Source organism: Brevibacillus parabrevis (assembly GCF_003710905.1).
Classification (GTDB): domain Bacteria; phylum Bacillota; class Bacilli; order Brevibacillales; family Brevibacillaceae; genus Brevibacillus; species Brevibacillus parabrevis.
Genome location: NZ_RHHV01000008.1, coordinates 1 through 115,343 on the forward strand (window position 1 = coordinate 1; position 115,343 = coordinate 115,343).

Genomic DNA, 115,343 nt, shown 5'->3' on the forward strand with positions numbered 1-115,343 from the left:
GGCGAAACGAACCTTGGATAACAGATCGCAGAGGTGGAAGGGAAATTTGCTGCTTTTGGGGATACGTTGGCTGGTTTGTGGGGCGCGGCGGTAGACGCGGGCGACCTGGTTGTGACGGGGGTTTTGGGAGGCGATGACGCCCAGCCCAAAGCTTGCATGAGTTTGTGAGCGGCTCCGAAGTCGGTTCGCTGACCGAGAGGAACAATCTGGCCAAAGGAGCGGTGGAAGTCGCCACCAACACAGCCGAATATGTAGAGAACGTGGCTTCAGGCAAAAAATCATGGCAGGACGTAGCCCAAGATGCAGGCGAAGCAGCCGTCTCGATCGGGACAGGATTATACAACGATTACATCGACCCTTTTGTAAAAGACGAGAAGTACAAACAGGATAATTTGCACGGCGGTCTGTGGACCCGCTCGGTCGATGAAAGTTACGCAAAAGGGCAAAACGAATTTAAGAAAGACATGGTCGTAGCGGAAGCCGTGCTGACGGTGTATAGCGATGGAATGGGCACAGCAGCATTAAAAGGCGGTAAATTGGTTGCGAAGCTGGACGTGGATGCGCCGCATGGTTCCAAAAAGCCGCACGCTAATAGTGATTCGGACGGCGGAAAGGGAAGAAGCGGACCCCTGCACGGCTCCGGCAAAAATGACCTGCTGGAAGGCACGCCCCTCAAGGACGGGAAGCTCAAGACGAAGGCCAAGCTATTCGCTAGAGCTCCAACTTGACAAAAATCGTGAGCGTTAATGACAAAAGCGAAAAAACAACCGATAAAAAACCGCCAACCCGCCAAGGAACTGGCGGTTTTTTGCGCCCGACTCTCATAAACTCCTAAAATCTGGAGACAAATTTGCCGTTAACAAGGAGAGAGAAGCAACTTTTTCCAAGTGGAAAAAACAAAGGCAAAAATCAGCAAACAGAGGAAGTGACTCCATGGAGTTCGAATTTCACGTCACACTTGACGATGTCGCTTTAGAAGACAAAGCAGCGTTTATCGGCATCTGCCAAGCGCAGCAAGTAAAACCGCTGATGATCGTCCTCGACAAAGGGAATTACATCCACCAGCCGATGATGACGGGGGTGATCCAGCGCCCGGACTTTCAGGCAGCCAAGAGCGAGATGGACAGGATTGCCGCTGTGTTTCAGGAGGGCGGATTTACGGTTGTCCGTAAAAAAGTAGAGATTTCGCCAAAAGAAACGGCCTATTTTCACGCGCCGATTACAGAGCGATTCAAGCCGTATTTTGAATGGCATGGAAAAGTGGAGATCGAGGATGTCGACGGACTGAAACAACTGTGCAAGCCGTCCGGTGGACATCTCTCTCGAAACTCGCTCAATCCGAACGGAAAAGTCAGGTTTGTGACGGTTCGGGAGTACGAGAGCGAAGCGCAGTTTTACGAGCGGGTCAAGCAGATTCATATTGCTTTGCAGGAAAAGCAAATCGCGCTTGTAAAAGAACAATTCGAGTTGTGCATTTACGACAGCAGAGAGGAACTGGACAGCGGCTGGATTTCGTAGGGCGCAGGAAAGGAAGGGGATAGCACTATGAACGGGAATGAAAAGCTGCATCTAAACCTGAGCAGCCTGGATGAGGATACCAGGGAACTTGTCGTGTTGGAAGCGTTGCTAAAAAGAATGGCTTTGGTGAACATGCCGTTTGTCTTGAAGGGCAGCTTGCTGACACGGCAGTATTTGGCGAATCCGGACATGCGGGACGTGGATGACATCGATTTTTTGTACGCGGGGAAAATTCGCGATGCAGAGCATGCGCACGAGACGTTTACAAGCGCATTAATCCGGGCGACAGAGATGGATTTGCAAGATGGCATCGTGTTCAGGAGTTTCCGCGAGAACGCCTTTTGGCGAAGGATCGACTATGCGATGGCGGACGATTTTCCGACTGTGAATACCGATATCGCCTACTATTTTGCGGGAGAAAAGCGCGAAGCCAATCGGTATCACGAGCTGTATCTGGACATTTCCTTTCACCTCGACATGCAGCTTGCGCCTGTCTCACTGGAGTACCGGCCTGTGCTGGGCGACAGCTTCTGCGTACCGTACACGGTGCCGCTGTCGATCCAGGTGGCGTGGAAGCTGCATCAGACGATCGTGCGCCCGCGATTTAAAGACCTCTACGATTTGAACTACTTGCTGGCTCATCCAGCGTACGATGAACAGGCGTTGGCGGAGACGTTGCAGGCTTTAGTGGACGAATGCAGGCTTGAGCCATCGATTGCGAAGCACGATATGCAAAAAGTATTGGTGCATGATCTAGCAGATCTGTATCCTTTGCTGATCAATGATTACGAGCTGAGAAAGTATGCAGGAGGCAACAACCAGAAGCTGTTCTACATGGAGTTTGCCCAAGAGCTGCGCAAAACGATGAATCTGGCGGGCATCAACAAAGCTGCTTTTGCAAATTTGCCAAGCCCGAGCACGCCCACATAATATGTCAAAAGAACCTTGAGCGGCGTTGTCCGCCAAGGTTCTTTTTGTCGCTGCTTTCTCGCTCCGTTGTTTATACGAGCTTCGCTTTTTTTACGTGCTTTCTCAGCATCAGATGGCCAAAGTAAGCGCCGAGCAGTCCGCCGACCAAAGAGATCGAGCACATGAGCAAGATCATTTTAGGCGTATCGAAATAGTAAAGCATGTTTTCAATAGCCGCCGCCGAGTACGTTTTTTTCAAAATCGCCATGTACGAGTCGCGGAAGAAAATAAGCGGAACGACTCCGCACAGGGAATAGCCGACATAAAAAATTCCGTAAGCGATGGCATTGCGAGCGGAATGGACGGAAACATCTTTTTTCCAGAGGATCAGTTCCCCGATCAGCCCGATGACAGCGAGTGTCAGCATGTAGTTGGCATAGCCGAAACCGACGAAGTACAGACCCGTAATGATCGCGGTGAGAAACAGCGCTCCCGGTTTTCTGATTTTGTTGGACATAACCATGTAAAACGGGCCGTTGAGCAAGCCGGTAAGGCCGCCGACCAAAAGTGGTGAAATAACCGAGACGGCGGGACAAAAAGTCATGATGATGAGCATGATGACGTTGAAAATAGCCAAGGTAATAAAGTCGCGCATGGTCCATCTATTCGGGACAGCCAGCGTTTGAGCTTGCATGTAGCATCCTTCCTCTTCTTCAAAATGGTGTCCGTCGGCGAGTTGGCCAGACGGATGAGACAAGCGAGTTCATTCTCCTCCTTTTCCCAAAATCCCCATCCAACAAAGCATGGTCACAAGGTATGTCGATGTCACGGAAGTATGAAAAAGTACAAGACACTGATAATGATAATTGTTATCAGAGTAAAAAGAAAGCTAAAATTTCTATTTTTTGGGACGTTTTTTCTCAAATATCGCCAATAATCTCCTTTTTTTGCCTTTTTTCTCGTCCGCAGTTAAAATTTCTAGTTCGTTTGGCATGGAAAGGGATGGGTGTACCTTCCCGATTGTAAAAAAATGACTGTGAACGACCTAAGGCGAGAATGAGAGAGGAAGCAAGCCCTGATCTGGCGAAAAAGCAGCCAAATGGACATTGTATAAATTTGTAAAAGGTGATAATCGTTATCATGCTTGTTACGTAAGCAATGGACGAATGGCGCACGACATAGCTGACCGTCTGTAAAACCGAATGGAGGAACGACTATGGACATGGTGAAACCGGCTGAGAGATGGCTGCTTGCCGAGCCTGATCAACACGACCAAATCCGCCTTTTTTGCTTCCCTTTTGCCGGGGGAGGAGCATCGATTTACAGGGGATGGGCGCAAGAGCTGCCCGCAGGAGTAGGGGTGTACCCGATTCAGCTTCCTGGCCGAGAAAACAGGCTGATGGAATCCGCCATCCGCGAGATGGATACGCTGGTTGCGGCGATTAGCCAGGCGATTCAGCCTTACCTGGATCGGCCGTTTCTTTTTTTCGGGCATAGCTTGGGCACAAAAATTGCGTTCGAGCTGGCGCGCTCCGTCCGCAGAAACTGGCAGCTTGCGCCAAGCCGTTTGATTGTGTCAGGGGCTCGTGCTCCGCATATTCCGGAGCCGAATCCGCTGTACCATTTGCCGCAGGAACTGTTCGTCGAGGAGCTGCGGCGGTTTGCCGGGACACCGGAGGCGATTTTGCGCAGCAAAGAGCTGATGGAGCTGTTCATGCCGCTGCTGCGCGCAGATTTCACGCTGGACGACACGTATTTGTTCAAAGAGGAGCCGCCGCTCGAATGTCCGATCTCTGCTTTTTGCGGCACACATGACCGAGAGGCGAGCGAGGCGGAAATGGCGGCCTGGGCGCAACATACGGCTGGCGACTTTACGATGAGCATCATCGAAGGCGAGCATTTTTTCCTGACGACGAACAGAGAGGAACTGTTGCGGCAGCTCTCCCCGATTTTGGCGGGGCATCTGAAAATGGCAGGGAACGAAGCAGCAAGTGAGCGGAGATGAGGTCAACCGCCGATAACGCTCGCCCGAAAGTGATCGTGGCGGAGTGGCAAATGGATCGTCATGCCGATCGGACAGCTCTGCAACTTGCAGAAGCGGAGCTGCACATTTGGCTGGCGCACGTCCCTGCCTTTCGCGGGAAGGAACATGCGCTGCGCGAGGCGCTGACCCAAGAAGAAGTCGAGCGGATGGAGCGGTTTTATTTTGCGGCGGATCGGGAGCGATTCGCCGTCGCCCATGCCCTCGTGCGTTCCTTGTGCGGGCGCTATGAAGACATGCCTGTCGAGCGCGTCCAGATTGCGGCGGATCATCGCGGGAAGCCCGAACTGCGCACAGAGCGCAGAGCAGGGAAGCTCGCGTTTAACCTGTCCCATTCCGGGGAGCTGGTTGCGGCTGTCTTTGCGAGAGGGCGCAGCGTGGGAATTGACGTGGAATGGATTCGGGACATACCCGAATGGCCGCAGTTGGCGCAGCAATTCCATCCCGTCGAGCAGAAGCTGCTGCATGCGGCTGCCGCCGGGAAGCAGCAGCAAATGTTTTTCGACTGCTGGGCGCGCAAGGAAGCGTTTGTCAAGGCGACGGGGGAGGGCTTGTCACGCCCTCTCGATTCTTTTTGGATTGCAGAGGATGGCGAGCAGGGGATTTTTCGCGTAAATGGAGAGGGAGCAGCTCGGAATACATGGACGATTTTGGATTTCAGCGCGGCAGCAGGATATTCCGCGGCGATTGCTTTTGATCAGGGAGAACAGCAGATACATCCGGTGTTTTTGCGTGTCTAGCCGCTGAGAAAAACCGTGTGGAAACGAGAAACTTCTATTATACATATCAACTTGCTTGGTTTTTGAAAGTCCTTATTTTTATGTAAGTAAATGTAAAATCATCCCCGAGAAATGAAGGAAACGGGAGAAAGCGGAAGAAAATGCGCCGTTTCCTTCCAAAATGTAGAAAAAATAGACTACATAAGGAATTGACAATGAGAATCAGTATCAATATTTTGGTTGGTAGACAAACCAGCATGACCGACAGCGAATTTGGCAATGACCTGCATCATTCGGCTTGGGGTACGGACATACACCCGCGGCTATCTTGGAGGAGGAACGAATGAGAGCAAGCACCGATTGGTTTGAGCAAGCAGCAGAAACGTATGTACAACGCGGGTTTTGGGAGCCGTTGACTCTGGGGGAGCAACTGCGCCGCTGGGCGGAAAAGTATCAGGACAAAGTGGCGTTGGTCGAGGATGAAGCGAGACTGACTTATCAGGAGCTGGATGTGAAGGCAGATGCGCTTGCCTCTGGCCTGTACCGCATGGGCATCCGCAAAGGCGACAAAGTCGCGGTCCAGCTTCCGAACCGGACTGCTTTTGTCCTGACATGCTTTGCCCTGTTTCGCATCGGGGCAGTGCCGATTCTCGTATTGCCTGCCCACAGGGAGGCGGAACTGGACGGGATTTTTTCGCTCGCTAAGCCCGTTGCCTATATTATTCCCACCACGTTTCTGGGCTTTGACTATACAAAGCTGGCGGAACATTTGGTCAAAAAACACGCGTGCGTGCAGTTCGTTTTGACCGATGGAGAAAGCGGCATCGGCACGAATCTGGCGACGATCAGCGGACCGCCGATGTTGTTCGACGGCCCGGCTTATACAGATACGGCATTGCTGCTGTTGTCGGGCGGTACGACAGGCACGCCAAAACTGATTCCGCGCACACACACCGACTACGCCTACAATGCGCGAGCAATGGCTGCTCGCTGCGAGCTGACGGACGAGAGCGTCTATCTTGCTGTTCTGCCGATCGCGCACAATTTTCCGCTGTGTTGCCCTGGCATTCTCGGCGCGTTTTCGGTCGGCGGCAAGGTTGTGTTGTGTCAAACGACCAGCTGCGATGAAGCTTTTCCGCTGATTGAAAAAGAAAAAGTGACGATTACGGCATTGGTGCCTGCGCTTGTCAACGTCTGGCTGGAAGTTCTGGAATGGGATACGGAGAGCGATTTGTCCAGCCTGAAAGTGTTGCAGGTGGGCGGCTCGATGCTCGATGACAAGGTGGCTGGCCGCATCATGCGGGAGTGGACGTGCAAGCTCCAGCAAGTGTTCGGAATGGCGGAAGGCTTGATTTGCGGCACGTCGCTGGGCGATTCCGACGAAGTCATCATGACGACCCAGGGGCGTCCGATTTCCGAAGCAGACGAGGTACGGATCGTCGATGAGAACGGAGACGATGTGGCACCAGGTGAATACGGAGAGCTGATCGTCCGCGGGCCGTACACGATTCGCGGGTACTACCTGGCACCGGAACAAAATCGCGAAAGCTTCACGGAAGACGGCTTTTACCGCTCGGGAGACAAAGCGCGGTTCACGCCGGAAGGCAATATCCAGGTAGGCGGACGGATCAAGGAAATGATCAACCGCGCGGGCGAAAAAATCATGCCAGCCGAAGTCGAGTCGTACTTGCGTCTCCACCCGGACATCAGGGATGCCGCTCTGATTACACTGCCTGATTCCACGCTGGGGGAGAGAAGTTGCGCATTCGTCATCACGGACAATCTGGAGTTGACGCTGGCGGATATTCACGCCTTTTTCCAGAAGAAGGGCGTTGCGCGCTACAAAATGCCTGACCAGTTGGAATTTGCGCACAGCTGGCCGCTGACCAGTGTGGGGAAGGTCAATAAAAACAAGCTCAAGGAGATGGCTATGGCGAAACAAGTGGAGGCAACTGCGCCGATCAACACTTATCGGGAAGAAACGTTTGCTTTTGCAGGAGATGTTCATTTGGCGGCGGCAGAAATCGTCGAGCGTGGACTTTTTGAAGATTATGTACTCTACGAAAACGGGGATGAGCTGTCGATCGGAATGGGCATCCACGCTCTGGCTACCGTAGATGCGCAGCAGACGAAAATGGTTTGCGGCGGCGAGACGGCAACCTACGAAAACGCAGAGCTCGGCGAGACGATCGAACGAGCCTTCGCCGCTGTGCCGCTGGCCGACTGGCGCGCATACGGCACCGTGAACTTCGGCATGGCCCGTTACTACAACGGACTGCCGCTTGCTACCGAAGACCCGAATCTGCTCAAGCTGTTCATTCCGCAAGCAGAGGTGCGATTCCACAAGGGCGAGGTGCTTTTGCGGACGCTTGCAAAAGAGCACAGCGAGCAACTGGGGCAGCTTTTGCGTGAAGTGTTCGCGGAGTTGGCTGGCAAAGCACCGCAGAGCAGTCTGGCAGAGCGCGCAGGAAAAGAAAAGCTGGCTGTTCCGCAGGCAGATACGCACGGGGCGGAGACGTACATGCAGGGAGTTGCGGAAGCGGTTCGGGAAATTTCCGAGCGCAAATACCACAAGGTCATTTTGTCCAGAAAAATTCCGGTGTCCGAAGAGCTGGACATGGTTGCGAGCTACGTCGCCGGGCGCAGAGTCAACACTCCGGCACGTTCGTTCCTGGTTCGTCTGGAAGGGATGAATGCGGCGGGCTTCAGTCCGGAAACGGTTGTCGAGGTGGACAGAGAAGGCTGGGTCAGCACTTATCCGCTGGCGGGCACGCGTTCCAAAGGGGGCAGCGAAGCGGAGAGCGACAAGCTGAAAGCAGAGCTACTCAACGATCCGAAAGAAATTGCCGAGCACGCCGTTTCGGTCAAGCTGGCTTTTGAAGAGATGAGAAGCGTCTGCGATGCTTCGACGATCTTGTTGACTGATTTCATGACCGTGGCGAGCAGAGGAACGGTGCAGCATATCGCTTCCAGACTGAAAGGAAAACTCATGGAAGGCCGCAATTCTTGGCATGCGTTCCGGGCGCTGTTCCCGGCTGTGACGGCGTCAGGGATTCCGAAACGGGAGTCGATCGAAGCGATCGGCAGACTGGAGAGCGTACCGCGCAATTTGTACAGCGGATGCGTCATGACGTATGACCAGAGCGGAGCGATGGACGCGGCGCTCGTGCTGCGGACGATCTACCAAAAAGACGGCCAAGCGTGGCTACATGCCGGGGCTGGCGTAGTCGAAATGTCGCTGCCTGAGCGCGAACTGGAAGAGACGCGCGAGAAGCTGAGCAGTTTTTCCCGTCAGCTCGTCATGGCGAGCCGCGAGCTGGAGGCCGTGAAGCAACAATAGGGGCACTTTTGACAGAAAGGAGGAAACCGTGATGAAGCAAGTGCTTGATGACAGCAATTCCGCGGGAGTGGCGGCTTCTCTTGGCTATGACGCGGTGCGCCGCCAGATTCAATCGATGCTGCCCGGGGCGGTCGAGTTTGCTGACGAACAAAACCTGATTGAGCTTGGACTGAACTCCTTGCAGATGATGAGGATGGTCAACAAATGGCGCAAGGAAGGGGCGAAGGTGACGTTTGCCGAACTGATCGCCTCCCCGCGCCTGGGAGATTGGTGGGCGCTTTTGCAAAAAAGCAGCCAGAGAGCGACGGAGCCAGCGAATGCCAAAGCGAGTCAGGCAAAGCCGCAGACCGCAGAAGCAGGGAAGGCGCCGTTTGCCTTGACAGACGTGCAGTATGCGTACTGGATTGGTCGCCAGGATGATCAGCCGCTTGGCGGAGTGGGCTGCCACGCCTATCTGGAGATCGACGGAACTGGCGTAGAGCATGGGCGACTTTTGGCAGCGTGGCAAAAAGTGCTGCGCGGCCATCCGATGCTGCGCGCCAGGTTTCTGGCAGATGGGCGGCAAGAGGTGCTGGATGCGCCTTACGAAAAGGCAATCCCTGTCCACGATTTGCGTGCCCTTGCAGAGCACGAGCAAGAACAGGAGCTTATGCGCATTCGCGAGCGGATTTCCCACCGCAAGCTGGCGGTCGAGCTTGGCGAAGTGGCCGGATTGGAGCTGAGCCTGCTCACGGGTGACCGGACTCGTCTGCACTTTGACCTCGATCTGCTCGTCGCTGACGTCCAAAGCTTGCACATCATCCTGCGCGATTTGGCAGCTGCCTACGGGCGCGAGCTTGATCCTGCGGCGCCTGCCGAGTGGAGCTTTGCCCGCTATTTGCAGCAAGAGTCAGAGCGAAGAGCGGCTGATGTGGAACAGGCTGCCCGTTACTGGCACGACAGGCTGCTGACGTTGCCGGGAGCGCCTGGCCTGCCGCTTGCCGTGAAGCCGGAAATGGTCAAGTCGCCTGTTTTCGTGCGAAGAACGCATCGACTGGATGAAGCGGACTGGATGCGCCTGCAAAAGCGGGCGCAATCGCACAAAGTCACGCCTGCGATGGTTTTGCTGACAGCCTATGCGGAAGTGCTCGATCGCTGGAGCACGCACTCGGAATTTTTGATCAACATTCCGCTGTTTGATCGCCAAGCCAGTGAGCCGGGGATTGAGGAAGTCGTCGCTGACTTCACCAATTTGCTGCTGCTTGCGGTCGACATGAAGCAGCCGGAGTCGTTTTTGCAGCGGGTGCATGCCATCCAGTCGCGCTTCCACGAGGATGTGGCCCACGCAGCTTATTCAGGCGTGCAGTTGCAGCGTGAGCTTGCCCGCGTTCGCCAGGGAGAGCGCGATTTCGCTCCGGTAGTGTTCGCGTGCAATTTGGGGACGCCGCTGATCAACGAGGAATGCCGCGATACGTTGGGCGAGCTTTCCTACATGATCTCGCAGACGCCGCAAGTATGGCTCGATTTCCAGTCGTACGAAATGAACGGGGGATTGCTGCTGGCGTGGGACGCGGTCGAAGAGTTGTTCCCTGCTGGCATGATCGACCAGATGTTTGCCGCTTTTGGCAAGCTGATGGATTGGCTGGTTGCCCCGGAAAACGACTGGCAGGCAGCGCCGCAATGTTTGCCTGATCTCGCCAAGCAGAGACAGGAGCCAGCGGACGAGCACGCTGCGCCGTTTGCGCCGCAATGTTTGCACGAAGCCTTTTTCCGCAATGCCGGGCAAAACCCGCAAAGCACGGCGCTTATTGACGGGAACGGCGCAACGCCCCTGACGTATGGCGAACTGGCAAAAAGAGCCTTGCAGGTCGCGGCTTTTCTGAGCGGGCAGGGCATTGCGAACGGCGAGCCAGTGGCGGTCAGCTTGCCGCGCGGGTTTGAGCAAATCGTGGCCGTGCTCGGCATTATGGCGGCTGGCGCATGCTACGTTCCGGTGGGGATCGGGCAGCCAGCGAGCAGACGCGAGCGGATTTTTGCCAAAGCAGGCATTCGCTTCGCCCTGACGGATGCCGAACACGCTGTCAAGCTGGAGTGGCCGACCGGGTCGCAAGTCTTGACGGTGGTGGATGCGCAAAAAGCCGAAGCGCTGGCTGAGCCTGTAACGGCAGCGGTCGACAGTCTGGCGTACATCATCTTCACGTCCGGTTCCACAGGCGAGCCAAAGGGAGTGGAGATCAGTCACGCCGGGGCGTGGAATACGATTTGCGAGATTAACAAGCGCTATCAGGTCACGTCTTCTGACCGTGTACTGGCCGTGTCTTCGCTCGATTTCGATTTGTCTGTTTACGACGTGTTCGGACTTTTGGCGGCAGGCGGTTCCATCGTCTTGATCGACGAGGAATCCAGACGGGATGCGAGCAAGTGGGCGCAGCTTGTCCAAGAGCACCAGATTACGCTCTGGAACTCGGTGCCTGTGCTACTCGATATGCTGCTGATTGCAGCGAAAAGTGCGGGACATGGGCCGTTGCCGATTCGACTGGCGATGCTGTCAGGCGATTGGATCGGACTCGATTTGCCAGGGCGGCTGAAAGAAGCAGCGCCAGCGAGCGAGCTGGTGGCGATGGGCGGTGCGACAGAAGCGTCGATCTGGTCGAATGCGCACGACGTCAAGCTGCCGCTCCCTGCTCAGTGGACTTCGATTCCGTATGGACGTCCATTGGCGCGCCAGTCTTATCGCGTGGTGGACACAAAAGGCCGGGATTGCCCGGACTGGGTGGCTGGCGAGTTGTGGATTGGCGGAGCGGGCGTGGCACTCGGCTATCGCGGCGATGCCGAGCTGACAGCAGAGCGCTTCGTAAATGGGCAGGGCGGCCGCTGGTACCGCACAGGCGACTTGGGACGGTACTGGCCGGACGGAACGATTGAGTTTCTCGGACGCAAAGACTTCCAGGTGAAAATCAGGGGTCACCGGATCGAGCTGGGCGAAATCGAGACAGCGTTGAAGCAGCATCCGGGCGTGCGGGATGCGGTCGTTTCCGCTGTAGGCGATCCGCGTGGCAATCGTCATCTGGTAGGCTATCTCGTTGCCGATCGGGCAGCCGATGCCGGGCTGTTTGAGCGGATGGAAGCGGAGCCAGCCTTCCAGGAAGCGGTGTGGACGAGTCTGCTCGACTCGGCAAAAGATCAGGCCGAGCAGTGGCAAGGCGATCCGGACATCCAGACCCCGGAAGCTTTCGCAGCTTTTTGGGCGTATCTGGAACAACTGGCTGTCCGGTATATGTGCAAAGCATTGAAGCAAGCAGGCGCAAAGCTTGCTCCTGGCAGCAGCTTTACCCTCGATGAACTGATGCAGCAATGCGGCATTTTGGAACGGTATCGCGCCCTTGTCCAGCAATGGCTGAACTCGCTTGCGGAAGAGGGACTTGTCCAAAAAGGCGAAGCGGATACATACGTCATGGTCGGCGAGATTCGCGCCGAATGGTTCGAGCCGCCTGTGGCGAGTGAAGCGCCGGCTGGATGGGAGACGTACGCACAAGCACTGCTTGCGTATTTGCAAAAGCTGGACGGCGCCCATGCCGGGCTGTTGACCGGAGCGGTGGACCCGCTGACCCATTTCTTCACCACGGAGCCAGGTCTTGCTCCGCGAGAGCTGTTGCAGACGCTTCCTTTTGCCCAAGAAAGAGATCGCCTGGCGCAGCTGATGCTGAAACAGTTGGCCGCGCCGTTTGCCGAAAGCGGAAAGCCGCTGCGCATCTTGGAGATCGGGGCGAGAAGCGCGGATTTGACCGAGGCTTTCCTGGCGGTCCTGCCTGAAGAGGTAGCGGCGTATACGTGCACAGACCAGTCGACCTTCTTCATGCAGGAGGCGAAGAGCAGATTCGGCAAGCTGCCTCATGTGCAATGCCAGTTGCTTGACATGGAAAAAGACCCGCTTGTTCAAGGGTACGAGGCCCATCAATACGATGTCATCATCGCTGCCGATTCGTTGCATCGGGCGCGGGATATCGGAGTGGCGCTCAGCCACGCGCAGTCGCTTTTGGCACCGGGCGGCGTGCTGCTCATACTGGAGCTGACGCGCGACAGCCGTTTGCAGCAGGTCAGTACGGCATTTTTGGAGGACGGCTTCACCGGGTTGCAAGACGAGCGTCGCCATGACCAGAAGCCGCTTTTGGCACAAGCTGCGTGGCAGCGCGTGTTGAAGCAGTCGTTTGCACAAGTAGCGGCGTTTCCGAACGAGCGCGACGCGGCGAATGTGTTTGGACAGCACGTAATAGTGGCGCAAGCCCCCGAGCATGGACAGCGCTTCAATCCGCTGCGGCTGGCTGACTTCCTGAAGCACAAACTGCCTGATTACATGGTGCCGACCGCGTTCCTCCTGCTGGATGCGTTGCCGCTGTCGGCAAACGGAAAAGTGGATCGCCAGGCATTGCCTGCGCCGGACAGTCTGACGCGGACGAAAGCGGAGAAAGCGTTCGCCGCACCGCAAACGCCGCTGGAAACAGAGATGGCCGCGATTTGGTGCCAGCTTTTTGGCGTCGAGCGAGTGGGCATGACCGACAACTACTTCGAGCTGGGCGGGGATTCGCTTCTGGCGACGCGGCTTGCTGCGTTGGTGCGCAGCCGCATCGGCGTGGAACTTTCGCTGGGCAAAATTTTTGACAAGCCGACGATTGCCGAACTGGCGGCGCACGTTCAGGCGGTGTTCGAAGAAAACGGGCAACAGGCGCAGACAACCGCTGTCTGGCCGCAAATTGTGCCTGCCCCTGAGCAGAGAGAGCAGCCGTTTGCGCTGACGGACATCCAGCAGGCGTACTGGCTGGGCCGCAGCGGCGTTTACGCTCTGGGGAATGTGTCGACGCACTGCTATTTCGAGATCGACGGGCAAAATCTCGATCTGGAGCGGATCAACGCAGCTTGGCAGCGCTTGATCGACCACCATGAAATGATGCGGGCAGTCGTTTTGCCAAACGGCTTGCAGCAGCAAATTTTGCCGCAGGTGCCGCGCTACCAGATTGCGATCACGGACTTGCGCCAGCAGCCAACGGAGATCGTGGAGAAAGAACTGCTGGCGATTCGCGAGGAAATGTCGCACCAGGTGCTTGCGCCTGACGTCTGGCCGCTGTTTGACGTGCGGGCATCCCGCTTGCATGACGGTCGGGTTCGCTTGCATATCAGCTTCGACAACCTGATTTTCGATGGCTGGAGCATGTTCCACCTCCTGAGCGAATGGACGCGGCTGTACCATGAGCCGGACGCGCCGCTCGCGAAGCTCGATCTGTCCTTCCGCGATTACGTTCTCGCACTGGAGGAGTTGAAGTCGTCAGCGCTGTACCAACGCGACTTGGACTACTGGACAGCGCGCTTGGATGACTTGCCGCAAGCTCCGCAGTTGCCGCTCGCGCAAAATCCCGACACGATGACCGCACAGCGGTTTGAGCGGTTGGAAGCGAAGCTGGATCGCCACAAATGGCGGAAGTTGAAGGAGCGCGCAGCCGAGTTTGGGCTGACCCCATCGGGCATTTTGCTGACGGCGTATGCCGAGACGCTCGGAGCGTGGAGCAGAAGTTCGCGTTTTACGATCAACTTGACGCAGTTCAACCGTCTTCCGCTGCATCCGCAGGTGCATGCGCTCGTCGGAGACTTCACCACCTTGACGCTCTTGGCTGTGGAGCTGTCCAAAGGGGCGACTCTGCTGGAACGGGGCCGCAATTTGCAGCAGCAGCTATGGCGCGACCTGGATCATCCGCTCGTGGGCGGGGTGACCGTGCAGCGGGAGCTGGCGAGACGAAGCGGCGAGCATCACGGCGTTTCTATGCCAGTCGTCTTTACGAGCGCGCTTGGCGTAGATGAGTGGAGCGGCAGCGGGACGGACGGAAAATGGCTGGGCAAGCTCGTCTACAACATTACCCAGACCCCGCAAATTTGGCTGGATCATCAAGTCGTCGAGCAGGACGGCGAGCTTTTGCTCATTTGGGATGCCGTGGAAGGGCTGTTCCCCGCAGGCATGCTGTCTGACATGTTTGCCGCTTATTGCCAGCTTTTGCACCGCTTGACGGAAGAACAGGCCGCATGGCAGGAGACAGCGCCAAGCCTGATCGCCATTCCGCGGCTGGAAGCAAGACGGGCGGCCAATGCCACCGACGCGCCGCTCACTGACGAGACGCTTGGCGGACTGTTTGCCAAGCAAGTCGCGGCCAAAGCGAACCAGCCAGCCGTCATTTCGGCGGAACGGACGCTGACGTATGCGGAGCTGTCCCAACTGGCGAGCGTGATCGGCAAATGGTTGAAGCAGCATGGAACAGAGCCTGGCACGCTGGTCGGGATCGTGATGGAAAAAGGCTGGGAGCAGGTGGCCGCCACCTTGGGCATTATGGCAGCGGGTGCTGCGTACTTGCCGATTGATCCCGCTCATCCGGAAGAGCGACGCGCCCAGCTGTTGCGTGACGGGCAAGTCCGCTTCGTGCTGACGCAATCATGGCTTGCGGAGCGATTGGGCTGGCCTGCCGATGTCCAGTGCCTGGCTGTGGATCGGGTCGAAGGCAGCGCCTCCAGCTTGCTGTCATTCCCTGAACGACCGGAAGATTTGGCGTACGTCATTTACACATCCGGCTCGACGGGAGCGCCAAAAGGAGTCATGATCGACCATCGCGGCGCGGTCAACACGATCCTCGACATAAACGAACGGTTTGCCGTAAGCACAACCGATAAAGTGTTGGCTCTGTCCAACCTGAACTTCGACTTGTCTGTGTACGACGTGTTCGGCTTGCTTGCCGCAGGCGGCACGATTGTAATGCCGGATGCCGCCAAAGCAAAAGACCCTGCGCATTGGATCGAATGGCTGGAAAAAGAGCAGGTGACCGTCTGGAACACGGTTCCGGCGCTGATGCAGATGCTGATCGAGTACGCTTCCGGCCAAAAGGCAAGCGTAGCGCCAAGCCTGCGTCTCGTCTTGTTGAGCGGAGACTGGATTCCGCTCGATTTGCCGGACAAAATCAAAGCCTACTTCCCGCATGCGCAAGTGATCGGGCTTGGCGGAGCGACGGAAGCGTCGATCTGGTCGAACTTTTACCCGATCGAGCAGGTCGAACCGGAATGGAAGAGCATTCCGTACGGACGCCCCATGCTCAACCAGCGCTTCCACGTGCTGAACGAATGGATGGGCGACTGCCCGGTTTGGGTGCCGGGGCAGCTGTACATTGCCGGGATTGGCCTTGCCAAAGGCTACTGGCGGGATGAAGAAAAAACGAATGACAAGTTCATCCGCCACCCGCGGACAGGCGAGCGCCTCTATCGCACAGGCGATTTGGGACGGTACTTGCCAGATGGCAATCTGGAGTTTCTCGGCCGGGAGGACTTCCAGGTCAAAATCAGAGGGCACCGGATCGAGCTGGGCGAGATCGAAGCAGTTCTCAAGCGCCAGAACGGCGTGAAGGAAGCGATCGTAGCCGTACCGGATGAATCAGGGGAAGAAAAGCGTCTCGTCGGCTACGTCGTCCTCGATGGCCAACAGGAAACCGAGCTGCTGGTGACAGCCAAAGCCGATCCGGCTGCGTGCTCGCTTCCCTTGCAGGAAATCAGCGAGTCGGGGAAAAAGCAGGCCGCCCGTATCCCGTCTGCCTTGGATGCGGAGATTGTGCAGACGTTCCTCGGCGAAGCGGAAGCGGTGAGCACCATGTACATGTGCCGAACATTGGAGCATATGGGTGTGTTCACCCGCGAGCAGGAGAGCTACTCGACGGCTGAGCTGATGCGACACTTGCAAATTCACCCGCGTTTCGAAAGCTTGCTGCAACATTGGCTGGAGGCGCTGCGCACAGAAGGGCTGCTGGAAAAAACAGAGGACGGCGTCTATCGTTGCGTCCGCTCCTTGAGTGACGCGATGCTCGACATTTCGTTCCGCACCGAGGCTGCCCAGGCGCTGGAAGCCGTTTATCGCCGGGATTATCCGCTCTTTATCGGACTGTTGACCGGAGAGCTTGACCCGCTAGAGCTGTTCCTGGCCGAAGAGGCGTTTCTCACTCCTGCCGCCCTGAGCCAATTTGATTTGACGCGCGACTACTACCACGGCCTGGCTGCACAGGTGCTCGGAACTATCGCAGACAGCCACCCCGCAGAGCGCGAGCTGCGCATCATGGAGATCGGCACGCGGGCTGGCAGCATGACTCAAGCGCTCGTATCGGTGTTGCCAGCCGAGCGAAGCAAGTATTTGTACGCAGACGAGTCGACCTTCTTTACAGACAGGGCGAAGCAAGCTTTTGGCGAGGCGGAACCGCTTCAATACGGTCAGTTTGACATGAATCAGGCACCGCTTGCCCAAGGCTATGAGCTGCATTCCTTTGACGTGATCGTGGCGGATAACACGCTGCACCGTTCCCGTAACCTCGACGCGACACTGGACTATCTCAAAGCGCTCTTGGCGCCAGGAGGCATCCTGCTGCTCGTCGAGGCCACCCGCAACAGCCGTTTGCTGCTCACCACTGTCGGATTTTTCGAAGATGGCTTCTCCCATCTGGAGGACGAGCGAAAAGCAAGCAAGCTCCCGCTGCTCGCCGTCGGGCAATGGCAGAAGCTGCTGGACAAACACGGCTTTACGAGCGTCGAAGCGTTCCCGCAGGCCGGACAGACGGCGGAGACATTCGAGCGACATCTGCTCGTGGCGCAGGCCCCGCTTGCCGTGAAGCTGTTCCAGCCGGAGAAACTGGCGGATGCCGTGCGGCAAAACTTGCCGGACTACATGGTTCCGGCAGAGTTCGTACAGCTTGACCAGCTGCCGCTTTCCGCCAATGGAAAAGTGGACCGCAAAGCGCTGGCGCAGCTCGGCAAGAAGAAGACGAGTTCGCCAGGCAAAGCGCCTGCTGCCCTGGAAAGCGACACGCAGAAAATGATCGCCAGCATCTGGGGAGAAGTGCTTGGTTGCTCCGATATCGGCATCCACGACAACTTTTTCATGCGCGGCGGCGACTCCTTGCGCGCCATCCAGTGCCTGAACTTGTTGAAGGAACGGCATCAGGTGGAATTGTCCTTGCAGCATTTGTTTGAAGCACCGACGCTCGGACAGCTTGCCGCGTTCATCGAGGCGAATGCAACCGATGCCGAGCAGCCGGATATGAACTACGACGAGGGAACCATTTAGGAAAAGAAAGCCTGCCAAGCATCAAATTGAGCGAAGGATAGCTCACCAGCAAAAAAGGCAACACGGGCTGCGCACATGGGCGCAAAAGGGCGCAGCCCGGCTTTTTTGCCGGAATCGATGCAGCGAGCAGGCGAGAGAGGGAGAGAACACGTGGAGAAAAAAACAATCGGCATTCTCGGCGCGACCGGAGTGGTTGGCGGCGCAGCTTTGGCGACAATTCTCACAGCTGCCGGGCATCGGGTCTTGCTAGGAGGACGGAATCCCGAGAAGCTTCGGGGACTGCTGGCGGGATGCGAGGACAGAGGCGATTTTTGGGAAGTGGACGTGTTCGACGCTTCCAGACTGGCTGATTTTTGCAGCCGCTGCGATATCGTGATCAACTGCGCTGGCCCTGCCAAGCAAGTGCTCGATAAAGTGGCTGTGGCGTGCCTGGAAAAAGGGGTTCACTACGTCGATGTATCCGGCGACGAGCATTTGTATCGGCTGCTGTTGACGAGAAAAGCGGAGATCGAGGCAAAAGGACTGCGCTTCGTCATCTCAGCGGGAGTGTACCCTGGCTTGTCAGAGATATTCCCTTCATACATAGCAGAGGAAGAGCTGGACAGCACCGAGCAGCTGGAACTGTTTTTTGCGGGTCAAGGCGATTTTTCCCTGAACGCTGCCTATGACATCGTGTGCAGCATCGAGGAAGACACGGGCTACGGGATGAGCTATTGCCGTGACGGAGAGGTGCGCAAAATCGACGGGCCTTTTCATAAAAGCTGCATGCTTCCCCAGCCAGCGGGCAAACGGGACACGTATCCCGTCCTGACCGAAGAATTTTGCCGGATGGCCCATGCCCACGACATCAAGGCGGCTTACTTTTACAACAGCTATCAACATAGCGGCATCTTGAATCAGTTTGTCATGATCAAGGCTCTTCAGCAGTACAAAACCGAGGAGCAAAAGCAGCACTCTGCCAAGCTTTTGTTGCAGCAGTTCGCAGCCAAAAAGCCGAACGTAGACGATTACACGATGTTCCATCTGCATGCAGACGGACTTCGCGACGGCGCTCCCGTCCGGCTGACAGCGACGCTGTTGTACCGGGGTGACTGGAACCGTTTGTCGGGCATCGTGGCGGCGACGGTTGCCCAGCTCGTGACGGAAGAAGCAGACAAAAAAGCGGGCTGCTACTACGTATCCGAAGGCGTATCACAGGCAGCTTTGACTCAGGCGCTTTGCCGCCAGGGCGTGGAGCTTGCGCTTGAACGAAGCGAAAGAACAGCGGGAGGTGCCCGATGACTCAAAAAGCAAATCGCAAGCTGCGTGTCGTCGTATGCGGCACTCGTTTTGGACAGTTTTACCTGGAAGCAGTGCGGGCGCTGCCTGAGCAGTATGAACTGGTCGGCTTGCTGGCAAAAGGCAGCGAGCGTTCGCGACAGTGCGCCGAGCGTCTGGGTGTTCCCTTGTTTACAGAAGTGGGGCAGCTTCCGGCCAATCTCGATCTCGCGTGCGTCGTTCTCCGCTCGACCGTGATGGGCGGACAGGGCACGAATCTGGCGCTGGAGCTTTTGGAGCGCGGCATTCACGTCCTGTCCGAGCAGCCGATTCATCAAAAAGATTTGGCGGCGTGCCTGAAGCAAGCGCGGCAATCCGGCGTTTATTTCATGACGGGTGACTTGTATGTGCATCTTCCTGCGGTCCGGCGATTTATCGCTTGCGCCAAAGAACTGTTCGCCAAACAGCCTGCCTTGTACATCGAGGCTGCTTGCGCCACGCAAGTTTCGTACCCGCTGATGCACATTTTGCAAGAGGCGCTGCCGACGATCCGCCCGTGGAAGATCAACCATGTGATCAAAGACGAAGGGCCTTTTCAGGTGCTGATCGGACAGCTCGGCAAAATTCCGGTGACGCTTTTGGCCCACAATGAAGTCGACCCTGATGATCCCGACAATCATTTGCATTTGTTGCACAAAATTACGATCGGTACAGCAGGAGGGAGCTTGTCGCTCACGGATACACACGGTCCGGTCGTCTGGCAGCCGCGCCTGCATGTGCCTGATTTGCCGGATATTCACGGAACGTTGGTGGCCTCTCCGCCTGCCCATATGCTCGAAAGCAGCACAGAAGTGCTCGGGACGTGCGAGACGGCAAGCTATCGCGATATTTTGACCAAGCAATGGCCGCAAGCGATCGGGCGTGATCTGCTGGCGATGCGGGAGATGATTTTGGGCAACGTGGATCGGGCGGCGATCGACATGCGGGCGCAGCAGGAGCTGCTTTGCTCTCGCGGCTGGCAAGACTGGACGCAGGCATTGGGCTATCCGGTGCTGCGCGCAAACGGGAAGCATCAGCCGATTTCGCTGGACGTGCTGCGGCAGGCGGCTTTGCAGATTTCCGATGACCTGCCTGAACCGGAAGAGTCGACAGTTCAGGGGGGAGAGGCAAACCGCGATGTGTTTACGTGCTCGACGGTGGCGGAAAGCGAACTGGCAGGCGTGGATGCGGGAGTGGTGAAGGAGGGCGTAGAGCGCCTGGAGCAAGCTGCCCTAGCGTCCATGCTGTTGGCATTGCAATCGCAAGGGGCGTTAGCTGAGCCCGATAGGCGATACAGCAGCTCCGACATTTTTTCGCTCGCTCAAGTGGCACCGCGTCACGAACCTGTCATCTGGCGCTGGCTGCACGTTTTGCAAGACAAAAACTACATAGATGCCCGTGAAGATGCTTTTCAGTGCGGACAGCGGATGAGCCGGGAAGAGGTGGAACGCCGCTGGATGATGGCGAAGGAAGCGTGGAGTGGCAAGCTTGGTTCGCCACTTGTCATCGACTACCTGAAAAGCAACGCCGATCAGCTTCCCGCGCTGATGAATGACACTCAGCAAGCAGCTTTGCTGCTTTTCCCGGAAGGCCGGATGGATGTCGCCAACGCGCTCTACCGCGATACGCTCGTCGCCAAGTATTTGAACAAATCGGTTGCAGAGGCGGCGAGCCGCATCGCTTCCGGCAAACGTTCGCTGCGCATCTTGGAAGTAGGCGCAGGGACAGGAGCCACGACGGACGGCGTCGTCGCGCGCTTGCGACCGCTAGTTGCCAAAGGTTTGCGTGTCGACTACATGTACACGGACGTGTCCCACTTTTTCCTTGCGGCTGCTCGCCAGCGGTTCAAGGATTGCCCGTGGATGAGCTTTGCGGTGGTCGATATAGACAAAAATTTGTTTGAACAAGGTGTGGAGCCAGGGAGTGTAGATATCGTCGTGGCGGCTGGCATGCTGAACAATGCCCGCGACACGGATCAAATCATTCGCAGTTTGATGGAGAGTCTGGTGCCTGGCGGGTGGATGCTCATTACCGAGCCGACCAGAGAATTTACGGAAATGCTGATCTCCCAGGCGTTCATGATGACGCCTCCTGTCGATGATCGGAAACAGACGCAATCGACCTTCATGACTGTTCAGCAGTGGCGCGATGTGTTTCATGGCGCTGGTGTGGGCGAGCTTGCGGTGCTGCCCGGCGAAGATCATCCGCTGGCTTTGCTCGGCCAGAAGCTGTTTGTCATCCAAAAAGGCCAAGAGGCAGAAAAAACGGAGCGGGAACTGGTTTTCACCGACAACTGCAACGATATGGCCAAGCTGACCAAATAGGAGTGTGTGCAAATGTCCCAAAACATCCAGATCAGTAGTATCGAGCTTTTGACGCGGCTTCGCGAGGAAGGTGTGTCTATCTGGGAAGAAGCGGGGAACCTGCGTTACAAGGCGCCAAAAGGCAGCCTGGCCCCCGAAGATTTGCAGATGCTTCGCGAACAAAAAGCAGAAATCGTGGCTCTTTTGCAAAAAGAGGCGCAGCCAGTCGAGGTTGTGCCTGATCCGGCCGCCCGCTTTACGCCTTTTCCCCTGACAGATGTGCAATCAGCTTACTTGCTGGGACGGTATGAGCTGTTCGGCTACGGCGGCGTGGCGTGCCACATTTATTTGGAGCTTGATTACGAACAGCTTGATCCGGTACGGGTCGAGGAAGTATGGAATCAACTGATTGCGCGTCACGATATGCTGCGTGCGACGATTGACTCCGACGGACAACAGCGGGTCATGGCAGAAGTGCCGCGCTTCAACGTGCCTTATACAGACACAAGCATGTTGGACAAAGCCAAAGCCGGGAGTGCACTGGAAGCGATCCGCGAAAACATGGGGCATCGCGTCTATGACACGGACAAGTGGCCGCTCTACGGCATCGCCGTGACCAAAACGGCAGATCGCGCCGTGCTGCATGTTTCCATGGAGTTTCTCATTGCTGACTGGGCGAGTATTTGGCTGTTGCTGTCTGAATTTGAGACGCTTTACAAGGAGCCGGGAAAAAGGCTGCCCGAGCTGCCGATCACGTTCCGCGATTACGTGCTCACGGAACGCACGTTGCGGGAGACAGTAGCTTATTCGCGGGACAAAGCGTACTGGCTGTCGCGCATCGATGATTTGCCGCAGACTCCGGATTTGCCGCTTGCCAAGGGAGAAGTTGAGGCGGGCAAGGCGCGTTTTCGCCGGGAGTTCATTCGCCTGGATGCGGCCAAATGGGACGTATTCAAGCAGCGGGCGCAAAAGCGGGGACTGACTCCGACTGCCGCTGTGATGACTGCCTATGCCGCCGTCATCGAGCGCTGGAGCCGAAATCGGGCGTTCAGCCTGAACTTGACACTGTTGAACCGCCAGCCGCTGCATGATCGCGTGCAAGATATCGTCGGGGATTTCACTTCGGTCAGTTTGCTGGCCGTAGACTGGGGAGCGGAGCGTTCCTTCCAGGGACGGGCAAAAGCGATTCAGAAGCAATTGTTCGAGGATTTGGATCATCGCCTCTATTCCGGCGTCGAGGTCATGCGCGAGGTGGCGCGCAGACGCGGGCGCGAAGCAGCGTTGATGCCGATTGTCTTCACCAGCGCGATCGGACTTGTCGGAATCGCAGAGGGAGAGCGGCTGTCCGGCAAAATCGGCGAATACGGCATCAGCCAGACGCCACAAGTGTTCATCGACTGCCAGGCGATGGACAGCGCCGAAGGGTTGCAAGTCAACTGGGACGTGCGGGAAGGCGTGTTTCCGGAAAAGATGGTAGACGACATGTTTGCGGCATTCGCCGATTTGCTGCAAGCGTTGGTTGAATCGGAACAGCGCTGGGAGGAAGGCGGCGAGCTTGCCCTGCCGCAATGGCAGCAAGCAGAGCGGCAAAAGATCAACGCCACACAGGCTCCGCTGCCTGACTACGCGCTGCACCAGCCGATCGTGGCGCAAGCGATGGCGACGCCGGACCGCCCGGCGGTGATTGACGCAAATGGTCAACTGACTTATGCAGAGCTGGTCAGACGTGCTGCGGCGATCGCCGGAAAGCTGAAAGAACTTGGTTGCCGCGAGCAGGACCGCGTGGCGATTGCGCTGGAAAAAGGCGTCGATCAGGTAGCCGCCGTGCTGGGCACGCTGTTTGCCGGAGGCGTGTACGTGCCGATTGATGCCAAGCAACCGCTGTTGCGAAGGCAGGCGATGACCGAACAAGCCGACATTCGTTTTGTGCTGACTGCTTCTGGATCAGACGCAGAGTGGCCGCAGGCGCTTCAACGCGTGGACGTCGACCAGGTGGCGGAGCAGCAGACGCCGCTCATTTTGCCTGACACGAATCCTGACTTGCCAGCTTACATCATTTACACGTCAGGCTCTACCGGGCAGCCAAAAGGCGTCGTCGTCAGCCACCGCGCTGCGGCGAACACGATTGTCGACATCAATCGCCGCTTTGCGGTCAACGAGAATGACAAGGTGCTCGGACTGGCTCAGCTCAATTTTGACTTGTCCGTCTACGACATATTTGGCCCGTTGTCGGTAGGGGGCGCGCTTGTCCTGCCGCAACCGGACAGGCAGACAGACCCGTCGCATTGGGTAGAGCTGATTCTTGCGCACGAAGTCACCGTGTGGGATTCTGTTCCCGCCATGATGCAAATGCTCGTCACCTATTTGGAAGGCACGCCGGAAGTATGCTTGTCCAAGCTGCGGCTGGCTATGCTCTCAGGCGATTGGATTCCCCTGTCGCTGCCGGATCAGATGACGAAGCGCCTGCCGTTCGCGCAGACAGTCAGCTTGGGGGGAGCCACGGAAGCGGCGATTTGGTCGATTTATCATGTGTACAAAGGACTGTTGCCCGACTGGCGCAGCATTCCGTACGGACAGCCGCTCGCTAACCAGGGCTTCCGGGTGCTCGATGCGCACATGCGCGATTGCCCGGTGTGGGTCACAGGCGAGCTGTACATTACCGGAGATGGCCTGGCCCAAGGCTACGCGGGTGACGAGCGACTTTCCCAGGAACGCTTCTTCCTGCACCCCGAAGATGGGCAGCGACTTTATCGCACCGGAGATTTGGGACGTTATCGGCCGGGCGGCGAGATTGAGTTCCTTGGCCGTGAAGATAACCAAGTGAAAATTCGCGGGCATCGCATCGAGCTGGGAGAAATCGAATCTGCTCTGCTCAAGCATCCTGCTGTCGCCGCCGCCGGAGTGGTCCTGGATGAAGCGAGCGACGAGCCGACGCTGCTTGCAATCGTGGAGCCAGCTCGCAAACCGGAACGCGACCGCAGCGCGGAAGCGGCCGAATTTGCCCAAATAGTCAGCGGCATCGGGGATACGGCAGGGGAGATCGCGGCGCACATCAGCGTGCAGGAAATCGAAGCGGCGATGACCAGCCTGGATCAGGCTGTGCTCTATTCCATGCTTCATGCGTTGCAAAAGCTCGGGTTTTTTGCAGCGAATCAGGTCGAGCCGTTGGCAGCGGTTTTGCATCCAGAGAAAATTTTGCCGAAATATCACTGGCTGGTACGCCGCTGGGTTGCAAGGCTGGAGCAGGCAGGGCTGCTGACCGCGCTTTCTGCTGAGCAGTATCGCAGCGAACAGACTGTCAGTGAGCAGCTCGTCGGCGAGTGCTGGGCGTCCGCGGAGGGCATTTGGACGAAAATGTTGGGAACGGACGGCTTTACCGCTTACGTTCGCAAAAACGCAGAAAAGCTGGCAGAGCTTTTGACTGGCGAAGAGGACCCGGTCGCGTTGCTGTTCCCCGAGGGGAAATGGGATCACGTCCATACGCTGTATATTGAGCATATCATGGCGAGTTATCTCAACCGTTGCATGTGCCTGCTTTTGCAGCAAATCGCCCAAAGACACGAAGGCAAGCCGCTGCGCATTTTGGAGGTCGGGGCCGGAACAGGAGCGACGACGGGGAACGTTTTGCAAGCGCTGGAAGGCTATCCGATCGAGTACGTCTTTACCGATGTCGCGCCGTTTTTCATTCCCGGAGCCAAGCAGCGCTTCGCCAAGTATCCGCACGTGAGCTTCGGCGTGTTCGATGTTGACCAAGACTACCGGGCACAAGGGTTGTCTCCGAACAGCTTCGACGTCGTGCTGGCGGCAGGGGTACTGGAAAATGCCCGTGACATACCAGCCAGCATGAGCAGGCTGCGGGAGCTGATTCGCCCGGACGGCTGGCTTGTTTTCACGGAGCCGACGATTGAGCATTTGTGGATTTTGGCTTCGCAAGCATTCATGATGATGGAGCCAGGAGACGAATTGCGCCTGGAGTCGTCCTATCTGGATCGCCATGACTGGCTTGCCCAGCTGCAAGAAGAGGAAGGCGAGCCGATTTTGCTGCTGCCGCAAGAAGACGACAAGCTGACTGCACTCGGGTTCCATTTGTTCGCCAAACGGATGAAGCAGGAGCGACTGGCGGTTCGTCCGCAAGAGCTGGAAGCATTTTTGAAAGGTCATGTGCCTGCGTACATGCTGCCGCAGCATTTGCAAGTAGTCGATGCGCTGCCGCTGACCGGAAATGGCAAGGTCGATCGGCGCACGTTGGCAAAATGGCGTCCTGCTGCAAGCGGAACACAAGAGATGGTCGCCGCGAGCGAGGAGAAGCTGGATGAGCTGGAAAGCATACTGGCTAAGCTGTGGGCGGAATCGCTCGGGCTGGCTTCCATCGGTCGCTCGCAAAGCTTTTACGAGCATGGTGCGGATTCGCTCATCATGGCGCAGGTGGCGGGAAGACTGCGCGACAAGCTGGCGGAGGACCCGGCGCAACCAGCCATCCCGTTTGACGCTCTGCTGCGGCAAATGCTGAACTATCCAACGGTAGCCGACTTGGCTGAGTTTATTCGCTCCCGTGAACAAGAGGAGCAGCCGCATACCGAGGAAGCATGGACGATCCACCAGCAAAACAGTGCAAGCAACGCTGTGCTGATTCCGTACGGAACGGCGCAGGAAGGGCCGCTGCGCGTCGTGTTCCACGCTGTGCTCGGGACGATGGACATTTTCCGTCCGCTGCTTGAGCACCTCAAAGCGCAAGGGATCGGCAGCATTGTAGGTGTGGCGATTGCTGACATGGAACGCTACTGCTCGCTTGACTCGGCAGAACTGATCGAGACAGTTGCAGACGATTACGCCGAATGCCTGATGGCAACAGGGCACAGCGAACTGCAACTGATCGGGTATTCCCTGGGCGGCCTGATCGCCGTCGAAGTGGCAAGGCGGTTGATGGAGCGGGGCGTGCAGGTCGCGGATCTTGTGTTGATCGACATTCCGCCGATCTTCACCGAAGTGGATGACGATTTGCTCGTCGAAACACTCTTTATCCCGAACCTGAATGTTTCGCTGGAGCAGGCAGGCTTTGGCAAGGTGGATGAGCAAGATTTGGCTCGTGGCGTCATGCAGCTCGTGGAGCAGCACGGAGAGTGCATTCCGCAAGGCGCTGCCGTGACGATTGGCGGAGATGCCGGGCTGGATCAGGTAGGAGAGCTATTTGGCAAAATGGCTGCGGTCAGCAAAGCGGAGCGCTTCCAGGCTTATGTCGAAGCGAAGGCCAGAACAACCGGAGAACAAATGCCGATCGAGATGGCGGAGGGCTTGTGCCAGGTGTTCCGCCAAAGCTTCAAAGCCGCCCGCTACACGCCGTTGCCGTACATGGGCGACATCCGCTTCCTTTTGGCGAGCGAACCGTTCTTGTTCCTGCCGCGCACAGATGACACGACGCTGTCCTTCTGGCAGGATGTATGCCTTGGCGAGCTGGACGTCATTACGATTGAGGGCAACCATTTCAGTTGCATGATGGAGCCGAATGTAAGCAGGCTGGCGCAATTGCTGGAAGCGCCGTTCACACAAAAATAAAGAACAAGGGAGGGATCGCTCCGTGAACCTGCCTCGGGCAGAGCGAAAGGGGGCATCCCTCTTCCTGCTTCTTTTGCACGAACGAAGCAACGACCTAGCGACCCAGCGACGGTTTACCCGTCCAAACGCGTCTTTTCGCGCGTCGCCATTTCAACGGGAAAATGCTGCGCTGCTGTTGGAATCGTGTTACCCTATTGACAATGAACGTGCATGTTTTGCCTGTGAGTGAACTATTTTCATACAAACATACATATCGATATACCGATGGAGAAAGGATGGTAACGATGAGCAACAAACCGTTTCCCGACAATCAGTCGTCTGCTTTCTGTCAACGCTCCCGGCAAATCGGCAACAGGACCTTCGTGGTGACTTGCCGGGAGTTTTTCGCGAAGCAGGCCGACTTTTTGCTCGAATTGCTGGCGGATGTGGAAAGCGAGAGCGGGCCGATTCAAAATGGCGCGAAGATTCAAGTGGGCTGGACTATTTTCATCGTGAACGAACGCGATGGGCAGATGGAAGTCGTGGCACCAGACTACGATACCAATCCGTTCACGGACACCAATCCGGACTTGTCCGTGTCGCTCTATGTGCAACTGGCGCAAAACCATTGCCTGCAAACGTTGCAGATCGCGGGTGAAGCCGCCTTGTTCCAGGACAAGATCGTCGTCGCCAAAGGCGCCTTGGAGCAAAAACGGATTTATTTGCAGCGTGGCGACCATGCAGGCGACGGCGATTCAGGCTGGTATCTCGGGCCAGTGGAAGGGGAAGTGGACAGCGATGATTTGCAATCGTACTACATTTTCCAACTGTTGAAACACCGCCCGTCTGTCTTGCAGGTGCTGGCGCTGCCGCCCGGTTATCTCGCTGTTTTCGATGGCGAGCAACTGGAAGCGGTGCTTGACGAGCATGACGAAAACGTCTGGCCGATCTTGCATTAAAGCACGTCGCTGCGAGGGTTTGACTTGTCCTTGTCCGGTCCAGGCAAAAGCTGTCCGCGCAGCGCGGCAAAGCAAAAAAACAGAGCAAAGCGCTTAGTTGCCCAAGCCAGCCAATGCTTTGTTCACCAACTGATCGACTTGTCTCGTCGTCTCCGGCAGACGGTACTTGGGAGCAAGCCGCGTGATCCATTCGCAGGCAGTCGGCAAGGAAATGCCATGCCCGACGGAGACGAATACAGGCTTTGTGTCCGCTTGCGTGCGCAAAACAGCGCCGACGATCTCGCCCTCGTCCAGCAAGGGAGAGCAGGCTCCTCTGTGTGAATCGGGCTGTGCGTACTCGCCAAGCAGACGCGTTTTGCCGCAGCCGATAGCAGGAATGTCGTACAAAAGTCCGACGTGGCTGGCAAGTCCGAATCTGCGCGGGTGAGCGATGCCTTGCCCATCGCAAACGATCAGTTGCGGCACGGTTTGCAGCTTTTCGAATGCTTTCATCAGCGGAGGAAGCTCCCGGAACGAGAACAGACCCGGAATATACGGAAAAGCTACCGAATCCGAAACGACGACAGATTCCACGACTTGCAAGCTTGCCGCATCCAGAACGACGATTCCGGCGACGAGCACATCTTCCGCTACATGGTAGGCGACATCGACTCCGGCGATATGCTGCACTTCTTTTACTTGATCTTCCGTTTTGACTTGCAGGGCCAGTTGCTTTTGCAGAGAAATGGCTTCCTGCTCCGTGAGAGTCCACGGATGGTGGATGACGGGTTGCATTTGGTGACCTCCTGACTGAAGTGATCTCGCAAAAAAGACTACCAGTAGTTTACAGCCCAACGATAAATCAAGCCAGCCCCGCACTCGGAGGGCTGGCTTTTTTGGATGTCATTTGCCGTTAATGAGCTTTGGCCTGGCTTGGCTGCTGTTTTTGCTTTTGTCCAAAACGGTTCGCACCCCACACGCCGATGAGAATGAAGACAATTCCTGCCGCCTGGTACCAGTAAAACGATTCGTGCAAGATCAGCACGCCGCCGATGATGGAGACACCCGTACTGAGATTCCAGTAGGAGGCTGCCTTGGAGGCTTCCAGCTTGGCCAGCATGTAATTCATCAAAAAGAAGGCGACCACAGACGAGAGAACGCCGAGGTACAAAACCGCCTGCAAGAGAGCCGGATTGGCGAGCGGTGCGACATACTGGTCGACCGTGCCATTCACGGCATGCTGCCCGAGCGCGATCGCATTAAAAATAAGCGCGCCTGTCCACATCATGACGTAGGTGATTTCCAGCGGACTGAATTGCGCTGAGGACTTGCGCGACAAAATGTTGTAGACGCCGGAAGTGACAATGGCCGCCAACAGGTACAAGATGCCTGTCAGGCTGGATTGCGCCTCGAATTTCATCAAATTGATAAACAGCACGCCGCCGACGGACAATACAATAAACAGCCATTGCAAAAGCGTCGTTTTTTCCTTGAGGAAGATCGTCGCCATGATGGTGACGGCAATCGGAATCAGCGCGATCATCGTACCCGCTTCGGAGGAAGAGGTGTAGCGGATGCCTTGCGCTTCAAAAATAAAGTACAGAAACGGATAAAAAAACGAGAGCCAAAGCAACGGGGCGATGCTCTTGTTCCGATACGATATTTTGATGACGCCAGCAAGCTTCAACAGGCCGAGCACAACCGCAGCGATGCCGAAGCGATAGGCGATCATCTGGATCGTATTGTTTTGCAGTTCATCCAAAGCCACTTTGGAAAACAGAAACGAAAAGCCGAAAATGAGTGACGAGACGATGCCAGCCAAGACGGGCTTGAAGCTGGAGTGTGCGGTATTCATGGAGTTTTCCCCTCTCCTGTCAAGAAAGTCCTGCACCAGAAAAAGGGTGAGGGCATGGCGATTACGATTAAGGACATTGCCAAGAGAGCAAACGTATCAACCGCAACGGTTTCACGGGTGATCAACAACAAATCGGAAGGCATCTCGCCGCAGACGCGGGAGTACATCCAGTCGATCATCAAGGAGCTGAATTATCAGCCAAATGCATTGGCTCGCGGGTTGATCACACGCAAGACAAGCACGATCGGGCTGATTCTTCCCGATATCACCAACCCGTTTTTTCCGGATTTGGTGCGCGGGATTGAGGATGCCGCAAACAAGGCAGGCTACAGCGTATTCCTAGGCAATTCTGATGACAATGCGAAAAAAGAAAAGAAATACGTCCAGTTGATGACAGAGAAAAAAGTGGACGGCATCATCTTCTCCAGCACGGCGAAGTATTCCAAGGATTTGTATGACGAGCTGATCGCGGCCGACATTCCAGTCGTCCTGATTGACCGGGGAGAATCCGGAGACGCTTACAGCGGTGTTTACATGAAAAATGAAGAAGGCGCTTACATGGCGACGAAGCATTTGCTGGAGCAAAACCACACGCGGATCGGCTGCATCAGCGGGCCGCCAAGCGTGCAGAACTCCCAGGATCGTGTCGAAGGCTACAAGCGAGCGTTGGCCGAAGCAGGGATTTCCGTTCAGGAATCATGGATCGTCTCTGGCGGCTATCGGATCGACGGCGGCTATGAGGTCGCGAGAAAAATGCTGGCTGACGGAGAGGTCACTGCGATTTTCGCCTGCAACGACTTGATGGCAATCGGCGTCTACGAAGCCGCGCAGGAGCTTGGCAAAAGCATTCCGCGCGATGTATCGGTCGTAGGGTTTGACGACATCCGGCTGATTTCCACCCTGATGCCCAAGCTCACAACGATTCGCCAGCCCGCCTACCAGATGGGCAAGGAAGCGGCGAAAATCTTGATTCAAAGCATCAAGAAAAAGGGGATCAAGCAAAAGGTCGTGTATTGGGAGCCGGAGCTGATGATCCGCCAGAGCACAACCAAACTGTAATCGTCACCAAGCCACCAAAAAAGGGAGAGGGAAGCGATGAAAAGACCGATTATCATGGACTGCGATCCCGGACACGATGACGCGCTGGCAATCTTGCTGGCGCTCGCATCGGACAAGCTGGATGTGAAGCTCATTACGACAAGTGCCGGCAATCAGACGCCGGACAAAACGTTGAACAACACGTTGAAGCTGCTCAGCTTTATCGGGGTAACCGATATCGAAGTGGCAGGAGGGGCTCCCAAGCCGTTGGTACGCGACCTGATTATTGCCGAAGATATTCACGGAGAGACAGGCATTGACGGCGCGGACTTGGGCGAGGCGAAGTTTGCCGCGAGCAACAGAAGCGCGTTGGATGCGATGCGTGATGTTTTATTGAATACAAAAGAAAGCGTTACCATTGTGGCGACCGGGCCGCTGACCAACGTGGCGATCCTGTTGAACGCCTACCCGGAAGTGAAAGAAAAGATCGAGTGCATCTCGCTGATGGGCGGGGCCTGCTTTGGCGGCAACATCACGCCAGCAGCCGAGTTCAACATTTACGTTGACCCGGAGGCAGCCGATATCGTCTTCCGCTCCGGAGTTCCGATCATCATGAGCGGCCTTGATGTGACGCTGAAAGCGCAGCTGTTCCAGGAAGATATCGACCGCATTCGCCACATCGGCAACAAGACAGGCCAAGTCATGGCAGGCTTGCTCGACTTTTTCAATCTTTCCAACACGCCGCATTTTCTGGCAGAGCCGGGACATGTGGAGGGCTTGCACATGCACGATCCTTGCGCAGTCGCGTACTTGCTTGACCCGACGCTGTTCCGCGGACTGGACTGCTACGTCGAGATTGAAACATCCGGCCGCTTGACCACAGGCTGCACCGTCGTGGACTACAACCGCGTGACGGGCAAACCGGCGAACGCCAAAGTGCTGTTCGAGATTGACAGAGCACGTTTTGCAGATATGCTACACGCTGCCATCAAGCAGTTTGTATAAAAATTTTTCAGCAAAAGGAGGATTCTGGTATGAAAACCGGCATCAAGAATGACTTCACTCTCATGGCAATCCTGCTGATTCCTGTTTGCGTCGCCATCAACATGGTCGGCTTCCAAATTGCTCAGCTGCTTCGTCTACCTATCTTCTTGGACAGCATCGGCACACTGGTCATCGCCATGGTAGCAGGTCCGTGGGTAGCGCTCGTGGCAGGCTTGATTACCAACCTGATCAACTCGATCTTCAACCCGGTTTATCTTCCCTTCTCCCTCGTTTCCATGGCAGTAGGCTTGGCAGCGGGCTTCCTTTCCATGAAAGGGATGTTCAAGAAGGTTTGGAAAGTAATTATCGCGGGCATTATCCTGGCATTCGTCTCTACTATTATTGCGGCTCCGATCACTGTCATTTTGTTTGGCGGCGTTACCGGTTCGACTGGCGGAGCGATTACCGCTGTCTTGCTGGCATCCGGCCAACAAATCTGGACGGCTGTGTTCTCCACACAGTTCATTCAGGAAATCGGCGACAAGCTGCTGTCGGCATTCATTTGCTTCCTGATCGTTCGCAACATGTCTGACCGCTATTTGTCCAAGCTTAACTACGGACAAATTTACATGAAAGACTAAACGTGATTCATCGCTGTCTGGTTCTTTGGGCATCTGTTCGAGGGGGCCAGGCAGCGATTCATTTTACCCCATGGAAGAGGAGGTAAGGATTATGTCGCAAGCTGCCAAGACCAACTACATCCTTAACTTGTATCCCACAACGAAGCTGTTGTTTACTTTGTTCATCGCGCTCTCCGTCTTCATCGTTCCAACCTACTGGTACGCTTATGCGATGCTGCCAGTGTGCCTGATCATCGCCATCGCGGCGGGGCAGGGCAAGGAATTTATCACACTCGTTCGCAACGGGCTGTTGATTCTGCTCGTGTTTATCTTCCTGATGCAAGCCTTTTTCTATCCGGGCGCGCAAATTTTGTGGCAAGCAGGCATTTTGAAAATCACCCAGGAAGGCATTTTGTACGGCTTGAATATGACTTCGCGGATTTTGGCGATCGGTTCGGCGTTCATCCTGTTTTTCCGCATTACTTCTGTCAAAGACTTCGTGTATTCGCTTGAAAAGCTGGGTCTGCCTCCAAAAGGGGCTTATGTCGTACTGGCGACACTGCAAATCATTCCGGAAATGAAAAAGCAGACGAGTGTCATTATGGATGCGCAAAAAACGAGAGGTGTGGAAACGGAAGGGACGATGATGGTGCGGGCAAAAGCGTTTCTCCCGACAATCAGTCCGCTGATCCTCTCTTCGCTGGCAAGCACGGAGGAAAGAGCGATTACATTGGAATCGCGCGCTTTTTCTGCGCCAGTCAAGAAAACACACCTGTACGAAATATATAAAACCAAGCATGACACGGTCGTGCGGATCGGAATGCTCGTTGCCTTGCTGATTCTGATTGCGGGGAGGATTTTGTTATGAACAGCGTAATCAAAATATCCAACATGAGCTACAAATACCCGACGGGCAAGGTCGACGTCCTGAAAAACATCAACATCGAGATCGAAAAAGGACTGCTGTACGCTGTGGTTGGCCCCAACGGCGGAGGGAAAACCACGTTTTGCAACGTCCTGCGCGGGTTCATTCCGCATTTTTATCGGGGGGACTTGCGCGGCGAGGTGCTCGTCAACGGGAAAAACATCGTCGAGAGCACATTGGGCGAGTTGTCGTTGTCTGTCGGCTTTGTCTTCCAAAATCCGTTCATTCAAATCAGTGGCGTCAAAGAAACCGTGTTCGAGGAAGTCGCCTACGGACTGGAAAACCTCGGGGTGCATCCTGACGAGATTCGAACGCGAGTAGAAGCGATTTTGAAGCTGGTCAAGATCGAGCATCTGCGTGACAAAAATCCGTTTGAACTGTCCGGCGGTCAGCGCCAGCGCGTCGCTTTGGCCTCGATCATCGTGATGGAGCCGGACATTTTGGTCATCGACGAACCGACCTCGCAGCTAGATCCGCAAGGTACGGAAGAAGTTTTCGAGATCATCCAGATCATGAAGGAAAAAGGCAAGACGATCATTCTGGTCGAGCACAAAATCGAACTGATTGCCGAATTTGCGGATCGCGTCATTTTGCTGCACGATGGCGAAATCGTCATGGAGGGCACAACGCAAGACGTCCTCTCCGATGAAAAGGCGCTCTCCTACGATGTCATGCTTCCGCAGTACGCCATGCTGGGACTGGAGCTGAAAAAACGCGGAGTGCCGCTGCGCAAAATCCCGATTACCGAAGAGCAGGCCGTCGAAGAAATGAACTGGTGGATGGCAGAAAGGGGAGTTCGCATATGAGCTTCATTTCCTTGAAAAATATCACTTTCGCTTATCCGAACGGACATACAGCGGTAGAAAACGTTTCCATGGAGATTGGCAAAGGCGAGACGGTCGCCATCGTCGGCCAAAATGGCGCGGGCAAAACGACGGCGGTAAAGCTGATGAATGGCTTGTTGAAGCCGACCAAAGGCGATGTTATTATTGATGATTGGAATACAAAAGAGCATACGACCGCGCAAATTTCGCGCAAGGTAGGCTACGTGTTCCAAAATCCGGATGACCAGATCTTCCATAGCGATGTTTACAGCGAAGTCGAGTTCGGGCCAAAAAAACTCGGCTTGTCTGTAGAGCAAACGAAGGAAAATGTCATGAAAGCGGCGAAACTGGCTGGGATCGAGCCGTACTTGCAGGAAAACCCGTACAATTTGCCGTATTCCATGCGCAAGTTCGTGACCATGGCGGCAGTAGTGGCGATGGATTGCGATGTGATCATTCTCGATGAGCCGACCGCAGGCCAAGACATGCAGGGGATGCAACGCATCTCTTCCCTGATCGCCGCCTTGAAAAGCGAAGGCAAAACCGTCATTACGATCACGCATGACATGGAGTTTGTCGTGCAAAATTTTGAGCGTGTCATCGTCATGGCCCACAAAAATGTAGTAGCGGATACGAACAAGCGGGACATTTTCTGGAATCACGCGATTTTGGAAGAAAGCATGCTGAAGCAGCCGCACATTAGCAGATTGAGCCATACGCTCGGCTTGCCAAAGCAAATTTTGACGATCGAAGAATTTGTAGAGACCATGCTGTAAAAAGCGGCTGGGGGAGGTAGCACGTTGTGAAAATCGCAGTAGTAGGAAGCATCAATATGGATCTCGTCTCCCACGTCCACCATCTGCCCAAGGCAGGAGAAACGATTGCAAGCCATGACTTTATGCTGATTCCAGGCGGAAAAGGGGCGAATCAGGCAGTTGCTGCCGCACGTCTGGGCGCGCACGTATCCATGATCGGAATGGTGGGCGAGGATGAAAATGGCACCATCATGCTTGCGGGCATGACAGAGGCGCAGGTTCATGTCGAAGGAATCAAGCGCGAGGGTACGACTGGCATGGCCTTCATCAATGTCAGCGATGACGGGGAAAACAACATTGTGCTGGTTCCCGGAGCCAATGCACAAGTGAGCATAGAGCACATCGATGAGAACCTGTCGATTATCGAGCAGAGCGACGTCGTGCTGTTGCAGCTGGAAATCCCGCTCCACGTCGTGGAATACGTCGTGAAAAAGGCAGCTGCGCTCGGCAAGCTGGTCATTTTGAATCCGGCTCCGGCAAGGGCACTCTCGCAGGAACTGTTACAGCATGTGCACACCTTGACGCCGAATGAAACAGAGCTGGCCATTTTGAGCGGTCTGCCCGTCACGACGCCGGAAGAAGCCGGGGAAGCGGCGAGAAAGCTTTTGGCAAGCGGTCCGAGACGGATCATTGTCACCCTGGGCGAAAAAGGCGCGCTTTTGGTCACGGAGGAGAAAACCGTGCATGTGCCTGCTTGTCGGGTCGAGCCAGTGGATACGACTGCGGCAGGCGATTCGTTTACCGCAGCTTTTGCCGTGGGCATGGCAAAAGGGATGTCGGATGTGGAAGCAGCCGGATTTGCCAGCAAAGTGGCTGCGATCGTCGTGACCAGACGCGGGGCGCAGCCATCGCTGCCCACGCTGGCAGAAGTAGAGGCGCACTCCTTTTAGCGAGCGTCTGTATCTTTCTATCATGTCATGGACGAAAACGAAAGAAAAAGCAAACGTGTTTTGGAGCGCAATGTTCCAAAGACGCGTTTGCTTTTTGTTTTTAGGAACGCTTCTGCAACAGCTCCAACACCCACTCGCACCAGGCGATATCTTCTTTCATGCGCCGTGATCCCCATGAAAGCAGCAAATAATCCCCAAATTCCGGATGGTTCGGATGGTCGGGCGGATACGAATGTTCGGCAGAATCACTCTCGTACTCCTTTAAGTAGTGCTCGTACATGTCCAAATGCTCGCGACATTGCTGGATGCGCTCGACAAACATCGTAGAGGCCGCTTTTTCGTCCGCCAATCCGAGGCAGTACGTTTTCAGCACCAGCTCGTCACGCAAAACAGGCTCTGCTGCCGGCTCGCTAAGCCAGACTTTTAGTGCAATCTGTCCTTTTTCTGTAATGGAATACACTTTTTTATCAGGACGATCCGTCTGGTGGATGCGAGTGAACTCCAGATAGCCCTCCTGTTCCAGCTTCGCCAGCAGCGGGTAAATTTGGCTGTGCTTGGCCTGCCAAAATGGTTGCAGCTGGAGCATCAAATCATAGCCGGAGCTTGGTGTGCGGGCAACCAGCCCGAGGAGTCCATACGCGAGTGTGTTCAAAGTGAAAAGCCCCCTGACTTTAGCGAATATCAACCTCATTATAGGAAGGGTTTTCTGGCGAAGCAAGAGAGAACCTGCGTCCTGTATAGCTTCTCCCAAGCGAAAGCAGAAAATCCAAAGTTACCCTCTTGAAAGTCAAAGAAGGTCAAACTATAATAAAGTCATCGAAGGTCAGAAATGGTCAAACAACCGTTGACCTGTCGAACACACAAATAAGAAAAAATCCAAAAGCATGATTTTGGGGGTATGAAACATGCAATGTGAAATCTGCAAACAACGACAAGCAACTGTGTCCGTCCATATACGCGTGCAAGACAAACAGCAAGCCTACAACCTGTGCCGGGAGTGCAATGCCAAGCTCGGCAGCAAAATGGGAGTAGGGATGGGCTTCAGCCCGTTCTCTTCCTTCTCCGGTCTGGACGACTTCCTGCAAGGCTTCGCACAAGCGCAGGCCCATGCAAAAGGCGGTCAACAGCCGAACATGAAGGGACAGGCGACAACTGCGGACAGAGGCGGCCTTCTGGACGAACTGGGGCGCAATCTGAACGATGCGGCCCGCGCAGGGCTGATTGATCCGGTCATCGGACGCGACCAGGAAATCGAGCGTGTGATCGAGATTTTGAACCGCCGCAACAAAAACAACCCGGTGCTCATCGGGGAGCCGGGTGTAGGGAAGACGGCAATTGCCGAAGGTCTGGCCTTGCGCATTACGGAAGGTCAAGTGCCTGCCAAGCTGAAAAACAAGCAAGTGTACGTGCTGGACGTGGCTTCTCTGGTCGCAGGCACGGGGATTCGCGGACAATTCGAGGAAAAGATGAAGCAAGTGATTGCCGAGCTGCAATCGCGCAAAAACGTCATCCTGTTCGTGGATGAAATTCATTTGCTGGTGGGAGCAGGCTCTGCGGAAGGCTCGATGGACGCCGGAAACATTCTCAAGCCTGCTCTGGCGCGCGGCGAACTGCAACTGGTTGGGGCCACTACCTTAAAAGAGTACCGCGTCATTGAAAAGGATGCCGCGCTGGAGCGCCGCTTGCAGCCTGTGATGGTCAAAGAGCCGACAGTGGAGGCCGCTATCGAGATTTTGCAAGGACTGCGTCCGAAATACGAAGCTTTCCACCAGGTCGCTTACTCCGATGACGTGCTCCGCGCCTGCGTCGAATACTCGCATCGTTACATCCAGGATCGCTTCCTGCCTGACAAGGCGATCGACCTGATGGATGAAGCCGGATCGCGGCTGAATCTCCGCTCTTCTGCGGCAGATACGAGCCAGCTGCATGAGCGTCTGGCGCAAATTAACCAGGAGAAAAAAGCAGCGACCGAGCAAGAAAATTACGAGCAAGCTGCCCGCCTGCGCGATGAGGAAGCGGAAATTCTCGGCAAGCTGGATCAGCTTGATGGGGCCGCTAATCGCACGAAAGTGGAAGTATCGGATATTCAGGAGATGATCGAGCAAAAAACAGGCATCCCTGTCCGCAAGCTGCAAAGCGACGAGCAGGAGCGGATGAGAAATTTGGCTGCTCACCTGGAAGCCAAAGTCATCGGGCAATCGGAAGCTGTCGCACAGGTCGCCAAGGCGATTCGCCGCAGCCGCGCCGGGTTGAAGCCGAAAAATCGGCCAATTGCCTCCTTCCTGTTCGTCGGACCGACTGGCGTAGGGAAGACAGAGCTGTCCAAAGCGCTCGCCGAGGAGCTGTTCGGCACGAGAGATTCGATGATTCGCCTCGACATGAGCGAATACATGGAGAAGCATTCCGTCTCCAAGCTGATCGGTTCGCCTCCAGGCTATGTGGGGCACGAGGAAGCGGGACAGTTGACCGAGCGAGTGCGCCGCAATCCGTACAGCATCATTTTGCTGGATGAGATCGAAAAGGCGCACCCGGACGTCATGCACATGTTCCTGCAAATTTTGGAGGATGGCCGCCTGACAGACAGCCAGGGCCGCACCGTGAGCTTCAAGGAAACGGTCATTATCGCAACGAGCAATGCCGGAGTGGCTGAGCGCAAAAAAGCGTTAGGCTTCGGCGCCGAGGAACAGCAGCCTGGCACTGTGCTTGATTCGCTGGGAGCGTACTTCAAACCGGAATTTTTGAACCGCTTCGACTCGATTATTTCTTTCGCTCATCTGGAAAAGCAAGACTTGGTGCAAATCGTGGAGCTGCTGCTCCAGGAAGTCGTGCTGAATCTCGGGGAGCAAGGAATCGAGCTTGAAGTGACAGACGCTGCCAAAGAAATGTTGGCTGAGCTGGGCTACAATCCCGCTTTCGGGGCACGCCCGCTGCGTCGCGTGATCGCCCAGCAGGTCGAAGATGGCATCGCCGATCTGTTGATGGAGGAAGCGGATGTGCGCAAGATCGTGGTGGAAGTTGAGGAAGAAGCGATTCGCGTGAAAAAAGCATAAGGGTTTGTCCCAAAAAGAGTCCCTGACGGCTAGACAGGGACTCTTTCTTTCCTAATATAGAGATAGAAGCGAGCGTTTGCGCAAAAAGAGATTGCTATTGGCTTGCAAGCTGAAGATTTCGCATCGGAACCCATCCGTATTCCCGGTTGGTGGACATACACCATCCCCAGCCATTCAGCTCTTGGAGCAACTCAACCGTATCTCCTTCATTTACATCTAGCTCTTTTGCGGAGTAATTTTCCGTAATGATGCCTTCCTTGTCCTTTGCTTGAATAATCTGTTCAGGCACCCAGCCTTCCATGCTATGGTCAAGCGTATAGCAGTACCTCCAGTTCCTCCAACCGTCGGGATCATCGTCGACTCGACCGAGTATGACGGTTTGACCTTGAGTCAATTCAATGGGGGTAGGGTAGTTTATTCGGTGCTGAATCATGACTTTATATGTTTGGCTCATATTGCAGCTCCTTTCTGAATAATGATTCAAGCCAGGCTACAAGCTGATCATTCCCCTGCTTGCTTGTTGGCAGTTTGCATCAGCTGTTTTTTGGCCCGCATTTTTCGCACCAAAAGTCCGATCAGCAAAATCGGGATCATCAGCAAGAACACGTACAGGGAGGCGTGACCGACCATATTTTCCGCCATCCGCCCGTAAAAGTAAAACAGGAAACCGACGAGGTAAAATTTCACGGCTCTGCCGATTGCGGCATAACCGATCAGCTTCCAGAGCGGATAATTCAGACAGCCGGACAAGATCGTGAATACTTTGAACGGAATCGGGGTGAAGGAGCCGACAAAAATGGCGACTTCGCCTCTTTTTTGAAACATCTCGGTTGCCGAGTCAATCCACTCTTTTTTGAGCAGTTTGTACAGGACAGAGTGGCCGAGCAGTTTACCGAGAAAGTAGCCGACGGGTGTACCAACCAGACACGCGATATATCCTGCGGTTGCAATCCATAAAGCAGCGGATGGATCAATCAGGCTTAATGAAACTTGCAGAAAGAATACAGGAATGGGGAAGATGACGGCGTCTGCGAAAGAATGGATGACGACTCCCCAAATGCCGTATTCCATCAAAAAATCTAAAACGTTCTGAACCATTTCATTCTCCTTTGTCCATCTCATGCGATCCGCCTGCTGCGACGGATAAAAATGGGTAGAGTCGTGTGGCGTAACGATGTTGTATACAAATTAAGACGGATATTCCCGAAATATGGTTACGGTTGCTGCTTTTGCAAAAACTTTTTTCTTTCATTATAACCGCATCGCATGCAATACTGCCATCAACTCGTCAATTCCTTTTTCCACCGATTCGGCCTTGGCGTTGGATACATTCAGCTTCAAAATATTTTCCCGGGGAAACAGGGGCAAATAATGCCTGTCTGCCGCTTCCAACAAGATCGAGCGTTTTTTAGCCAGCTGGATCAGACGGGATGCGTCAACTCGCGGGTCCAGCACAAGATGCGTGTGAATCCCCGGATAAGGCAGAGGGCGAAACGCAAACAGAGCGTCAGCGCGGGCTGCATGGGCGAGCAGCGCTTCTGTCAGAAGCTTCGATCGGAGCTGATACGATTGGCGGATTTTTTGCCTGTGCCGTTCAAACATGCCGCTTTTCAAATAAATTTCCAGCGCGGCTTGGGACAGCATGGAGCTATCGATGTCCCGCAGCCGTTTGAACTGCAAAAACGACTCGCACAGCGCATCGGGAATGACGGCGACACCGAGGCGCAGCCCGGGAAAAATGATTTTGGAATAGCTTTTCATGTAAATCGTCCGCTCGAAACGATCGTAGGAGAACAGCGGGTCTGCCTTGCTGTCATGCTCCAAATCTGCCATATGGTCGTCTTCCACGATGTAAACGTTGTAGCGGTGGGCCAGTTCGGCAATGCGCTGTTTTTCCTTGCGCGTATACGACGTTCCGAGCGGGCTGTGAAAGCGCGGCATCGTGTAAAAAAATTTGATCTTTTCTGTCCGGAAAATGCGCTCCAGCTCGTCCAGATCAATTCCTTGCGCCGTTCGCATGATCCCAGTCACCGGAATGTTGTGCATCTGCAAGTAATCGATGAACAGATGGTAGCTCGGCTGCTCGATCAGGACGGTTTCCCGCCCGTTGGGGAACGGAATCGTACACAAAAGTGACAGCGCCTGCTGAACGCCGGATGTGATGAAGATGTTCGCTGGCTTGGCAAAAACCTGATGGTTGGCCAAATGCTTGGCGATCACGGGGATGAGCGTTGGCAGCCCTTTGGCGGTGCCGTACAGGAACAGGTCGTTGCGGTATGTCTCAATCGCTTTGTTGATACAGTGTTGAAAGTCAAGGTACGGAAACACGTCAGGATCAGGGGCAGAGGTGGCGAAGTCGATGCTGTTACAGTTGTTTGGCTCGCTGTCGCGCTGCTTTTTGACGACGTAAAAGCCGCTGCGGTCTACCGAGTAGATCAGATGACGTTTCTCCAACTCGTTCAGCGCCTGGATCACCGTGCTGTTGCTGCATTGATATTGGGTTGCCAACTCGCGGATGGACGGCAGCTTGTCGCCATCCTGGTAGGTGTTGCCCTCGATCAGCGTCTCCAACTCGTTTTGCAATTGCAAATATTTATGCATGAAATCCCTTCCTGGCGCATGGACTTTGTATCGGTACAGATCGTCTTTTTTTGCATTGTAGCATGATTGCCGCCCCATTACTATGAAAGCAGGAAATAATTGCTGCATAGGCAACGATTGGGGAGAGATCAGCTTGAAGGATCAACATAAAGCTATAGGGGCCGCACTTTTGAATGCCATGATCGTCGGCTTGTCGTTTATTTTCGTAAAAATGGCGCTGACGTCAGCCACTCCGATGGACGCGATGGCGCACCGCTTTACGATCGCTTTTGTCGCCGCGACGATTCCCGTTTTGTTCGGATGGGTCCAGCTGTCGATCAAGCCGCGCGACATTTTGGTCATTTTGCCATTGGCTTTGCTCTATCCGGCGCTGTTTTTCGGGCTGCAAACGTTTGGACTGGTGTACACGACCGCGTCGGAAGCCGGGATCATTGTCGCCACCGTTCCGATTTTCACGATGGTCATGGCCGCTTTTTTTCTCGGCGAGACATCTACGTGGCTGCAAAAGTTTTGTACGTTGCTGTCTGTAGCAGGTGTCGTGTTCATTTTCGCGATGAAGGGCGCAGGGGTAGGGATGGGCAGCAGCCTCGGCACCATTTTGATCTTGCTCTCGGCCTTGTCGCTCGCGGGGTATAGCGTGTTGGCGAAGAAGATGACGAAAGCCTTCCATTATATAGACGTCACGTATATGGTTTCCGTAATCGGCTTTTTGGCCTTCAACGCGCTGGCCTTGATCCAGCATGGCGCAAACGGCACGCTGTCGGAGTTTTTCCTGCCGCTCACGCATTCGTCGTTTATTATCTCGGTGCTCTATTTGGGTGTGCTGTCTTCTTTGGTGACATCTTTCATGACGAATTTTGCCTTGTCGAAAATGGAAGCGTCGAAGATGAGTGTTTTCAACAACTTGTCAACGCTCGTGACGATTGCCGGGGGTGTGGCGCTTCTCGGGGAGCAGATCGCCTACTACCATCTGCTTGGCGCGCTCATGATCATTCTCGGTGTCATCGGGACGAATTTCCTGGGAAAGAAAAAAGGAACCGCGGTAGACACCAACGGGAAGCTCAAATCGCAATCTTTGTAAGAACAAACGCACAGGAAAAATGGAGCAGAGACTGTTGGGCTGCTCCGTTTGTTTTTGTCCGCTGACAGGAGGGACCAGCCGCAAAAAAATCAGGACCAATGCGGGTGAAACTGTTTACAAAAGTCGACATACACGATATAGTTACCTAGATTGTTGCTATGAGTATAATGACATATGGTGAGATGACGGAATGAAAACGATTATTCATCTGGATTCAATTGAAAAAAGCTTTCACGGTACTGTCGTCGTCCCCTCTTTTTCTCTCTCCATTGAAGAAGGGGAGTTTTTGACGTTGCTCGGCCCCAGCGGCTGCGGCAAGACGACGCTTTTGCGGATGATTGCAGGGTTTGAGGAGCCGACTTCCGGGGATATTTTCCTCGACGAGAAGCCGCTCACCCATGTGCCGCCTTATCAGCGGGATATGAACATGGTGTTCCAGCAGTACGCCCTGTTTCCGCATATGACTGTCGAACAAAACATTTTGTTCGGTTTGAAAATGAAAAAAGTAAGTGCAGCAGAGCAAAAACAGCGCCTGGAGGAAGTTTTGCAGTACGTGCAGCTGACCGAGCTGAGAAAACGTACGCCAAAGCAACTGTCCGGCGGCCAGCAGCAGCGTGTGGCGATTGCCCGGGCGATCATCAACAATCCGCGCGTCCTTTTGCTGGACGAGCCGCTTGGCGCACTGGACTACCAACTGCGCAAAAGCTTGCAGTTGGAACTGAAAAATCTGCAAAAGAACCTCGGGATCACGTTTATTTACGTAACCCATGACCAGGAAGAAGCAATGGCCATGTCGGACCGGATCGCCGTCATGAACAAAGGACGGATCGAACAGATCGCTTCTCCTGCCGAGATTTACAACCATCCGCAGACGCTGTTCGTCGCTACTTTTATCGGGGAAAACAACATTTTCCGCGACAATGGCACGAATACAGCTGTCCGCCCGGAAAAGATCAAGCTGTACCAGCCAGAAGCAGACAAGGACAAGCACAAAAAGCTGGGAACGATTGCTGACGCGGTATTCCTCGGCAACCTGCGCAAAGTGTTCATCCGCCTCGACGGTCAAGACATGACAGTCATGGCCCATCAGTACGCAGGAGACGGTCTGGACTGGAAGGTGGGAGATCGGGTAGCCATTGGTTGGGCGCAGACGGACGAGGTGATCCTGACTTGTTGAACAAAAAGCCGGTAAAACTGCTCGCAGCACCCGCCCTTTTGTGGATGGGTGTGCTTTTCGTCCTGCCCATGCTTATGATTGCGCTGATGTCCTTCCTCAAAAGAGGCACATACGGGCAAGTTGTCTATGAATTTACGCTGAACAATTACGTGCGCATTTGGGACCCGCTGTACGGGCAAATTTTTGCGGACACGCTGGTAGTTGCCATTTTGACAACGGTGTTGTCGATCGTGTGCGGCTATCCGCTTGCGTATTACATTTCCCGCCTGGAAAAGTCGTCCCAGCAAATTTGGCTGTTGCTTGTGATGATTCCGTTCTGGATCAACTTTCTGGTCCGTTCCTACGCCTGGGTGATCATCCTGCGCTCCCAAGGGGTCGTCAATACGATTTTGCAATCATTAGGGATTATTACGGAGCCATTGCCGCTTTTGTACAATTCCGGTTCGGTGCTTTTGGGGATGGTGTACACGCTGCTGCCGTTCATGGTGCTGCCGATTTACGTGTCTCTGGAGCAGATGGATCGCCGCAAGCTGGAAGCGGCGTACGATCTGGGAGCGACTCCGTGGAGAGCTTTCTGGCACGTTACGCTGCCGATGACTAAAACAGGCGTCGTCACCGGATCGATTCTCGTCTTTGTCTCCTCGATCGGGATGTTCGTCGTGCCGGACGTGATGGGCGGGGCGAAGTCGGCCCTGATCGGAAACGTGATTCAGAACCAGTTCCTTTCGGCGCGTGACTGGCCGTTTGGCTCGGCATTGTCGATCGTGTTGATGCTGTTGTCGATGCTCCTGATTCTTCTGTACTTCCGCGCTGTCAAAGCGGGCGAGGCAAAGGAGGGGGCAGCATGAAAACGTGGCGCAGACATACGCTTTCCGGTTACTCTTGGCTGATGCTGGTCTTCTTGTACTTGCCGATTGCGATTCTCGTTCTATATTCGTTCAATGACTCGCGGATCAACGCGACGTGGAACGGGTTTACATGGAAGTGGTACGTCTCTTTGTTTGACAACAGACAAGTCATGCAGGCGCTCATGAACAGCCTGTCCATCGGGGTGATCAGCAGCGTGCTGGCAACGGTTTTGGGCACGGCTGCGTCGCTCGCCATCAAGCATTACTCCTTGCGCTGGCGCAATGTCGTCAACGGGCTGATCTACTTGCCGATTGTGATTCCCGAGATCATGATGGGACTTGCCCTTCTCGTCTTGTTCAGCCAGGTGCACATGGAGCTGGGCAAGTGGACACTCATCATGGCCCACGTGACCTTTTCCATGCCGTATGTGATGGTGATCGTCTCCGCCCGCCTGGCCGATATGGGCAAAGAGCTGGAGGAGGCGGCGCAAGATTTGGGCGCTACCCCGTGGGGAACATTGCGTCATGTGACGCTGCCATTGATCATGCCCGGAATCGTCGCTGGCTTTTTGATGTCGTTTACTTTGTCGCTCGATGATTTCATTATTTCGTTCTTCGTGGCTGGTCCTAATTCGACCACGCTGCCATTGTACATTTACGGCCTGGTAAAACGCGGCGTATCCCCGGAAGTCAATGCGCTTTCGACGCTGTTGATCGCAAGCACGGTGCTGCTGGTGATTATTGCCGAGCTTTTCCGCCGCAAAGATTCCAAAAACGGTCAGATTCACTTTTAGTTGACCAGACGTATCCCATACCGATTTGGAGGTTGAGAAGAAAAAATGAAACGTTTCAAATCCATGATGATCGGCGCTTTGACCGCCGTACTCGCAGTGACAGCTGTCGGCTGCTCCTCGTCGTCCGAACCCGAGCAGCAAGTATTGAACATCTACAGCTGGGCAGACAATTTTGACCTGGATGTCATCAAAGATTTCGAGCAAAAGTACAATGTCAAAGTCAACTACGACGTGTACGGCAGCAATGAGGAAATGCTGGCAAAAATCCAGGCTGGCGCATCGGGCTACGATTTGATTCAGCCGTCCGATTACATGGTGGCAACGATGATTCAGCTCGGCCTTCTCGAAGAGCTGAACAAAGAAAACATCCCGAACATGAAAAACATCGTGTCTACGTTCAAGACGCCTCCTTTTGACAAGGAAAACAAATACTCGCTCGTGTACACGTGGGGAATCACCGGGATTGCCTACAACAAAAAGTATGTCAAAGAAACGCCGACAAGCTGGAACGACCTGTGGAACGAAGCGTACAAAGGTCGCGTCATCATGCTGAACGACCCGCGCGAAGTGATGGGGATGGCTCTGATCAAAAACGGCTTCTCCAACAGCACAACAAACAAGGACGAGCTGGCAAAGTCGTTCGCTGATCTGAAAAAAGTGCTGCCGAGCGTCATGGCTTTTGATACGGACAACATCAAGCAAAAAATGATCGCGGAAGAAGCGTGGATCGGTACGGTCTGGTCTGGCGACGCTGCGATTATTAACGGACAAAACCCGGACGTGGAGTACGTCATTCCAAAAGAGGGCGCGACGATCTGGGCAGACACGCTGGCGATTCCAAAAGGAGCCAAGCACAAAGATTTGGCGGAGAAATTCATCAACTACTTGATGGAGCCGGAAGTCAGCGTGAAAAACTACGAGTCGATCGGCTACAGCAACCCGAACGAACAGGCATATCCACTGCACAGCGAAGAATATCGCGCGAACAAAATGATCTTCCTGGACAAAGCGGATATCGCCCGCGCCGAGTGGCTGGTTGATGTCGGAGATACGTTGCAAGAATACGACCGCTACTGGACTGAGATGAAGAGCGGCCGATAAACCGAATTGCCACAAGCAGAAGAACCGAGATGGGATGAATGAAGCATCCTGTCTCGGTTTTTGTTTTGGGCACGGATGGGGTCAGGACGATTATGGAAAAACTACTTGAATCAGGGGAAGAAGGGCGGGAACGCCAGTTTTTGCTTCAAAAAATCGTCACAGCAGATAGCCCGATGGAGCCATACAGAAAAGTAGACGAGTTTGATAGGATTAAGGACGAAAAGGCGAAGGAAGTAGGTGATATGCTGATGCACAGCATAAAGCGACTATGGACCGTGCTTTCGCTGGCCTTTTTTCTGGTGCTTGCGATTGGAACGAATTTGGCTTACGCCCATGCCGGTATGATGGGCAGCAGTCCGCAAGACGGCGAGCTGCTACAGACGAATCCGGGGCAAATCTCCATGAGGTTTACCGAAACATTGGAGCCTGACCTTGTCACCATCCGTTTGTTTGATTGGGACGGGAAAGAAATACAGATGCAACGCCCGACTCTTCAGCCGGGAGACGCTTCGCAGGTCAATGCACAGCTTCCGGCCGATTTGGCGGAAGGTACGTATTCCGTCATCGTCTCGGTCGTGTCCGAGGACGGCCATCCGGTAGAGGAGCGCCTGACTTTTTCCATCGGGCAAAAGAGCGCGGTAGTCGTGCCGCCGGGTGAAAACAAGACTGACACGAATTACTTGATTGTGTATCGCTACCTCGCCCAAGGGATCATTTTGCTGGGCGGCGGACTGTATTTGATCGCAGCGTGGGGACAGCGCTACGGCTTGCCGAAGCTCGCGGCACTGATCGGAATCGGCAGACAGATCGGCTGGGCGCTTGCGATCGTGGGACTTATTTTTCTCTGGTTTTTGTACGACGAATCGCTGAAGGCTGTTTCTTTGACCGACGCCTTGCTGCATCTGGACAGCAACTTGCTGATGCAGTCTCCCTTTGCCGTCATGCTGATCGTCTCCTTCATTCTCTTGCTGCTTTTGGCGATACCGGGCATGGTGTCTGGCTGGTATGCGGGCATATGGGTGTTGTTGATCAGCGCGCAAGCTTTTGGCGGTCATGCCTGGGGGATTGCTCCCGTCTGGCTGTCGATCGTGCTGCGGCTGCTGCATGTGTTCACAGTGGCACTCTGGCTGGGGGCGCTCGTCTACCTGCTCTTGGTGTCCAAAGAGGCGGAGCGGGGCAATGAGCCGTTCAAGCGGTTCTTTTTGCGCCTGGTTGCGACAGCGGCTGTACTTGCTGTTGTGACGGGAGTATTCATGCTGCTCGTACAAACGGACGTGACGAGCATTCTCGCAAGCTCGCTTGCCTGGAACTACCTGCTGTACGGAAAAATCGTCAGCGTCGTCATCATGCTGGCGCTCGCCTACAGACAGACAAAGCGCTGGCGGGGAAGCAACCAGTTGCAGAGGAAGTGGCTGCGCTGGGAAATCGTTTTTGGCATCGTCGCTGTGTTGGCAGGGCTGTGGATGAGTCAAACCAACTACCCGACCGACGCGACAAACAAAACAGACACGACAAACACACAAGCCGCTTATGCAAGCAGCGACAAACTAGGAGGGTTTTCACGATGAACATGAAAAAATGGATGAGCAGTGTATTGGTGGCAGGAGCTGTCCTGACGCTCGCGACAGCAGCACAGGCGCACGTCAACGTCTATCCGAAAGAAACGACTACCGGATCGTATGAAAAATACACCGTTCGCGTTCCTGTAGAAAAAGACGTCAACACAGTGAAGGTAAAGCTGGAATTTCCGGCTGGCGTAAAAGTAAACACCGTGCAGCCTGTTCCTGGCTGGAGCTATGAATTTGAAAAAGACAAGGACGGCGTGAACACAGCACTTGTCTGGACAGCGACAAACGGCGGGATCAAAGCGCACGAGTTCATGGAGTTCGCTTTTGTCGGGGCGAATCCGAAAGAAGAAGGCACGCTGGCGTGGAAAGCGTACCAAACGTATGCGGACGGCGAGGTAGTGGAGTGGACAGGCGACAAGGACGCCAAGACTCCAGCGTCCGTGACGACTGTCAAAGCAGGTGTTGGCGAGGCTGGACACGATCATGGCCATGGTGCAGCAGAAGCGACAACTCCGGCTCCTGCGACCGGTCAAGCAGCAGCAAGCGCAGGCACAAGCAACACGTTGCCTCTGGTGCTTTCCGGACTGGCGCTCTTGCTCTCCATCGTGGGGCTGTTCAGAAAGAAAGCATAAGAGAGAGAGTAGCGGAGAAGAAACACGGCGGAAAAAACCGTGCAGCGAGCAACATGCTGCGCGGTTTCTTATTTTCCCCTACCTTTTTGGGCGGAATCTCCTTATAATTATGACTAATTACTTTCGGAGGTGTTAAATGATGTCAGTCATCAAATTGGAGCAAGCAAGTAAACAGGTAGGAAAACAATACAATCGGCAGTGCGGCACGTGCGGTTTTTCTTCGCGATAAGGAACGATTGAAGTAGCCTGTTCACGGCTGAAAAATGACGGAACGTGTCCTCTGCCAGAATAGGTGGAGACTGCTTCCATGGTTATGAATGCAACGACTGTATATATGGTCAAACGTTTTATGGCGTCACTCGCCAACACGACGATGTTTACGACTTACGCGATCTTTTACATCGCGACATTGGGCCTGAACCCGTTCGAGCTTTTGCTGGTCGGTATGGTGCTGGAGCTGTCCGTCCTGCTGTTTGAGGGTGTGACAGGCGTGGTGGCCGATACGTACAGCCGCCGTCTGTCCATCATCATCGGGATGTTTCTGTTGGGGATCGGCTTTGCGCTGCAAGGGATTCTTCCTGTGCTCGATGGCTGGCTGCCTTTTGTCTCTGCGTTTGTTTGGGTCTTGATTGCCCAACTGTTTTTTGGCGTGGGCGATACGTTCGTCAGTGGAGCCGACACAGCGTGGATTGTGGATGAAGTGGGCGAGGAAAAGCTGGGCAGCATCTTTATGCGCGCGAAGCGTTACTCGCTTTTGGCGAATATGCTCGGAATCGGGCTGAGTGTGTGGCTGTCTACGCTGGCCCCGAACTTGCCGTATTTGTTTGGCGGGTTGATCTACCTGGCACTGGGCGTTTTTCTGATCTTCTTTATGAAGGAAACGGGCTTTACCCCAAGAGAGAGGGAAAAAGGCACGTCCCAGTGGAAAGAGATGAGCGAGACGTGGCTGTCGGGAGCGCGCGTCATTCGCAAAGAGCCGATTTTGCTGTTGATTTTGCTCGTGACGCTGTTCACAGGAGCAGCTTCCGAAGGGTATGACCGCTTGCATGAAGCGCATTTGATTTCCGAGATCGGCTTCCCGCAGGTTGCCGGGATTTCCATGGCGATGTGGTTCGGAATCATCGCTGCGCTGTCCAGCTTGCTTGGGCTGTTCGCTGTCAGCTTTGCCGAGAAGCGGCTGGATGTCAACAACGAGCGGATCGTCGTCGTCGGCATGTTCGTGTTGACGGCTTTGAAAATCGCGGCGGTCATCGCTTTTGCTACCGCCCCCGATTTTGGCTGGGCGCTGGTTGCCTTGCTGCTGATCGGCGTGATCGATTCGCTCACCAGTCCCTTGTACGAGACGTGGCTGAATTTGAATATCGAGAGCAGTGTGCGGGCGACGGTTTTGTCGATGATGAGCCAGTCCAACGCACTTGGACAGACGATGGGGGGACCTGTAGTCGGCTGGATCGGGCATCGGCTGTCGATTCGCGCTTCCTTGATTACGGCAGGCTTGCTGCTGATTCCGATTCTCGCTGTGTTCGGTCGAGTGCTGCGTAAACGTTAGACGGTGCATAAATGAAGGAAGAAACGATCTCCGCGGATTTGAAAAGTAACTGATCCAATTTCGATAGAGTAATTCTATACTCGTCGTTTTGCTCGCACCTGACTTAATAGGAAGAGGTAGGCATCGACTTAACGCGGACCCTGTTAATTCTTTCATACGGTTTTTAAGTACTGTTTATAAAATCCTTTCACTTACAACTTCAAGACCTTCATCAATGTCCTTTGTAGCCAGTAGTTGCCACATCGCTGCCACTTCAGTGCCGTCTAGGGGATCAGCTATATCCCAGTAAATAATAACACCCTGCATTCCCGATTCTGCTATCCCCTCGCAAAGATTTAGCTTGAATGAACAAACGCAGCTACTTCCCTTTTCTTTCATAACAAGGAAAAATGCAAAGAGAACCAGCTAGTTGGGGTTCTCTTTGCATTTTATATTTGATATTAATATTTTACTTTACTTAAACAACTTAAACGTTCCCGTGTTTTTCTTATTATTAAATTCGATGCTTTCAAAATACTGACTTTGTACTTCATCATCATCATCATACAGTACTGTTTTTAAAACTATCCCAGTTTTGTTGTCTATCCAGAATTTCTGCCTGTCCCCAATTTTAAGTTGTGCATTCGAGATTTCAATCACGGTTACATCTCTTTCCAAATATTTTTCCTCACCAAGAACATTCATGTCGCCTCTTCTAAAAACACTTTGTACATACATTTCGGGGTGAAGCATCTCATTGACGTTCCCAATTGGAAGGAAAGTACCGTTTAAGTTAAGCTTAACTTCGTTATCATCTTTCTTATTTTCCTTTAAATTTTGTGATTCCCTTATACTTTGTGTTGGAAATGGATTAGACTCAACAATTTGACCTTTGTCTTCCTTGATTTGTACTGATTTTCCATCGTTAACTGCTTCAAAATAAACGTCCTTATCATTTGAATTAGGAATAAACTTTACGTAATAACGGTCAGGCTGCGCTATAACTACCTCGGTTATAGAATTTTCTACTTCACCCGTTTTGACGATAGTCCCTGAAAGGGAACCGTAATTATCGTTGGCTTTAAACATTTTTGCACCAATGATTGGTTCTTCTTTTAACTCTGCTACTGAATTGACGTATTGTGATTTCGAATTAGCCTCCGTTATTTCCGGTTTACTAAGGTGCATATATCCATATATACCGACTCCTAAAGTGGCACCTGCAACAATACTGCCTATGATCTTTTTTGAATTGCTCATGATAGTGCTCCCCCCTGACAAATTTAGTTCTTAAATCGAACTTCGTCCCAAACAACTTTGGATGACGAAGAAGCCAAATTATTTGACATACCTATTGATGAGTAGCTATCTCCATAATATGTTCCTAGAATAACCCATTCATTAGAATAGTTGAGTTGATTTACATTAAGATCTACCCTTTGCCCATCTTCATACCAAACATGATATTTGACGGAACCAGTAGAATTACAACTCGGAATGTAAACCGCGTATTCAGTACGTCCATTAAGTTCTTTGGCCCACTCTCCCGTAGAAGTTGGACTACTGCTACCATAATACCAGTAGCTTTTACCATCATAACCGCAGCTACTCGTACTATTCATTACCCCTGACGACCACCACCCTGAGGAAATATCCCCATTATAGACGTAAGATGTCGCGGCGAAAGCGGAAATTGACGACAATACGGATAACGTAAGTAGCAGTGTAAAAACTACTAAAGACTTGCGAAGTTTCACAAGAATCCCCCTTACTTGTAATTATTTTACATATTTATAAATACATCATGTTCTTTTGTAAATAAAGGGACTTTTCTCTTATTATTGTAAAATTAGTGTTTTATATGATTTCAATGTTATAAGGATGACATTAAAAATACATCTCAGCATTATAACCTACGCACCGGATGGTTAGTGGCTTCAATAACTCTATCGGAGGTCATTCTGTGTTGTGCTTTGAAAATAACGTATTGTAATACTTTTACCATGTTCGGTAATGAAACTTTTGGCATGTGTCCGATAGGCTGCATGCCTTTTTGATGCGCATGTGGGCAGGCTGACCGTTCCAACTGATTCCAAAAGTGGGAGCAAGCTTGTGGTATACTTAGGTAACAAACATTTTTTCTTGTAGGATGGAGAGGGAGTGGATACAGATGGAAGTTTTTATTCTCATCGTCGTCGTATTTGTAATCTTAGTCATTGTCTTTGCAAACAAAGCCAAAACTGGCACAAGCAGACGCTCGTACTCAAATTCTACCGATAGCAGCAGCTCCTTCTACGCCGACAGCAGCCATCACCATCGCGACCGTGATACAGATGGAGATTGGAGAAGCAGCGACAGCGGCAGTGACTACAGCAGCAGCAGCGGCAGTGATAGCGGAGGCGGAGACAGCGGCGGAGGCGGCGGTGGAGACTGACGCTTTTGCCATGCCGCGTTGTATGTTACAATGATTGGGAAAATGATTCCAAACCATAAATGGTGCGGTCTTGAAAAGGAGAGATGTTTTATGTCAAACATGAAAAACGCTCAGAGTGTAGGAAGTTTCGTCGCAGGAATCCTCCTTTCAAGCGGAAAATAACACCGTTCACAAAATGAGGATTCGACTGCGACTGGTGTTGGCGTACGGCCAATCATTAACCATTTGCAGGGGGAATCCGTAGTGAATCAAGCAACCAATCAATCAACATTGCAATCTTTGGGCTGGAATGAGCATTTTGCCAATCTGTTTGCCCCTTATGCCGAAGAAGGCTTCAGCGTGGGAAGAATCTCGCTGGAACATAAACGCATTTACCGTCTGATGAGCGAGCATGGCGAGCTGTTGGGCGAAGTCACGGGCAAGCTGCGCTATGAGGCGACGGGTCGCGAGGATTATCCGGCGGTAGGAGACTGGGTAGTCATCAAGGCGCGTCCCGAGGAAAAGAAAGCCTCGATTCATGCGCTGCTCCCGCGCAAGAGCAAGTTTTCGCGAAAAGTGGCCGGGGAAACGGTCGAAGAACAAATCGTGGCAGCCAACGTCGATACGGTCTTTTTGGTGACTGCCTTGAACAACGACTTTAATATACGCAGGATGGAGCGTTATCTCATCCTCGCCTGGGAAAGCGGAGCCAATCCGGTGATCGTGCTGTCCAAGGCTGATTTGTGCGACGATCTGGAAAAGTGCATGGCTGAAGTGGAAACCGTCGCGATCGGCGTGCCTGTGCACGTAGTCAGTGCAGAGCAGGGAGAAGGGCTGGAGCAGCTCGCACCTTACCTGGGCAGCGGACAGACGGTGGCGCTCATGGGCTCGTCGGGGGTCGGCAAATCGACGCTGATCAACAAGCTGAGCGGAGCAGACCGTCAAAAAGTAAGCGGCGTTCGCGACGGAGATGATCGCGGACGGCATACGACGACGCACCGCGAGCTGTTCCAGTTGCCAGGCGGCGCTCTCATGATCGACACGCCGGGAATGAGAGAATTGCAGCTGTGGGAAGCCGATGAAGGATTCCGTGGCGCTTTTGACGATGTCGAGAAGCTGGCGGAAGACTGCCGATTCAGCGATTGCCAGCACGGGCGGGAGCCGGGCTGTGCCGTCCGGGAAGCGATTGCGGATGGCACATTGGAGCAGGCTCGCTTCGACAGCTATTTGAAGCTGCAACGGGAACTGGCTCATCTGGCGCGCAAGGAAGACGCCAGGCTGGCAGCGGCCGAGAAAGACAAATGGAAGAAAATGACGATGCAGCATCGCAGCAAAAAGCCTAAGCGATAAACGAAAAGACCCTCGAAGCTTCGGGGGTTTTTTCCGTTTTTCAGCAAGCAAAAACAGCTTGGCAGACTTTCAGAAATTTACCCTTGATCACAGCAAGCCAGTTGTGATAGATTTGGTCAAGACCCAGCAAACAGGCTGGGTAATAGGCAGAAGAAGTGCTCGTATAATTTTGGGAATAAGGCCCAACAGTTTCTACCGGGTGACCGTAAATCGCCTGACTACGAGTGAAATAGCGTCTGTTTGGCATCGCGGCTGCCGTTCCTTTGTTCTTCGCAACAAAAGGAGTGGTTTTATCCCGATCCGAACGATGCTGACACGCATTTGTTGGCGTGCTGCACCTAAAGGGAAAAATGCCCCGAGGGACAGTTTCACTTGGCGTTGGTTTTATTACCTGAGCCTGCTTGTGAACTGTCCGTTCGGGGCTTTTATTTTTTTCACCAGGTTTGAGCGAGTGACGTTGGCAGGCAACGTCCGAGTGTTGATGGAGGAGGAAGAACAGATGAAAGAATTGCAAGAGCGCATTGTCCAGGACGGCAAAGTGTTGTCCGCATCCGTGTTGAAGGTGGATGCGTTTTTGAACCATCAGGTAGACCAGCAGTTGACGATGAAAATCGGGGAGCGCTTCGCCGAGCTTTTCGCAGGTGAAAAGATTACGAAAGTATTGACGATTGAGGCAAGCGGCATTCATTTTGCGCTGGCGACGTCGTTTGCCCTCGGTGTGCCTTTTGTATACGCGAAAAAGAAAAAGGCCGTGACGCTGACGGAAGACGTGTACTCGGCTCCTGTGCACTCGTTTACCCGCCAGGAAACGTATCAGATCAGTGTGTCCAAGCAGTACCTGTCTGCCGATGACCGCGTGCTGATCGTCGACGACTTCCTTGCGACAGGAGCAGCCTTGATTGGCTTGACCCAAATCATCAAAGATGCGAATGCTCATCTGGTCGGCATCGGAGCCGTGATCGAGAAAAGCTTCCAGGAAGGTCGCGGACTGCTGGAGCAAGCGGGTGTGCGCATTGAATCGTTGGCCCGTATCGAGTCCATGTCGCCAGAAGGCATTCACTTTATTCAACCGGAATCTGTTCGCGTCTAAAACCGATCGATCAAGAGGAGAGAAGATTACTTCATGCTATCCAAACAAAAGATAGTTACTTTAGGTTTGCAGCACGTTTTGGCGATGTATGCCGGTGCTGTTGTCGTGCCGCTCATTATTGGCGGGGCTTTGAACCTGACTCCCGCCCAGATTGCCTATTTGATTGCCGCTGACTTGTTTACGTGCGGGATTGCCACCCTGTTGCAGGTGATCGGCACGCGTTACACCGGGATTCGTCTTCCGGTCGTGCTCGGCTGTACGTTTACAGCGGTAGGGCCGATTATTGCGATTGCCTCGACGAGCAATTTGGCGACGGCCTACGGGGCCATTATCGTTTCCGGTTTGTTTGTAGTATTGGCAGCTCCCCTGTTTGGCAAGCTGCTGCGGTTTTTCCCGACGGTGGTGCAAGGTTCCGTCGTGACGATTATCGGCTTGTCGCTCATTCCTGTGGCGATGAACAACGCGGCTGGCGGCCAGGGCATGCCTGATTTCGGTTCCCCGCGAAACTTGCTCCTCGCTTTGGGTACATTGGTTATCATTTTGGTTATTAACCGTTTCTTTACCGGATTTATTCGGGCGATTTCTGTCCTGCTCGGCCTTGTGATCGGTACGGTCGTGGCGTACACGATGGGCATGGTCAGCTTCGCCAATGTGGCGGAGGCGTCCTGGTTCAGCGTGGTCGAGCCGTTCTACTTCGGCACCCCGCAATTTTCCATCGTGGCGATTGTGACGATGATTCTGGTCAACATTATCAGTATGGCTGAGTCGACTGGCGTTTATTTTGCGCTTGGAAAAGTAACCGATACGAAGGTTACGGACAAAGACGTAGTCAAAGGTTTGCGCGGGGAAGGGATCGCGATCGTTTTGGGCGGTGTTTTCAATGCCTTCCCGTACACAGCCTTTTCGCAAAACGTTGGTCTGGTTTCCTTGACAGGCATCAAAACGCGCGATGTGATGATCGGAGCCGGCGGCCTGCTGGTTGTCCTCGGCCTTTTGCCGAAGCTGGCTGCCCTGACGACCGTTGTGCCGAATGCCGTGCTGGGCGGCGCCATGATCGCGATGTTCGGCATGGTGGTAGCGTCCGGCATCAACATTTTGTCGCAGGTGGATCTTCGCCAAAACGAAAACTTGCTGATTGCCGCTTGCAGTATCGCAGTCGGTCTTGGCTCCGCGGCTGTTCCAACGATGTTTGACCAACTGCCGACTTTGGCGAAAATGATGCTGCAAAACGGCATCGTGACAGGCTCGCTGACTGCTGTGATTTTGAACATTTTGCTCGTTCATACGAATAAAAAAGTGCAACAGGCTCCTGTGCCGAGTACGATCTCAGAAGCTTCCTGAGGCTTGTCAGGCAATCGTCAGTCCATTAAAAAGATGAAAACCGCCATTCTCTAGCTGTGTGCAGAGGATGGCGGTTTTTTTGGCGATAAAAAAGGCTCTCCCGAGGTTGGCAAGCGTCTAATGGCCTTGGCCAAGTCAGACATACGATGGCTATGTACGAAATCAACAGGGAAGGAAAGATGAGTGCATGGCTACCTTTCGGGAGGCGCTGAAAGCGAAGAACCATCTCGTGAAAAAATGGAAGCGAATGCCCGGTGTCATGGGCATTGGCGTCGGATATGTAAACGGCAGGAACAACCAAAAGGGCGCTTGTGTCGTACTGTATACGCTGGACGCTAGTGCCGCCGTGAAAAAAGGCTGCCCGAGCTGCGTGGCGGTCAAACGGAAAAAAGGCGGAAAGCGGCCAAAGATTACTTCCCATGTGGCTGTCCCTGTGCGAACAGTGACATCGGGGAGATGCAGCAGCCATCAAAAATGGCGGGCAACGTCGAGCTATCGCCGGAGGATTCGTCCGGTGATAGCAGGCGTCAGCGTAGGATATCCGGGAGCGTCCGGGACGGCGGGCCTGATCGTGACCGGAGCGCTCAGACGGGCACAACGCTTTTTGCTGAGCAACAACCACGTTTTGAACCGCAACAATACCGGAGGCTACACAGAGACGATCCAGCCGGGAGGATCGGATGGCGGGCGTTCCGGACGCGACCGGATTGGACAACTGTACCGTTTTGTCCGGCTGCGAAAAAATGCCGTCAACGATATGGATGTGGCGATCAGCATTCCGACTTCCAATAACCTGCTTGCTCCGCGCTATGCGAAAGTCGGCACGATTCCCGGATATGTCCGCTCTTATGCGATCGGCAGCCGTTTGAAAAAGGTAGGCCGGACCACGGGCTTCGTCCATGGAGTCGTAGAGTCGACTCACACCGATATTAACGTCGATTACGGAGATTACGGCGGACTGGGAACGATTCGCTTCCGCAACCAGACCGTGATCCGCAGCGCAGCGCCGATTTCGCTGCCAGGTGATTCCGGCTCTGTCTGGTTGACCGCAAACAATTACGCCGCTGCCGTCAACTTCGCAGGTTCAGCAGACGGCAGGCTGTCGATCGCTTTTCCGATTCACCGGGCGATGCGCGCGCTTGGCTTGCGGGTGGCCCAGCCTGCTTCCGCACTTTCGTCCAGAAAACGCGCTGTTCGCCGCAGGAAAAAGGCTAGGAAGTAATCTGGTTCATTTCGGAAGCGAGATCGTCCAGACAGGCAAGCACCTCCGCAGAGCGTGCTTCCAGGATGGCAAATGCCATCTCGGCCTCTTTTTGTTTGCCCGTAGAAGCCAGCGTGAAAATATGGCGAATCGCGTCGTGAAACCCTTTGTGCGGCTCTGCCAGCCGTTTGAAAGCGGGGAGGGAGCTGATCGCCTGGTTTTGTTTCGCCTCGTCATACCAAAGCCCGAGACGGCAATTGTGGTGATCGATGAGGTCTTTTTCCGTGATGGAATGATAACCGAGCAAGAAGTTGTACACCCACCATTTCCAGAGCAGATGGTCGGTTTTGACGATGCGCAAGCTGTGTTTGGCTTTCAGGCGTGTAATTTGACTGATGCTGTTTTGGTGCAGGGCGTTGATGCCAGCCCCGATTTCGTAGACGTTTTTGCCTGCGTGGGAGACGTGGGTGAAAATTTGTTCCATATTGTTCTCCACCTGGGAAATTCGCATGGAAATATCTTCGGTTGAAGCTGACTGTTCTTCTGTCAACGAAGCGATGTGTCCCGTCGCATGGCCTACTTGTTCGATATTTTGCACAATCTCGCCTAACAACTCGATCGCTTCGCGTGTCTGAGTGGCATTGTCGTTGAAATGAGTGCCAAGCAGAGCCGCCGTTTCTTTGACCAGGCTCGCTTCATGGCGGACGGTATCCATCGTGCTGGTAATGCTTTGTACGGAATGTTTGGTTTGTTCCGCGAGCTTGCGCACTTCCTCGGCGACGATGGAAAAGCCGCGCCCATGCTCACCCGCCCGGGCAGCTTCGATAGAGGCGTTCAAGGCGAGCAAATTCGTCTGATCCGCGACGCTTTTGATCACTTGCACGACTTGGGAGACAGCTTCGATGGAAGTCGTCAGCGACGAGATTTTGGCCTGCATCTCGTTAAATTCTTCCGCCATGGACAGGAAGCTTGTCAATGACGTCTGGATGATTTTTTGCCCGGCTGTGGCCTGCTCCATGGTCGTCGCAGCATTTTCCGCCACGTGCACGGCGGAGGCGGCTACCTTTTGCACCGATTCGGACAATTGTTCGGCTGCATGTCTGACCGTGCCGGTTTCGACGCTTGTCGTGTCGATGGTATCGAGTACATGCTTGATTTTATCGATTTGCATGACCAGCTCCAGGACATTGCCCAGGCGGTCGATCGTTTTGTAGTCGTGATCCTCTTGATAAGCTTCCAGCACGATCTGGGAGTCGAGCGTGAGCAGCTTGATCAAGGCAAGCAAGATGGAAGACAGTTCGTCCGGCTTTTTGCTGTAAGTATGGACGATGGCGGGAATAAAGCATTCGTACAGCCGCATGTAAGAGCCGGTGTACCACTCTGGGGCGAGTCCGATTTTACTGTGGACTTCCCCGATTTTTTCCCGTCCCGCGACGTAGGCATCGTTGAGTTGTGCGTTGGAAAGCGATTGCAAATAGTGGCGAAAGGAACCGGAGAGGCGTCCTACAGTAGTATGGACTTCAATGATGTTCATCAAATTCGCATAGTGGCCAAGCATCTGATAATGCCGCTCGGTAATCGTGTCGATATGCTCGGTTATGAGCGGTTCGATTTGCGCGAGCCGCCTGAGATCGTCATTGTTCATCTGCAAAAAGTTTACTTTTGCCCGCAATTGCTCTGTCATCGCGATATCGCTTTCCTGGATCGGGGCCGTTTGTGATCGCGCCCAACGCTTGCCAAACATAGAATCCCTCCGCTTTTTTATCAAAAACTGACCTATCCATGCCACGGAATAGGTCAGCCACCGTCATCCAAAATAGTTCTCACTACCTACCTGATTATACCATTCGAGGAAGAAATGATACTGTGGAACTACTGTGAATTTGTGAAATGTTTATGTAAGTCAGGCTGCTTCAATTGAAAAAAGTCATGTGTGGCATAGCTTCGCGGTAGTAGGCGAGCCGATCCTGCAACGTTCCAGTGTGCAGCTCGAACTTATGCCCGTCGGGGTCGGTGAAATAAAGCGAGCGCTTGTCCCGTTCATCGCGTTCCCGGCCCGGCAAAATGGGGACGCCGTGCTGTTGCAGATGACGTTTCCAGTCGTCAAAAGCGGCTTCGGAAAGCGAAAAGGCCAGATGCGTGTAGGACAAGGAAATCTCGTTGCGGGGGATGTCGGGTTCTTCGTTCAAAGCGAGCCAGTAGCCGTTCCAGTCAAAATAGGCCAGCTTTCTGCCGCGGACGAGCGGCTTGGCGCCGAGCACGTCACGGTAAAAGCAAAAGGAGCGTTCCAAATCGGCTACCGAAAACAGAAAATGGTTGATTCCGCCCAGTGGTTGCATAGCCATCGCCTCTTTCTCCTTTGTACATAAGTTGCCTTTATTTTACGGTAACAAGGAGCGGGGTGCCAACGACGATCAATCGGACAACTGGACAGGACAGGCGAATAGCGAGCGGCAAAAACAGGCATCCCGCACCATGCGGCTGCCTGTTTTGCCTGTTCAAGCACCAGGGCTAGGATTGGCTCTGTTGCGCCTGGGCTTGCGTTTGCAGCGTGGATTGAACTTGCGACACCATCGTTTGCGCCTGGGCAATCTCCTGGGAAGCTTGCTTCAATGCTTCCTCGGCCAGTTGCGGGTTGGCAGCGGATTGCTCGATGGCTTGCGTAATCATATTTTTCGCGAGAGTGGTCGCCACTTCGGCTTTTTTCAGAGAGTCTGTGTTGATTTGGCTTGGCATGTTTGTTCCTCCTTGAACAGATGGTTGATGTGGCACACCGTACTACTTTCTCCTGTTTGCCCGCAATTATGTATGGGGGATGTGCCCAACCGTTTGCGCTGGTGGTTGCATACCCTTGTAGGAGGGGAGGAATGCGAGATGAAGAAAAAGTGGGTTGGGGTTGTCCGGCAAGCGGAGCAGGCTTTTTGGACGATCGTGTTTTCAGCACACAAGCGTGTAGGCAATCGAGGCGTCATTTTGCCCAAACGCTTTAATTCCGTCAGCAAAATTCGCCGGTTCTTGACGAGATTCATGACGCCTTGCCTCGCAAACCGCGTGATCGGCAATCTCGATCTGAGAAGGATCAACGGCCAGCTTGCCGTTCCGGTTGGAGACGGGATCGGAGCGACTCCAATCGTCAAATCGCAGGTGTTGAAAAAGAGTGCGAGGTGCGTGACCATCGCAGTCTGGTTTCAGTTTGACCCGAGCGACCGCTTTTTTCGCGTGTATCAGTTGAAAAAGCTGCCGGACGGTCGCTGGATTGTAGTCGGGCGTCATCCTTTGGACTATCCATTCAATTTGCCAAACCAACTGTTCAGAATCGTGCCGGGTTGCTGCAAGCCGTGTGTGCGCGGATGCAGGCGGCGGGTGAGGGGCAAGGTGCGGCCTGGGGCGAGGACGGCGCTAACAAAACGCAGGAGCGCATGCTGCGCCTGAGAAGCGATCGCAAATTTTCAGGAAAGAAGTGGTGACATTTTCGTACTGACTCCGTTTGGATGAAAGGGAGGTGGGAGATGAAGGCACAATTATGGAGCGAATGGATCGCTGAGCACCAGCACCCACTGTATCGTTATTTGTATCGGGGTGTGCGGGTTGCGCGAAATTGCCGAAGAGTTATTGCAGGAGACTTGTCACCGTGCCCGTGCTCTCCCTCTCGATTCAAGCTGCCCGGCAGGCTCAGGCGTGGCTTTGCAAAGCGGCGCGGCATTTGTATATGGACTGGCTGCGCAAAAAACATCCGAAAAAAGCAGGCGGGAAAACTTGCGCTGCTTGTTCAGCGCGTCCTTGCGTCCAGATGAACCGGAAGCGATCTAGCGCCAAAAAACGGACAAGGAGCGGGCAGACAGATCATTTTTAAAAAACGGTATTGATTTTGGGACGACTTGCCTGTAAAATATCTAAGTGTTGCGACTCCTATCGGATTTTGTCGAATAGAAGGAGCAATAACGTGTGGGAAATCGGGAAGTAGCTCAGCTTGGTAGAGTACTTGGCTTGGGACCAAGGGGTCGCAGGTTCGAATCCTGTCTTCCCGACCATTTTACACACGAACAGGCCGGTATGGCGGAATTGGCAGACGCGCGCGACTCAAAATCGTGAGGGAAACCGTGGGGGTTCAAGTCCCTCTACCGGCACCAGCAATCTATACATATGGTTTTCGTTATAAGGTGGGAAACAGTGAGTAGACCTGTTTCTCACTTTTTCATTTTGTCCGAAAAAGGGACGTTGCAGCTCGCAGCCTTTCCAATTGCTCTTTCGTTTGTTTACAATAAGGCTCTTTTCGCAAATTTTGTTGCTATTGCTGTTGTGGAAACGTGTGTTCTATAATGAAAATCAGGAAGTCTATAGGATTTCCATTTACCGTGAATGCACGCTTCGCTTGGTACTATAAATATCAAGCAACTCACGGCTTTTCTAAAAGCAACAATTTCTTAGAAAAGAGCGTACAATAAAGAGGAAAAGGAGGCGGATCGCGTGAGACTTGCGGGAAAACAAGTAGTCTGCTTTGTGGAAAGCGAATTTGAAGATCTGGAACTGTGGTACCCGGTGCTCCGGCTGCGCGAGGAAGGGGCGGCTGTTCATCTGGTTGGACCGAAAGCGGGACATGTCTACATCGGAAAATACGGTGTGCCATGCGAAGCGGACAAGGCGATGAGCGAGATTGATCCTTCGCAGTACGACGGCGTGCTCGTTCCGGGCGGCTGGGCGCCGGACAAGCTGCGGCGTTATCCGGAGGTGCTCGCGTTTGTCCGTGCCATGCACGAGGCGAAAAAGCCGATCGGTCACATCTGCCATGCAGGTTGGGTGCTCGCTTCGGCAAAAATTTTGCATGGAGTGAAAACAACGTCGACGCCAGGCATCAAGGATGACATGGAAAACGCTGGTGCGATTTGGATCGATGAAGAGGTCGTGGTCGATGGACACATCGTCGGTTCCCGTCGTCCGCCAGATTTGCCAGCGTACGCCAAAGCTTTCGCCGATTTGCTCGCACAGTAGCAAGCAGGCAATCCGAATATACGAGTGGAACGAAAAGGCACACCCGCAGCGATCAAGCGGGTGTGCCTTTTCTATGTCCGTCAGCTTGCTCTTCACGAGTTGGTTTTTCTGTCTTTTTTCCAGGGCGGATCGCCCCATTCGTGCAGCTTGTTGCTTGCGACATAAAACAGGTACGGAATCAAAAAAGCGAGCAAGGCTCCGCCGAAAGTGAGAAACGGAGGCAGAGAACCGAAGTATTTGAACATAACTGTCACCTTCCTTCCTCTAACTCTGAACGGTTGATGGAGCCGACATTGCGCAAATACACCTTTGCTTCGACCTTGATCGTGCTCTTTTCGTACAGGCGCTGTCCGCTCTCCCAATCTTTCTGGATTTGTTTCCAGAGCGAGTATTCTTTTTGCCGGATATTGCTGCCCAGCTTGATGACATCCACTTTCATTTCCTTATGCACCTTTTGCAGCGTGTCCAGACACATCCGCTCGATTTCCTTGGCGAAGGCGCGTTCCAGCTTTTTCGTCTCTTCTTTGCTGAGAAAATCCATGAGCGCGTAGGCTTCCGCCAAAATGCCCTCGCATTCGATTTTGATGGTGAACTTGAAATTTTGCTTGTCTCGCAAGTCTTGCACGATTTCATGCTTCGTTCCTTGAATGTTCAATACGACGAGATCGCCTTTTACCTTGGCTTTCAACAGTCCTCCATCAATGCTCCCGGTGAGAAAGTTCAAGCCTTCCGTCTCTTCCTCGCCGAGAAAGCCGACCATCTGATTGTAGAGGGAAAATACGGCGCTTCCTGCCATCTTGATTTCATTTTTTTCCGCCCGTACTCGGGGGATGACGAAGCTGAACGGATTAAGCAATTCTTCATGAATATCGCCGATGCGTACCTCGGGGAGCATGCGCGCGTTTTTTTCGATATTTTCGCCAATCGAATTGATGTAGAGCGAGGGCAGCTTTTCTGTTTTCGGCTTGACCTCGATGATGCTTTTGGCTAACCCGTTGGCAATAAACACTTTGCCGCTCCGTCTGGAATCCGGGTCGCGCAGCAGAAAGTCCATGGCGTTGGCGAAGCCGTTGGGAGTACGCGCCACTTCTTCGGAGATGACGAGCACTTTCAGATGCTGGTAAAAAGGAGCGCGGCTCGTACGCGTAGCCAGCTCGCGGGACACTTCGAAGAGCGAGTCACCCTCTGAGGTGAGGTTCAAAAACGCTTCGTTCGTCGTGTTTTGCCCGCCGCCGCCTCCCTGGCTACCCGCGATCAATCCTCCGGGGATGACGAGCTGATGGGTGACGAGAAAGCGTTGCTTCACTTTCGGTTTTCGCGGTGCCTCTTTGGCCGCCCGTTTTTCCACTTCTTTTGTCCGGGGCGCATCAATCGCAATTCCGACGACAAAGCCGCGCTCCTCGATTTGCACCTGATCCCAGCACCCGGCGAGCAGAGCCGAGACGATGACGAGGATGGTCGGCAAGGCAAAGCGCTTATTCATGCCCCTTCACCCCGCGCATGATGGCGATCAGGAGCAGACAGATCGGACATAAATAGACGATGATCATGCCGAAATACGTGATGGCGTCCGCAAAAGCGAAGAAGTCGACCAGGTTTTGCGGCAACATCGCCACGAAGTAAATGATCGGCGACAGGGCCAAAATCCAGACCATCTTTTTCACTTTGCGAAACATGGAGGTCAGATTGAGAATGGTGATGTCGAGCCACATGACGCACGTGTTGAAAATGGTCATGATCCAGATCGTGAAAAACATGGACTCTACCCGTTCAAAAAAACCGCCGGGAATTTCTACTTCCTTCGCGAGGTCAATGGTCGGATAGGTCAGATTTTTGGCGACCTCGGCGGAAAAGACCCCGATGACAAAAATGTAGATGGTGACGTAAAGGGAGACGGGGATGAACAGCCCCAGAAGCATTGCTTTAGGTCCTTCCTCTGGATTTCTCATCAACATCGTATAGAACAGGATGATTTCAAAGCCGGAGTAAGAAAGCCCGACCGCTTTGGAGCCTTCCAGAAGTGATTTCCAGCTTGAAGAAAAATAAGGCCGGATGTTTTCGATTTCCAACAGTTGCGTGGTGAACACCAGAACGAAAAAGATCACGACGAGGACAACGGGCAGAAAAAGCAGGTTCAGCCGCAGCATGGCGATACGCGATCCAGCCACGGCGTATTGTACGATCAACAAAAAGCTGAGGGTAATCATCTCGACGGGCGTACTGTAAAACAAATACTGCTTGGCGATATTTCCGATCGCGCGGATTTCAAACGACACAAACAGCATCGTGTACAGACAGACGAGCAAGGTCAGCGCATAGGCGACAGGTTTGCTCGCGATGATAGCGGTGTAGTCAAAAAACGTTTGCCGGGGAAAGCGTGCCGCCAGCTTCGCCAGCAACCACCCGATCAATAAAGCGACAAGCCCGCTGATCACGACAGAAATCAAGCCGTCGAACCCGCTCGTTGCTTTTGCCAGGGCGCGGGGAAAAGTGAGGATGCCCACCCCGACTGTAACCGAGGCGATGTTGATGCCCATATGATTTTTGCTAATCATTTTTTCCGACAAGGTTTGTGCACTCATTTGGAATCCCCTGTTCTCATGCGAATTTCATCTTCTGGATGCAGGGCTTGCGGCCGCTCTTTCAAGAAGGTCACAGGTGCGCGCAAGATCAAATCTTTCCAGTCCCTGGGCATTTGCGGCGCAAGCGGAGCCAGGTACGGATAGCCGATGCTCGTCAAATTCGACAGGTGGATCATGATGGCGATCAAGCTCAAAATGACCCCGTATATTCCGAAGATGGCCGCGCCAAACATGGCGAAAAACCGGATCATGCGAAAAGCGATCGCCAACTGAAAGGACGGGATCGCAAAAGAGGAGATGGCTGTTAGCGCGACGACGATGACCATGACCGGGCTTACAATCCCGGCGGATACGGCTGCATCTCCGATGACCAAACCGCCGACGATCCCGACGGTTTGTCCGATCGGCTTGGGCAGGCGCAGCCCGGCTTCCTGAAGCAACTCCATGGTCGTGATCATCATGAGCGATTCAATGAAGGCGGGAAACGGAACACCGTCTCGCGTGGCGGCAATCGAGAAGGCGAGATCGGACGGGATCAAGCCCGGGTGAAACGTCACAAGTGCGATATACAACGATGGGGAAAACACCGCGAAAAAAGCGGCCAGATAGCGTAAAAGCCGTGTCAGTGTACCGACGATCCAGCGTTCGTAGTAATCCTCCGGCGAGTGCAGAAGCAGGCCAATTGTGACAGGGAGGATCAACACCATCGGCGTACCGTCGAGCAGGATCGCTACGCGTCCTTGAAACAGCGAAGCGCTGACCTTGTCCGGCCGTTCGGTGTTGTGAGCCTGCGGGAAGGGCGAGAGAAAATCGTCCTCGATCCACTGTTCGATAAAACCGGATTCCTCGACTTCGTCAATGTCAATCGTGGCAATCCGCCGTCTGACCTCGTCCAGCATTTCGTGATCGACGATGTCATCTATATAGGCGATGATCAGCTCGGTTTTGCTGCGTGTCCCTACCCATGAACTTTCAAAGCGCAGATTGGGGTCTTTTACCCGTCTGCGGATGCGCACGGTATTATCGCGGATGCTTTCCGTGAAGCCGTCCCGTGGGCCGCGAACGAGTCCCTCGGAGACTGGCTCTTCGATGCCGCGGGTTTTCCAGCCTTTGCTGTCGATGAGGATCAGCTCGCTGGAACCATCGACAAACAGGGCTGTGTCTCCGGACAAAATACAGTCGAGGGCTGCGGTAAGCGATGTTTCTTTTTTGATCTCGACAACGGACAATACTTCTTCAAAAAGGAGCTGGATGATCTCGTCAGGTTCAGGGGGAACCGATTTTTCCGAGGTGGAGATCATCAACTGGATGTGCCCCAGGACTTGGTTATGCAGCATATCCGAATCCGCTAATCCGTCAAGGGCAATGACCGCGCACGTATGGTTTGTATTGCCGATGAGAAACGTGCGGATCAGCAAATCGTGGGGGTTGCCCAATAAAGTACGGAACAGCTCCAAGTTATCCGCAAGGTTGGGAGAGAGCGTTAATTCAGGCGTTTGCCGCTGTTGCATGTGCTGGGAAAAGGGAGAGGTTTTCTTTTTGCGTCGCTGGGCGAAAAATTTTCGCATCATGGAATTCCCTCCCGTTCAAAATGCGAATAGCATGTTAGTGCGATTTTTTCCAGAACAGAGGGAAATTATGCGGATGAAAGTTCCACGACAAACTTTCGCACAAAGAATTGAACAACCCTATGAGGTATGATACATTCGGCATGGTAGAATAGAGAGTAGTAGAGAGAGTAGGAATGACGGAGAAGGGTGGAATAGTAGTGCTTGACAGTCAAGTTTTGGTTCGGGATACAGACTTTTCAAGACTCGCGCTTACATGGGAGCAGCTTGCGCAGTTGATGGGGGAGCAGGGAGATGCGACAACCCCTGCCAAACTGAGACAGTTGGCTGAAAAAACAAGGAGAGCAGAGTTGAACATCGCTTTTTGCGGACACTTCTCCGCAGGAAAGTCCACGATGATCAATACGCTTCTGGGCGTCAGCCTGCTGCCGTCCAATCCCATACCGACCAGCGCCAATGTAGTGAAGATCCGCGGGGGCGAAAAAGCCGCTCGCGTCTATACAATGAACGGCGATGTCGTGACGTTTGATCCGGATACGGAGATGGAGAAGCTCAAGCAGTTTGCGGTCGATGGGGATACCGTTGAATCGGTGGAAGTTTCCTATCCCGGAACGCTGCTCGACGAACACTCCAGCCTGCTCGATACCCCGGGGATCGACTCGACGGACGCCGCGCACAAAATCGCTACGGAATCCGCGCTGCACCTTGCAGATGTGGTCATTTACATGATGGATTACAACCACGTCCAGGCAGAAGAGAACTTCAATTTTACGAAAACGTTGAAAGACCGCGGCAAACCAGTGTATCTGGTCGTGAACATGATCGACAAGCACATTGACTTTGAGCTTGATTTCGAGAGCTACAAGGAAAGTGTGGAGGAAGCGTTTGCGACCTGGAACATTCATCCGGACGGCATTTTTTACACGTCCCTGGCTGAGCCTGACCACCCGGAAAATCAGTACGTGGAGCTGAAGCAAAAGCTGCTCTCGCTGATTGCCGGACGCGAAGAACTGGTAGCAAAAAGCGTGCGCAGTGCCGCCGAGCATCTGATCGAGGAGCACGTGCAGGCAGTGAAGGCAAGCCATGCGCAAACGCGCCAGGAGCTTGAGAACAAGCTGGACAGCCTGAATGTGGCGGATGTAGACAGCCGCGATGCACATGCTGTCGCCGCTGCGCTTGAACAGGCGCAGGCGATCATGCAGTCGCTCGGCAACCGTGCGGCAGAAGCGCGTGCCCAGATGGAAAAAGAGTTGGGTGTTTTGCTCGACAACGCCCGCTTGACCTACTACAGCACGAGCGAAGCAGCGGCAAGCTACCTGGAAAGCCGCAAGCCAGGCTTCAAAATGGGCTTTTTGTTCGCAGGGAAAAAGACGGAGGAAGAGCGTCAGCGCCGCGAGGAAGCACTTCTGGCCGAGTTCCGCGAAAAGGTGGCGGGCAATCTCGACTTCCATTTCAAGGAATTGATGAGCAAACAATTGCAAGCGTACGAGCTGCGCGACGAAGATTACCACGCACGCGTCCATGCGACCGAGATTGTGATTACGGGCGAGTTTCTTGCCAAGCACATCAAGGATGGAGCGGCTTCCCGCGAATATGTGATGAACTACTGTACAGATGTCGCAAGCGCGATCAAACTGGAGTACAGACGCGCTGGCCTTGCGTTCATCGAGGAAGTCATCGCGCGCCTTGCGACCAACATGCAGGCGGAGAGCGCTTCGCAGCAGGAGCGTCTCGACGTGCTGCGCGAGATGGCCGCGGTGCACGGGCAGTTGGCCAGCTTTACTGCAAGCGAGGAAAACATAAGAGAGCGATTGCAGGCAATCATGCGTGAAGGAGAACAAGAATCATGAATCAGCTACGAGACAAATTAGTTGCAGCAGCAGAACGTCTGCGGCGCGCGAGTCACGAAATCGTTTCCGTACCAGGGATGCAAGCACAGGCGCAGGCGATGCTGGATCGCGCAGACCGTCTGACAGCGAACCGCTTCACTGTTGCGCTGTTCGGCGCGTTCAGCGCGGGTAAATCTTCTTTTGCCAATGCCTTGATGGGCGATCTCGTCCTGCCTGTATCCCCGAATCCGACTACGGCAGCGATCAACAAAATCATGCCGCCGAGTGAGGAGCATCCGCACGGCACAGTCCGCGTGGTGCTGAAAAGCAGGGAAGCGATCGAGCAGGATGTGCTGCGCTCGCTCGCTGTTTTCGGATTGCACGCTTCCAGTCTGGAAAGCGCTTTGGCCGAGCTGGACAAGATCGATGTGGCGCAAATTCCGCCGACAGCGAAGCCGCACTATACGTTCCTGAAAGCCGTCACAAAAGGGCTGGGCGAGATGAATGCTCACCTGGGCGGAGAGCTGATTGTCGACATGCAGGCGTTCAAAGGCTTTGTTGCCAAAGAAGAAAAAGCTTGCTTCGCCGAATACATCGAGCTGTTTTATTCCTGCCCGCTGACTGACCAGGGCATCGTGCTGGTCGATACGCCTGGGGCGGATTCGATCAATGCCCGCCATACGGGCGTGGCGTTTGAATACATGAAAAACGCGGACGCTGTTCTGTTCGTCACTTATTACAACCATGCGTTTTCCCAGGCAGACCGCGAATTTTTGCTGCAAATGGGCCGGGTCAAGGACACCTTCGAGATGGACAAGATGTTCTTCATCGTCAATGCAGCCGATCTCGCCGCTTCCCAGGAAGAGTTGCAGGGCGTGATTACGCACGTAGAGAAAAACTTGCTCACTTGTGGCATCCGTTTGCCGCGCATTTATCCGGTATCCAGCCAGACCGCGCTGTTGGCGCGCATGCACGAAAAAGGCAAGCTGGCTGCCTCGGCGGAAAAAGTATACCGTCAACGCACGCAAACAGCAGAAGGCGAGCCGCTTATGGCAGCAGACGAAGCGTTCAAGCTGTCCGGCATGGCTTCGTTTGAGGCAGAGTTCTTGCGTTTCACTATCGAGGAACTGACGCAAATTGCCGTGAACGCAGCGACAGGCGAAATTCGCCGCGCTTTCGACACGCTGAACGAGTTCATGCGCATGGCTCAATCTGGCGAAGACGAGCGCCTCGCGCGCAAAGAAGCGGCGAGCAAGGCCCAATCCGGGGCACTGGCTGCTGTTTCCGCGCTGGCGACTGCTTCGTACGAGCGCGACTTGGCAAAAGAACGGGAAGAGCTGCTCTACTACGTCAAGCAACGGCTGTTCTTCCGTTTTAACGAGTTGTTCAATGTGGCGTTCAACCCGGCTGTCCTGAAAGAAGACGGACGCAACATGAAGCAAGCCCTCCAAGGCTGCATGACCGATCTGTTGCGCTCGATCAGCTACGACCTGGCGCAGGAGCTGCGTGCGACCACGCTGCGCCTGGAGAAGTTTTTGAGCAAGCAGGGAACAGCACTCGTTTCCGCTTGGCAAAAAGATGTGCATGCTTTCGCGGCAGGCTTGACACTGGCGCCGTACCAGCAGCGCCAGGTAGAGACGTTGAATTTTGCCGAGGAATTGCCTGTAGCGGAAGGGGCATTCCAGCCAGCGCTCGGACTGTTCAAAAACACGAAAGACTTTTTCGAACTGGACGGCAAGCTGAAGCTGCGCGAAGAACTGGAAAAGCGCATGCAGGAGCCTGTAACGGCTTACGTGGCGACCGGAAGCGAACAGCTGAATCAGCAGTTTACGGCTTTGTTCAACGAGCTTGTCACCACGGAGCGCAACCGGGTAGTCGAGCAAATCAACGAATACTTCACAGGATTGTTCGCCGCGCTGGATATGACGGTCGATCTGGACGAGCTGGGAGCGAAAGTAGATCGCGTAGCGGCAGAGCTTTCCTAACACCTCATCAAGTCAAAAGGATAAGGCAAAAGACAAAAGGCAGTTCGCGCTCTCGTCAGGCAAATGACGGGCGTGACTGCCTTTTGTTGTTGGCTGCGCCTGAGCATGGGGGGCGCAGCCTGCCTTCTTTTGGCGATGTGGCTATTGTTTCCGCGCAAGCTGCTCCCATTCCTCGCGCAAAATGCCCATTTTGATCGCATCGTAGTATTCGCCGCGAACGATCCGCGCTTTTCGCACTCTGGCTTCTTCCTGCATGCCGAGTCGAGCGGCGAGCTTGATCATGCGCTCATTGCCCGACCAGGTGCCGATTCCCAGCCGCACCGTATCCATATGGGTGAACAAGTAATCCATCCACATCGCGAACGCTTCCTGCCCGTAGCCATTTGACCAGTAGCGCGAATCGTAAATGACAATGCCGATTTCAAACCAGTTCGTCTCCTGGGATACCCAATATCGGCCGACGCTGCCGCGCAGCTCTCCGTCGATCTCGATGATCAGCTGTGTGCGCGGAGCATCTGTGCCGGCCAGCGCGAGTGATTCCGCGCGGCGAGGCAGGGTGCGGTACTCGTCCAGCGTCATTGGATCGAGCGGCTTGTACGGGCCGTTCCAGTTGAGATGCTCCCGGTCTTTCGCTTCGTAGTTCCAGTAGTAGAGCGTATCGATATCCTCATGGCGGATGTCGCGCAACAAAACTTTTTTTCCTTGCAAATGGACGTGCATGATTTTTCTCCTCTCTGCTTGAACAATCTGTTACCATTACTGTACGGGAAAATGTTCTGCATACATAGGGACAGAGTGCGTGTTTTTAATAGGGACAAAAAGGAGGCGAAGCACATGGAGTTTACGCCCACTTTACATAACGATGCCAGTGAGCCGCTCTATCGGCAGTTGTACAGGCAAATCAGCAAGCAAATCGTGTCGGGCGAGATTGCGGCGGGCACGCGGATGCCATCGATCCGCCAGATGGCAGAGGCGAGCGGTGTAGCGAAAAATACGGTAGAAGCCGCCTATCAGCAGCTGCTTGCCGAAGGTTATTTGACGAGCCGGGAGCGCAGCGGTTTTTTTGCCGCACAGGTGGAAGTGTGGGGGGAGCCGGAGCAGGGAGGGGCGGACATTCGGCAAAAAGCATGGAGCCTGAAAAAGAAAAAGGGCGATCATTTGAGCTGCCGCTTTAATTTTCACGGCTCCGTCGTGGATACGAAGCATTTTCCGTATGCAGCCTGGCGGTCGTGCATGCTGGAAGCACTGGACCGCTATCCGGACGATTTCGCTTTTTACGGAGACGATCAGGGGGAGTGGGAGCTGCGGGAACAACTGGCGAGCTATTTGCGCAGGGCGCGCACGCTCGCTTGTACGCCTGAGCAAATATGGATCGGAACGGGATTGCAGCAATCGCTCAGCTTCTTGTGCCTGTTGCTTGCGGATCGGCATCGCGTGATCGCGGTAGAAGAACCCGGCTATGCCGATGCGCGGATTGTGTTTTCGCAGCACGGGTATGAGGTAGTTCCGATTCCGCTGGACGCTGACGGGCTATCTATCCAATGCCTTGCGCAGAGCGGGGCAACGGTTGTCTATACGACACCTTCGCACCAGTATCCGTACGGAATGGTCATGCCGATTGCGCAGCGGCAGCGGCTGTTGCAATGGGCGGAGCGCACAAACGGGATCATCATCGAAAACGACTACGATGGAGAATTTCGCTATAATGTGCAGCCGACGCCCTCCTTGCAAGGACTGGATCGGGAGGGGCGCGTCGTTTATGTCGGCAATTTTTCCAAAGCGTTCTCCCCGGCTCTGCGAATGGACTATATGGTGCTGCCAGCGGAACTGCTTGAGCGCTATTTGCAATCGTTTCAAGCCTATCCCGCTGTGGTGTCGCGCCACCTGCAACGGACGATGCAGCTGTTCATGCAAAAAGGGCACTGGGAGAAGCATGTGCGGAAAATGCGCACGATCTATCAGCGCAAGCATGCGATCCTGCTGCAAGCGATCCGCGACTATATGCCACCTACCGTCACGGTGCTCGGCCATTCTGCCGGGCTGCACATTTTGCTTGCGGTACATACGAAGCAGTGCGAGGCAGAGCTGATCGCAGCGGCTTGGGAAGCGGGAATCCGCGTGTATTCGAGCGGGCGCAACTGGATGACGGCCCCGGACATGGAGCTGCCGCGCATCATCGTCGGCTTTGGCGGGATGGAGGAGGACGATATACGGGAAGGGATTCGCCTGCTGGCAAAAGCGTGGCCGGACGCGTAGCGGGCGATTGTGCCCGGAGAATCAGGAATCATCACGATGGGAAGCGGAAAAGCAAGCGCAGGCTGCGCTCGCGACAGCAAAACGCCCAAGCACTTGCACAATCGGCAAGGCTCGGGCGTTTCTTTCATTCACTAGTCCAGCTTATTCCGTTACTTTTTTGTACTGATCGAACTGATCCGTTACTGCTTTGGATGGAGAGCTGGTCAGCTTGCTGACGATCACGATGGCAAGCAGGCTCATCGCAAAGCCTGGAACCATTTCGTACAGGAAGTCTTTCAGCACATCGAAACGCGTCCAGATGATCACGGTCAAGGCGCCGGCGATCATGCCGGAGAGTGCGCCCCACTTGTTCATCCGTTTCCAGTACAGGGAGAGCAGGATTACAGGGCCGAACGAAGCGCCGAATCCGGCCCAAGCGTAACCGACGAGATCGAGAATCGTGTCATTTTTGTCCAATGCGAGCAAAAAGGCGATGACAGCGACGAGCAGGACGGAGAGGCGGCCAACGGTCACAAGCTCCTTGTCGCTTGCAGAGCGTTTGAGAAACGTCTTGAAAATGTCTTCTGTCAGTGAGCTGGACGTCACGAGCAACTGGGACGAAATCGTACTCATGATCGCAGCCAAAATCGCAGCGAGCAAGAATCCGGTGATAATCGGGTGGAACAACACGGTGCCGAGCTGAATGAAGATCGTCTCAGGGTCGGCAATCGTCCAGCCTTGTTTCGAGTACAGGGCGATACCGATCAGACCCGTCAGCATGGCTCCGGCAACCGAGAAGATCATCCAGCCCATTCCGATTGAACGCGCTTTCTTGATTTCTTTTGTAGAAGTAATCGCCATAAAGCGGACGATGATGTGCGGCTGCCCGAAGTAACCAAGCCCCCAGGCGAACAGGGAGATGATGCCGAGCAAGCTTGTCCCTTTGAAAATATCAAGCAGGGACGGGTCCACCGCCTGGATCGTTGTAAAAGTTTCACCCACACCGCCAACGGTCAAAATCGTCACCAGCGGAACGAGGATGAGCGCGATGACCATGATCAGTCCTTGCACGGCATCGGTCCAGCTTACGGCGAGGAAGCCGCCAAACAGCGTGTACGCGATGGTAACGAGGCCGACAATCCACAAACCAGTGTGGTAGTCCATGTGGAACGTATTTTCAAACAGGACGCCGCCAGAAACGAGACCGGACGAGACGTAAAACGTAAAAAAGACCATGATGACGAGAGCAGAGACGAGACGCAGCATGCGGGAGCTATCCCCGAAGCGGTTTTCCAGGTAGGCCGGAATCGTGATGGAGTTGTTGGCTACCTCTGTGTACGTTCGCAGGCGCGGCGCTACATACAGCCAGTTTGCATACGCACCGAGAGTCAGTCCGATGGCAATCCACGATGCGCTTAAACCAGAGGCGAACATCGCACCGGGCAAGCCCATCATCAGCCAGCCGCTCATGTCGGAGGCTCCCGCGCTCAGGGCGGTGACGGTTGGGCCGAGTGACCGACCGCCGAGCATGTAGTCAGTCAGATTGGAGGTACGCTTGTAGGCATAGTAGCCGATGAGCAGCATGCCTAGCATGTACACAATAATGGACGCGAGCAGCATATTCATGGATAGCACCTCTTGTTGTGTTGTATATTTATAAAAATTATAGTAACGTCTTACACATTATCATGCCCAGATATGAAAATCTAGAACAAAACACAGAAAATTGTGTAGAGAAGCAATAAAAAGTTTTTAATTGAACTAAAAAACCCGCGATATCGCTATCGCAGGTTCGTTTGCTAATTATTTACTTTTTTATTGGACTTGAATTTGTCCATTGCTGTCGAGACTGACTTTAAACTCCTTCACGACGGTAGGCTCTGCACTTGGATTGTTCAGGTCGTGCTTCAGCACCTGAAACGATCCGTTTGCGGCAAGCTTGCCTGTGTATTCCACTCCGAACGTGTCGGATTTGTAAAAGCTGAAGGTAGCGAGTTCGGTCTTTTGCAACTCGTCGACAAGCAGCTGACCGTCGCCGCTGAACATCGCATTGCGCAGCGACTCAGACGATTCGTACTTTTGCTGGAGGTACGTTTGCAATTGCTGGGCAACTTCCGATTCTGCCAGTTGCTTCCCTGCTTCCACGGCTTGTTTGCCGACTTCAATCGCTTGCTTGCCTGTCTCTACTGCCTGCTGTGCCGTCTGCACCCCTTCGGAAATTTCCGAGCATGCTGTAAGCATCAGCGCGCAGCCAATGATCCATGCTTTTTTCATATAGTGTTGCTCCACTCCTTTCACGCGCTCTTATAGCGTACTTTATTTATTTTACTGTATATCCACTTTCGGCGCATCCGCATATGATGAGGTAAGCGTAAGAGCTGCACTGATTACAGGGAGGAAACGCAATGATTCAAGGGAAAGTGAAATGGTTCAGCAAGGAAAAAGGATACGGTTTCATTGAGCGGGATGGAGGACCTGACGTGTTCGTGCACTATTCAGCGATCACCGGCACAGGCTACCGGAATTTGGAGGAAGGCGAGCAGGTTGTCTTCGAGATTGTGAATGGGCAGCGAGGATTGCAAGCAGCCAACGTAGCGCGCAAAAGCTAGGGCACAACTTTTTCAGTCACTTACAAACAGCAGATGACCTAAGCCGTCATCTTTCCATTCTGGACGCCGTCATACCCAGCCAGGGCAGACGGCGTCTTTGTTGATCATCCATTCGATTCCATTCGCAACAGATTGGCGTTGTCAGACTTATACATTGTATAGAAATACAGCCAAAGCAATGACAAGCATCGACGTAATACATCCGTATATGAGCAAAAGGTTGCGCGAACGTTGCTTGAAGCTCAGTTGCTTGCCTTCCGTCGGTTTCAAACCGATCAGGAACGTGGCGACAAAAGCGATGACCACGAGGATGATGACGGCAATAATAAAGGGATAAATACTCATGACGGTCAATCGTCCTTTCTGTATCACTCTGCTTTGATCATATACCGTCCGTCAAAAAAAGGGGCCATCCACTTGGCTGTTTTTTTGCTCATCCACTTGCGGCAAAAGCTTCCGCAAACCGTTCCACAGCAGCAGGAATTTGCGCAAGGGAAGCTCTGCCAAAAGTAAAGCGTACGTGGCCCGGCTCTGCTCCGAACAAGTGGCCGGGTACGAAGACCACGCCGCGCTTGACCGCTTCCGTCAAAAGCTGCTGCTCACTCCATGTTCCGGCAAAGCGGCACCACAGATGAATGCCGCCTTGTGCACCTGCCATGGCGACTTGCTCGCCGAACTTGTCCTCTAGGGAAAACAGCAGCTGATCGTGGCGCAAAGCCAGTTGGGTGCGCAACCGATCGACGTGCTGGGCAAAGTCAGGCGAAGCCAAAAAACGGTCCGCCAGCCACTGCGGGAAAATGCTGTGTCCAAAATCAAACTGCTGCTTCGCATCCGCCAGCCGCTCGATAACCGTCTGCGGCCCGACGATCCAGCCGATGCGCAAGCCGGAAGCGACGATTTTGGTCAGCGAGCTGATATACAAAACCGTGCCGTGTTTATCCAACGATTTGAGGGTAGGGATCGGCTCTTTGGAAAACGAAGTCAAGCTGTACGGATCGTCCTCGATGATCGGGATGCCGTTTTCGGCGGAAAAAGCGAGCAGCTGTTGCCGCCGGGCCAGCGACAGCAAAGTGCCTGTCGGATTTTGAAAGTTCGGGTTGAGAAACACCATTTTGATCCGGTGCTTGCGATGCAGTTCAGCCAAATGGTTCGGATCGATGCCGTTTTGCTCTACGGGCAGCGAAAAGGTGCGCAGTCCTGCTGAATGAAACAACGGCAGGGAGTGACAATACGATGGCGCCTCGATCGCCACGGCGTCACCTGGCTTGAGCAGGCATTGCACGACGAGGTGGAGGGCTTGCTGCGCTCCCGATGTAATCATGATCGACGTGGCAGGCGCTTCGATGTTTCGCCATTCTTTCATGTGTTTGCCGAGCGTTTCGCGCAGCGACCAGTTGCCCTGCGGATGCTCATAGCCGAGGTGATCGGGAAAATCGTCCGGGCTGATCAAGTGCGACAGCGTGTGGCGGGGAACGAGGTCAGGCGAAAGCTCGCCGCTCGCCAGATCGATCAGTTCATTTTCCTGCGTCTCCCTGCGGATTTTGCGGATCAGCGGCAAATTGGGCCTGAACGACCCGGTTTCCGTCAAATGCCGCCAGTTCGGCACACGCGTGCGAGCCAGCCCCCAGATGTCCTGACTGACGAGTGTTCCACTCCCTTGCTTGCGCTCTACGATCCCGGCGGCCTGCAATTCATCATAGACGGCGACGATCGTCGAACGGTTGACCCCGAGTTCTTTTGCCAGTGAGCGCTCCGAGGGCAGACTGCTGCCCGGGCCGAACTCGCCGCTGCTGATGCGCTGCTCGATCTGTTCGGCAATTTGTTTATATAAAGGCTTGTTTTTTGGCCCTGCTGTCTTGTCATCCATGCCAATCCTGCTTTCTGTACGTGGTCGTTTCCGGTTTTCAAAAGGTTTCCAAACGGTTCCAAAACCAAAATCATCCAGCCTATTATACCACGCAATGGAAGGCTTTCCTTTTCGAGCAGCTTTGTTTAGTATAGAGAACGGAAGGAGTGGTGGGGATGAAACAATATTTAGACTTGTGCCAGCGCATTTTGACAGAAGGCGTGACGAAAGAGGATCGGACAGGCACAGGAACGATTAGCATTTTTGGACACCAGATGCGTTTTGACCTGAGCGAGGGCTTCCCGCTGGTCACGACGAAAAAACTACATATGAAATCGATCATTCACGAGTTGCTGTGGTTTTTGGCCGGAGACACGAATGTTCGCTACCTGCAGGAAAATGGGGTGCGGATCTGGAATGAGTGGGCAGATGAAAACGGCGACTTGGGACCCGTCTACGGAAAGCAGTGGCGTTCTTTTGTCGGGCGCGACGGCAAGACGGTCGACCAAATCCAGTGGGTGATCGACGAAATCAAAAAAAATCCCGACTCAAGACGCCTGATCGTCAGTGCGTGGAATCCGGCTGATCTCGCGGAGATGGCCTTGCCGCCGTGTCATTTGCTGTTCCAGTTTTATGTGGCAGACGGCAAGCTGTCGTGCCAGTTGTACCAGCGCAGTGCCGACACGTTTTTGGGGGTGCCGTTCAACATCGCTTCCTATGCGCTTTTGACGCATATGGTTGCCCATGTGACCGGACTTGGGGTGGGCGACTTCGTTCACACGCTGGGAGACGCGCACTTGTATACAAACCATATCGAACAAGTGAAGCTGCAACTCACTCGCGAGCCGAAGCCGTTGCCTAAGCTGAAGCTTAATCCAGAAGTGACGTCCATTTTTGACTTCACGTATGACGACATTGAAATCGTCGATTACGAGGCCCATCCGCACATCAAAGGCGAGGTGGCTGTATGATCAGTCTGATTGTGGCCTACGCGAAAAATCAGGTGATCGGCAAAGATGGCGACATGCCGTGGAGCCTGCCCGCCGATTTGAAAAACGTCAAGGAAATCACGACAGGGAACACGATTGTGATGGGCCGCAAGACGTTCGAATCGATCGGCAGACCGCTGCCGAACAGACGAAATGTCGTGCTGACGAGAAGCCGCGACTTTCATCCGGAAGGTGTCGATGTCGTCCATACGAAGGAAGAAGTGCTCGCTCTGGGCGACGTCATCATTTTTGGCGGCGCCAACATTTACGGGCAGTTCCTGGACGTGGTAGATCGCATGTACATTACCGAAATCGAGCTGGAAACAGAGGGCGACACGTTTTTCCCTGCGTGGGACAAAGACGCGTTTGTGCTTGTGGACAAGCGCGAAGGTGTTGTCGATGAAAAGAATGCCTACCCGCATACGTTTTACGTGTATGAACGCAAAAATGGTTAGTCCTTCCCGTTGAAACCGGGCAAACTGCCTCCTGAACATCAGGGGGCTTTTTTTGTGCAAAACGTCTCGGCGTTTTTCATGAAATTGGATGTGACCGTTTTGTTGTATCCAGATCGAAAAGTCCCGGACAAGCGGCTCGTAGCCTGGGAGGAACGACACAGAGCCTTCATACATATCCCGGCGGTTTCGCGCATACAAACAGTAGAAAACGGTTGGACAAACCGCAGGGGGGATGGGATGAAAGTCGACTTTCATGTGCATCTGGAAGAGGGACCGTATTCGCTGGACTGGCTGGTCGGGCAAGCGTGCGCACTGCGGCCGCTTCTGGACGAAAAGCAAGAGAGCGGAAGCAGGGGCTGGGCACACGAGCTGGTCAAGGGGCTTGCCCACAGGCTCCAAAGAGGGCCTTATTCCAGGGAGTGGCTGGATTTGTACCGGGCGCGGGCGAAACAAGCTGGCATCTCGCAAGTGTGTGTCGTCGAGCATTTGTATCGCTTTGCCGATTTTCGTCCTTATTATGAGCAATTTATTCATGTGGGGCACGACCGTTTAGGCAAAGCGCAGCGGCAGTGGCTTGGACAGATGGCGAACGACTCTTTGCCAGCTTATGTGGCGTTTCTTGCAGAGGAGCGCGAGCGGTGGGCGGAAGATGGGGTGGCGCTTCGCATCGGGATCGAGCTTGATTATTTTCCGGGCGGGGAAGGCGAGCTGCGCGAGGTGATCGAAAAATATCCGTGGGACGTATGCATGGGAGCCGTCCATTTCCCCGGCGGAAAAGGCTATCTCGTTCGCAATCTCCAGGAGCAGCTGGAAGTGCATGCATCACCGGGATGGTTCGTGCGTTATTTTGATGTGGTGGAGCAGGCGATTGACAGTGGCCTGTTCGATGTTTTGACGCATCTGGACGGGGTCAGGGCGTTTGGCCCGAAAGCGGATGAAATGACGCTGTTGCCGTACTATCAGCGGATCGCTCGGGCATTGCGGCGGATGGATACGGCAACCGAACTGAACACAGCGTGCGTGCGCGGACAGACGCAGCGGGAGTTTTCTCCGAGCTATCGCTTTTTGCAAATATTGGCGCAGCATGAAGTGCCGATTACGCTGTCCTCCCATGCGACAGCTCCTGATCAGGTCGGGCAGCACCTCGCGGAAGCGCGAATGCAGCTGAGGCGCGCAGGATATGCCAGCTTAGCCGTTTTTGCTGACAGAAAAAGGAGCCTGATGGAGATTGAATAGCAGACTTCCCCGCTAGGTGCGCTTTTTTGCTATGATAGAGACAAGCGTATAAATATGCATCCAGCGGGAGGAGAACACAGCATGTCGTTGCAGGAACGTTTGAAATCGTTGCTCAAAGAGGTGGAGCCGCAAATGATCGCGTGGCGCCGCCATCTTCACCAATATCCGGAACTGTCCTTTCAAGAGGAAAAAACTCCGGCGATGATCGCGGAAATTTTGCGTGGCCTGGAGTTTGACGAAGTAAAAACCGGAGTGGGCGGCCGCGGGGTCATCGGAGTGCTCAAGGGCAGCCGTCCGGGCAAAGTCGTCGCTTTGCGGGCTGATTTCGACGCGTTGCCGATTCAAGATCAAAAAGATGTTCCGTACAAATCGACGGTTCCTGGTGTCATGCACGCCTGTGGCCACGATGCGCATACCTCCGAGCTGTTGGGCTTGGCGAGCGTGCTGGCGGCGCATCGCGACCAGTTTGCCGGGGAAATCCGTTTTTTGTTCCAGCACGCGGAAGAAGAATCGCCAGGCGGAGCGATCCAGATGACAGCGGACGGCGCAGTCGACGGCGTAGACGCTGTATTTGGCGTCCATCTCTGGTCCATGCTGCCAGTAGGCAAAGTGTTCATCAGCGGTGGCCCGATCATGGCGAATACAGATGACTTTGTGATCGAAATCAAGGGCCGCGGCGGTCATGGCGCTGTTCCTGAGGAGACAGTCGATTCGATCGTGGTCGGCTCGCAAATCGTAGGAAATTTGCAGACGATCGCCAGCCGCAACGTCAGTCCGTTGGAAAGCGTCGTCGTGACGGTCGGGACGTTCAACGGCGGTGACAACAACAATATCATCGCAGACAGTTGTCGCCTGACGGGAACGGTGCGTTCGTTCCTGCCGGACGTGCGTGATCGCGCTGAGCTTCGCCTCACGGAAATCGCTGTCGGCACGGCTGCCATGATGGGCGCAGAGGCGAAAGTGTCGTACGAGCGCGGCTATCCTGCGGTCATCAATCATGAAGCGGAAGCGCAAATCGCCCGTGAAGCGGCGCTGGCTGCCTTTGGTCCGGAGCGCGTGGAACCGATGAAGCCGCTCATGGGAGGAGAAGACTTCTCTTACTATTTGGAAAAGGTGCCTGGGGCGTATTTGTTTGTCGGGGCCGGCAACCCGGAGAAGCTGGCGAAGTATCCGCACCACCACCCGCATTTTGACATCGACGAAGACTCCATGCTCATCGCCGGAGAGCTGCTCGGACGAACAGCTTTGCTCTATCTGGAGAAAAAAGAGGGGTAGTATAAACCTTTCCCTTGCAAAGATGCGCTTTTGCCTAGCAGTGGCAATGGCGCTTTTTTGGCGTCTTGCCATAAACTGTTGAAATGAGGCATCGCATACCGCACACGGCAATCAGATGAGCAAAGGAGGGGGCTGCCTCCAGTGAGAAAACGGATCGGCATACTGACCTACCGGGGAGAATCCGGCTTTATCGAACCGGGATTTTTTCGCCGTCTGGTCAAGGAAGGGAGAGAGCTGGGCGCCGACGTCTTTGTTTTCGGGCCGCAGGATGTGCATGTGTCCGAGCGGAAAATCAAAGGCTTCATCCCTGCCGAAAAAGGCTGGAAGAGCGAATGGTTTGAGTGGCCGGACATTGTCATAGACCGCTATCGGTATTATCCGTTGGCGAAGCATAGCCACTATCCGCCGTTTCGCAAGCAAAACTTGTTCCGCTATGCCAACAGCCGTTTTACGAATAAATTCAATCTCCATCAAATTTTGCTGGAAGACCCGTTTTTGACGAAATGGCTGCCCGAGACGTTCGCTTACGCAAGAAGCACGCTGGTCTCGATGCTGAAACGCCATCGCCAGGTGTATCTCAAGCCGACAAACGGCTCGGGCGGGCGAAGCATTTTGCGCGTGGAAAAAACAGAAGAGGGCTATCTGCTGCATGGCAGAACCAAACAGCAGGCGAAAAGCAGGGAAAAGCTGTCCTCGATCAGCAAAGTATGCGAGCGGCTCGAAGCGTGGATGGAAAAAGAAAAGAACGGAAAAGAGCAGTTTTTTCTCCAGCAAGGTTTGCAATTGGCTCTGGTGCCTGGGCGAACCGTCGATGCCAGGGTGCTTGCGCAAAAAGACGGAGAAGGCATCTGGCGGCTGACAGGCATGGGCATACGCATCGGTTCGACGCGCTCTTCGACGTCCAATTTGCACGGCGGCGGGACGGCGATGCCAGCCATTCCTTTTTTGGCGAGCCGCTTCGGGCAAGAAGCCGCCAAAAGAATCGTGCTCGAATGCAAAGAGCTTGTCACGCTGACTATCGGCAGAATCGAGCAGCACTTCGGGCAGATGATGGAGTTCGGGTTTGACTTAGGCATCGATGTGTACGGCCATGTGTGGATTATCGAGATCAATCCGAAGCCTGGCAGGGAAATATTCCGGCAGCTCGGGGAGCATCGGCGCTATCGGCAGGCAGTGCGCAGGCCGTTGGAATACGCCTTGTATTTGATCGAAAAAAATGAGCGGATGAAAGACCAGCGATTCGGACTCGGGTGAAAAGGCTCTCCACAGCTTGGAGGGTCTTTTTCATTTCTTTTGCGCAAGGCATGCGGCATAATAATAGCCAGGTGGATGCGTGCTCCTTGACGGCGTGCAAGGTTCACAAACAAAGGAATGGAGGAGATGAGCATGAGACAGGAAGCTTTTTCGATTGAGTTGGGCGAAGGCTTGACGCTTCGGGGGAATGTACATACAGACGAGGCAGCGGGTGCCGACCAGCCGCTGTTGCTGTTTTGCCACGGGTTCAAAGGCTTCAAGGATTGGGGCAGCTTCCCCTATGTGGCAGACGAGCTGGCGAAGCGAGGCGTGACGACGATCCGCTTTAATTTTAGCTGCAACGGTGTGGGCGAGAGCTTGACCGAATTTGACGAGCTGGAAAAGTTCGGCCGCAACACGTACGCGCGTGAGCTTGCCGACCTGCAAGCGCTGGTCGAATGGATCGATTCCGGTGAGTTTGTCTGGCCAGACTATGTGGACAAATCCAGACTGTACGTGCTTGGACACAGCAAAGGCGGCGGGGATGCCATCCTGTTCGGAGCGGGCAATCCGCGCGTGGCGGGAATCGTGACCTGGAATGGAATTGCCGATGTCAATTTGTTTGATGCAGGATTGCGCAAGCAAATCGCGGAAACGGGCGTCGGCTATATCGCCAATGCGCGCACTGGGCAAGATATGCCGATTACGCGGACGGTGATCGAGGATGTGGATCAAAACCGGGAAGCGTATGACATTTTGGCGAAAGTGTCTTCGATGGAAACACCTTTGTGCATCTTGAGCGGAGAAAAAGATTTTGTCCGTCTGGTAGAGGGTGCCAAACGGATTCATCAGGCGGCGAAGCACAGCGAGCTGCACTGGATAGAAGGCGGCGACCATACGTGGAACACGCGTCATCCGTTTGCAGGAACTTCTCCGCAACTGGAAGCGGTCATTGAGCAAACGGCGGCTTTTGTCCGTACCCCGCGGACATAGAAAAAGCCTGGATTTTCCTGCGTTTTCAATCCATTTGGGCTATGGTATACTGGGTAACGTCAAAAGATTCAAATGATGTGACTATTCAGAAAATACCAGAGATAGGTGGAGAAGAAACATGAACAGCAAGGTGTATCTGTACGATACCACCCTGCGAGATGGTACGCAGGGAGAGGGGATCAGCCTGTCGGTGGAAGACAAGATAAAGATCGCACTGCGGCTGGATCAGTTCGGAATTGATTTTATCGAGGGCGGTTGGCCTGGGAGCAATCCAAAGGATATGGCGTTTTTTGAGCGTATCCGCGAGATTCCGCTACAGCACGCCAAAGTGACGGCTTTTGGCAGCACCTGTCGTCCGAATGTGGCAGCAGCCGCAGACGACAACTTGCTGGCGCTGATCGCCAGCGGTGCCGAAGCTGCGGCGATTTTCGGGAAGGCATGGGACTTGCACGTGACGGACGCCTTGAAGACGACTTTGGAAGAAAACGTGCGCATGGTCGCTGATTCGGTGGCCTTTTTGAAACAGAACGGTTTGACGACACTCTTTTTGGCGGAGCATTTCTTCGACGGCTACAAAGCAAACCCGCTGTATGCCCTGCGGGTGCTTGCGGCTGCCGAAGAGGCGGGTGCCGACTGGATTGTCCTTTGCGATACAAACGGCGGAAGTCTGCCACACGAAGTATACGAGATCGTCAAGGCGGCTGCCGGACAACTTCGTACGCCGCTGGGGATTCATCCGCACAACGACAGCGGCGTAGCTGTGGCGAACGCTTTGGCCGCGATTCAGGCGGGAGCCAAGCAAGTGCAAGGAACGATCAACGGGATCGGGGAGCGCTGCGGCAACGTCAACCTTATTTCCGTTGTGCCCAATTTGCAGCTTAAGCTCGGCTACGAGTGCGTGAGCAGCGAGCAGTTGCAAGAGCTGACGCAGCTTTCGCGCTACGTGGCGGAGATCGCCAACATGACGCTGCCGAACAACCAGCCTTTTGTCGGACACAGCGCTTTTGCCCACAAAGGCGGAATCCACGTCAGCGCCGTATTGCGCGATCCGAAAACGTACGAGCACATCGAGCCGGAAAACATCGGCAACAAGCGCCGCGTGCTCGTCTCCGAGCTGGCCGGACAGAGCAATCTGCTCGCCAAAATGGAAGAGCTGGAGATCGATCTGTCGCTGGATCGGGAAAAGACCCGCGAGATCATTACACGCATCAAAGAGCGCGAGTTCCAGGGCTACCAGTACGAGGGCGCGGAAGCTTCGCTCACGCTCATGCTGCTTGAGGCTGCCGGCAAGCTGAAAAATTTGTTCACGCTCGATTCTTTCAAGATTTTGATGGAAAAGGCGGCCATCCAGTCGATCACGTCCGAGGCGACAGTCAAGCTGCGGGTAAACGGGGAGAGCGTACATACAGCCGCGGATGGCAACGGTCCTGTCAACGCGCTGGACAACGCCATGCGCAAAGCGCTGGAGAGCTACTACCCCTGTATCGCCAACATGCATCTGGCCGACTACAAGGTGCGTGTTCTGGATGAAAACGGAGCGACAGCGGCAAAAGTCCGCGTGCTGATCGAGTCGGCAAGCAACGGGGAGAAGTGGAGCACGGTCGGGGTGTCTACCAACGTAATCGAAGCAAGCTGGGAGGCGCTCGCAGACAGTATTCGCTACTTGTTGTGGCGGGAAGGCTGCGAGGAAGCGGGACATTTGTCCGCAGCAGAGACGCGGGTCGGAATCGTCAATCATTAGTTGGAAACACCCCATGTAAAGGGAACAAAAATGTAAGGAAGCGTGGCATGTTTGCACACACGCACGCTTAAAAATGACCAGCTACAGTTCAGCGAATTGGCCCTCCTGTTGTGAGACAGAGCGAACAGGAGGGGCTGTCCGAATGAGCGTGGGCTGGTCTTTTTTGCGTTGCGCGTGCCAGCTCAGTCTGGCGTCTCCGCAGCGGGGCGGTCGATTAGCTGGCGCAGCTTTGTTTCGGTCGACGATTGGGGGTCCGGGGTATAAATGCTGCAACGCAAGTCAGCGCTGCCCTGTACTTGCAGGGAGGTGAGGTGAAACTGCATTTTTCCGGCTTTGGCATGGCGAAACTCCAGCAGCACCTCAGGAGCCGTGCTGACGTCGCTCTGTTCCCACAGCCGATGAAAGTCGGGGTGGACGTCTCTCATTTCGCGCAAAAAGTGCTCGTACCATTCGTCTTCCACGTACTGTCCGTAGTACGCGCGAAAAATCGCGAGAAAGCCGCTGACGAAGTGCTCCCAGTTGACGGCGAGCCGCCGCAGCTCTTTTCGCGTGAACAACAATCGGATCAGATTGCGCTCTTCCACTGGTATTTGCTCGAAATCGAGAAAGACGTGCGCCGCCGCTTTGTTCCAGCCGACGATGTGGAGGCGTCTGTCCGAGATGATGGCAGGACAGGAGTGCAGCTCGTTCACAATTCGCTCCAGGGCTGGACTGATCTGGGGCGACTCGTCTTTGTGCAGCGTGGTGCCGACAGTTGTGCCGCTTTCCAAGGCGAGCGCGTACAAATACTTGCGCTCGTCGACAGTCAGTTGCAGTGCTTTGGATACGGCATCGAGAACGGAGGGGGATACTTTGATATCCCGGCCTTGTTCCAGCCACGTGTACCAGGTGGAGCTTACCCCTGCCAATTGTGCCACTTCTTCCCGGCGCAGGCCAGGCGTCCGCCGCCTTGTGCCAGGAGCAAGCCCGACGGACTGAGGCAAAATTTTTGCTCGCTGCGCTTTTAAAAAGGACGAGAGTGCCTGCAGGCGTGTCTGATTGTTCATGCGGACTTCCTTTCCAAGTCGAAAATGGGTAAAACTGTTACTTATTATACTAGGATAAACAACAACTTGTAATAGGATAAATCATGTGACAAGATGGTTTCCATAAGGGCTTGTAAAGGAGGATAATGATGGAGAAAGTAGTGGTTACGGGGATGGGCGTCATTTCCCCTATCGGAAGCAATGTCGAGCAATTTTGGAGCAGCCTGGTTGAAGGAAAGCCAGGCATCTCCCACATTGACATATTTGATACATCCCGGTTTAAAACGAAAATCGCGGGTCTTGTCCGGGATTTTGACCCGGAGGCGCGATTCGGGCGCAAAGAGGCGAGAAGAATGGACCGCTTTTGCCAGTTTGCGATTGCAGCGGCGGACGAAGCGCTGGCAGATGCAGGACTCCAGCTCGACGATTGCGATCGCGAACGGATAGGCGTCTATGTCGGCTCTGGAATTGGCGGCGTGCAGACGTTATTGGACCAGTACGACACGCTGAGAAGCCGCGGGCCGGAGCGGGTCAGCCCTACGCTGGTGCCGATGCTGATCTCCAATATAGCAGCGGCAATGATCAGCATCAAATACGGCATATACGGCCCGACGATGTCGCCTGTCACGGCCTGCTCGATTGGCAATACTTCGATCGGCGAAGCGTATCGGCTGATCCAATCGGGCAAAGCTGACGTAGTGATTGCCGGAGGAACGGAAGCCGCGATTAACGAGGTATCGCTGGCGAGCTTCAGCAATGCGACTGCCTTGTCCACGCGAAACGACGATCCGGCTGCGGCGAGCCGCCCTTTTGATGCCAAGCGGGACGGGTTTGTCATGGCGGAGGGAGCGGGTATCCTGATTGTGGAGTCTTACTCGCACGCAAGGAAGCGTGACGCTCGGATTTACGCGGAAGTAATCGGCTACGGAGCAAGCTCCGACGCCTACCATATGGTTGCTACCCATCCGGAAGGGCTTGGCCCATACCGGGCGATGAAATGGGCGCTGGAGGAAGCGGGAATCGAGCCTGCGGAGCTGGATGTGATCAGCGCTCACGCTACAGGTACGGAAGTCGGTGACCGTTCGGAGACGCTGGCGATCAAACGTCTGTTGGGCGACCACGCCGGGCGCATCCCGATCACGGCCAACAAGTCGATGACAGGGCATATGTTCGGGGCGGCAGGCGGCGCGGAGGCGATTGCGCTGATCAAGAGCCTTCAGGAGGGAGTCGTACCGCCGACGATCAACCAGGACGAGCGAGATCCTGTCTGTGATCTGGACTATGTGCCAAATACAGCCCGTCGCATGGCGCTGAACGTGGGGATGTCCAATTCCTTTGGCTTTGGTGGACACAATGCGGTGATTGTGCTGCGGAAGTACGAGGGGTAAGGAAGTCAGAAAGTTAGAGTGAGGGAGTCTTCCGGGGTGTTTGGGGAGGCTCTTTTTTTTTGCTTGATTAGAGATCAGGGAAGCGGACGCACGTTGCCGCCTGAAAGCGTGTTTTCCTTTTTCGCCTGCGTCTCGGTAAGAGTCCCAAAGCCCTTTCGCTTGTTTCCCCTGTTTCCTCGGCCGACGTGTAGCTGTGGTTGGATAGTGCTTTTTGAAAGTTGATCAGGGATGAGAAATCTCTTTTTTGGCGTGGTTTCGCTTTTCCCCGGAGCCGTGCAGTGAAGCCAACAGGGGGTATCCCAAGAAGCTACAGCGATTCGTCTCTTTCCTCGCCACGCCAAAAGTACCGACGAAGCAGACTACGAAGCGCCCCCCCAAACCAATCTTTCAATCCTTCATCCTTTTCTTCGCGATCTCCGAAGTTTCGAAATAAAGCAGACTCCAAAGCACGATCCCAAGCAATCTTTCAGTCATTCACCATTCCGCCTAGAACCCCCCGCCAACTCCAAGAATGCCCCTAGGAAAAAGGCAGCATACTAACAAAAACCAGAACCAAAAAAGGGGAATCATTCATGACGAACGAGCAGGGAGCGACAGAAACAAACATCCAGCGGGCACCGATTCTCGGCGTCATTATTGCCGGAGCGATAGCGGCCCTGCTGAACCAGACACTCCTCAACGTAGCCCTCCCCAAGCTGATGGAGCAATTCCACATCACTACCTCCACAGCCCAATGGGTCATCACCATTTACATGCTGGTCAACGGCGTCCTGATCCCGACGACGGCTTTTCTGATGGAAAAATATACGACCAGACAGCTGTTTATTTCCGCAATGAGCCTTTTTGCCGCAGGAACGCTCATCTGCGGCATTGCCCCCAGCTTCTCGATCATGTTGATCGGACGCGTGGTGCAAGCAGCGGGGGCAGGGATTCTCATGCCGCTCATGACCAATGTCATTTTCAACATGTTCCCCGCTGATCGGCGCGGTTCCGCGATGGGCATCGTCGGGATTGCCATGGTCTTTGCCCCGGCGATCGGGCCGACCTTGTCCGGGTGGATTGTCGAGCATTACTCGTGGCGCTTGCTGTTTTTCGTCGTCCTGCCGATTGCGCTGATCGTGCTGGTCACGTCCTTTTTCGTCCTGAAAAATGTGACCGAGACGCAAAATCCGAAGCTGGACTCATGGGGAGTCGTCTTGTCGACGATCGGCTTCGGCGGGCTGCTCTACGGCTTCAGCTCCGCAGGCGCGGCGGGCTGGAGGAGTGCAGAAGTCATCGGCATGCTGCTCGTGGGCTGTATCAGCTTGGGGGCGTTTGTCTGGCGGCAGTTGTCGATTGACCATGCGATGCTGGAGTTTCGCATCTTTCAAACTCCGGCCTACACGTTGGCCGTCCTGATCAGCCTGATGGTCAACATGTCGCTCTACTCGGGGATGATTCTCCTGCCTGTCTACGTGCAAAACATCCTGCACTTCACACCTGTGCAATCAGGCTTGCTGCTTTTGCCGGGGAGCATCATCATGGGCATCATGTCTCCGATCACAGGCAAGCTGTTTGACAAGTTTGGCGCAAAATGGCTCGCCCTGATCGGACTCATTATCACGATCGTCACGACTTACGGCTTCACGAAGCTGAGCCTCTCGACAAGCTACAGCTACTTGGTGACGCTTTACACCGTGCGCATGTTCGGACTGTCGATGCTGATGATGCCCGTCATGACGTCAGGCTTGAACGCCCTGCCATTGCAGCTCAATCCGCACGGGACGGCGATGTCCAACACGATCAACGCGATAGGGGGAGCGCTCGGCACAGCGTTGTTCGTCACGATCATGACGACGAAAAGCGCAGCCCACACGGCGGATATCGTCCGAAGCCAGCACCTCAACCCGGCTGACCTCGCCCAGATGCAGCTGGCGACGAAGCAAGGAATTGCCATGGGCACAAACGATGCCTTTATGATCGCCACGCTGTTTACCGTCATCGCGCTCGTTTTAGCGCTGTTCCTCGGCAACAAAACGCCGCGAAGACAAGAGGCTGCCGCACAAAAAAGAGTACCCCAGCCGTCGTAAGCAAGCGCAGTCCGCCAAAAGCCATAAAAAAACCAAAAACCATAACATAAAAAAAGCGCCGCTTCCGCAAAAGGGAGGCGCCGCTTTTTGACGCGTGCTGCGTACTAGCCTTGTTTTCTCATAGCCCCTAATTCTTCGACGATCGCCGTCATCTCATTGATGCCAAACGCCGTTTTTTTCTGCACCATGTTGTACAGGTACAAAAGGTCTTCGTAGTGGGCGAGGTCAAAATCTTCCGGGCGCATAACCGCTGTGTTCGCCATGTTGAGCTTGGCTTTGATGCCCTCGATCAGAACCGCCAAATTTTCCTGGGTTGCCTCTTTCAAATCTGCCATTGCTTGGTCTCCTCTCCAACGCTGCTTGTTATTTGGTCAGCTGTCCACGCGTGACGCCGAGCTGGTTGGTCGCTTTCAGCGTGCGCCATACGTGTGTGCCGCTAACTTCTCCGCGCAGAGCCTTACGATACAGGCTGATGACTTCACGCACGCGCTCCGGTTCTTCTTCCAGAAACTCGATGCGGTAGCTGCCTACATTCAGGGAGCGGAACTCTTTCAAATACTCCGCGCCAGACTGGTCGATGGCGTTGTACACCGTGTTGCGGCAGCCGGTATCTACCCGCACCGGATGCGAGAAGCCGACGCGATCCTTGAGCGAGATGCGAGAGGTTTCGCATGGGGTTCCGCAGTTGGTATGGTCGGTTCCCTCACTCATGAACGTGCAGTATACGCAGTGCTCGGTATGGAACATCGGCATATGCTGATGGATGACCAGCTCCATGTTTGCTGCGTTGGAGCGGCTGAGCAAGTCCACCATTTGCTGGATGTTCAGATCATACGAAGGCGTGACCCGTGTCAGGCCAGCTTCGAGGAACAGCTCCACCGCTTTATGGTTGGCCACGTTCAGGGAGAAATCGCCGATCAGCGGGATGTCGATCTCATCCTTGCGGGACAGGTAGTAGTAGAGTGCCCCTGTATTGCGCACCAAAATCGCGTCCGGCTTGCTTTTGGCAATCAGGGCGAGCACGCCGTTTTCATCCGGCATGTGGATGCGCATCGTGGCAATCCCGATTTTCTTGCCGTATTTGTGCGCCAGCTTGACGCCTTCTGGATACTGTTTGACAAATTCGAAGTCCGCGTAAAGGAAATCGACGTCCGTCTGCGCCGCAGCTTCCAGTTGTTCCAGCGAGCGGCACAAAGCTGTCAACAGCGGCTTTTCCACCGGCTGCGAGCGAGGCACGTCCGCATACACATTCACATCGCGATGCTGGTAGACAGGCGGCTTGGAACGCAAGTACACAAGCTGCTCTACCGCTTCACGGCGCATCCGGTTCAGCTCGCTGACCGGAACGATCAAGTCTCCGGCAAGGTCAACCGTCAAATCGTGAGCGTCCAGATGGTAAACCGTTCCGCCCAGACGGCTGAGCTGGTCATGCAAAAGCTCGTGCGTCAGCGGTCGCTTCACGGCAGATTCCAGCAGCTTCTCCGACGGAACGGTGACAGCGTGGTTCGCCTGTTTGTCCACCCAGGTGATGCAGAGTTTATCGCCCAGCTTGCCGCTGACATGCACCGACAGTGGGAACGTGCGGTACGGCTTTTCCGTTTCAAACGTTTTGCGCAGGCGGCGGTCAAGCTCGGGATCGCTTGTTTTCCAGACGCGGTCGCCTACGTGGAGTCGTTTCAGGTTGACGTCGTTTCGGCCCATCACGATCTCGTACACGCCTTTTTCCACTTCGCCCTCGATCTTTTTGCCGCGGGACAAAATATCGTAGACGCGTCCGCCTTCTTCTTTTTGCGTCGGGTCGCCCGCGTCGAACACGATGCCGTCACCGCGTTTGACAGGAGCAGCAATTTCCACGAGCACGCTTGTGCCCAGCAACTTTTTCACTGTGCCTAAAAAGACGCCGCGGCTTTTCGGGAACGATCCGTCTATGAGCTGCTTGTTGTTCGTTCCTTCCAAAAATCCGTGGGTGAAACCACGGGAAAAGCTTTGCTGCAACTCGCGAATTTCTATTTCCGACGGGCCTGTGTCTTGTCCGGCAAAATAGCGCTCGATTGCCGCGTTGTATTTGCTGACCACGTTGGCTACGTACTCCGGAGATTTCAGACGCCCTTCGATTTTAAAAGAAGTGACGCCTGCCTCGATCAGCTCGGGAACCAGGTCGACGGCAGCCAGATCTTTTGGCGAGAGGACGTAGGCGATGTTGCCCATATCCTTTTGCACGCCGTCCACCATCAAATCGTACGGCAGTCGGCAAGCCTGGGCGCACTCGCCGCGGTTGGCAGAGCGACCGCCCCACATTTCCGAAGTCAGACACTGACCAGAGTAGGAGACGCACAAAGCGCCGTGGACAAAAACTTCCATCGGCAGCTTCGCTTTTTCGCCGATCTTCTTGATTTCCTTCAAGGAATTTTCCCGGCCCAAAACGACGCGTTCCATGTCGAATGGTTTCGTAAATTCGACAGCTTCCGGGGAAGTGATCGTCATCTGCGTGGAGCCGTGGATCGGGAAGTCAGGGGAGATTTCGCGAATCAGCTTCACCAGACCGAGGTCCTGGACGATAACCGCGTCCACCCCGGCGTGAATACAGGCGTCAATCAGTTCGCGGGCATCCTCCAGCTCGTTTTCGAATACGAGAATATTAAAGGTAAGAAAACCTTTTACACCGTACATATGCAAGTAAGCCATAATCTCAGGCAGCTCAGCCATTTGAAAGTTCTCCGCGCGTGCGCGTGCGTTGAACTTTTCTACACCGAAAAAGATGGCGTTGGCACCATTCGCGACGGCGGCTTTCAAACAGTCCCAGTTGCCTGCGGGGGCCAACAGCTCAATATCTTCACGCTTTATGTTGTTTCGCATGTGTATGTCATTACCTCCAAGGTCTTTAAAAAAAGCTCTTCTTCATCATAGGGAAATGTCCTTGCTCCCGCAACAAAAACCTCCACTTCTCCAAATGTTGAAAATTGTCGCTTCCAGTAAGTGTGAGTTTGATGGTATTCTGTAAGAAAAATCAAAAGATTCCACAATGGAATGATCAGCCAAATCGACAAAATTCGTGGATTTTTTTGAGCAACAAGCTTCCCCACCATTATAGCCATCGTTTGCACAGCTTATAGCTCGGCTCGTGATCTAGCCGAATGACAACTGGCAACAGCAGCGCAGAAAGGAGGCGAACATGGCACAGGACCAGGAAATGTGGGACAAGCTGTTTCATGAGCTTGCCTGCATCAAAAGCGAGTTAAAAGCGTTTAAGCTTGAAACCCGGGCAGAACTATACCAAATCAAAGACGAGCTGAAAGAATGGCAACAGCAGAATGGACAACAACGGCTCCCTAAAAAAGGGGAATAAACGATGATGACAGCAAACAAGAACAGCAACTGGTGGAATAAAACGGTCAAAGCGGTACTCGCGACAGGCTTGACCGTATCTCTGGCGGCGTGCGGACAGGCACCGGAAGCCGCAAAACCAGCCCAGCCATCGCAACAGGCGACAACTCAGCCGGCACCAGCGAAGGAAACCAAACAGCCTGAGCAGGTGCTCCGACTGAACAACTTTACGGAGCCGCTTTCTCTGCATCCGGGAATGATTACAGATGTATGGTCTTCCAATGTCATTTTCCAGACGTTTGAGGGACTGACACGAATCGACAAAGACGGCGTGCCACAACCGGCGATTGCCCAAGAAATCAAAGCGTCCGACGATCTGCTCACCTATACCTTTACACTGCGGGACAACGCCAAATGGTCAAACGGTGATCCGGTAACGGCACACGACTTCGAGAACGCCTGGAAATGGGTATTGGACGCGAAAAACGGTTCCGAATACGCCTACCAGCTCTTTTATGTGAAAAATGCAGAAGCGGCATTCAGCGGAAAAGCAAAGCCGGAAGAGATCGGGGTAAAAGCGACGGATGACAAGACACTGGTCGTCCAGTTGGAAAACCCGACGCCGTTTTTCCTGGAGCTGACCGCTTTCTACAGCTACTTCCCGGTTAACACAAAAGTAGCGAAAGAGCACCCGGATTGGGCGAAGGACGCAGGTCCGAACTACACTTCGAACGGACCGTTCAAGCTGACTTCCTGGGATCACAAAAACAAGCTGGTGCTGGAGAAAAACGAGAACTACTGGGATGCTGGCACAGTCAAGCTGACGAAAATCGAAATGAACATCATCAATGACGCCAATACCGAGTTGTCCATGCTGGAGAACGGCGATCTGGACTGGGCAGGAGCGCCTACCGGAAACTTGCCGCTCGACGCGATGCAGACGCTGAAGGAAAAAGGTCTTCTGGAGATTACGCCGAAAGCAGGAACGTACTGGTACGAGTTCAATACGCAACAAAAACCGTTCAATAACAAAAAAATTCGCCAAGCGTTCGCACTGGCGATCAGCCGCCAAGACATCGTCGACAACGTGACGCAAGGCGGCGAACTGGTTGCGACAGCCGTAGTGCCTCCGACCATGTTTGCAGAAAACACGCAAGGCTTGTTCAAGGACAACGATGTGGAAAAAGCGAAACAACTTCTGGCAGAAGGCATGAAGGAAGAAGGATACGCGAGCGCCGACAAGCTGCCGCCAATCACGCTCTCCTACAACACAGAAGAAGCGCAGACCAAAATCGCGCAAGCCGTGCAAGACATGTGGCAAAAAAATCTCGGAGTACAAGTGAAGCTGGAGAACCAAGAGTGGAACGTGTACTACGAAAACGTGAAAAACGGCAAGTTCCAGGTAGCCCGCATGGGTTGGACAGGCGATTTCAACGATCCGATCAACTTCCTGGAAATTTTCCGCACGAAAGAAGGCAACAACCACACCGGATGGGAAAGCAAGGCATACGCCGAGCTGCTCGCCAAGTCTTCCAAGGAAAAAGATGCTGCCAAACGCAAGGCGATCTTGCAGGATGCAGAAAAGCTGCTGGTGGATGAAATGCCAGTAATTCCGTTCTACTTCAAATCCACAGTTTACGCGAAAAATCCGAACCTGAAAGATGTCGTCATTTCCGGGCTGGGCAATGCGCAGTACAAATGGGCCTATTTTGAATAATCGTTCCTAACAAAAATGTGAAGGGCTGGTCGCTTGGATTAATCCACGACCAGCCCTTCGAATACAATCGAGACCTTCTCTTCCATTATTTCTTCCAGCGCCCAGGCGCCTTCGCTGCGCACCCAGTCATACAGCGCGTTGTAGTAGATGTTTTCCAACATGTTTGCCGCCACGAGCGGATTGAACTTGGCCTTCAGCTGTTGCCGATCCTGCGCTTCTTCGATCAGGTCTGCAAAAAGCTGGCGCAGCTCAAAGTACATGTTCTTTTCGTTCTCCAGCACTTTGCGATGCTTCATCGACGATTCCACGACGACTTTGATGAAATCAAAATTGGTGATCGTCACTTCGTTCATGATTTTGTAAATCCGCAGAACCTTGGATTTGCAATCGTCCCCGTAGTCCCACTCCGCACGGCGTTCTTCGATTTCGTGAAGCCGTTCATATCCCCAGTTGGCGAGGATTGCTTCCTTTGACGTGAAATGCAGAAAAATGGTGCCGCGAGCGACATCTGCTTCTTCCGAGATCATGTCGATGGTCGTTGCTTCAAAGCCGTGCTGCTTGAACAGCTTGATGGCAGCGTTGAAGATTTTTTCGCGTGTTTCCCGCTTTTTTCTCTCCCGTCTCGTCGTCAAAAAGGTAGTACCTCCTCTGCTCGTTTGTATGATTATAACATAACACTTACTTACAAAAGAATTTTCCGTACATTTCAGGAGCAAAAGGGCAAAAAAAGGGATAGACTTCTGTGCGAGTCGAATGTATATTTATATACTATAATGAATAAATATTTAATCATACCGAGCTGTTAGAGCATGGGGTGGAGGAGAGTAAAATGAGCGTTGCAAAAGCGCTGACAGTACGTCAGGCAATGATGAAGGACGTCGATGCCATGTTGGAAATCATTAATGAATATGCACAACAGGGATTGATGTTGCCGCGAACGAAACTTTCTGTCTGTGAAAATTTGCAGTCATTTATCGTCGCTCATGATGGAGATACAGTGGTTGGCGTTGCCGGACTGCATATTTTATGGGAGGACCTGGCGGAAATCCGCTCCCTGGCGATATCGGAAAAAGCAAAAGGGATGGGCGTGGGCAAGCATCTCGTCCTTCATCTCGTAGACCAGTGCCGCAACCTGGGCATTAACCGTGTGCTTGCGCTAACCTATCAAAAAGTGTTCTTTGAAAAGTGCGGATTTTGGATCGTAGCGAAGGAAACGTTGCCGCAAAAAGTGTGGAAAGACTGCATTAACTGTTCCAAGCTGCCCATGTGCGACGAAATCGCAATGATTTTCGAGACTGCCTGATACATTTGGTATAGCCTTCCTTTTTTCTTTTCTGGTACTATATTCGTAACAATAATAAAAATATAGAGAATATTGAATCAGAAAAGATGTTCGAATTGGGGGGCTTTCCATGAAGCTGGGCGCGCGCGTACTGATCGTGCTCCTGGTCGCGAGTATCGTACCATTGACCGCGGCAGGAGTGTTTGCTTACCAAGAGACGAAACAGGAATTGCTGAATGGCAGTGCAGCCAAGCTGGAAGCGTTGCGAATCAGCAACAAGGAGCAGGTGGAGAATTACTTGCGGGAGCGCACGAAAAACGTCGATACGCTGGCGGCCTCCGGAACAGTAATCTCTGCCGTTTCTGTCTTTTCCGAGTTGTGGCAAGGAGGCAGGGAGTCTGCCGCCTACAAAGAGGCAGAGCTGTCCTACGCCAAAGAGTTGAAGATGGAAGTCGCGCGCTACGGGTTTTCCAACGCCTTTTTGCTCAGTGAAACAGGCGAGATCGTGTACGAGACAAAGCCGCAAGCGGATTTTGGCACCAATTTGCTGACAGGCCCGCATGCAAGCTCCGTATTGGGCAAGACTGTTCAGCAGGTCGTGAAGGGACAGAGCGCCGAGGTGTCTGATCTGGGCAGGTACGAACCGTCAGGCAATGTGCCAGGTGTCTACATTGCGGCTCCGATTTACGAAAAAGGCTATATGATGGGGCAGCTCGCGGTCGAAGTGCCGCTCGATTACATCTCCCGCCTCTTGAACCAGAGAGAAGGCTTGGGCGAAACCGGAAAAATTTATCTCGTCGGGCCGGACAAGCTGATGCGTTCGCAGTTGGGAAGCGGCGAGGAGACGATTCTCAAGCAGGTCGTAGACACGCCGATCATCGGGCAGGCTTTCCAGTCCGAAGGGTTTTCAGGGACGCAGGAGAGCGTCGATTATCGCGGACAGCCCGTTCTCGTTTCCTATGACCAGATCAAAGTAGCGAAGCATACATGGGTCATTCTCGCCGAGATGGACATGACGGAAATTTTGGCGGGGCCAAGCCGGATTCAAACGGCGATGGTCGTTTTCAACGGGGCGGTGCTCTTGCTCATCGTGGCGATTTCGCTCTACACGGCAGGCTGGCTGCGCCGTTCTTTCAGCGGAATGCTCCTGGCCGCAGAACGGATCGGAAAAGGCGACTTCACGACCTCGTTTCCAAGCAAACTTTTGAAGCGCAAAGACGAGCTGGGCGAGCTTGCCCGTTCGCTGTCGGCGATGCAAAAGCAGTTGCAAGGCATTCTTTTGCAAGTCGGACAAGCGGCAGCATCTGTGGCACACGCCGTGCGGGAAATTCACGGGAACACGAACGAGATTGCCGCATCGAGCCAGCAAATTGTGCAGGTGGTCGATCAGGTGGCAGCTTCGAGTGAGAACCAGATGGAGAAAATGGGGCAAACGCTGAATCTGGCCGTGGACTTGACGAATGACGTAGCGGGGGTCACGCAAAACGTGCAGCAAGTCACGCTGTCTTCGACCGAGATGAAGCAGCACGCAGAGGAAGGCAGGGAAGCAGTGACTGCGGTCATTCTCAGCATGGAGGAAATCAACCGCTCGGTAGAAGCTGCCACCTCTGTGATCCACGTCCTGGAGCAGCGCTCGCAAGATATATCGCGCATCATTGCGGTGATTACGGAAATTGCCAGACAGACGAACTTGCTGGCTTTGAATGCGGCGATCGAAGCAGCGCGTGCCGGAGAGCACGGCAAAGGCTTTGCGGTCGTCGCCGGAGAAGTCCGCAAGCTGTCCGAAGGCACGAACGAGGCTGCGCAGCAAATCGTGCGCATGATCAATGACGTACAAAACGACACGGCGATCGCGGTGGCAAAAATGGCCGAGGGAGCCGAGACGACGGCGCACGGCATGAAAACCGCCCGCCAGTCGGGGGAAATGTTCCAGCATATCGAGCAAAACATTTTGCGCGTGTCGGAGGAAATCCGGCGGGTCAGCGACGCCTTCGCGCGGATGGCCCCGGATGCGCAGCAAGTCGTCGTCGTCGCCAAAGAAGTTTCGGCTGCTTCCGTACAAGCTACGGCAGGCGTGCAAAGCATCTCTGCTGCGGTGGAGGAGCAAAGCGCAGCGATGGAACTGATCGCCCAATCTGCCGATCAGCTGGCGAAGCTGGCCGACGATTTGCGCGGCTCGCTGGCCGCATTTGTCCTCAAGTAACCAGGCGGGGAAAATCGCATAACGTTGCCGGGAAATGTTCGTTTTCCCGGCTCTTTTTGCATTTTGGAAGGATATCTCACACAAAATGTTGAATGATAAGGACGATGGAGAGTTTCGGGCCGGAGGGACGTAAGCGTGCACAAACTAGATTGGGAACTTTATTTGCTGCCGTTCGAGCAAGCTGTAGAAGAGATCAAAGTCAAAATTAAAAATATCCGCAACGAGCTGCGCAAGCGCAAGGAGCATTCGCCTATCGAGTTCGCCGTGGGCCGGGTCAAATCGATCCCGAGCATCTACAACAAAGCAAACCGCCTGCAATTTCCGATTGATGAAAATATATGCTGGGAGATCAGGGACATCGCGGGCGTGCGCGTCATCTGTCAGTTTATCGACGACATTCCCGCGGTGGTGGAGATGATCCGCAAGCGCGGCGACATGCGCGTCTATTTGGAAAAAGACTACGTGTCCACGCCAAAAGAAAGCGGTTATCGCGGCTATCACCTGGCGGTCGAATACCCGATCATGATGGCGGGCGGACAAGTGACGATCCCGGTGGAAATCCAAATTCGTACACTCGGAATGAACTTTTGGGCAACGATTGAACACTCGCTGAATTACAAATACGAAGGAATCATTCCGTCGAACATTCGCCAGCGGTTGTTTGAGGCCGCCAAAGCTTCGTACAAGCTGGACAGCGAGATGAACAACATCCGCGACGAGATCAAGGAAGCACAGGCCGAGTTCACGAAAAAGGAAGTGCCGATGGAATCGCTGCTCTCGCTGGTGGAGCTGGACCTGGACATTGACGCTGGAATGATGGAAAGCAGCGCACACGAAAGGAAAGAAAACGAAAATGACGACCATTAATTGGCTGGAAGAAACGAATAAACTCAAGGATGAGCTGATCGCGACGACGCAGGACTTTTTGCGGATCAAAAGCGTGCTCGACCCTGCTACGGCTGGCGAAGGAGCGCCTTTTGGCAAAGGCATTCGCGAAGCGCTGGATTTTGCCCTGGACGTATGCAAGCAAGCCGGAATGACGACCAAGGATGTTCGCGGGTATGCCGCTCACGCCGAGTTCGGGCAAGGGGAAGAGCTGGTCGGCATTTTGAGCCACGTCGATGTCGTACCGGAAGGGGATGGCTGGAGCACTCCGCCATACGCCGCCGAAATCGTAGACGGGAAGCTGGTCGCGCGCGGAGCGATTGACGACAAGGGGCCGACCATGGCGGCGATTTTTGCAGCCAAAGTGGTGCTCGGACTGGGACTGCCTCTTTCCAAGCGCGTCCGCTTCATTTTCGGGACGGACGAAGAGTCCAGCTGGCAATGCGTGAAAACGTATTTTGAAACGGAAGAAATGCCGACGATGGGCTTCACGCCTGACGCCGATTTTCCGCTGATCTATGCCGAAAAAGGTTTGACTGACTTGACGCTGTCCCAATCGTATGAAGCGTTCCAAAAGCTCGGCGCTTCGGCTGTCGAGCAGGCAGACGCCAAGCTCGTGTCCTTCCAATCCGGCCTGCGCATGAACATGGTGCCGGACAAAGGAACAGCGAAGCTGGCGCCACAGGGACTGGACAGTCAGGCGATTGTGGAGCGTTACGAGAAGCACTTGGAGCAAACAGGTTTGAAGGGGCAGGCGGAAGCAAAAGACAGCTTGGTCGTGCTGCATATGGAAGGCGTCTCTGTCCACGGCATGGACCCGAAAAAAGGGGTCAACGCAGGTACCGAGCTGCTCCACTTCCTGCACACACTGACATTGGACGCGCGTGCGGCTGTGTACGTTGCCGCAGCAGATTGCTACTTGCACAAGCAGCATGACGGACAAGCGATCGGCATCGCCCATGACGACGAGGAGATGGGCGCGCTCACATTGAACACGGGCGTGCTGGAGTATGAAGCGGAAGGAGACGCGCTGTTCCGCTTGAACATTCGCTATCCGCACTCGATCTCGTTCGAGAAGTGGTCGACGACTCTCGCAGACCGATTCGCTGCGGCTGCTTTTGACTTGCAAGTCGTGGAGCACCTGACTCCGCACCGCGTCGACCCGAATCACCCGCTGGTCACTACCCTGCAAAAGGTGTACACGGAACAGACAGGGGAAGAGGCAGGCATTATCGCCATTGGAGGTGCCACTTACGGCCGCTCCCTGGATGTGGGCGTAGCGTTTGGCCCGCTGTTCCCGGGACGCCCGGACAGTGCCCATCAGCGCGATGAGTACATTTTGGTCGACGATCTGGTCAAGGCGACAGCGATCTACGCTCAGGCGATTTACGAGCTGGCAAAATAATCGACAGGATGATCCGGGGATGCGGCGATTGGCTGCATCCCCTTTACAATTTGTGGGAGCGCGGTTTATACTTTGGAAGTACGACTGATTGAGTAATCATCCATGAGGAGACGTGTTTGCATGGCCTTGTCCGATTCGCAAGTCCAAAAAATGAAACAGAAGCGCGAGACGATATTGGAGCAAGCCACTCTGATGTTTGCCGAGCACGGCTATAACGATACGACGATTGCGAAAGTAGCGAAGGCGTCTGGCGTCAGCTTTGGCAGTGTGTTTACGTATTTTGAAAACAAAGACCAGCTCTTTTTCGCGGCAGTCGTGGAGCCGCTGCAAGTGTACGCACCCAAGTTGCTCGACTTTGATCCGAACGCCAGGCAGCCGACGCAAGAGCTTTGGAACATGGTGGCAAAGCATATCAAAATCTTTTCGAGCTTCGGCCCGTACTTGCGGCTGGTCGTGCAGGTCATCGGTTATCACAACCGCTTTGCCGAAGCGTTTGCCGAGCTGGACGCTTTTCACAATACGTTTCGGGCGAAAATCGGCGAGCTTGTGAAAAACGGCCAGGAGCGAGGCGAGCTGCAAATCCAGGATGCCAAGTACGCTGCGACTGCCTACACCAGCTTTTTGATCGGCCTGCGGGTGAATCTCATCGACTCGCCAGACAGCCAGATGTGGGAACAATTTGTGCCGTTTGCCATGCAGCTTTTTGGAGCGAAGACCGACTAACCGTGTTCGCTCTTTTTATGACGAATAAATGATTGATTGATCAATCGTAAAAAGGAGGAATCGCGCGTGGGCATTTTCGCGTTTGACCGAACGATTCGCATTCGGATGGTCCTGCAATTTTGGACGAATCTGGCGGTGATGTCTGTTGTGCCGTACTTGATCGTCTTTTTCTCCAGCCAACTGGGCACAGCCGTCACCGGAATGATGTTCATCGGGGTCATGGCGGCGAGCATTCTCGGGACGTTTGCCGGGGGATATGCAGCGGACCGGATCGGCCGGAAAAAAGTGATCGTCACATGTGAAGCGGTTATTTTTGCAGGTTTTAGTGCGGTTGCCTGGGTAAATGCGCCGGGGTATCAGCTGCCGTATGTGACGTTTGGCTTGTTTGTGTTCATTCAACTGTGCACAGGCGCGGCGGGACCTGTTTACCAGGCGTTGATTATCGATGTCAGCCGTCCCGACAATCGGCGCGCGATCTTTACGGCTTTGTACTGGCTCAACAATCTCGCGGGTGCGGCTGGCGGCATGATCGGAGCCTTTTTGTTCAAGGAGCATCACTTTTGGCTGTTTGTCGGAGTCGCTTGCAGCACGGCTATTTCTTTGCTCATCACGATTTTGTACATTGGCGAGACGTATGTGCCGAAAAGCCAAAGCCAGCCCGGCAAAAAGGAAGCGCAGACAAGAGGCGGCGAAGGGCGGAAGTTCAGTCGGATGCTGACGGCGTACGCGAGCGTTTTTCGCCATAAATGGTTCATGTGGTTCGCCCTGGCAAGCTTGCTGATCATCTCGGTGGAAGAACAATTGACGAACGCCATCGGGATTCGCCTGGTGAAGGAGCTGGCGGAACCGCAAGCGCTCCTGCCGTTTCTCGCCTTTCAGGTAGACGGAATGAACATGCTGGGGATACTGAGATCGGAGAATACGCTCCTGGTTGTATGCCTGACCGGACTCGTCTCCCTGCTGATGAAAAAGGTCAAGGAGCGCGCCAGCTTGCTGTGGGGTCTTGTGCTTTTTTTCAGCGGCTACACGGTGATCAGCTACAGCGCCTCGCCATGGCTGCTGCTGTTCGCGATGCTTGTAGCGACGATCGGCGAGTTGATGCACATTCCCACAAAGCAAACGATGCTGGCGAACATGGTGCCAGATGATGCGCGAAGCACGTACATGGCGGTTTATTCCTTGCTCAACATCGTGGGAGTCAGCAGCGCCGGCGTGTTTATTCTCATCAGCGCCTGGGTGCCGCCGCTGCTTCTCAGTGCCGGATTTGCCTGCATGGGAGCTGTCAGCGTGGGCATGTTCGCAGTTATCACCAAACGGCTTGCGCAAGAACCCGAGACTTCTGCCGCCCCGATCCAGACCGGAGCCTGAGCTTGCTTTCTCTCTGTCTAGCGTTCAAGGGAATTAGCTGGGCTGTCGCGAAAAAGAATAAAGAAAAAATTGATTTTCCAATAGGAGGAATTTTTCTGATGGATGACATCACCAAATTGATCAAGGAACTGACAGAGGTGGACGGCGTTCCCGGACACGAGCGCGAAGTGAGAAAAAAGATGGAGGAGCATTTGGCGCCGCTTAGCGAGCAGCTCGTAAAAGATCGGCTGGGCGGAGTTCTCGGTGCGAAAACGGGGGATGCGGGCGGCCCGAAAATTTTGCTGGCGGGACACCTCGACGAAATCGGCTTCATGATTACGCAGATTACGCCAAAAGGCTACTTGCGCTTCATGCAGCTTGGCGGCTGGTGGCCGCACAATTTGCTCTCGCAGCGGGTGAAGGTCAAGACGCGAAAAGGCGAATACGTGGGGATCATCGGCTCGAAACCGCCGCATTCTCTGGAAAAAGAGGAGCGGGAAAAAGTGATGAAGCTCAAAGATTTGTACATCGACATCGGGGCTAAAAACGAGGAAGAGGCGAAAGCGATGGGCGTCCGCCCCGGCGATTGGGCTGTTCCGGCAAGCGAGTTTACGACGATGCGCGACGGAGAGTTGTGGGTAGCCAAAGCGCTGGACAATCGGGCAGGGTGCGCGCTCGCGATTGAGGTTCTCAAGCGTTTGCAGACAGAGGAGCACCCCAATGTCGTATACGCCGGGGCAACCGTGCAGGAAGAGGTCGGCTCTCGCGGAGCAGGTACGGTCGCCCATTTGGTGCAGCCAGACATTGCCTTTGCCCTGGATGTAGGGGTCGCCTACGATACGCCGGGAAGCGAGTCGCATCCGTTCACGTGCAATATGGGCGACGGCCCGCTGATTTTCCTCTACGACGCGACGATGATTCCGCATACCGGACTGCGCGATCTCGTCATGGATACGGCGGAGGAGCTGGGAATCCACGTGCAAGTCGATGCGATGGCAGGCGGGGGAACGGACGCCGACAAGTTCCATACGAGCGGTGTCGGCTGCCCGTCCTTGGTCGTCGGTTTTGCCACCAGGTACATCCACAGCCATAATTCGATCATGTCCAAAAAAGATTTTGAACAGGCTGCCGAGCTGTTGACGGCGGTGATCAAAAAGCTCGATCATGATACGGTAGCGCGATTGATCGACTAATTTCCAGCAGAAATCACCTTCCTGACCACGGCAAAAAGCGAAGGCGTGTCGAATGGTTTGGTTGTATTTTTCAAGCGACTCCTATAGTATAGGTAGGATAGGATTTCGCAAGGGTACAACCTGCCTGGGATGATTCACACCCGCTGTCCATGCAGCCAAGGGTGTACAGAACGGGACCGCGTGTGATGTGAAAGGAAGTGGATATGATGGCAAAATCGTTTGCGTCTTTTGGCTTTCGACCGGAGCTGATGCAAGGGATTCAAGACCTGTATTATAAAGAACCGACGCCGATCCAGGAGGAAGCGATTCCGCTGATTCTGGAAGGGAAAGATGTGATTGGACAAGCGCAGACCGGAACCGGAAAAACAGCAGCGTTCATGCTGCCGATCCTGAACCGTCTGGAGGAAGGAAAGCGCGACATTCAAGCGCTGATTTTGACCCCGACGCGCGAGCTGTCCATTCAGATTGCCAAAGAAGTGGAGAAGCTGGGCAAGCACCTCGATGTGAATGTGCTGTCTTTGCACGGCGGAGCGGATATTGACAAACAGCTGAGCAAGCTGAAAGCGACGGTACATGTGGTCGTCGGGACGCCAGGCCGCGTACTCGATCACATGAAGCGCGGTTCGCTGCATTTCGGACGGATTTCCACGCTTGTACTGGACGAAGCGGACAAGATGATGGAGATGGGCTTTTTGGAGGATGTCGAGCAAGTGATCGTCCACACGCCATCGCAGCGTCAAGTGCTGCTCTTCTCCGCAACCATGCCCGATTTGGTCAAGCGGCTCGCTCATCGCTTCATGAAGCAGCCGCCGCATCTTAAAATCGAGGGCAAGCAAAAGACCGTAGAGAAAATCGAGCAATTTTACTACGTCGTCAACCAAAGTGACAAAACAGATGCGCTCGTCGATGTCGTGGAGCAGGAACAGCCGTTTTTGACGATTGTGTTCGCGAACACGCAAGTCCGCGTGCAGCAGCTCACGGCTCGTTTGCAGGAAAACGGACTGTCCGCGCAAGCGCTGTACGGAGATTTGTCGCAAAGCAAGCGCGAGCAGCTGATGAGACAGTTCCGCGAGATGCGCTTCCAGTACCTGGTTGCCACCGATATCGCGGCGCGCGGGCTGGACGTCGAAGGCATCACGCATGTGATCAACTACGATTTGCCCAACGACGTCGACAGCTACATTCACCGCGTAGGCCGTACAGGACGTGCGGGACAGAGCGGAAAAGCGATCTCGCTCATTTCCCCGCGCCAAAAAAACTTGATGGGCCGTTTTGCCAAAGCGACGAAGGCGTCGATTGAAGAGCGCATTCTGGAGCCAGGCCGCCATCTGGATGCAGGCCGTCGCGAGCGTGCGCAGGAGCGCGAGGCCCACTTCATCGAGCTGCGCGCCCAACAGGCGAAAGAACAGCAAAAGGAAAAAGACAAAGAGTTCGCTCCAGTGCGCGAAGCTTTGAAGAAAAAAGCGAAAGTAAAGCCAGGCTACAAGAAAAAGCTGGCGCGCGAGCTGGGCGAGCTTCAGACGCAGTATGAGAAAAACCGCAAAAAGGCAGAAGCGATTGCTGCCAGAAAAGCAGGGAAATCGGCAAAGCCGGCAGATGCCAAAAAAGCGGGAAAAGGCGGAGCAAACCGCTCTGCCAAAGGGGCAAGACCGTTCCGTCAAGATTCGGGCAAGTCCAGAGGTTAATGCAAGCATAAAAAAAGGTCCAGATTCGCTTCGTGCGAGCTGGGCCTTTTTCGCGTGTGTCCGATGGCGAGTTATTGTTGGAATTATTTGAACCATAAAACAAAAGTGCAAAAATATTAATTCTGATAAAACATATCGGAATAATGTTGAATAAAATCTTTTTATCGATTAGACTCTAACCTAAGTTCGCAATTTAAATCATACTATTTTTATCTGATTAGTTGTAGTGGGGAGGAAGCGATTATGTGGAAATACATGCTCAAGCGGTCGCTGTCGATGGTCATAACGTTATGGCTCATCGCCACATTGACGTTTGTCATCATGCACCTGATTCCCGGCGATCCGTTCGCGACGGAAGCGCGCATGCTGCCGGAAGAGGTGGTGCAGAACATGCGGGAGCGATACCACCTCGATAAACCGCTGATTGAGCAGTATGTCCAGTATATGAATGGACTGATTCATCTCGATCTCGGCCCTTCGATTCAACAAAAGTCGCAGGACGTCACGACGTTGATTCAAAGCGGCTTTCCAGCGTCAGCCGTACTCGGTTTGCAGTCGCTGGTGATCGCCCTGACCGGGGGCATCGCGCTCGGAGTCGTTGCAGCTCTGTTTCACAACCGCCTGATGGATTATGCGGCGATGTTTTTTGCCATCCTCGGCATCTCGGTTCCGAGCTTCATCCTGGCTCCTTTACTCATCAAGTATTTTGCGGTGAAGTGGGAGCTGCTTCCGGTAGCGTCCTGGGATGGCTGGGAATACTCCGTGCTCCCGTCCGTTGCACTGGCGATCGGGCCGCTGGCGATTATTGCCCGCTTTGTCCGCACCAGCATGATCGAGGTGTTTGACCAGGACTACATGAGCACGGCGGAGGCAAAAGGGCTTTCGACTTTTCACATCGTGTTCCGCCACGGTATCCGCAATGCGATTCTTCCGGTCATTACGTTTATCGGCCCGCTGTTTGCCAACTTGATTACGGGCACATTTGTCGTCGAAAAGATTTTCGCGATCCCGGGCATCGGCAAATATTTCGTGGAAAGTATTTTCAATCGCGATTATCCGGTTATTCTCGGAACTTCTGTCTTTTACAGTGCCGTCCTGATTTTGACCTTGTTTGTCACCGATATTTTGTACCGATTCGTCGATCCGCGAATCAAATTAGCCAATGGAGGGGAATAGCGCGATGGCAGAAGTATCACAAGTGCCAGATGAACTTTTTCGCCCGCTTGATCGCAGCCGATTCGACAGTCACAACGCCATGCGGCCGAGTGCGAGCTACGGCCTGGAAAGCATCCGGAAAATTTTTCGCAACAAGCTGGCGGTTCTGGGCTTTTGTTTGCTCGGGGCAATCGTGATCTTGTCCGCATTTGGGCCGGGCATGCTTCCTTACTCCGCCAGCGAGCAATCTCTCGTCTCGGGCAATTTGCCGCTGTCAGACGAGCATTGGTTTGGAACGGACGACCTCGGCCGCGACATGTGGGTGCGCACCTGGGAAGGAGGGCGAATCTCCCTGTTCATCGGAGTCGTTGCCGCCCTGATCGACTTGGTCATCGGCGTAGTGGTCGGCGGGTTGTCGGGTTACATGGCGGGTCGCGGCAAATGGGGCGATCGCATTGACAATTTCCTGATGCGGCTGGTCGAGATCTTGTACGGAATCCCGTATTTGTTGGTCGTGATTTTGCTGATGGTCATCATGGAGCCTGGACTGGCCACGATTATTACGGCGTTGTCGATCACGGGCTGGGTCGGGATGGCTCGGCTGGTACGCGGGCAAATTTTGCAGGTAAAAGGCCAGGAGTACGTGCTGGCGGCGGAAAAGCTGGGAACGCCGCACGCGAAAATCATTTGGCGGCACCTGATTCCGAACGTCGCCGGGATTATTATCGTCAACTTGACCTTTACGATCCCGCAGGCCATTTTTGCCGAATCATTCCTCAGCTTTCTCGGTTTGGGCGTGCAGGCTCCGACCGCGAGCTGGGGCACGATGGCAAACGATGGGTTAGCCGTGATTTTGAGCGGGCAATGGTGGAGGCTGTTTTTTCCGGGGGTCATGATTTCCTTGACGATGTTTGCTTTTAACGCGATCGGAGACGGATTGCAGGACGCCTTCAACCCGAGGGGCGGCAAAGCTTGAAGGAGGAACGACAGATGACGAATGTGCTGGAAGTGGAAGATTTGCATGTCTCCTTCCGAGCTTATGGCGGGGAAATCCAGGCAGTTCGCGGCGTGAGCTTCGCCGTGCGGCCAGGCGAGACACTGGCGATTGTCGGGGAGAGCGGCTGCGGAAAAAGCGTGACGGCGCGGGCGATTTTGGGCATGGTGAAAGCGCCGCGGGGCCGCGTGAAGAAAGGGAGCGTCCGTTTGCAGGGCAGAGAGTTGTCCTGTCTCGGGAAAAAAGAGTTGCAACAAGTGCGCGGAGCACAAATCGGCATGATTTTTCAAGACCCGATGACTTCGCTGAATCCGACGATGAAGATCGGGACGCAAATCGCGGAAGTGCTGATCAAGCATCAAAAGCTGGCCAAAAAGCAGGCGCGCGAAAAGGCGATCGAGCTGCTGGCGGCGGTCGGCATCCCGGAGCCTGCCCGACGGTACGAGCAGTATCCTCACGAATGCAGCGGAGGGATGAGACAGCGGATCGTGATCGCCATAGCCTTGGCCTGCGACCCTGAGCTGATCATTGCGGATGAGCCGACGACCGCTCTGGACGTGACGATCCAGGCGCAGATTTTGGCTCTATTGAATGATTTGCAACGCACAAAAGGCACGTCGATCATCATGATCACGCACGACTTGGGCGTAGTGGCGGAAGTGGCCGATCAGATGGCGGTCATGTACGCCGGGATCATCGTCGAGCAAGGGCCAGTAGAGGAAATATTCGACAACCCGCAGCATCCGTACACAAAAGGGCTGCTGCAATCGGTGCCGCGTCTGGATCAGCCGAGCGAGGAACGGCTCATTCCGATCCAGGGCGCACCGCCCGATCTGTTTGCGCCGCCTGCGGGCTGCCCGTTTGCCGCCAGATGCGATCACGCGATGGAAGTGTGCGCGCAGTACATGCCGAAAAGCACGGCGTTTTCAGCGCAGCATCAGGCCAAATGCTGGCTGCACGATCGGCGTGCGCACCGCGTCGAGGAACTGGTGAGTGCAGGGAGGGAGCAGCATGTCTGACATATTGGTAGAGGTAAACGAACTGCGCAAATATTATTCGATCGGCAACGGCAGACAGGTCAAGTCCGTAGACGACATCTCGTTTTCGATCCGCAAAGGGGAGACGCTCGGACTGGTCGGCGAGAGCGGCAGCGGCAAGTCGACGCTCGGCCGGACCATAGTCGGCCTGTACCCGCCGACGAGCGGCTCGGTCAGCTTTGCGGGAACCGATCTGGCTACGGCACGCGGCAGGCAAAAGCGCGAGATCAATCGCCAGATGCAGCTCATTTTTCAAGACCCGCAATCTTCGCTCAACCCGCGCTTGCGAGTAGGCGAGATCATCGCGGAAGGAATCGAGGCCCACGGCTTGGCAAAAGGCCGCGAGAAAGCGGAGCGGGTGCACCAGTTGCTGGAAAAAGTCGGCTTGCACCCGGACCATGCGAAGCGGTATCCGCACGAATTTAGCGGCGGACAGCGGCAACGGATCGGAATTGCCCGGGCGCTCGCTGTGCAGCCCAGCTTCATCGTGGCGGATGAGCCGATTTCCGCCCTGGACGTCTCGATTCAGGCGCAAGTGGTGAATTTGCTGGCCGATTTGCAAGCGGAAAGCCAACTGACGTATTTGTTCATCGCCCACGATCTGGCTATGGTCAAATACATCAGCGACCGGATCGGCGTGATGTATTTGGGCCGCATGATGGAGCTGGCTGAAAGCGATGACCTTTTTGCCAAGCCGCTGCATCCGTATACGCAAGTGCTGCTGTCTACGATGCCGGTATCTCATCCGAAGCATCGTGCAGAACGCGAACGCATTGTCATCGGCGAACCGCCAAGCCCGATCAATCCGCCAACAGGCTGCCCGTTTCAGACGAGATGCCCGCAGGCCATGGGCATTTGCAAACAAATCGCGCCAACCTGGAGGGAGGTGGAGGCCAAGCACTGGGTAGCCTGCTTTTTATACGAGTAATCGAGAGAGAAACATACGGAGGAGAGAGACATGAAAAAGAAACTACTTACCGCTGCTGCTTTGCTGATGCTGGTTGTTCCAGGGTTGGCCGCGTGCAGTAAGGACACGCCAGCAGCTTCGGATACAAAGACAGGCCAAACGACTACGCAAGCGGCCGCCATCAAGCAAGAAGTGACCGCCAACCTCAAAGGAGAGCCGTACACACTCGATCCGGCGTTCGCTTCCGACTCGACTTCGTACTGGGTGATCGACCATCTGTACGAAGGACTGTATCGCTATAACGACAAGGGAGAACTGGTGGAAGGCGCAGCCGAAAAAATCGAGATTTCCCCGGACGGAAAGACGTACACTTTTCACATTCGCAAAGGCTTGAAATGGTCCAACGGCGATGCGTTGACCGCCAAAGATTTCGAATTTGCCTGGAAGCGGGTACTGGACCCGCAAACAGCGGCATATGAGCCTTCTGCCCTGTACTACATCGAAGGCGCCGAGGAGTACAACACAGGAAAAGGCCCGCTGGACAAGGTGAAAATCTCGACGCCGGATGAATATACGCTCGTCGTCGGCCTGAAAAATCCGGCAAGTTTCTTCCCGAAAGTGGCGATTGGCCGCCCGTACTTGCCTGTGAACCCGAAAGTCGTGCAAGCGGACAAAAACTGGGCAGGAGAAGCGAAAAGCATCGTGACAAACGGCGCATACAAAGTTGGCGCCTGGGAGCACAACAACGAACTGACGCTGGCGAAAAACGACCAGTATTGGGAAAAAGATGCCGTGACTATGGAAACGGTGCATTTTAAAATGGTCAACGATGCCACGACCGCTTATCAAATGTACAAGACAGGCAAGCTTGATCTGATCGATACGTTGCCAACCGATGTGATCGAACAGGAAAAAGGCAAGGATGAGTACAAGGCAGTCGCTGACTTTGGCGTGTATACATACACGTTCAACACTTCCGCAGAACCGTTCAACAACGCGAAAATCAGACGGGCATTCACAATAGCAATTGACCGCGAGGCGATCACCAATAACATCACCAAAGGCGATCAAAAAGCGGCCTACGGCTACGTCGCTTACGGCGTGACCACGCCATCCGGCAAAGACTTCCGCGATGAAGTAGCGCCTTATTACAGCAACGATCCAGCCGAAGCGAAAAAGCTGCTGGAAGAAGGCATGAAGGAGCAAGGCTGGTCGACGCTCCCTGCCGTTACGTTGAAATACAGCACAGGAGAGACGCATAAAAAAGTAGCAGAAGCTCTGCAAGAAATGTTCCGCAAAAACCTGGGCGTAGAAATCAAGCTGGAGCACCAGGAGTGGAAGACCTACATCGATACGTACAAACAAATGAACTTCCAAATCGCGCGCATGGGCTGGACCGGATCGTATCTGGACCCGCTGGCTGTGCTGGAACTGTACACAAGCAAAAGCTCCAGCAACTTCACCAAATGGGAAAATGCGAAGTACGACCAGCTGATCGAACAGGCGAGAGTGGAACAGGATCAGGAAAAACGCAACAAACTTTTGCATGAAGCAGAAGATGTATTGATGGCAGAATTGCCGATCATTCCGGTCTACTTCTATACACAAAACTACTTGAACAGCAAAAAAATCGAAGGAATCCAGTACAGCGTGACGCGGGAGCCAGATTTCCGCCAGGCGAAAAAGGTAGCCGAATAAATCGTGCCCGCTGGCCCGGGACACGCAAGAAAACAAGGGGAGCCTCTCAAGTCAGGGAGGCTCCTTTTTCCTATGGAACAGACAAGCAGAGATAAGGCAATGTTGTGAAATAGTGTTTTCCTCCTAGTAGAATGAGGGTAATATATAGGTAGATAGAACCGTGTGCGAGAAAGCAATGGATCGTAGAGGGCGTGAGGAGAACGAGTGATGATGGATACGTGTTTCAAATGCGGAAGCAAAATGAATCCGAACGAATATAGCTGTCACGTCTGTGGTCAAAACGAAATGGAAGACTATCGGATGATTCGCAATTACGTGCGGAGTTATCCCAATTCGAATGCGATGCAAATTGCCAACGCGACGGGTATCTCCGTCTCGAAAATATTGCGCTACATCAAAAATGGCTCCCTGACCGTCGTGGACAATCAGTCGCGCAGAGGACGGCGTTTTGACTGAACCGGAGATGGACGAAAAGCCCGCACGCTCACATGTTTTGCGCATGTTGCAGCTTGCGGGCTTTGTTGTGCTTGTATGCTGGCGCTGGCTACAGCCACCGCAGTCCTTTCGGATAATGATTTTTCAACTGCCCCTCGGACTGTTTGCCCCAGCCGAGCGAAAAGCCGTCGACGGTGACAAGTGTCCAGCCGTTTGCTCCGTCTCTTGCGAGGGCTTCGCCTTTCAAATAGCGCACGACTTGCGGATCATCCGAAGCGTAGGAGGCTACGCGGGCTGCCTGTGCGGGTGTGCTGGCGAGCGCGAGCGCATGGGCTGGCTCCAGCCGATTTTTTTTCACGGTGCCGAGGTGGAGTCCGACGCGTGCGACCTTCAGCTTGTCCCAATCAAAGCCAGGCAGCGGCGAGTAGTAAAGCTGTTCGCCAAACAAAAGAAATGCGGACTCGTCCGCAAACTCGGCGAGAAGCTCGGGCATCGCTTCCTCGGCAAAAGCGCGCCAGGCCAAGAGCGCTTCCTTGCGTCCGGCGGGAGCGGTTTTGGCTTTTGCCGCGCGTTTGTCCTTGCGCTTTTCTGGTAGCTCGCTGGAGTCGGCATCGTGGCTTTTTTGCAGCTTGGCGAGGTAATGACCTTCCCCTTGCAAAAGGTGCGGCCACAAGCGCGCTGTCTTGCCGAGCGGCTCGCAGCGAGGATTGGCCCAGTCGGGTTGCCCCGGCGCAAACCATCCTGGCTCAGGCAGCTCCACGACCGTAAATTCCGGGTGACGGGTCAGGAAATCGACGAGAGACTGCTCATTTTCCAGCGGCGCGAACGTGCACGTCGAGTAGACTAGCGTTCCCCCGGGCTTGAGCATAGCACTGGCAGCGTCGAGAATGTCTTGCTGCATGAGGTGGCATTCTGTCACTTTGTCGGGCGACCAGTCTTCGATGGCTTCCGGCAGCTTGCGGAACATGCCTTCGCCCGAGCACGGTGCGTCCACGAGAATTTTGTCGAAAAACTGCGGGAAGCGCTCTTGCAATTTTTCCGGTGTCTCGTTGGTCACAACCGCATTTTTGACGCCGCAGCGCTCCAGGTTTTCCGCCAAAGCCTTGACGCGAACCGGATGGATTTCGTTGGCAACGAGCAAGCCCTGACCGTTCAGGCCCGCAGCGAGCTGCGTCGACTTGCCTCCCGGAGCGGCGCACAGGTCGAGAATGCGCTCCCCTGGCTGGGCGTCCAGCGCTTCGGCCGCAGACATCGCGCTTGGCTCTTGCAAGTAATACAACCCAGCGGCGTGATACGGATGTTTTCCGGGACGCTCCTGGTCTTGGTAGCGAAACCCGTTCACACACCAGGATACCGGCTCCAAAGCAAAAGGCGAGCGGGACAGAAACTGCTCGCGCGCGACTTTGAGCGGATTGACCCGCAATCCGTACGTAACAGGTTGGTCGTAGGATGCGAGGAACGCTGCGAACTCCTGGTTCAGCAGGCTTTTCATACGTTCTGTGAAGAGTCCGGGTAGATTTTGTGTCATAAATGCCTCCGTTGTCAGATTTTGGCCGCAAGTAAAAGGAAAAGCTAGAATCATGGCGAATCATAGAAAATGAGGTGAGAGCTTTTATGAAGGGATCCCGTGCAGAACGCTACCGCTCCCGGCGGAGGAACGACTCGGAAGTCAGCCGGTTTTGGATCATGGGGTTGCTTTTCTCACTGCTGGTGCTCGCTTTTGAATTCTTCATCGAAATTCCCGCCGATGCAGATTGGCTTGTGGATATGGAGATGGCTTTGTTTTCGGCCAGCTTTACTTTGCTCGCCTTTTACCTGCTCGGGCTTACCTTTGCCTTTTCCCGCCATCAAAAGGCAGGGAAGATCAATCACCAGATCATCATCTATGTATGGTTGGGGGCGATCTTGTTTCACCTGTTCCTGCTCATCAGCAACTTGTCCAATCAGCATGTGTACAAGGCAGGGATCATTCTATTTTTAGGGCCTTTGTTTTTGACTGTCTACCATTTTATCACGTACTTGTCCGCTTTGCGCGAGGAGCGTGAGGAGCAGGAGGCAGCTACGGCTGCTTCGCTGGAGCGCACGGCCTACCAGATGATTTTGGAGGGCGGCAAAGTGTACAGCGAAATCAGCCGGTTAAAAACAGAATATCCAGAAGTGGATCAGATGCTTCGAGCCAACGATTTTCACGATAGATTGGAGCGCTATGCCCTGGAAATGCAACAGTATTTGCAGGTCAAGCAATTTGAGCGCAAAGACGTGGAGTTGTTGGAGGGACATTACTATTTCTTGGAGAATTTGCTGAGTCTCGCCAAGCAGCACCCCGGGATCACCGAATCCCGCGCGTACTCTCGGCGAAAAGACATGTAAAGCGAAAAAGGAGAGGGAAAGCGGATGTTTTGGAAAAAGGACAAAGGACTTGCGGAAAAAGAAACAGCAGCAGCGGCAGCAGTGACAACCGTGACAAAAGAGAGCGCAGCACACCAGGCAGACACGTGGAAAAAGGAACTTCGCGGGTTATACGAGCAGATGGGCGCCATCATTTCGCAGCACAATGAAGTAAATGCTCAGCATGATGGGCTTGCCCGTCTGGCGACACAAATGAAAAACGTCGTAGAAAAAATTCAGGCCATCAACGAAAAAGACGATGAATCCGCCAACCAGCTCTCCATTCGTGGCGAGCGGTTGACGGCTATCTGCAAAGAGTCCGTAGAGCGTTCAGATGCGGGCAAAAAGGCGATGACAGAAGTCGTAGATGTCATGAGCCAGCTGGAAAAGGAATCGACGAACACATCCCGCTCCATGAGCCGTCTCGAAGAACGTTCTTCGGAAATTACCAGCATCGTTAAAGTGATCAGCGACATCGCCAACCAGACGAATTTGCTCGCGCTCAACGCAGCCATCGAGGCGGCGCGTGCGGGTGAACAAGGCCGCGGCTTTGCCGTAGTAGCGGACGAGGTGCGCAAGCTGGCGGAAATGACGGCCAATTCGACCAAGACGATCGCTGATTTGATTGGCAAAATCCAGGAAGAGACGAAGGAAGCGCTCGCCAACAGCGAGAAGAGCGGCAACGCGATCAAAAGCGGACTGTCCATCAGCAAGGAAGCATCGGAGAAAATGGAGGGCATCGCGCGTGCTTTCCACGAAGTCAACGGCGAAGTGGCAGGCGTGATGCAGATCATCCAGCAGCAAAAACGCTTTGCCGATGAGGTTTCCGGCCAGGTCAATGAAGCGCGGGACTTGCTGGACGGCTTGAACGACGATTTGATCGGGCACGTCAAAGAAGCGGGTGTGGTCGATCATCTTTTGCAGGCAAGTTTGAAGGAACTCAAAAAAGTATTGTCCTAATTCATTTTTTTAGAAACGAAAAGTCCCTCACCACAGTCTTTAAAGGTGAGGGATTTTTTTTATGGAAAAAAACACCTGGCAGTGTACGCCGAGCCGATCCAGCTTGGCAGCCATTCGTGATAGGCGGATATGGTTGGGCGCTGGCTTGCGGGAATAGGGTAAGCGCCAGTCGGAACTTGATCGAGTTGCTCAGGACGGCTGTTGTTGAGTCTGTGCGACGCGACATCGTGGGAGTCCTTTCGCGTTAGATGGTATCATTTTCAAGCTGATACAAGAAATGTTTGATTCGCAAGTATGAAATGGAGGAGTTTTTTTCAAACAGGAGGATGAGATGGTTAAAAAATTGAGCTTCTTGACTCTATTGATGGTGACGATTGCCGTATCTTCGTTTCTTTACGGTTCGGCTACGGCGCAGTTTTGGCAAAAGCCTGCTGAAAAAGCAACAACGAGCAAAGTAAATGGCGGTACTCTTTCCACGCGGGAGTTTGTCTTCGGCGAGGGCGAAGTGTATTGGAGCCAGCAGA

Annotated in this window: 95 protein-coding genes, 2 tRNA genes and 1 riboswitch (1 of these 98 running past the window's edge); of the genes, 70 read left to right on the forward strand and 27 right to left on the reverse strand. The window is 54.1% G+C overall.

What is annotated here, in order from left to right:
* Nucleotides 1–33 precede the first annotated feature (33 nt).
* From EDM60_RS29395 to EDM60_RS09705, 4 genes are all read left to right on the forward strand, one after another.
* Entirely contained in the window at nt 34–168 is a 135-nt protein-coding gene (locus tag EDM60_RS29395; protein WP_279635067.1) for a hypothetical protein, read from the forward strand.
* Nucleotides 165–728 (forward strand): hypothetical protein, encoded by a 564-nt coding sequence (locus tag EDM60_RS09695; protein WP_122963801.1) that lies wholly within the window; start codon nt 165–167, stop codon nt 726–728. The genes EDM60_RS29395 and EDM60_RS09695 overlap by 4 nt, the downstream gene beginning before the upstream one ends.
* Before the next feature lie 205 nt (nt 729–933).
* Nucleotides 934–1,518 (forward strand): hypothetical protein, encoded by a 585-nt coding sequence (locus EDM60_RS09700; RefSeq protein ID WP_122963802.1) that lies wholly within the window; start codon nt 934–936, stop codon nt 1,516–1,518.
* A gap of 27 nt (nt 1,519–1,545) precedes the next feature.
* A complete protein-coding gene (locus tag EDM60_RS09705) occupies nt 1,546–2,448 on the forward strand; it encodes a nucleotidyl transferase AbiEii/AbiGii toxin family protein (RefSeq protein ID WP_122963803.1) in 903 nt (300 codons plus the stop codon).
* 70 nt (nt 2,449–2,518) lie between these two features.
* Here the strand turns inward: EDM60_RS09705 and EDM60_RS09710 are convergent, their stop codons facing one another.
* Entirely contained in the window at nt 2,519–3,121 is a 603-nt protein-coding gene (locus EDM60_RS09710) for an MptD family putative ECF transporter S component (RefSeq protein ID WP_063227909.1), read from the reverse strand.
* 522 nt (nt 3,122–3,643) lie between these two features.
* On the opposite strand from EDM60_RS09710, the gene EDM60_RS09715 reads away from it, so the two are divergent.
* The 8 genes from EDM60_RS09715 to EDM60_RS09750 all read left to right on the forward strand — a co-directional run bounded on the left by EDM60_RS09715 (nt 3,644) and on the right by EDM60_RS09750 (nt 27,729).
* Nucleotides 3,644–4,432, forward strand: a complete 789-nt coding sequence (locus tag EDM60_RS09715; protein ID WP_122963804.1) for a thioesterase II family protein — start codon at nt 3,644–3,646, stop codon at nt 4,430–4,432.
* Complete coding sequence (locus tag EDM60_RS09720; RefSeq protein WP_122963805.1) at nt 4,429–5,208, forward strand: 4'-phosphopantetheinyl transferase family protein; 780 nt, start codon at nt 4,429–4,431, stop codon at nt 5,206–5,208. The genes EDM60_RS09715 and EDM60_RS09720 overlap by 4 nt, the downstream gene beginning before the upstream one ends.
* Nucleotides 5,209–5,530: 322 nt before the next feature.
* Nucleotides 5,531–8,527, forward strand: coding sequence for a salicylate synthase (locus EDM60_RS09725; RefSeq protein WP_122963806.1), 2,997 nt, complete (start codon nt 5,531–5,533; stop codon nt 8,525–8,527).
* A gap of 31 nt (nt 8,528–8,558) precedes the next feature.
* Nucleotides 8,559–17,639, forward strand: a complete 9,081-nt coding sequence (locus tag EDM60_RS09730) for a non-ribosomal peptide synthetase (RefSeq protein WP_122963807.1) — start codon at nt 8,559–8,561, stop codon at nt 17,637–17,639.
* A 150-nt stretch (nt 17,640–17,789) separates the two neighbouring features.
* Nucleotides 17,790–18,920, forward strand: coding sequence for a saccharopine dehydrogenase family protein (locus tag EDM60_RS09735; protein ID WP_122964060.1), 1,131 nt, complete (start codon nt 17,790–17,792; stop codon nt 18,918–18,920).
* Complete coding sequence (locus tag EDM60_RS09740; RefSeq protein ID WP_122963808.1) at nt 18,917–21,259, forward strand: bifunctional Gfo/Idh/MocA family oxidoreductase/class I SAM-dependent methyltransferase; 2,343 nt, start codon at nt 18,917–18,919, stop codon at nt 21,257–21,259. The genes EDM60_RS09735 and EDM60_RS09740 overlap by 4 nt, the downstream gene beginning before the upstream one ends.
* Before the next feature lie 12 nt (nt 21,260–21,271).
* Nucleotides 21,272–26,791, forward strand: coding sequence for a non-ribosomal peptide synthetase (locus EDM60_RS09745; protein WP_122963809.1), 5,520 nt, complete (start codon nt 21,272–21,274; stop codon nt 26,789–26,791).
* A 284-nt stretch (nt 26,792–27,075) separates the two neighbouring features.
* Nucleotides 27,076–27,729 (forward strand): immunity protein Imm33 domain-containing protein, encoded by a 654-nt coding sequence (locus EDM60_RS09750; RefSeq protein WP_122963810.1) that lies wholly within the window; start codon nt 27,076–27,078, stop codon nt 27,727–27,729.
* Nucleotides 27,730–27,822: 93 nt separating this feature from the next.
* Here EDM60_RS09750 and nfi read toward each other — a convergent pair whose 3' ends face one another.
* Together nfi and EDM60_RS09760 are read right to left on the reverse strand one after the other, a co-directional pair.
* Nucleotides 27,823–28,503 carry a deoxyribonuclease V gene (gene nfi / locus EDM60_RS09755; protein ID WP_122963811.1) on the reverse strand — a complete coding sequence of 227 codons (681 nt, stop codon included), beginning with the start codon at nt 28,501–28,503 and terminating at the stop codon, nt 27,823–27,825.
* A gap of 118 nt (nt 28,504–28,621) precedes the next feature.
* Nucleotides 28,622–29,563 carry a DMT family transporter gene (locus tag EDM60_RS09760; protein WP_122963812.1) on the reverse strand — a complete coding sequence of 314 codons (942 nt, stop codon included), beginning with the start codon at nt 29,561–29,563 and terminating at the stop codon, nt 28,622–28,624.
* Between the two features lie 54 nt (nt 29,564–29,617).
* Here EDM60_RS09760 and EDM60_RS09765 point away from each other — a divergent pair, with 54 nt between their 5' ends.
* The 7 genes from EDM60_RS09765 (at nt 29,618) to rbsK (ending at nt 35,659) form a co-directional block, all read left to right on the forward strand.
* Complete coding sequence (locus EDM60_RS09765) at nt 29,618–30,622, forward strand: LacI family DNA-binding transcriptional regulator (protein WP_122963813.1); 1,005 nt, start codon at nt 29,618–29,620, stop codon at nt 30,620–30,622.
* 36 nt (nt 30,623–30,658) lie between these two features.
* Nucleotides 30,659–31,606, forward strand: coding sequence for a nucleoside hydrolase (locus tag EDM60_RS09770; protein ID WP_122963814.1), 948 nt, complete (start codon nt 30,659–30,661; stop codon nt 31,604–31,606).
* A gap of 29 nt (nt 31,607–31,635) precedes the next feature.
* Nucleotides 31,636–32,226, forward strand: a complete 591-nt coding sequence (locus EDM60_RS09775) for an ECF transporter S component (protein WP_122963815.1) — start codon at nt 31,636–31,638, stop codon at nt 32,224–32,226.
* Between the two features lie 91 nt (nt 32,227–32,317).
* Nucleotides 32,318–33,073 carry an energy-coupling factor transporter transmembrane component T gene (locus tag EDM60_RS09780; RefSeq protein WP_122963816.1) on the forward strand — a complete coding sequence of 252 codons (756 nt, stop codon included), beginning with the start codon at nt 32,318–32,320 and terminating at the stop codon, nt 33,071–33,073.
* The gene (locus EDM60_RS09785; protein WP_122963817.1) at nt 33,070–33,936 is read left to right on the forward strand and encodes an energy-coupling factor ABC transporter ATP-binding protein; all 867 of its coding nucleotides are present in this window, start codon (nt 33,070–33,072) and stop codon (nt 33,934–33,936) included. The genes EDM60_RS09780 and EDM60_RS09785 overlap by 4 nt, the downstream gene beginning before the upstream one ends.
* Nucleotides 33,933–34,730 (forward strand): energy-coupling factor ABC transporter ATP-binding protein, encoded by a 798-nt coding sequence (locus EDM60_RS09790; RefSeq protein ID WP_122963818.1) that lies wholly within the window; start codon nt 33,933–33,935, stop codon nt 34,728–34,730. Before EDM60_RS09785 ends, EDM60_RS09790 begins: the two co-directional genes overlap by 4 nt.
* A gap of 26 nt (nt 34,731–34,756) precedes the next feature.
* Nucleotides 34,757–35,659 carry a ribokinase gene (rbsK, locus tag EDM60_RS09795; RefSeq protein WP_122963819.1) on the forward strand — a complete coding sequence of 301 codons (903 nt, stop codon included), beginning with the start codon at nt 34,757–34,759 and terminating at the stop codon, nt 35,657–35,659.
* Between the two features lie 100 nt (nt 35,660–35,759).
* On the opposite strand, the gene EDM60_RS09800 is transcribed toward rbsK, so the two are convergent.
* Complete coding sequence (locus EDM60_RS09800) at nt 35,760–36,311, reverse strand: PadR family transcriptional regulator (protein ID WP_122963820.1); 552 nt, start codon at nt 36,309–36,311, stop codon at nt 35,760–35,762.
* Nucleotides 36,312–36,564: 253 nt separating this feature from the next.
* Between EDM60_RS09800 and EDM60_RS09805 the strand changes: the two genes are divergently transcribed.
* Nucleotides 36,565–38,709 carry an ATP-dependent Clp protease ATP-binding subunit gene (locus tag EDM60_RS09805; RefSeq protein WP_122963821.1) on the forward strand — a complete coding sequence of 715 codons (2,145 nt, stop codon included), beginning with the start codon at nt 36,565–36,567 and terminating at the stop codon, nt 38,707–38,709.
* A gap of 94 nt (nt 38,710–38,803) precedes the next feature.
* Here EDM60_RS09805 and EDM60_RS09810 read toward each other — a convergent pair whose 3' ends face one another.
* The 3 genes from EDM60_RS09810 to EDM60_RS09820 form a co-directional block, all read right to left on the reverse strand.
* Nucleotides 38,804–39,163 (reverse strand): SH3 domain-containing protein, encoded by a 360-nt coding sequence (locus tag EDM60_RS09810; protein ID WP_122963822.1) that lies wholly within the window; start codon nt 39,161–39,163, stop codon nt 38,804–38,806.
* 47 nt (nt 39,164–39,210) lie between these two features.
* The gene (locus tag EDM60_RS09815) at nt 39,211–39,807 is read right to left on the reverse strand and encodes a YqaA family protein (protein WP_122963823.1); all 597 of its coding nucleotides are present in this window, start codon (nt 39,805–39,807) and stop codon (nt 39,211–39,213) included.
* A gap of 153 nt (nt 39,808–39,960) precedes the next feature.
* Complete coding sequence (locus tag EDM60_RS09820) at nt 39,961–41,310, reverse strand: aminotransferase-like domain-containing protein (protein WP_122963824.1); 1,350 nt, start codon at nt 41,308–41,310, stop codon at nt 39,961–39,963.
* 133 nt (nt 41,311–41,443) lie between these two features.
* On the opposite strand from EDM60_RS09820, the gene EDM60_RS09825 reads away from it, so the two are divergent.
* From EDM60_RS09825 to EDM60_RS09860, 8 genes are all read left to right on the forward strand, one after another.
* Nucleotides 41,444–42,391 (forward strand): DMT family transporter, encoded by a 948-nt coding sequence (locus tag EDM60_RS09825; RefSeq protein ID WP_122963825.1) that lies wholly within the window; start codon nt 41,444–41,446, stop codon nt 42,389–42,391.
* Nucleotides 42,392–42,581: 190 nt separating this feature from the next.
* Entirely contained in the window at nt 42,582–43,568 is a 987-nt protein-coding gene (locus EDM60_RS09830; protein WP_122963826.1) for an ABC transporter ATP-binding protein, read from the forward strand.
* A gap of 44 nt (nt 43,569–43,612) precedes the next feature.
* Nucleotides 43,613–44,416, forward strand: a complete 804-nt coding sequence (locus tag EDM60_RS09835; RefSeq protein WP_063228172.1) for an ABC transporter permease — start codon at nt 43,613–43,615, stop codon at nt 44,414–44,416.
* Entirely contained in the window at nt 44,413–45,210 is a 798-nt protein-coding gene (locus EDM60_RS09840) for an ABC transporter permease (RefSeq protein ID WP_122963827.1), read from the forward strand. Before EDM60_RS09835 ends, EDM60_RS09840 begins: the two co-directional genes overlap by 4 nt.
* Nucleotides 45,211–45,255: 45 nt before the next feature.
* Nucleotides 45,256–46,311, forward strand: coding sequence for a polyamine ABC transporter substrate-binding protein (locus EDM60_RS09845; RefSeq protein WP_122963828.1), 1,056 nt, complete (start codon nt 45,256–45,258; stop codon nt 46,309–46,311).
* Between the two features lie 92 nt (nt 46,312–46,403).
* On the forward strand, nt 46,404–47,879 hold the full coding sequence (locus EDM60_RS09850; protein WP_233454179.1) for a copper resistance CopC/CopD family protein: 1,476 nt from the start codon (nt 46,404–46,406) through the stop codon (nt 47,877–47,879).
* Nucleotides 47,876–48,511 (forward strand): YcnI family copper-binding membrane protein, encoded by a 636-nt coding sequence (locus EDM60_RS09855; protein ID WP_122963829.1) that lies wholly within the window; start codon nt 47,876–47,878, stop codon nt 48,509–48,511. The genes EDM60_RS09850 and EDM60_RS09855 overlap by 4 nt, the downstream gene beginning before the upstream one ends.
* 307 nt (nt 48,512–48,818) lie before the next feature.
* On the forward strand, nt 48,819–50,060 hold the full coding sequence (locus tag EDM60_RS09860; RefSeq protein ID WP_122963830.1) for an MFS transporter: 1,242 nt from the start codon (nt 48,819–48,821) through the stop codon (nt 50,058–50,060).
* Nucleotides 50,061–50,513: 453 nt separating this feature from the next.
* Here EDM60_RS09860 and EDM60_RS09865 read toward each other — a convergent pair whose 3' ends face one another.
* The 3 genes from EDM60_RS09865 to EDM60_RS28520 form a co-directional block, all read right to left on the reverse strand.
* Complete coding sequence (locus EDM60_RS09865; RefSeq protein WP_122963831.1) at nt 50,514–51,299, reverse strand: LolA-like protein; 786 nt, start codon at nt 51,297–51,299, stop codon at nt 50,514–50,516.
* A 23-nt stretch (nt 51,300–51,322) separates the two neighbouring features.
* The gene (locus EDM60_RS29655) at nt 51,323–51,796 is read right to left on the reverse strand and encodes a golvesin C-terminal-like domain-containing protein (protein ID WP_482758289.1); all 474 of its coding nucleotides are present in this window, start codon (nt 51,794–51,796) and stop codon (nt 51,323–51,325) included.
* A gap of 506 nt (nt 51,797–52,302) precedes the next feature.
* Complete coding sequence (locus EDM60_RS28520; protein WP_167470271.1) at nt 52,303–52,485, reverse strand: hypothetical protein; 183 nt, start codon at nt 52,483–52,485, stop codon at nt 52,303–52,305.
* Nucleotides 52,486–52,716: 231 nt separating this feature from the next.
* Between EDM60_RS28520 and rsgA the strand changes: the two genes are divergently transcribed.
* The 4 genes from rsgA to EDM60_RS09890 all read left to right on the forward strand — a co-directional run bounded on the left by rsgA (nt 52,717) and on the right by EDM60_RS09890 (nt 57,455).
* Entirely contained in the window at nt 52,717–53,802 is a 1,086-nt protein-coding gene (rsgA, locus tag EDM60_RS09875; RefSeq protein WP_122963833.1) for a ribosome small subunit-dependent GTPase A, read from the forward strand.
* 139 nt (nt 53,803–53,941) lie between these two features.
* A riboswitch (purine riboswitch) is annotated at nt 53,942–54,043 on the forward strand.
* 258 nt (nt 54,044–54,301) lie between these two features.
* A complete protein-coding gene (locus tag EDM60_RS09880) occupies nt 54,302–54,892 on the forward strand; it encodes a xanthine phosphoribosyltransferase (RefSeq protein WP_122963834.1) in 591 nt (196 codons plus the stop codon).
* A gap of 33 nt (nt 54,893–54,925) precedes the next feature.
* Nucleotides 54,926–56,233: a nucleobase:cation symporter-2 family protein gene (locus EDM60_RS09885; protein ID WP_122963835.1), complete on the forward strand. Its 1,308-nt coding sequence runs from the start codon at nt 54,926–54,928 to the stop codon at nt 56,231–56,233.
* A gap of 187 nt (nt 56,234–56,420) precedes the next feature.
* Complete coding sequence (locus tag EDM60_RS09890; RefSeq protein WP_167470272.1) at nt 56,421–57,455, forward strand: chymotrypsin family serine protease; 1,035 nt, start codon at nt 56,421–56,423, stop codon at nt 57,453–57,455.
* Here EDM60_RS09890 and EDM60_RS09895 read toward each other — a convergent pair.
* From EDM60_RS09895 to EDM60_RS09905, 3 genes are all read right to left on the reverse strand, one after another.
* Nucleotides 57,445–59,178: a protoglobin domain-containing protein gene (locus tag EDM60_RS09895; RefSeq protein WP_122963836.1), complete on the reverse strand. Its 1,734-nt coding sequence runs from the start codon at nt 59,176–59,178 to the stop codon at nt 57,445–57,447. The genes EDM60_RS09890 and EDM60_RS09895 overlap by 11 nt on opposite strands.
* Before the next feature lie 169 nt (nt 59,179–59,347).
* Nucleotides 59,348–59,773: a metallothiol transferase FosB gene (gene fosB, locus EDM60_RS09900; RefSeq protein WP_122964063.1), complete on the reverse strand. Its 426-nt coding sequence runs from the start codon at nt 59,771–59,773 to the stop codon at nt 59,348–59,350.
* A gap of 172 nt (nt 59,774–59,945) precedes the next feature.
* Nucleotides 59,946–60,170 carry a hypothetical protein gene (locus EDM60_RS09905; protein ID WP_007722024.1) on the reverse strand — a complete coding sequence of 75 codons (225 nt, stop codon included), beginning with the start codon at nt 60,168–60,170 and terminating at the stop codon, nt 59,946–59,948.
* Between the two features lie 138 nt (nt 60,171–60,308).
* Between EDM60_RS09905 and EDM60_RS09910 the strand changes: the two genes are divergently transcribed.
* From EDM60_RS09910 to EDM60_RS09930, 5 genes are all read left to right on the forward strand, one after another.
* Complete coding sequence (locus tag EDM60_RS09910; protein ID WP_122963837.1) at nt 60,309–60,866, forward strand: hypothetical protein; 558 nt, start codon at nt 60,309–60,311, stop codon at nt 60,864–60,866.
* A gap of 246 nt (nt 60,867–61,112) precedes the next feature.
* Nucleotides 61,113–61,244 (forward strand): hypothetical protein, encoded by a 132-nt coding sequence (locus tag EDM60_RS29400; protein WP_267901875.1) that lies wholly within the window; start codon nt 61,113–61,115, stop codon nt 61,242–61,244.
* Nucleotides 61,245–61,388: 144 nt separating this feature from the next.
* Nucleotides 61,389–61,465: transfer RNA gene (locus EDM60_RS09920), tRNA-Pro, on the forward strand.
* A 16-nt stretch (nt 61,466–61,481) separates the two neighbouring features.
* A tRNA-Leu gene (locus EDM60_RS09925) sits at nt 61,482–61,564 on the forward strand.
* A 337-nt stretch (nt 61,565–61,901) separates the two neighbouring features.
* Complete coding sequence (locus EDM60_RS09930; RefSeq protein ID WP_122963838.1) at nt 61,902–62,423, forward strand: type 1 glutamine amidotransferase domain-containing protein; 522 nt, start codon at nt 61,902–61,904, stop codon at nt 62,421–62,423.
* Between the two features lie 92 nt (nt 62,424–62,515).
* On the opposite strand, the gene EDM60_RS28525 is transcribed toward EDM60_RS09930, so the two are convergent.
* The 4 genes from EDM60_RS28525 to EDM60_RS09945 are packed head-to-tail and all read right to left on the reverse strand — an operon-like array spanning nt 62,516 to nt 66,576.
* On the reverse strand, nt 62,516–62,677 hold the full coding sequence (locus EDM60_RS28525; protein ID WP_167470270.1) for a hypothetical protein: 162 nt from the start codon (nt 62,675–62,677) through the stop codon (nt 62,516–62,518).
* On the reverse strand, nt 62,674–63,906 hold the full coding sequence (locus tag EDM60_RS09935) for a Ger(x)C family spore germination protein (protein ID WP_122963839.1): 1,233 nt from the start codon (nt 63,904–63,906) through the stop codon (nt 62,674–62,676). Before EDM60_RS09935 ends, EDM60_RS28525 begins: the two co-directional genes overlap by 4 nt.
* On the reverse strand, nt 63,899–65,005 hold the full coding sequence (locus tag EDM60_RS09940; protein ID WP_122963840.1) for a GerAB/ArcD/ProY family transporter: 1,107 nt from the start codon (nt 65,003–65,005) through the stop codon (nt 63,899–63,901). The genes EDM60_RS09935 and EDM60_RS09940 overlap by 8 nt, the downstream gene beginning before the upstream one ends.
* Nucleotides 65,002–66,576 carry a spore germination protein gene (locus EDM60_RS09945; protein ID WP_122963841.1) on the reverse strand — a complete coding sequence of 525 codons (1,575 nt, stop codon included), beginning with the start codon at nt 66,574–66,576 and terminating at the stop codon, nt 65,002–65,004. The genes EDM60_RS09940 and EDM60_RS09945 overlap by 4 nt, the downstream gene beginning before the upstream one ends.
* A 197-nt stretch (nt 66,577–66,773) precedes the next feature.
* Between EDM60_RS09945 and EDM60_RS09950 the strand changes: the two genes are divergently transcribed.
* Both EDM60_RS09950 and EDM60_RS09955 read left to right on the forward strand, forming a co-directional pair.
* Nucleotides 66,774–68,423, forward strand: coding sequence for a dynamin family protein (locus EDM60_RS09950; RefSeq protein ID WP_373926274.1), 1,650 nt, complete (start codon nt 66,774–66,776; stop codon nt 68,421–68,423).
* A complete protein-coding gene (locus tag EDM60_RS09955) occupies nt 68,420–70,387 on the forward strand; it encodes a dynamin family protein (protein WP_122963843.1) in 1,968 nt (655 codons plus the stop codon). Before EDM60_RS09950 ends, EDM60_RS09955 begins: the two co-directional genes overlap by 4 nt.
* Nucleotides 70,388–70,528: 141 nt before the next feature.
* On the opposite strand, the gene EDM60_RS09960 is transcribed toward EDM60_RS09955, so the two are convergent.
* Complete coding sequence (locus EDM60_RS09960; protein WP_122963844.1) at nt 70,529–71,107, reverse strand: GNAT family N-acetyltransferase; 579 nt, start codon at nt 71,105–71,107, stop codon at nt 70,529–70,531.
* 114 nt (nt 71,108–71,221) lie between these two features.
* Between EDM60_RS09960 and pdxR (EDM60_RS09965) the strand changes: the two genes are divergently transcribed.
* Nucleotides 71,222–72,643, forward strand: coding sequence for a MocR-like pyridoxine biosynthesis transcription factor PdxR (pdxR, locus tag EDM60_RS09965; protein WP_122963845.1), 1,422 nt, complete (start codon nt 71,222–71,224; stop codon nt 72,641–72,643).
* A 9-nt stretch (nt 72,644–72,652) separates the two neighbouring features.
* Complete coding sequence (locus EDM60_RS29405) at nt 72,653–72,778, forward strand: hypothetical protein (protein ID WP_267901891.1); 126 nt, start codon at nt 72,653–72,655, stop codon at nt 72,776–72,778.
* 6 nt (nt 72,779–72,784) lie between these two features.
* Here EDM60_RS29405 and putP read toward each other — a convergent pair whose 3' ends face one another.
* The gene (putP, locus tag EDM60_RS09970; RefSeq protein ID WP_167470273.1) at nt 72,785–74,248 is read right to left on the reverse strand and encodes a sodium/proline symporter PutP; all 1,464 of its coding nucleotides are present in this window, start codon (nt 74,246–74,248) and stop codon (nt 72,785–72,787) included.
* Nucleotides 74,249–74,437: 189 nt separating this feature from the next.
* Entirely contained in the window at nt 74,438–74,896 is a 459-nt protein-coding gene (locus EDM60_RS09975; RefSeq protein ID WP_122963847.1) for a hypothetical protein, read from the reverse strand.
* A 131-nt stretch (nt 74,897–75,027) separates the two neighbouring features.
* Here EDM60_RS09975 and EDM60_RS09980 point away from each other — a divergent pair, with 131 nt between their 5' ends.
* Nucleotides 75,028–75,231, forward strand: coding sequence for a cold-shock protein (locus tag EDM60_RS09980; protein WP_063227950.1), 204 nt, complete (start codon nt 75,028–75,030; stop codon nt 75,229–75,231).
* Nucleotides 75,232–75,378: 147 nt separating this feature from the next.
* Here the strand turns inward: EDM60_RS09980 and EDM60_RS09985 are convergent, their stop codons facing one another.
* Nucleotides 75,379–75,576: a hypothetical protein gene (locus tag EDM60_RS09985; RefSeq protein WP_063227951.1), complete on the reverse strand. Its 198-nt coding sequence runs from the start codon at nt 75,574–75,576 to the stop codon at nt 75,379–75,381.
* Between the two features lie 88 nt (nt 75,577–75,664).
* The gene (gene pdxR, locus EDM60_RS09990) at nt 75,665–77,098 is read right to left on the reverse strand and encodes a MocR-like pyridoxine biosynthesis transcription factor PdxR (RefSeq protein ID WP_122963848.1); all 1,434 of its coding nucleotides are present in this window, start codon (nt 77,096–77,098) and stop codon (nt 75,665–75,667) included.
* Nucleotides 77,099–77,253: 155 nt separating this feature from the next.
* On the opposite strand from pdxR (EDM60_RS09990), the gene EDM60_RS09995 reads away from it, so the two are divergent.
* The 7 genes from EDM60_RS09995 to cimA all read left to right on the forward strand — a co-directional run bounded on the left by EDM60_RS09995 (nt 77,254) and on the right by cimA (nt 84,999).
* Complete coding sequence (locus tag EDM60_RS09995) at nt 77,254–78,048, forward strand: thymidylate synthase (protein ID WP_122963849.1); 795 nt, start codon at nt 77,254–77,256, stop codon at nt 78,046–78,048.
* Nucleotides 78,045–78,521: a dihydrofolate reductase gene (locus EDM60_RS10000; protein WP_122963850.1), complete on the forward strand. Its 477-nt coding sequence runs from the start codon at nt 78,045–78,047 to the stop codon at nt 78,519–78,521. The genes EDM60_RS09995 and EDM60_RS10000 overlap by 4 nt, the downstream gene beginning before the upstream one ends.
* A gap of 237 nt (nt 78,522–78,758) precedes the next feature.
* On the forward strand, nt 78,759–79,757 hold the full coding sequence (locus tag EDM60_RS10005; RefSeq protein WP_122964064.1) for a PHP domain-containing protein: 999 nt from the start codon (nt 78,759–78,761) through the stop codon (nt 79,755–79,757).
* Nucleotides 79,758–79,838: 81 nt separating this feature from the next.
* Nucleotides 79,839–81,032 (forward strand): M20 metallopeptidase family protein, encoded by a 1,194-nt coding sequence (locus EDM60_RS10010; protein WP_122963851.1) that lies wholly within the window; start codon nt 79,839–79,841, stop codon nt 81,030–81,032.
* 141 nt (nt 81,033–81,173) lie between these two features.
* Complete coding sequence (locus EDM60_RS10015) at nt 81,174–82,286, forward strand: YheC/YheD family endospore coat-associated protein (RefSeq protein ID WP_122963852.1); 1,113 nt, start codon at nt 81,174–81,176, stop codon at nt 82,284–82,286.
* 132 nt (nt 82,287–82,418) lie between these two features.
* Complete coding sequence (locus tag EDM60_RS10020) at nt 82,419–83,258, forward strand: alpha/beta hydrolase (protein ID WP_122963853.1); 840 nt, start codon at nt 82,419–82,421, stop codon at nt 83,256–83,258.
* A 118-nt stretch (nt 83,259–83,376) separates the two neighbouring features.
* Nucleotides 83,377–84,999 (forward strand): citramalate synthase, encoded by a 1,623-nt coding sequence (cimA, locus tag EDM60_RS10025; RefSeq protein WP_122963854.1) that lies wholly within the window; start codon nt 83,377–83,379, stop codon nt 84,997–84,999.
* Between the two features lie 182 nt (nt 85,000–85,181).
* Here cimA and EDM60_RS10030 read toward each other — a convergent pair whose 3' ends face one another.
* Nucleotides 85,182–86,045, reverse strand: coding sequence for a helix-turn-helix transcriptional regulator (locus tag EDM60_RS10030; protein WP_122963855.1), 864 nt, complete (start codon nt 86,043–86,045; stop codon nt 85,182–85,184).
* A 128-nt stretch (nt 86,046–86,173) separates the two neighbouring features.
* Between EDM60_RS10030 and fabF the strand changes: the two genes are divergently transcribed.
* Nucleotides 86,174–87,412: a beta-ketoacyl-ACP synthase II gene (fabF, locus tag EDM60_RS10035; protein WP_122963856.1), complete on the forward strand. Its 1,239-nt coding sequence runs from the start codon at nt 86,174–86,176 to the stop codon at nt 87,410–87,412.
* A gap of 572 nt (nt 87,413–87,984) precedes the next feature.
* Nucleotides 87,985–89,481 (forward strand): DHA2 family efflux MFS transporter permease subunit, encoded by a 1,497-nt coding sequence (locus EDM60_RS10040; RefSeq protein ID WP_122963857.1) that lies wholly within the window; start codon nt 87,985–87,987, stop codon nt 89,479–89,481.
* 104 nt (nt 89,482–89,585) lie between these two features.
* Here EDM60_RS10040 and EDM60_RS10045 read toward each other — a convergent pair whose 3' ends face one another.
* Together EDM60_RS10045 and EDM60_RS10050 are read right to left on the reverse strand one after the other, a co-directional pair.
* Nucleotides 89,586–89,816 carry a DUF1128 domain-containing protein gene (locus EDM60_RS10045; protein ID WP_063227962.1) on the reverse strand — a complete coding sequence of 77 codons (231 nt, stop codon included), beginning with the start codon at nt 89,814–89,816 and terminating at the stop codon, nt 89,586–89,588.
* A 28-nt stretch (nt 89,817–89,844) separates the two neighbouring features.
* Nucleotides 89,845–92,337 (reverse strand): U32 family peptidase, encoded by a 2,493-nt coding sequence (locus tag EDM60_RS10050; RefSeq protein ID WP_122963858.1) that lies wholly within the window; start codon nt 92,335–92,337, stop codon nt 89,845–89,847.
* Nucleotides 92,338–92,653: 316 nt separating this feature from the next.
* Between EDM60_RS10050 and EDM60_RS28530 the strand changes: the two genes are divergently transcribed.
* Together EDM60_RS28530 and EDM60_RS10060 are read left to right on the forward strand one after the other, a co-directional pair.
* The gene (locus EDM60_RS28530) at nt 92,654–92,827 is read left to right on the forward strand and encodes a hypothetical protein (RefSeq protein WP_167470274.1); all 174 of its coding nucleotides are present in this window, start codon (nt 92,654–92,656) and stop codon (nt 92,825–92,827) included.
* Between the two features lie 3 nt (nt 92,828–92,830).
* The gene (locus EDM60_RS10060; protein ID WP_370641081.1) at nt 92,831–94,522 is read left to right on the forward strand and encodes a peptide ABC transporter substrate-binding protein; all 1,692 of its coding nucleotides are present in this window, start codon (nt 92,831–92,833) and stop codon (nt 94,520–94,522) included.
* A 38-nt stretch (nt 94,523–94,560) separates the two neighbouring features.
* Here the strand turns inward: EDM60_RS10060 and EDM60_RS10065 are convergent, their stop codons facing one another.
* Nucleotides 94,561–95,154 carry a TetR/AcrR family transcriptional regulator gene (locus EDM60_RS10065; RefSeq protein WP_063227964.1) on the reverse strand — a complete coding sequence of 198 codons (594 nt, stop codon included), beginning with the start codon at nt 95,152–95,154 and terminating at the stop codon, nt 94,561–94,563.
* 197 nt (nt 95,155–95,351) lie between these two features.
* Between EDM60_RS10065 and EDM60_RS10070 the strand changes: the two genes are divergently transcribed.
* The 14 genes from EDM60_RS10070 to EDM60_RS10135 all read left to right on the forward strand — a co-directional run bounded on the left by EDM60_RS10070 (nt 95,352) and on the right by EDM60_RS10135 (nt 111,492).
* A complete protein-coding gene (locus EDM60_RS10070) occupies nt 95,352–95,825 on the forward strand; it encodes an N-acetyltransferase (protein WP_122963860.1) in 474 nt (157 codons plus the stop codon).
* A 109-nt stretch (nt 95,826–95,934) separates the two neighbouring features.
* Nucleotides 95,935–98,007 carry a methyl-accepting chemotaxis protein gene (locus tag EDM60_RS10075; protein ID WP_122963861.1) on the forward strand — a complete coding sequence of 691 codons (2,073 nt, stop codon included), beginning with the start codon at nt 95,935–95,937 and terminating at the stop codon, nt 98,005–98,007.
* A gap of 135 nt (nt 98,008–98,142) precedes the next feature.
* Nucleotides 98,143–98,874: a GTP pyrophosphokinase gene (locus EDM60_RS10080; protein WP_122963862.1), complete on the forward strand. Its 732-nt coding sequence runs from the start codon at nt 98,143–98,145 to the stop codon at nt 98,872–98,874.
* The gene (gene pepV, locus EDM60_RS10085; protein ID WP_122963863.1) at nt 98,861–100,297 is read left to right on the forward strand and encodes a dipeptidase PepV; all 1,437 of its coding nucleotides are present in this window, start codon (nt 98,861–98,863) and stop codon (nt 100,295–100,297) included. Before EDM60_RS10080 ends, pepV begins: the two co-directional genes overlap by 14 nt.
* Nucleotides 100,298–100,417: 120 nt before the next feature.
* Complete coding sequence (locus EDM60_RS10090; RefSeq protein ID WP_122963864.1) at nt 100,418–101,020, forward strand: TetR/AcrR family transcriptional regulator; 603 nt, start codon at nt 100,418–100,420, stop codon at nt 101,018–101,020.
* Between the two features lie 66 nt (nt 101,021–101,086).
* Nucleotides 101,087–102,388: an MFS transporter gene (locus tag EDM60_RS10095; protein ID WP_122963865.1), complete on the forward strand. Its 1,302-nt coding sequence runs from the start codon at nt 101,087–101,089 to the stop codon at nt 102,386–102,388.
* Between the two features lie 98 nt (nt 102,389–102,486).
* The gene (locus tag EDM60_RS10100) at nt 102,487–103,560 is read left to right on the forward strand and encodes a M42 family metallopeptidase (RefSeq protein ID WP_122963866.1); all 1,074 of its coding nucleotides are present in this window, start codon (nt 102,487–102,489) and stop codon (nt 103,558–103,560) included.
* A gap of 206 nt (nt 103,561–103,766) precedes the next feature.
* Nucleotides 103,767–105,245, forward strand: coding sequence for a DEAD/DEAH box helicase (locus EDM60_RS10105; protein WP_122963867.1), 1,479 nt, complete (start codon nt 103,767–103,769; stop codon nt 105,243–105,245).
* Nucleotides 105,246–105,488: 243 nt separating this feature from the next.
* Nucleotides 105,489–106,421 (forward strand): ABC transporter permease, encoded by a 933-nt coding sequence (locus tag EDM60_RS10110; RefSeq protein ID WP_122963868.1) that lies wholly within the window; start codon nt 105,489–105,491, stop codon nt 106,419–106,421.
* Nucleotides 106,422–106,425: 4 nt separating this feature from the next.
* On the forward strand, nt 106,426–107,376 hold the full coding sequence (locus tag EDM60_RS10115; protein WP_122963869.1) for an ABC transporter permease: 951 nt from the start codon (nt 106,426–106,428) through the stop codon (nt 107,374–107,376).
* Between the two features lie 14 nt (nt 107,377–107,390).
* Nucleotides 107,391–108,413, forward strand: a complete 1,023-nt coding sequence (locus EDM60_RS10120; protein WP_122963870.1) for an ABC transporter ATP-binding protein — start codon at nt 107,391–107,393, stop codon at nt 108,411–108,413.
* Entirely contained in the window at nt 108,406–109,359 is a 954-nt protein-coding gene (locus EDM60_RS10125) for an ABC transporter ATP-binding protein (RefSeq protein WP_122963871.1), read from the forward strand. The genes EDM60_RS10120 and EDM60_RS10125 overlap by 8 nt, the downstream gene beginning before the upstream one ends.
* Before the next feature lie 30 nt (nt 109,360–109,389).
* Nucleotides 109,390–111,036: a peptide ABC transporter substrate-binding protein gene (locus EDM60_RS10130; RefSeq protein ID WP_122963872.1), complete on the forward strand. Its 1,647-nt coding sequence runs from the start codon at nt 109,390–109,392 to the stop codon at nt 111,034–111,036.
* A 207-nt stretch (nt 111,037–111,243) separates the two neighbouring features.
* Nucleotides 111,244–111,492, forward strand: coding sequence for a hypothetical protein (locus tag EDM60_RS10135; protein ID WP_217365125.1), 249 nt, complete (start codon nt 111,244–111,246; stop codon nt 111,490–111,492).
* An 88-nt stretch (nt 111,493–111,580) separates the two neighbouring features.
* On the opposite strand, the gene EDM60_RS10140 is transcribed toward EDM60_RS10135, so the two are convergent.
* Nucleotides 111,581–112,999: an RsmF rRNA methyltransferase first C-terminal domain-containing protein gene (locus EDM60_RS10140; protein WP_122963874.1), complete on the reverse strand. Its 1,419-nt coding sequence runs from the start codon at nt 112,997–112,999 to the stop codon at nt 111,581–111,583.
* Between the two features lie 86 nt (nt 113,000–113,085).
* Here EDM60_RS10140 and EDM60_RS10145 point away from each other — a divergent pair, with 86 nt between their 5' ends.
* From EDM60_RS10145 to EDM60_RS10155, 3 genes are all read left to right on the forward strand, one after another.
* On the forward strand, nt 113,086–113,841 hold the full coding sequence (locus tag EDM60_RS10145; protein WP_122963875.1) for a hypothetical protein: 756 nt from the start codon (nt 113,086–113,088) through the stop codon (nt 113,839–113,841).
* Nucleotides 113,842–113,865: 24 nt separating this feature from the next.
* Nucleotides 113,866–114,819 carry a methyl-accepting chemotaxis protein gene (locus EDM60_RS10150; RefSeq protein WP_122963876.1) on the forward strand — a complete coding sequence of 318 codons (954 nt, stop codon included), beginning with the start codon at nt 113,866–113,868 and terminating at the stop codon, nt 114,817–114,819.
* 331 nt (nt 114,820–115,150) lie between these two features.
* Nucleotides 115,151–115,343, forward strand: partial view of a hypothetical protein gene (locus EDM60_RS10155; protein WP_122963877.1) — the 5' end (the start) only. Its footprint extends 1,229 nt past the window's final position; 193 of the gene's 1,422 nt are visible here — the first part of the coding sequence; its start codon is at nt 115,151–115,153; its stop codon lies beyond the right edge, outside the window.

Bases quoted from the DNA above. Each gene is read 5' to 3' on its own strand.
- EDM60_RS09700 (WP_122963802.1), top strand. From the start codon at position 934: ATGGAGTTCGAATTTCACGTCACACTTGACGATGTCGCTTTAGAAGAC.
- EDM60_RS09705 (WP_122963803.1), top strand. From the start codon at position 1,546: ATGAACGGGAATGAAAAGCTGCATCTAAACCTGAGCAGCCTGGATGAG.
- EDM60_RS09710 (WP_063227909.1), bottom strand. From the start codon at position 3,121: ATGCAAGCTCAAACGCTGGCTGTCCCGAATAGATGGACCATGCGCGAC.
- EDM60_RS09715 (WP_122963804.1), top strand. From the start codon at position 3,644: ATGGACATGGTGAAACCGGCTGAGAGATGGCTGCTTGCCGAGCCTGAT.
- EDM60_RS09720 (WP_122963805.1), top strand. From the start codon at position 4,429: ATGAGGTCAACCGCCGATAACGCTCGCCCGAAAGTGATCGTGGCGGAG.
- EDM60_RS09725 (WP_122963806.1), top strand. From the start codon at position 5,531: ATGAGAGCAAGCACCGATTGGTTTGAGCAAGCAGCAGAAACGTATGTA.
- EDM60_RS09730 (WP_122963807.1), top strand. From the start codon at position 8,559: ATGAAGCAAGTGCTTGATGACAGCAATTCCGCGGGAGTGGCGGCTTCT.
- EDM60_RS09740 (WP_122963808.1), top strand. From the start codon at position 18,917: ATGACTCAAAAAGCAAATCGCAAGCTGCGTGTCGTCGTATGCGGCACT.
- EDM60_RS09745 (WP_122963809.1), top strand. From the start codon at position 21,272: ATGTCCCAAAACATCCAGATCAGTAGTATCGAGCTTTTGACGCGGCTT.
- EDM60_RS09750 (WP_122963810.1), top strand. From the start codon at position 27,076: ATGAGCAACAAACCGTTTCCCGACAATCAGTCGTCTGCTTTCTGTCAA.
- nfi (WP_122963811.1), bottom strand. From the start codon at position 28,503: ATGCAACCCGTCATCCACCATCCGTGGACTCTCACGGAGCAGGAAGCC.
- EDM60_RS09760 (WP_122963812.1), bottom strand. From the start codon at position 29,563: ATGAATACCGCACACTCCAGCTTCAAGCCCGTCTTGGCTGGCATCGTC.
- EDM60_RS09765 (WP_122963813.1), top strand. From the start codon at position 29,618: ATGGCGATTACGATTAAGGACATTGCCAAGAGAGCAAACGTATCAACC.
- EDM60_RS09770 (WP_122963814.1), top strand. From the start codon at position 30,659: ATGAAAAGACCGATTATCATGGACTGCGATCCCGGACACGATGACGCG.
- EDM60_RS09775 (WP_122963815.1), top strand. From the start codon at position 31,636: ATGAAAACCGGCATCAAGAATGACTTCACTCTCATGGCAATCCTGCTG.
- EDM60_RS09780 (WP_122963816.1), top strand. From the start codon at position 32,318: ATGTCGCAAGCTGCCAAGACCAACTACATCCTTAACTTGTATCCCACA.
- EDM60_RS09785 (WP_122963817.1), top strand. From the start codon at position 33,070: ATGAACAGCGTAATCAAAATATCCAACATGAGCTACAAATACCCGACG.
- EDM60_RS09790 (WP_122963818.1), top strand. From the start codon at position 33,933: ATGAGCTTCATTTCCTTGAAAAATATCACTTTCGCTTATCCGAACGGA.
- EDM60_RS09805 (WP_122963821.1), top strand. From the start codon at position 36,565: ATGCAATGTGAAATCTGCAAACAACGACAAGCAACTGTGTCCGTCCAT.
- EDM60_RS09810 (WP_122963822.1), bottom strand. From the start codon at position 39,163: ATGAGCCAAACATATAAAGTCATGATTCAGCACCGAATAAACTACCCT.
- EDM60_RS09815 (WP_122963823.1), bottom strand. From the start codon at position 39,807: ATGGTTCAGAACGTTTTAGATTTTTTGATGGAATACGGCATTTGGGGA.
- EDM60_RS09820 (WP_122963824.1), bottom strand. From the start codon at position 41,310: ATGCATAAATATTTGCAATTGCAAAACGAGTTGGAGACGCTGATCGAG.
- EDM60_RS09830 (WP_122963826.1), top strand. From the start codon at position 42,582: ATGAAAACGATTATTCATCTGGATTCAATTGAAAAAAGCTTTCACGGT.
- EDM60_RS09835 (WP_063228172.1), top strand. From the start codon at position 43,613: ATGGGTGTGCTTTTCGTCCTGCCCATGCTTATGATTGCGCTGATGTCC.
- EDM60_RS09840 (WP_122963827.1), top strand. From the start codon at position 44,413: ATGAAAACGTGGCGCAGACATACGCTTTCCGGTTACTCTTGGCTGATG.
- EDM60_RS09845 (WP_122963828.1), top strand. From the start codon at position 45,256: ATGAAACGTTTCAAATCCATGATGATCGGCGCTTTGACCGCCGTACTC.
- EDM60_RS09850 (WP_233454179.1), top strand. From the start codon at position 46,404: ATGGAAAAACTACTTGAATCAGGGGAAGAAGGGCGGGAACGCCAGTTT.
- EDM60_RS09855 (WP_122963829.1), top strand. From the start codon at position 47,876: ATGAACATGAAAAAATGGATGAGCAGTGTATTGGTGGCAGGAGCTGTC.
- EDM60_RS09860 (WP_122963830.1), top strand. From the start codon at position 48,819: ATGGTTATGAATGCAACGACTGTATATATGGTCAAACGTTTTATGGCG.
- EDM60_RS09865 (WP_122963831.1), bottom strand. From the start codon at position 51,299: ATGAGCAATTCAAAAAAGATCATAGGCAGTATTGTTGCAGGTGCCACT.
- EDM60_RS28520 (WP_167470271.1), bottom strand. From the start codon at position 52,485: ATGGCAAAAGCGTCAGTCTCCACCGCCGCCTCCGCCGCTGTCTCCGCC.
- EDM60_RS09880 (WP_122963834.1), top strand. From the start codon at position 54,302: ATGAAAGAATTGCAAGAGCGCATTGTCCAGGACGGCAAAGTGTTGTCC.
- EDM60_RS09885 (WP_122963835.1), top strand. From the start codon at position 54,926: ATGCTATCCAAACAAAAGATAGTTACTTTAGGTTTGCAGCACGTTTTG.
- EDM60_RS09890 (WP_167470272.1), top strand. From the start codon at position 56,421: ATGGCTACCTTTCGGGAGGCGCTGAAAGCGAAGAACCATCTCGTGAAA.
- EDM60_RS09895 (WP_122963836.1), bottom strand. From the start codon at position 59,178: ATGTTTGGCAAGCGTTGGGCGCGATCACAAACGGCCCCGATCCAGGAA.
- fosB (WP_122964063.1), bottom strand. From the start codon at position 59,773: ATGCAACCACTGGGCGGAATCAACCATTTTCTGTTTTCGGTAGCCGAT.
- EDM60_RS09905 (WP_007722024.1), bottom strand. From the start codon at position 60,170: ATGCCAAGCCAAATCAACACAGACTCTCTGAAAAAAGCCGAAGTGGCG.
- EDM60_RS09910 (WP_122963837.1), top strand. From the start codon at position 60,309: ATGAAGAAAAAGTGGGTTGGGGTTGTCCGGCAAGCGGAGCAGGCTTTT.
- EDM60_RS09935 (WP_122963839.1), bottom strand. From the start codon at position 63,906: ATGAATAAGCGCTTTGCCTTGCCGACCATCCTCGTCATCGTCTCGGCT.
- EDM60_RS09940 (WP_122963840.1), bottom strand. From the start codon at position 65,005: ATGAGTGCACAAACCTTGTCGGAAAAAATGATTAGCAAAAATCATATG.
- EDM60_RS09945 (WP_122963841.1), bottom strand. From the start codon at position 66,576: ATGATGCGAAAATTTTTCGCCCAGCGACGCAAAAAGAAAACCTCTCCC.
- EDM60_RS09955 (WP_122963843.1), top strand. From the start codon at position 68,420: ATGAATCAGCTACGAGACAAATTAGTTGCAGCAGCAGAACGTCTGCGG.
- EDM60_RS09960 (WP_122963844.1), bottom strand. From the start codon at position 71,107: ATGCACGTCCATTTGCAAGGAAAAAAAGTTTTGTTGCGCGACATCCGC.
- pdxR (WP_122963845.1), top strand. From the start codon at position 71,222: ATGGAGTTTACGCCCACTTTACATAACGATGCCAGTGAGCCGCTCTAT.
- putP (WP_167470273.1), bottom strand. From the start codon at position 74,248: ATGAATATGCTGCTCGCGTCCATTATTGTGTACATGCTAGGCATGCTG.
- EDM60_RS09975 (WP_122963847.1), bottom strand. From the start codon at position 74,896: ATGAAAAAAGCATGGATCATTGGCTGCGCGCTGATGCTTACAGCATGC.
- EDM60_RS09980 (WP_063227950.1), top strand. From the start codon at position 75,028: ATGATTCAAGGGAAAGTGAAATGGTTCAGCAAGGAAAAAGGATACGGT.
- EDM60_RS09985 (WP_063227951.1), bottom strand. From the start codon at position 75,576: ATGAGTATTTATCCCTTTATTATTGCCGTCATCATCCTCGTGGTCATC.
- pdxR (WP_122963848.1), bottom strand. From the start codon at position 77,098: ATGGATGACAAGACAGCAGGGCCAAAAAACAAGCCTTTATATAAACAA.
- EDM60_RS09995 (WP_122963849.1), top strand. From the start codon at position 77,254: ATGAAACAATATTTAGACTTGTGCCAGCGCATTTTGACAGAAGGCGTG.
- EDM60_RS10000 (WP_122963850.1), top strand. From the start codon at position 78,045: ATGATCAGTCTGATTGTGGCCTACGCGAAAAATCAGGTGATCGGCAAA.
- EDM60_RS10005 (WP_122964064.1), top strand. From the start codon at position 78,759: ATGAAAGTCGACTTTCATGTGCATCTGGAAGAGGGACCGTATTCGCTG.
- EDM60_RS10010 (WP_122963851.1), top strand. From the start codon at position 79,839: ATGTCGTTGCAGGAACGTTTGAAATCGTTGCTCAAAGAGGTGGAGCCG.
- EDM60_RS10020 (WP_122963853.1), top strand. From the start codon at position 82,419: ATGAGACAGGAAGCTTTTTCGATTGAGTTGGGCGAAGGCTTGACGCTT.
- cimA (WP_122963854.1), top strand. From the start codon at position 83,377: ATGAACAGCAAGGTGTATCTGTACGATACCACCCTGCGAGATGGTACG.
- EDM60_RS10030 (WP_122963855.1), bottom strand. From the start codon at position 86,045: ATGAACAATCAGACACGCCTGCAGGCACTCTCGTCCTTTTTAAAAGCG.
- fabF (WP_122963856.1), top strand. From the start codon at position 86,174: ATGGAGAAAGTAGTGGTTACGGGGATGGGCGTCATTTCCCCTATCGGA.
- EDM60_RS10040 (WP_122963857.1), top strand. From the start codon at position 87,985: ATGACGAACGAGCAGGGAGCGACAGAAACAAACATCCAGCGGGCACCG.
- EDM60_RS10045 (WP_063227962.1), bottom strand. From the start codon at position 89,816: ATGGCAGATTTGAAAGAGGCAACCCAGGAAAATTTGGCGGTTCTGATC.
- EDM60_RS10050 (WP_122963858.1), bottom strand. From the start codon at position 92,337: ATGCGAAACAACATAAAGCGTGAAGATATTGAGCTGTTGGCCCCCGCA.
- EDM60_RS28530 (WP_167470274.1), top strand. From the start codon at position 92,654: ATGGCACAGGACCAGGAAATGTGGGACAAGCTGTTTCATGAGCTTGCC.
- EDM60_RS10060 (WP_370641081.1), top strand. From the start codon at position 92,831: ATGATGACAGCAAACAAGAACAGCAACTGGTGGAATAAAACGGTCAAA.
- EDM60_RS10070 (WP_122963860.1), top strand. From the start codon at position 95,352: ATGAGCGTTGCAAAAGCGCTGACAGTACGTCAGGCAATGATGAAGGAC.
- EDM60_RS10075 (WP_122963861.1), top strand. From the start codon at position 95,935: ATGAAGCTGGGCGCGCGCGTACTGATCGTGCTCCTGGTCGCGAGTATC.
- pepV (WP_122963863.1), top strand. From the start codon at position 98,861: ATGACGACCATTAATTGGCTGGAAGAAACGAATAAACTCAAGGATGAG.
- EDM60_RS10090 (WP_122963864.1), top strand. From the start codon at position 100,418: ATGGCCTTGTCCGATTCGCAAGTCCAAAAAATGAAACAGAAGCGCGAG.
- EDM60_RS10100 (WP_122963866.1), top strand. From the start codon at position 102,487: ATGGATGACATCACCAAATTGATCAAGGAACTGACAGAGGTGGACGGC.
- EDM60_RS10105 (WP_122963867.1), top strand. From the start codon at position 103,767: ATGGCAAAATCGTTTGCGTCTTTTGGCTTTCGACCGGAGCTGATGCAA.
- EDM60_RS10110 (WP_122963868.1), top strand. From the start codon at position 105,489: ATGTGGAAATACATGCTCAAGCGGTCGCTGTCGATGGTCATAACGTTA.
- EDM60_RS10115 (WP_122963869.1), top strand. From the start codon at position 106,426: ATGGCAGAAGTATCACAAGTGCCAGATGAACTTTTTCGCCCGCTTGAT.
- EDM60_RS10120 (WP_122963870.1), top strand. From the start codon at position 107,391: ATGACGAATGTGCTGGAAGTGGAAGATTTGCATGTCTCCTTCCGAGCT.
- EDM60_RS10125 (WP_122963871.1), top strand. From the start codon at position 108,406: ATGTCTGACATATTGGTAGAGGTAAACGAACTGCGCAAATATTATTCG.
- EDM60_RS10130 (WP_122963872.1), top strand. From the start codon at position 109,390: ATGAAAAAGAAACTACTTACCGCTGCTGCTTTGCTGATGCTGGTTGTT.
- EDM60_RS10135 (WP_217365125.1), top strand. From the start codon at position 111,244: ATGATGGATACGTGTTTCAAATGCGGAAGCAAAATGAATCCGAACGAA.
- EDM60_RS10140 (WP_122963874.1), bottom strand. From the start codon at position 112,999: ATGACACAAAATCTACCCGGACTCTTCACAGAACGTATGAAAAGCCTG.
- EDM60_RS10145 (WP_122963875.1), top strand. From the start codon at position 113,086: ATGAAGGGATCCCGTGCAGAACGCTACCGCTCCCGGCGGAGGAACGAC.
- EDM60_RS10150 (WP_122963876.1), top strand. From the start codon at position 113,866: ATGTTTTGGAAAAAGGACAAAGGACTTGCGGAAAAAGAAACAGCAGCA.